This is a genomic window from Streptomyces avicenniae (genome assembly GCF_000719135.1).
Classification (GTDB): Bacteria; Actinomycetota; Actinomycetes; order Streptomycetales; family Streptomycetaceae; genus Streptomyces; species Streptomyces avicenniae.
Genome location: NZ_JOEK01000007.1, coordinates 56750 through 169311, shown reverse-complemented (window position 1 = coordinate 169311; position 112562 = coordinate 56750). Strand labels below are relative to the sequence as shown.

108 protein-coding genes, 2 tRNA genes and 1 pseudogene (2 of these 111 running past the window's edge) are annotated in these 112562 nt (G+C 73.4%); 60 read left to right on the top strand and 51 right to left on the bottom strand.

Annotated elements, in window-relative coordinates:
• On the bottom strand, positions 1-336 hold the start of the coding sequence (locus IF27_RS13330) for a DUF5753 domain-containing protein (RefSeq protein WP_052849737.1). 555 nt of this gene lie to the left of the window's left edge; the window shows 336 of its 891 coding nt (coding positions 1-336); the start codon lies at positions 334-336; the stop codon falls past the left edge of the window.
• Positions 337-529: 193 nt separating this feature from the next.
• Between IF27_RS13330 and IF27_RS13325 the strand changes: the two genes are divergently transcribed.
• Complete coding sequence (locus tag IF27_RS13325) at positions 530-955, top strand: ATP-binding protein (protein ID WP_052849736.1); 426 nt, start codon at positions 530-532, stop codon at positions 953-955.
• Between the two features lie 146 nt (positions 956-1101).
• The gene (locus IF27_RS13320; RefSeq protein ID WP_052849735.1) at positions 1102-1308 is read left to right on the top strand and encodes a hypothetical protein; all 207 of its coding nucleotides are present in this window, start codon (positions 1102-1104) and stop codon (positions 1306-1308) included.
• On the opposite strand, the pseudogene IF27_RS13315 reads toward IF27_RS13320, so the two are convergent.
• A pseudogene (locus tag IF27_RS13315) lies at positions 1274-1945 on the bottom strand (NADPH-dependent F420 reductase); the annotation flags it as partial. The gene IF27_RS13320 and the pseudogene IF27_RS13315 overlap by 35 nt on opposite strands.
• A gap of 111 nt (positions 1946-2056) precedes the next feature.
• Here IF27_RS13315 and IF27_RS13310 point away from each other — a divergent pair.
• The 5 genes from IF27_RS13310 to IF27_RS13290 all read left to right on the top strand — a co-directional run bounded on the left by IF27_RS13310 (position 2057) and on the right by IF27_RS13290 (position 9640).
• Positions 2057-2470, top strand: a complete 414-nt coding sequence (locus IF27_RS13310; RefSeq protein ID WP_052849733.1) for an effector-associated constant component EACC1 — start codon at positions 2057-2059, stop codon at positions 2468-2470.
• 6 nt (positions 2471-2476) lie between these two features.
• Positions 2477-5014: a caspase, EACC1-associated type gene (locus IF27_RS30245; protein WP_052849732.1), complete on the top strand. Its 2538-nt coding sequence runs from the start codon at positions 2477-2479 to the stop codon at positions 5012-5014.
• 47 nt (positions 5015-5061) lie between these two features.
• On the top strand, positions 5062-6036 hold the full coding sequence (locus tag IF27_RS13300; RefSeq protein ID WP_190232934.1) for a hypothetical protein: 975 nt from the start codon (positions 5062-5064) through the stop codon (positions 6034-6036).
• Positions 6037-6039: 3 nt separating this feature from the next.
• A complete protein-coding gene (locus IF27_RS13295; protein ID WP_052849730.1) occupies positions 6040-9222 on the top strand; it encodes a CHAT domain-containing protein in 3183 nt (1060 codons plus the stop codon).
• Positions 9223-9292: 70 nt separating this feature from the next.
• Positions 9293-9640, top strand: a complete 348-nt coding sequence (locus tag IF27_RS13290) for a hypothetical protein (RefSeq protein ID WP_052849728.1) — start codon at positions 9293-9295, stop codon at positions 9638-9640.
• A gap of 25 nt (positions 9641-9665) precedes the next feature.
• Here the strand turns inward: IF27_RS13290 and IF27_RS13285 are convergent, their stop codons facing one another.
• Positions 9666-10781 carry a substrate-binding domain-containing protein gene (locus IF27_RS13285; RefSeq protein ID WP_223291047.1) on the bottom strand — a complete coding sequence of 372 codons (1116 nt, stop codon included), beginning with the start codon at positions 10779-10781 and terminating at the stop codon, positions 9666-9668.
• A gap of 143 nt (positions 10782-10924) precedes the next feature.
• Here IF27_RS13285 and IF27_RS13280 point away from each other — a divergent pair, with 143 nt between their 5' ends.
• The 7 genes from IF27_RS13280 to IF27_RS13250 all read left to right on the top strand — a co-directional run bounded on the left by IF27_RS13280 (position 10925) and on the right by IF27_RS13250 (position 17105).
• Complete coding sequence (locus IF27_RS13280) at positions 10925-12208, top strand: ABC transporter substrate-binding protein (RefSeq protein ID WP_052849726.1); 1284 nt, start codon at positions 10925-10927, stop codon at positions 12206-12208.
• Positions 12209-12266: 58 nt separating this feature from the next.
• On the top strand, positions 12267-13214 hold the full coding sequence (locus IF27_RS13275; protein WP_052849724.1) for a carbohydrate ABC transporter permease: 948 nt from the start codon (positions 12267-12269) through the stop codon (positions 13212-13214).
• Positions 13211-14122 carry a carbohydrate ABC transporter permease gene (locus IF27_RS13270; protein ID WP_110945842.1) on the top strand — a complete coding sequence of 304 codons (912 nt, stop codon included), beginning with the start codon at positions 13211-13213 and terminating at the stop codon, positions 14120-14122. Before IF27_RS13275 ends, IF27_RS13270 begins: the two co-directional genes overlap by 4 nt.
• The gene (locus tag IF27_RS13265; protein WP_052849722.1) at positions 14119-15921 is read left to right on the top strand and encodes a DUF2264 domain-containing protein; all 1803 of its coding nucleotides are present in this window, start codon (positions 14119-14121) and stop codon (positions 15919-15921) included. The genes IF27_RS13270 and IF27_RS13265 overlap by 4 nt, the downstream gene beginning before the upstream one ends.
• A 176-nt stretch (positions 15922-16097) precedes the next feature.
• On the top strand, positions 16098-16424 hold the full coding sequence (locus IF27_RS13260; RefSeq protein ID WP_052849720.1) for a PadR family transcriptional regulator: 327 nt from the start codon (positions 16098-16100) through the stop codon (positions 16422-16424).
• Complete coding sequence (locus tag IF27_RS13255) at positions 16421-16777, top strand: DUF1048 domain-containing protein (RefSeq protein ID WP_052849718.1); 357 nt, start codon at positions 16421-16423, stop codon at positions 16775-16777. The genes IF27_RS13260 and IF27_RS13255 overlap by 4 nt, the downstream gene beginning before the upstream one ends.
• Position 16778: 1 nt before the next feature.
• Entirely contained in the window at positions 16779-17105 is a 327-nt protein-coding gene (locus IF27_RS13250; protein ID WP_052849716.1) for a DUF1048 domain-containing protein, read from the top strand.
• Positions 17106-17160: 55 nt separating this feature from the next.
• Here the strand turns inward: IF27_RS13250 and IF27_RS13245 are convergent, their stop codons facing one another.
• Together IF27_RS13245 and IF27_RS13240 are read right to left on the bottom strand one after the other, a co-directional pair.
• Positions 17161-18123, bottom strand: coding sequence for a phosphotransferase (locus tag IF27_RS13245; RefSeq protein ID WP_223291046.1), 963 nt, complete (start codon positions 18121-18123; stop codon positions 17161-17163).
• 47 nt (positions 18124-18170) lie between these two features.
• Complete coding sequence (locus IF27_RS13240) at positions 18171-21200, bottom strand: AfsR/SARP family transcriptional regulator (RefSeq protein WP_110945841.1); 3030 nt, start codon at positions 21198-21200, stop codon at positions 18171-18173.
• A gap of 285 nt (positions 21201-21485) precedes the next feature.
• Between IF27_RS13240 and IF27_RS13235 the strand changes: the two genes are divergently transcribed.
• The 6 genes from IF27_RS13235 to IF27_RS13210 all read left to right on the top strand — a co-directional run bounded on the left by IF27_RS13235 (position 21486) and on the right by IF27_RS13210 (position 26313).
• Positions 21486-22505, top strand: coding sequence for a ScbA/BarX family gamma-butyrolactone biosynthesis protein (locus IF27_RS13235; protein WP_052849713.1), 1020 nt, complete (start codon positions 21486-21488; stop codon positions 22503-22505).
• Positions 22496-22930, top strand: a complete 435-nt coding sequence (locus IF27_RS13230; protein ID WP_052849710.1) for a hypothetical protein — start codon at positions 22496-22498, stop codon at positions 22928-22930. The genes IF27_RS13235 and IF27_RS13230 overlap by 10 nt, the downstream gene beginning before the upstream one ends.
• A 157-nt stretch (positions 22931-23087) precedes the next feature.
• Positions 23088-24230 carry an alpha/beta hydrolase gene (locus tag IF27_RS13225; protein WP_052849708.1) on the top strand — a complete coding sequence of 381 codons (1143 nt, stop codon included), beginning with the start codon at positions 23088-23090 and terminating at the stop codon, positions 24228-24230.
• A 63-nt stretch (positions 24231-24293) separates the two neighbouring features.
• On the top strand, positions 24294-25085 hold the full coding sequence (locus IF27_RS13220; RefSeq protein ID WP_052849705.1) for a phosphotransferase: 792 nt from the start codon (positions 24294-24296) through the stop codon (positions 25083-25085).
• Positions 25086-25207: 122 nt separating this feature from the next.
• Positions 25208-25495, top strand: coding sequence for an Rdx family protein (locus IF27_RS13215; RefSeq protein WP_052849703.1), 288 nt, complete (start codon positions 25208-25210; stop codon positions 25493-25495).
• Positions 25492-26313, top strand: coding sequence for a nucleotidyltransferase domain-containing protein (locus IF27_RS13210; RefSeq protein ID WP_110945839.1), 822 nt, complete (start codon positions 25492-25494; stop codon positions 26311-26313). The genes IF27_RS13215 and IF27_RS13210 overlap by 4 nt, the downstream gene beginning before the upstream one ends.
• Here the strand turns inward: IF27_RS13210 and IF27_RS13205 are convergent.
• The 6 genes from IF27_RS13205 to IF27_RS13180 all read right to left on the bottom strand — a co-directional run bounded on the left by IF27_RS13205 (position 26292) and on the right by IF27_RS13180 (position 31731).
• The gene (locus IF27_RS13205; RefSeq protein ID WP_223291045.1) at positions 26292-27197 is read right to left on the bottom strand and encodes a putative RNA methyltransferase; all 906 of its coding nucleotides are present in this window, start codon (positions 27195-27197) and stop codon (positions 26292-26294) included. The genes IF27_RS13210 and IF27_RS13205 overlap by 22 nt on opposite strands.
• 202 nt (positions 27198-27399) lie before the next feature.
• The gene (locus IF27_RS13200) at positions 27400-28101 is read right to left on the bottom strand and encodes a VanZ family protein (protein ID WP_110945838.1); all 702 of its coding nucleotides are present in this window, start codon (positions 28099-28101) and stop codon (positions 27400-27402) included.
• 116 nt (positions 28102-28217) lie between these two features.
• Positions 28218-28916, bottom strand: a complete 699-nt coding sequence (locus tag IF27_RS13195) for a pyridoxine/pyridoxamine 5'-phosphate oxidase (protein WP_110945837.1) — start codon at positions 28914-28916, stop codon at positions 28218-28220.
• A gap of 591 nt (positions 28917-29507) precedes the next feature.
• Positions 29508-30479 (bottom strand): endonuclease/exonuclease/phosphatase family protein, encoded by a 972-nt coding sequence (locus tag IF27_RS13190; protein ID WP_223291044.1) that lies wholly within the window; start codon positions 30477-30479, stop codon positions 29508-29510.
• Positions 30480-30623: 144 nt separating this feature from the next.
• Positions 30624-31256: a hypothetical protein gene (locus IF27_RS31040; RefSeq protein WP_052849701.1), complete on the bottom strand. Its 633-nt coding sequence runs from the start codon at positions 31254-31256 to the stop codon at positions 30624-30626.
• 64 nt (positions 31257-31320) lie between these two features.
• The gene (locus tag IF27_RS13180; protein WP_052849698.1) at positions 31321-31731 is read right to left on the bottom strand and encodes a RidA family protein; all 411 of its coding nucleotides are present in this window, start codon (positions 31729-31731) and stop codon (positions 31321-31323) included.
• A 144-nt stretch (positions 31732-31875) separates the two neighbouring features.
• On the opposite strand from IF27_RS13180, the gene IF27_RS13175 reads away from it, so the two are divergent.
• Positions 31876-32466, top strand: a complete 591-nt coding sequence (locus IF27_RS13175; RefSeq protein WP_052849696.1) for an ArsR/SmtB family transcription factor — start codon at positions 31876-31878, stop codon at positions 32464-32466.
• Positions 32463-33758, top strand: a complete 1296-nt coding sequence (locus tag IF27_RS13170; protein ID WP_052849694.1) for an MFS transporter — start codon at positions 32463-32465, stop codon at positions 33756-33758. Before IF27_RS13175 ends, IF27_RS13170 begins: the two co-directional genes overlap by 4 nt.
• Here IF27_RS13170 and IF27_RS30230 read toward each other — a convergent pair.
• Positions 33679-33975: a GIY-YIG nuclease family protein gene (locus IF27_RS30230; RefSeq protein WP_110945864.1), complete on the bottom strand. Its 297-nt coding sequence runs from the start codon at positions 33973-33975 to the stop codon at positions 33679-33681. The two genes, IF27_RS13170 and IF27_RS30230, sit on opposite strands and share 80 nt — an antisense overlap.
• 68 nt (positions 33976-34043) lie before the next feature.
• Positions 34044-34571 (bottom strand): MarR family winged helix-turn-helix transcriptional regulator, encoded by a 528-nt coding sequence (locus tag IF27_RS13160; protein ID WP_052849691.1) that lies wholly within the window; start codon positions 34569-34571, stop codon positions 34044-34046.
• A gap of 112 nt (positions 34572-34683) precedes the next feature.
• Between IF27_RS13160 and IF27_RS13155 the strand changes: the two genes are divergently transcribed.
• Both IF27_RS13155 and IF27_RS30220 read left to right on the top strand, forming a co-directional pair.
• Positions 34684-36279: an MFS transporter gene (locus tag IF27_RS13155; RefSeq protein WP_223291043.1), complete on the top strand. Its 1596-nt coding sequence runs from the start codon at positions 34684-34686 to the stop codon at positions 36277-36279.
• A 1712-nt stretch (positions 36280-37991) separates the two neighbouring features.
• The gene (locus tag IF27_RS30220) at positions 37992-39170 is read left to right on the top strand and encodes an AAA family ATPase (RefSeq protein WP_190232933.1); all 1179 of its coding nucleotides are present in this window, start codon (positions 37992-37994) and stop codon (positions 39168-39170) included.
• Between the two features lie 922 nt (positions 39171-40092).
• On the opposite strand, the gene IF27_RS13145 is transcribed toward IF27_RS30220, so the two are convergent.
• The 9 genes from IF27_RS13145 to galU all read right to left on the bottom strand — a co-directional run bounded on the left by IF27_RS13145 (position 40093) and on the right by galU (position 46029).
• Positions 40093-40404, bottom strand: coding sequence for a hypothetical protein (locus tag IF27_RS13145; protein WP_190232932.1), 312 nt, complete (start codon positions 40402-40404; stop codon positions 40093-40095).
• Positions 40401-40706, bottom strand: a complete 306-nt coding sequence (locus IF27_RS31035; RefSeq protein WP_052849687.1) for a hypothetical protein — start codon at positions 40704-40706, stop codon at positions 40401-40403. The genes IF27_RS13145 and IF27_RS31035 overlap by 4 nt, the downstream gene beginning before the upstream one ends.
• Positions 40707-41056: 350 nt before the next feature.
• A tRNA-Ala gene (locus IF27_RS13135) sits at positions 41057-41130 on the bottom strand.
• A 49-nt stretch (positions 41131-41179) separates the two neighbouring features.
• Positions 41180-42103, bottom strand: coding sequence for a divisome protein SepX/GlpR (sepX, locus tag IF27_RS13130; protein ID WP_052849834.1), 924 nt, complete (start codon positions 42101-42103; stop codon positions 41180-41182).
• A 139-nt stretch (positions 42104-42242) separates the two neighbouring features.
• Positions 42243-42866, bottom strand: a complete 624-nt coding sequence (locus IF27_RS13125; RefSeq protein WP_052849686.1) for a GNAT family N-acetyltransferase — start codon at positions 42864-42866, stop codon at positions 42243-42245.
• Positions 42863-43351: a MogA/MoaB family molybdenum cofactor biosynthesis protein gene (locus IF27_RS13120; RefSeq protein WP_052849685.1), complete on the bottom strand. Its 489-nt coding sequence runs from the start codon at positions 43349-43351 to the stop codon at positions 42863-42865. The genes IF27_RS13125 and IF27_RS13120 overlap by 4 nt, the downstream gene beginning before the upstream one ends.
• A complete protein-coding gene (gene moaC / locus IF27_RS13115) occupies positions 43348-43827 on the bottom strand; it encodes a cyclic pyranopterin monophosphate synthase MoaC (protein ID WP_052849833.1) in 480 nt (159 codons plus the stop codon). The genes IF27_RS13120 and moaC overlap by 4 nt, the downstream gene beginning before the upstream one ends.
• A gap of 23 nt (positions 43828-43850) precedes the next feature.
• Positions 43851-45125, bottom strand: a complete 1275-nt coding sequence (glp, locus tag IF27_RS13110) for a molybdotransferase-like divisome protein Glp (RefSeq protein WP_052849684.1) — start codon at positions 45123-45125, stop codon at positions 43851-43853.
• Positions 45118-46029: a UTP--glucose-1-phosphate uridylyltransferase GalU gene (galU, locus tag IF27_RS13105; protein ID WP_052849683.1), complete on the bottom strand. Its 912-nt coding sequence runs from the start codon at positions 46027-46029 to the stop codon at positions 45118-45120. The genes glp and galU overlap by 8 nt, the downstream gene beginning before the upstream one ends.
• A gap of 131 nt (positions 46030-46160) precedes the next feature.
• On the opposite strand from galU, the gene IF27_RS13100 reads away from it, so the two are divergent.
• Positions 46161-46790, top strand: a complete 630-nt coding sequence (locus IF27_RS13100; protein WP_052849682.1) for a 5-formyltetrahydrofolate cyclo-ligase — start codon at positions 46161-46163, stop codon at positions 46788-46790.
• Positions 46791-46888: 98 nt separating this feature from the next.
• On the opposite strand, the gene IF27_RS13095 is transcribed toward IF27_RS13100, so the two are convergent.
• The gene (locus tag IF27_RS13095; protein ID WP_052849681.1) at positions 46889-49597 is read right to left on the bottom strand and encodes a penicillin acylase family protein; all 2709 of its coding nucleotides are present in this window, start codon (positions 49595-49597) and stop codon (positions 46889-46891) included.
• A gap of 140 nt (positions 49598-49737) precedes the next feature.
• Between IF27_RS13095 and IF27_RS13090 the strand changes: the two genes are divergently transcribed.
• From IF27_RS13090 to mscL, 5 genes are all read left to right on the top strand, one after another.
• Complete coding sequence (locus IF27_RS13090) at positions 49738-51300, top strand: potassium/proton antiporter (RefSeq protein WP_110945832.1); 1563 nt, start codon at positions 49738-49740, stop codon at positions 51298-51300.
• Between the two features lie 113 nt (positions 51301-51413).
• Positions 51414-51791 (top strand): FmdB family zinc ribbon protein, encoded by a 378-nt coding sequence (locus IF27_RS30215; protein ID WP_110945831.1) that lies wholly within the window; start codon positions 51414-51416, stop codon positions 51789-51791.
• Entirely contained in the window at positions 51788-52627 is an 840-nt protein-coding gene (locus IF27_RS13080) for an S-methyl-5'-thioadenosine phosphorylase (protein ID WP_052849680.1), read from the top strand. The genes IF27_RS30215 and IF27_RS13080 overlap by 4 nt, the downstream gene beginning before the upstream one ends.
• A gap of 387 nt (positions 52628-53014) precedes the next feature.
• Complete coding sequence (locus IF27_RS13075) at positions 53015-53485, top strand: RcpC/CpaB family pilus assembly protein (protein WP_223291042.1); 471 nt, start codon at positions 53015-53017, stop codon at positions 53483-53485.
• 135 nt (positions 53486-53620) lie between these two features.
• Positions 53621-54106, top strand: coding sequence for a large conductance mechanosensitive channel protein MscL (gene mscL, locus IF27_RS13070; RefSeq protein WP_110945862.1), 486 nt, complete (start codon positions 53621-53623; stop codon positions 54104-54106).
• Between the two features lie 76 nt (positions 54107-54182).
• On the opposite strand, the gene IF27_RS13065 is transcribed toward mscL, so the two are convergent.
• The 4 genes from IF27_RS13065 to IF27_RS13050 all read right to left on the bottom strand — a co-directional run bounded on the left by IF27_RS13065 (position 54183) and on the right by IF27_RS13050 (position 58645).
• A complete protein-coding gene (locus tag IF27_RS13065) occupies positions 54183-54863 on the bottom strand; it encodes an AMP-binding protein (protein WP_223291041.1) in 681 nt (226 codons plus the stop codon).
• 180 nt (positions 54864-55043) lie between these two features.
• On the bottom strand, positions 55044-56573 hold the full coding sequence (locus IF27_RS13060) for an MFS transporter (RefSeq protein WP_052849679.1): 1530 nt from the start codon (positions 56571-56573) through the stop codon (positions 55044-55046).
• Positions 56574-56739: 166 nt separating this feature from the next.
• Positions 56740-57396: a TetR/AcrR family transcriptional regulator gene (locus IF27_RS13055; RefSeq protein ID WP_052849678.1), complete on the bottom strand. Its 657-nt coding sequence runs from the start codon at positions 57394-57396 to the stop codon at positions 56740-56742.
• A 238-nt stretch (positions 57397-57634) separates the two neighbouring features.
• A complete protein-coding gene (locus IF27_RS13050; protein ID WP_052849677.1) occupies positions 57635-58645 on the bottom strand; it encodes a sigma-70 family RNA polymerase sigma factor in 1011 nt (336 codons plus the stop codon).
• Between the two features lie 436 nt (positions 58646-59081).
• Between IF27_RS13050 and IF27_RS13045 the strand changes: the two genes are divergently transcribed.
• The 7 genes from IF27_RS13045 (at position 59082) to IF27_RS13015 (ending at position 67292) form a co-directional block, all read left to right on the top strand.
• Positions 59082-60530 carry an FtsW/RodA/SpoVE family cell cycle protein gene (locus IF27_RS13045; protein WP_052849676.1) on the top strand — a complete coding sequence of 483 codons (1449 nt, stop codon included), beginning with the start codon at positions 59082-59084 and terminating at the stop codon, positions 60528-60530.
• A 64-nt stretch (positions 60531-60594) separates the two neighbouring features.
• Positions 60595-61791: a M20 metallopeptidase family protein gene (locus tag IF27_RS13040; RefSeq protein ID WP_052849675.1), complete on the top strand. Its 1197-nt coding sequence runs from the start codon at positions 60595-60597 to the stop codon at positions 61789-61791.
• Between the two features lie 153 nt (positions 61792-61944).
• Positions 61945-63294 (top strand): ergothioneine biosynthesis glutamate--cysteine ligase EgtA, encoded by a 1350-nt coding sequence (egtA, locus tag IF27_RS13035; protein WP_110945829.1) that lies wholly within the window; start codon positions 61945-61947, stop codon positions 63292-63294.
• Between the two features lie 57 nt (positions 63295-63351).
• Positions 63352-64797, top strand: coding sequence for an ergothioneine biosynthesis protein EgtB (gene egtB / locus IF27_RS13030; protein WP_110945828.1), 1446 nt, complete (start codon positions 63352-63354; stop codon positions 64795-64797).
• Positions 64797-65540 carry an ergothioneine biosynthesis protein EgtC gene (egtC, locus tag IF27_RS13025; protein WP_052849674.1) on the top strand — a complete coding sequence of 248 codons (744 nt, stop codon included), beginning with the start codon at positions 64797-64799 and terminating at the stop codon, positions 65538-65540. Before egtB ends, egtC begins: the two co-directional genes overlap by 1 nt.
• A 10-nt stretch (positions 65541-65550) precedes the next feature.
• Positions 65551-66534 carry an L-histidine N(alpha)-methyltransferase gene (egtD, locus tag IF27_RS13020; protein ID WP_052849673.1) on the top strand — a complete coding sequence of 328 codons (984 nt, stop codon included), beginning with the start codon at positions 65551-65553 and terminating at the stop codon, positions 66532-66534.
• 68 nt (positions 66535-66602) lie between these two features.
• Positions 66603-67292, top strand: a complete 690-nt coding sequence (locus tag IF27_RS13015) for a dienelactone hydrolase family protein (protein WP_052849672.1) — start codon at positions 66603-66605, stop codon at positions 67290-67292.
• Positions 67293-67312: 20 nt separating this feature from the next.
• Here IF27_RS13015 and IF27_RS13010 read toward each other — a convergent pair whose 3' ends face one another.
• The 6 genes from IF27_RS13010 to IF27_RS12985 all read right to left on the bottom strand — a co-directional run bounded on the left by IF27_RS13010 (position 67313) and on the right by IF27_RS12985 (position 74979).
• Entirely contained in the window at positions 67313-68167 is an 855-nt protein-coding gene (locus IF27_RS13010) for an ABC transporter ATP-binding protein (protein ID WP_223291039.1), read from the bottom strand.
• 2 nt (positions 68168-68169) lie between these two features.
• Positions 68170-69249, bottom strand: coding sequence for a FecCD family ABC transporter permease (locus IF27_RS13005; RefSeq protein WP_052849671.1), 1080 nt, complete (start codon positions 69247-69249; stop codon positions 68170-68172).
• A gap of 1 nt (position 69250) precedes the next feature.
• The gene (locus IF27_RS13000; RefSeq protein WP_052849670.1) at positions 69251-70279 is read right to left on the bottom strand and encodes a FecCD family ABC transporter permease; all 1029 of its coding nucleotides are present in this window, start codon (positions 70277-70279) and stop codon (positions 69251-69253) included.
• A gap of 106 nt (positions 70280-70385) precedes the next feature.
• Positions 70386-71471 carry an iron-siderophore ABC transporter substrate-binding protein gene (locus IF27_RS12995; RefSeq protein WP_052849669.1) on the bottom strand — a complete coding sequence of 362 codons (1086 nt, stop codon included), beginning with the start codon at positions 71469-71471 and terminating at the stop codon, positions 70386-70388.
• Positions 71472-71536: 65 nt separating this feature from the next.
• Positions 71537-73279: an ABC transporter ATP-binding protein gene (locus tag IF27_RS12990; RefSeq protein ID WP_052849668.1), complete on the bottom strand. Its 1743-nt coding sequence runs from the start codon at positions 73277-73279 to the stop codon at positions 71537-71539.
• Positions 73276-74979 (bottom strand): ABC transporter ATP-binding protein, encoded by a 1704-nt coding sequence (locus IF27_RS12985; protein WP_052849667.1) that lies wholly within the window; start codon positions 74977-74979, stop codon positions 73276-73278. Before IF27_RS12985 ends, IF27_RS12990 begins: the two co-directional genes overlap by 4 nt.
• 619 nt (positions 74980-75598) lie before the next feature.
• Here IF27_RS12985 and IF27_RS12980 point away from each other — a divergent pair.
• Positions 75599-75674: transfer RNA gene (locus IF27_RS12980), tRNA-Arg, on the top strand.
• A gap of 68 nt (positions 75675-75742) precedes the next feature.
• Here the strand turns inward: IF27_RS12980 and IF27_RS31025 are convergent.
• Entirely contained in the window at positions 75743-76012 is a 270-nt protein-coding gene (locus IF27_RS31025) for a hypothetical protein (protein ID WP_052849666.1), read from the bottom strand.
• A 235-nt stretch (positions 76013-76247) separates the two neighbouring features.
• Between IF27_RS31025 and IF27_RS12970 the strand changes: the two genes are divergently transcribed.
• The gene (locus IF27_RS12970) at positions 76248-78593 is read left to right on the top strand and encodes a TPR end-of-group domain-containing protein (RefSeq protein WP_190232931.1); all 2346 of its coding nucleotides are present in this window, start codon (positions 76248-76250) and stop codon (positions 78591-78593) included.
• Between the two features lie 463 nt (positions 78594-79056).
• A complete protein-coding gene (locus IF27_RS12965) occupies positions 79057-81141 on the top strand; it encodes a restriction endonuclease (RefSeq protein ID WP_190232930.1) in 2085 nt (694 codons plus the stop codon).
• 35 nt (positions 81142-81176) lie between these two features.
• On the opposite strand, the gene IF27_RS31020 is transcribed toward IF27_RS12965, so the two are convergent.
• Complete coding sequence (locus IF27_RS31020; protein ID WP_190232929.1) at positions 81177-81344, bottom strand: hypothetical protein; 168 nt, start codon at positions 81342-81344, stop codon at positions 81177-81179.
• A gap of 64 nt (positions 81345-81408) precedes the next feature.
• The gene (locus tag IF27_RS12960; protein WP_052849663.1) at positions 81409-82428 is read right to left on the bottom strand and encodes an LLM class flavin-dependent oxidoreductase; all 1020 of its coding nucleotides are present in this window, start codon (positions 82426-82428) and stop codon (positions 81409-81411) included.
• 214 nt (positions 82429-82642) lie between these two features.
• On the opposite strand from IF27_RS12960, the gene IF27_RS31810 reads away from it, so the two are divergent.
• Complete coding sequence (locus IF27_RS31810; protein ID WP_263053838.1) at positions 82643-82771, top strand: LPFR motif small protein; 129 nt, start codon at positions 82643-82645, stop codon at positions 82769-82771.
• A 71-nt stretch (positions 82772-82842) separates the two neighbouring features.
• On the opposite strand, the gene IF27_RS12955 is transcribed toward IF27_RS31810, so the two are convergent.
• Positions 82843-83412, bottom strand: coding sequence for a GNAT family N-acetyltransferase (locus IF27_RS12955; protein ID WP_052849662.1), 570 nt, complete (start codon positions 83410-83412; stop codon positions 82843-82845).
• A gap of 94 nt (positions 83413-83506) precedes the next feature.
• Here IF27_RS12955 and IF27_RS12950 point away from each other — a divergent pair, with 94 nt between their 5' ends.
• Positions 83507-83932 carry a hypothetical protein gene (locus tag IF27_RS12950; protein WP_052849661.1) on the top strand — a complete coding sequence of 142 codons (426 nt, stop codon included), beginning with the start codon at positions 83507-83509 and terminating at the stop codon, positions 83930-83932.
• On the opposite strand, the gene IF27_RS12945 is transcribed toward IF27_RS12950, so the two are convergent.
• On the bottom strand, positions 83921-84514 hold the full coding sequence (locus tag IF27_RS12945) for a DNA polymerase ligase N-terminal domain-containing protein (RefSeq protein ID WP_052849660.1): 594 nt from the start codon (positions 84512-84514) through the stop codon (positions 83921-83923). The genes IF27_RS12950 and IF27_RS12945 overlap by 12 nt on opposite strands.
• A 76-nt stretch (positions 84515-84590) precedes the next feature.
• On the opposite strand from IF27_RS12945, the gene IF27_RS12940 reads away from it, so the two are divergent.
• Together IF27_RS12940 and IF27_RS12935 are read left to right on the top strand one after the other, a co-directional pair.
• The gene (locus IF27_RS12940; RefSeq protein ID WP_052849659.1) at positions 84591-86087 is read left to right on the top strand and encodes an MFS transporter; all 1497 of its coding nucleotides are present in this window, start codon (positions 84591-84593) and stop codon (positions 86085-86087) included.
• Positions 86088-86161: 74 nt separating this feature from the next.
• Complete coding sequence (locus IF27_RS12935) at positions 86162-87442, top strand: MFS transporter (RefSeq protein WP_110945826.1); 1281 nt, start codon at positions 86162-86164, stop codon at positions 87440-87442.
• A gap of 9 nt (positions 87443-87451) precedes the next feature.
• Here IF27_RS12935 and IF27_RS12930 read toward each other — a convergent pair whose 3' ends face one another.
• Positions 87452-87886 carry a hypothetical protein gene (locus tag IF27_RS12930; protein ID WP_052849658.1) on the bottom strand — a complete coding sequence of 145 codons (435 nt, stop codon included), beginning with the start codon at positions 87884-87886 and terminating at the stop codon, positions 87452-87454.
• Between the two features lie 106 nt (positions 87887-87992).
• Between IF27_RS12930 and IF27_RS12925 the strand changes: the two genes are divergently transcribed.
• The gene (locus tag IF27_RS12925) at positions 87993-88403 is read left to right on the top strand and encodes an organic hydroperoxide resistance protein (protein ID WP_052849657.1); all 411 of its coding nucleotides are present in this window, start codon (positions 87993-87995) and stop codon (positions 88401-88403) included.
• Between the two features lie 630 nt (positions 88404-89033).
• On the top strand, positions 89034-89822 hold the full coding sequence (locus IF27_RS12920) for an alpha/beta fold hydrolase (RefSeq protein WP_052849826.1): 789 nt from the start codon (positions 89034-89036) through the stop codon (positions 89820-89822).
• 42 nt (positions 89823-89864) lie between these two features.
• Here the strand turns inward: IF27_RS12920 and IF27_RS12915 are convergent, their stop codons facing one another.
• Positions 89865-90122: a hypothetical protein gene (locus tag IF27_RS12915; RefSeq protein WP_052849656.1), complete on the bottom strand. Its 258-nt coding sequence runs from the start codon at positions 90120-90122 to the stop codon at positions 89865-89867.
• Positions 90123-90227: 105 nt separating this feature from the next.
• Here IF27_RS12915 and IF27_RS12910 point away from each other — a divergent pair, with 105 nt between their 5' ends.
• Both IF27_RS12910 and IF27_RS12905 read left to right on the top strand, forming a co-directional pair.
• Positions 90228-90938 carry an HNH endonuclease family protein gene (locus IF27_RS12910; RefSeq protein ID WP_223291038.1) on the top strand — a complete coding sequence of 237 codons (711 nt, stop codon included), beginning with the start codon at positions 90228-90230 and terminating at the stop codon, positions 90936-90938.
• Between the two features lie 159 nt (positions 90939-91097).
• Positions 91098-92072 (top strand): LysR family transcriptional regulator, encoded by a 975-nt coding sequence (locus IF27_RS12905; RefSeq protein ID WP_052849655.1) that lies wholly within the window; start codon positions 91098-91100, stop codon positions 92070-92072.
• A 25-nt stretch (positions 92073-92097) separates the two neighbouring features.
• Here IF27_RS12905 and IF27_RS12900 read toward each other — a convergent pair whose 3' ends face one another.
• Positions 92098-92277 carry a hypothetical protein gene (locus IF27_RS12900; protein ID WP_052849654.1) on the bottom strand — a complete coding sequence of 60 codons (180 nt, stop codon included), beginning with the start codon at positions 92275-92277 and terminating at the stop codon, positions 92098-92100.
• Between the two features lie 177 nt (positions 92278-92454).
• Positions 92455-94716, bottom strand: coding sequence for a D-alanyl-D-alanine carboxypeptidase family protein (locus IF27_RS12895; RefSeq protein WP_052849653.1), 2262 nt, complete (start codon positions 94714-94716; stop codon positions 92455-92457).
• Between the two features lie 346 nt (positions 94717-95062).
• Between IF27_RS12895 and IF27_RS30205 the strand changes: the two genes are divergently transcribed.
• From IF27_RS30205 to IF27_RS12880, 3 genes are all read left to right on the top strand, one after another.
• Positions 95063-95854 carry a GOLPH3/VPS74 family protein gene (locus tag IF27_RS30205; RefSeq protein ID WP_223291037.1) on the top strand — a complete coding sequence of 264 codons (792 nt, stop codon included), beginning with the start codon at positions 95063-95065 and terminating at the stop codon, positions 95852-95854.
• A 267-nt stretch (positions 95855-96121) separates the two neighbouring features.
• Entirely contained in the window at positions 96122-96985 is an 864-nt protein-coding gene (locus IF27_RS12885) for a helix-turn-helix domain-containing protein (protein ID WP_052849823.1), read from the top strand.
• Between the two features lie 168 nt (positions 96986-97153).
• Entirely contained in the window at positions 97154-97369 is a 216-nt protein-coding gene (locus IF27_RS12880) for a DUF397 domain-containing protein (protein ID WP_052849652.1), read from the top strand.
• Between the two features lie 170 nt (positions 97370-97539).
• On the opposite strand, the gene IF27_RS12875 is transcribed toward IF27_RS12880, so the two are convergent.
• Entirely contained in the window at positions 97540-98310 is a 771-nt protein-coding gene (locus IF27_RS12875) for an aspartate/glutamate racemase family protein (RefSeq protein ID WP_052849651.1), read from the bottom strand.
• Positions 98311-98428: 118 nt separating this feature from the next.
• Between IF27_RS12875 and IF27_RS12870 the strand changes: the two genes are divergently transcribed.
• Positions 98429-98974 (top strand): helix-turn-helix domain-containing protein, encoded by a 546-nt coding sequence (locus tag IF27_RS12870; RefSeq protein ID WP_223291036.1) that lies wholly within the window; start codon positions 98429-98431, stop codon positions 98972-98974.
• A gap of 46 nt (positions 98975-99020) precedes the next feature.
• Positions 99021-99740, top strand: coding sequence for a class I SAM-dependent methyltransferase (locus IF27_RS12865; protein WP_052849649.1), 720 nt, complete (start codon positions 99021-99023; stop codon positions 99738-99740).
• On the opposite strand, the gene IF27_RS12860 is transcribed toward IF27_RS12865, so the two are convergent.
• The gene (locus tag IF27_RS12860; RefSeq protein WP_052849822.1) at positions 99700-100455 is read right to left on the bottom strand and encodes a Mut7-C RNAse domain-containing protein; all 756 of its coding nucleotides are present in this window, start codon (positions 100453-100455) and stop codon (positions 99700-99702) included. The two genes, IF27_RS12865 and IF27_RS12860, sit on opposite strands and share 41 nt — an antisense overlap.
• An 82-nt stretch (positions 100456-100537) precedes the next feature.
• Between IF27_RS12860 and IF27_RS12855 the strand changes: the two genes are divergently transcribed.
• Both IF27_RS12855 and IF27_RS12850 read left to right on the top strand, forming a co-directional pair.
• Positions 100538-100759, top strand: a complete 222-nt coding sequence (locus tag IF27_RS12855) for a hypothetical protein (protein WP_052849648.1) — start codon at positions 100538-100540, stop codon at positions 100757-100759.
• A 152-nt stretch (positions 100760-100911) separates the two neighbouring features.
• A complete protein-coding gene (locus tag IF27_RS12850; RefSeq protein WP_052849821.1) occupies positions 100912-102003 on the top strand; it encodes an LLM class flavin-dependent oxidoreductase in 1092 nt (363 codons plus the stop codon).
• Here IF27_RS12850 and IF27_RS12845 read toward each other — a convergent pair.
• The gene (locus IF27_RS12845) at positions 101991-102509 is read right to left on the bottom strand and encodes a PH domain-containing protein (protein ID WP_052849647.1); all 519 of its coding nucleotides are present in this window, start codon (positions 102507-102509) and stop codon (positions 101991-101993) included. The genes IF27_RS12850 and IF27_RS12845 overlap by 13 nt on opposite strands.
• 217 nt (positions 102510-102726) lie before the next feature.
• On the opposite strand from IF27_RS12845, the gene IF27_RS12840 reads away from it, so the two are divergent.
• Positions 102727-103374: a hypothetical protein gene (locus IF27_RS12840; protein WP_052849646.1), complete on the top strand. Its 648-nt coding sequence runs from the start codon at positions 102727-102729 to the stop codon at positions 103372-103374.
• Positions 103375-103381: 7 nt separating this feature from the next.
• Here IF27_RS12840 and IF27_RS12835 read toward each other — a convergent pair whose 3' ends face one another.
• The 5 genes from IF27_RS12835 to galT form a co-directional block, all read right to left on the bottom strand.
• Positions 103382-103795 (bottom strand): GNAT family N-acetyltransferase, encoded by a 414-nt coding sequence (locus IF27_RS12835; RefSeq protein ID WP_052849645.1) that lies wholly within the window; start codon positions 103793-103795, stop codon positions 103382-103384.
• A 43-nt stretch (positions 103796-103838) separates the two neighbouring features.
• Complete coding sequence (locus IF27_RS12830; protein WP_052849644.1) at positions 103839-104489, bottom strand: LuxR C-terminal-related transcriptional regulator; 651 nt, start codon at positions 104487-104489, stop codon at positions 103839-103841.
• 259 nt (positions 104490-104748) lie between these two features.
• Entirely contained in the window at positions 104749-105885 is a 1137-nt protein-coding gene (gene galK, locus IF27_RS12825) for a galactokinase (RefSeq protein ID WP_052849643.1), read from the bottom strand.
• Positions 105882-106862, bottom strand: coding sequence for a UDP-glucose 4-epimerase GalE (gene galE / locus IF27_RS12820; RefSeq protein ID WP_052849642.1), 981 nt, complete (start codon positions 106860-106862; stop codon positions 105882-105884). Before galE ends, galK begins: the two co-directional genes overlap by 4 nt.
• On the bottom strand, positions 106859-107905 hold the full coding sequence (gene galT, locus IF27_RS12815) for a galactose-1-phosphate uridylyltransferase (protein WP_052849641.1): 1047 nt from the start codon (positions 107903-107905) through the stop codon (positions 106859-106861). The genes galE and galT overlap by 4 nt, the downstream gene beginning before the upstream one ends.
• Positions 107906-108046: 141 nt before the next feature.
• Between galT and IF27_RS12810 the strand changes: the two genes are divergently transcribed.
• The 4 genes from IF27_RS12810 (at position 108047) to IF27_RS12795 (ending at position 111864) form a co-directional block, all read left to right on the top strand.
• The gene (locus IF27_RS12810; RefSeq protein WP_052849640.1) at positions 108047-108565 is read left to right on the top strand and encodes a MarR family winged helix-turn-helix transcriptional regulator; all 519 of its coding nucleotides are present in this window, start codon (positions 108047-108049) and stop codon (positions 108563-108565) included.
• Positions 108562-109995 carry an MFS transporter gene (locus IF27_RS12805; RefSeq protein WP_052849639.1) on the top strand — a complete coding sequence of 478 codons (1434 nt, stop codon included), beginning with the start codon at positions 108562-108564 and terminating at the stop codon, positions 109993-109995. The genes IF27_RS12810 and IF27_RS12805 overlap by 4 nt, the downstream gene beginning before the upstream one ends.
• On the top strand, positions 109992-110597 hold the full coding sequence (locus tag IF27_RS12800) for a cysteine hydrolase family protein (RefSeq protein ID WP_052849638.1): 606 nt from the start codon (positions 109992-109994) through the stop codon (positions 110595-110597). Before IF27_RS12805 ends, IF27_RS12800 begins: the two co-directional genes overlap by 4 nt.
• A 265-nt stretch (positions 110598-110862) precedes the next feature.
• Complete coding sequence (locus IF27_RS12795) at positions 110863-111864, top strand: phosphatase PAP2 family protein (protein WP_223291035.1); 1002 nt, start codon at positions 110863-110865, stop codon at positions 111862-111864.
• Positions 111865-111943: 79 nt separating this feature from the next.
• Here IF27_RS12795 and IF27_RS12790 read toward each other — a convergent pair whose 3' ends face one another.
• Positions 111944-112562 carry the 3' portion of a response regulator transcription factor gene (locus IF27_RS12790; protein ID WP_052849820.1) on the bottom strand. The gene runs 53 nt beyond the window's last position, so the window shows 619 of its 672 coding nt (coding positions 54-672); its start codon lies beyond the right edge, outside the window; its stop codon occupies positions 111944-111946.

The window sequence follows — 112562 nt, the reverse complement described above, 5'->3', positions numbered from 1 at the left end:
CTCACGCAGCGCGGCGGACGAGGCGGTCTCCGTCCGAGACCAGCGCCCTTGCACCTTGCGGCGCTCGCGGTCCAGCCGAGCCAGCTCGCAGAGGCGGCCCACGGCCTCCGGATCGCTGACGCCATAGGCGCGACAGAGTGCCTGGATGTCCGGATCCCGCATGGGGACCAGGCCGTTCTCCATCTTGGCGACCTTCGCCACAGAAGCCGACAGCGCCTCGGCGGCGTGACTCTGCCGGAGGCCGAGCCGTTCGCGCAGGAGCAGCAACTCACCGCCGAGCCTGCGTCCGAGGACTGTCGAGACCGTGGCCCCGCGCTTCGCCCGATCTGCTGTCATGAGGCCATTACTACGTGACGCGCGGTCATCCCGGCAAAGCGGGTTCCCCGCCGCAAGCACGTGCGAGGAAAATTTTCCTCGGGAAAAGTTGATGCGATTCGTGAGCCCGAGTACGTTCGGTAGCGCGTCAGGCACCTTCGGCTATGCCCGGCTCGATGCCTGACGGGACCTTCGTTCTCACGAGGAGATCATCATGGCCGTACCTCCCGCGTCGCCCGAGCCCCGCGCCGTCCTCCAGGAAGACCGCCTCACCTACACGCCGTTGCCCCGCAGTGTCCGGCTCGCGCGGATGCGGACGGCGCGGTTGGTGGGGGAGGTGTGGGGGCTGCCGGAGATCGCGGGGGACGCCGCCGTCATCGTGAGCGAGCTGTCGAGCAACGCGATCTTCCACGGCCGCGTGTCCGGACGCCTGTTCAGGGTGCAGCTGACGCGCACCGCCGGGACGTTGCGGATCGAGGTCACCGATCCGCGCACCGAACGCCTCCCCGAGCCGCGGCTGCCCGCCGACGACCAGGAGTACGGACGCGGCCTGCTGCTCGTCGGCGGCCTCTCCTCGCGGTGGGGCACCGAGCCGCTGGTCGTCGGCAAGACCGTCTGGGCCGAGATCGACCTCAAGTAGCCCTGGCGCAGGGCGGGGTACAGCCAGCTGTACCCCGGACAGGGCAGGTGGCCGGATGGTTCCCGGGGCGTGCGTCGGCGAGGGTGGGTCCTGCTACGCGGCCCGCTCCCGGCGGTCCCGCGGACCGAGAGAGCGAGGGCCGTCCGATGGCGTTGCCGTTCCGTCTGTTCCTGTGGGTCGTGCTCGTGGTCGGCGTCGCGGCGAACGCCACGCTGTCCCTGACCGGCGGCGACACCGCCGCCGAGATCGCCTGCGGCGCGGCGGCCGTGACCGCCGCCGCCGTCCTGGCCGCCCTGCGCCTCAACCGCCGCCGGGCGGTCAGCCGTTCGTCGGCGGGACCACGCGCACGTTGAACCCGTAGGACCCCAGGGCGCCCGCGATCCCGAGGAACAGCAGGGCGAAGTGCTCCTGCCCGCGCGCCGTGCCGATGCCGCCGAGGTCGAGGACGGAGTCCGCCGTCCACCCCAGGTCACGCAGCAGCCCGCCGACCGTGCGCTTGGCGCCCTCGTCGTCCCCTGACAGGAACACGGTGCTCGGCCCGTCGAGCGAGCCGGGCGCGACCATCACCCCGGCGTCCACCGTGCACAGCGTCTTCACGACACGGGTCGCCGGAAACGTGCGCTGCAACTCCTCGCCCAGGCTCTCGACCAGGTGGTAGAGCGTCCCGTCCGCGCCGAAGCCGACCGCCACGTCGAGCAGCACCTTCCCGGCCAGGGCCGCCGGTCCGACCGAACCGAGCAGCGGCACGGACACGGTGCCAGGCGTCGCGTTGACGACGACCTCCGCGTCGGCGACGGCCGCATCCAGGTCGCTCACCCGCACGTTCTCCCCGAGCACGGGCACCAGCGCGGCCCGTACCTCCGGAGCGCCCGGCCGCCGCGACCCGAGGACGACCTCGTGCCCCGCACCGCCCCACCCCGCCGCGAGCGCGCGTCCGACGTTGCCTGTCCCCAATATGCCGATCCTCATACCTGCGACGCTAGGCGCCGCCCGACGCCGCCGCCTCGGCCCGAGGTCGTCACTCCCCCTACGGCATCGGTCCTACGCCACGCGCGTCGGCGCCGGTTAAGGTGGCCGCCAGGGGCGGACGAAGGGGGACGCGTGGCGACGGCGCAGCACATCCGGGTCGAGCTGGTCGGCGAGGCGGAGGCCGGGAACCCGGGAGACCCCGGGGACGCCGAGTACGCCGAGTACGCCGAGGAGAGCCTGCTCAGCCTCATCGGCGAGCTGGACCACCTCGACCTCACCCACATCGAGCGGGCCCCCGCCCCGCTCCCCCCGCCCCCCGGGACGCGCAGCGCGGGCGCCGTCGAGATCGGCGCGCTGGTCCTCGGCCTCGGCGGCGGGGGCGCGCTGCTGCCCGTGCTCGCCGGTCTTCTCCAGGACTGGCTGAACCGTCGGCGGTCCGGCAGCATCCGGATCAGGATCGGCGACGACGAGATCGAACTCTCCGCGTCGTCCGAGGAGACGCGCAGACGCGCCCTGGAGGAGTTCCTGCGCCGCCACGGTGAGTGAACCGCCGTGGCGAAGCGTGCCCTGATCATCGCCAACAGCCGGTACGACGACCCGCACTTCACGCCGCTCCCGGCCGCCACCGCCGACGCGGCCGCGCTCGCGGGCGTGCTCGGCGACCCGGACATCGGCGGCTTCGCGGTCGAGACGCTCATCGACGGCGACCAGCGTTCCGCGCAGCGTGCCCTCGAATCCCTCTTCACCCGGGCGGGTCCGGACGACCTGCTCCTCCTCCACCTGTCCCTGCACGGCTGGAAGGACCTGCGGGGCCGGCTGCACTTCGTCATGCGCGACACCGAGCGCGACCTCCCCGGCTCCACGGCCGTCCCCGCCGACATGGTCGGCGACTGGATCGGGCAGAGCCGCTGCCGCCGCATCGTCGTCCTCCTCGACTGCTGCTACAGCGGGGCGTTCACGGTGAACGCCCGGCGGCGCGGCGGCGACCCACCCGCCGTCGATGTCGCCGAGCCCTTCGCGGGCAACGGCCGGGTGGTGCTCACGGCGTCCACCGCGCTCCAGTACGCGCACGAGGCCGAGCGGGACGTCCGCTCCAGCCGTGCGCCCGCCGAGCCGTCCGTCTTCACCTCGGCGGTGGTGGACGGCCTGCGGGACGGGTCGGCGGATCTCGACGGCGACGGCCTCGTGTCGGTCCACGAGCTGTACACCTACGTGCACGACCGGGTGCGGCGGCGCGTCGCCGCCCAGACGCCGACGCTCAGCGTGGACAACGCGCAGGGCACGATCCACATCGCGCGCAACCCGCGCCACGGCGACGCCGAGCGGCTGGCCGAGCTGCGGAACGCCGTCCTCGGCCCGGAGGCGTGGCGGCGCGCCGGTGCCCTGCACCTGGTCGAGCGGCTGCTCGGCAGCGTGCGCGGGCCGAACCGTGACGCCGCGCGCGACGCGCTGCTCACGCTCACCGCCGACGCCGACCGCGACGTGGCCGCGCGGGCGCGGGCGTTGTGGCACGGGCGCGGGCTCGGCGAGATCCCCGCGGCGCCGCCGCCACGCCGACCGCGTGACAAGGACCGCGGGCGCGGGCGGGACACCGGCCCCCGCCCGATCGTCGGCATCGACTTCGGCACGACGAACTCGGCGATCGGCGTGGTCGAGGGCGGGGACGTCCGGCTGATCCCCAACGCCGAGGGCGCGTTCACCACGCCGAGCGTGGTCGCCGTCACCGCCGAGGGCGATGTCCTGGTCGGCACGGCCGCGCAGCGGCAGGCCGTCACCAACCCCGAGTACACCGTGCGGGCGGCGAAGCTGCGGCTCGGCACGGACTGGAGCGTCACGCGCGGCGGCGTACGTCTGACGGCGCAGGAGGTCGCCCGGCTGATGCTCGCCCGCCTGCGGGCCGACGCCGAGGCCGCGTTGGGCGGGCCGCTCGGCGGGGCCGTGCTGACGGTGCCGGTGGGCTTCGGCCTCGACCGGCGGGCGGCGCTGGTGCGGGCCGGTGAGCTGGCGGGGCTGCGCGTGGCCCGCGTCGTCAGCGAGCCCACGGCCGCGTCGATGGCCTACGGCCTGAACCGGGAGGACTGCACCGTCCTGATCTTCGACCTCGGCGGAGGCACGCTCGACGTCTCGCTCGTGGAGATCGGCGACGGCGTCGCGGAGGTCAAGGCGGCGGCGGGGGACGACCACCTGGGCGGCGACGACTGGGACCTGCGGATCGTCCGCGACCTGACCGACCGCGTGCGGCGGTCGCACGGCGTGGACCTGAGCGGCGACGTCGCGGCGGTCCAGCGGCTGCGGGAGGCGGCGACGACGGCGAAGTTCGAGCTGTCGGCGGCGCACGCGGCGTCCGTCCGGCTGCCCTACCTGGCCACCGGCCCGCGCGGCCCGGTGCACCTGGACGAGGTCGTCACCCGCGCCCAGTTCGAGGACCTGACGCGCGATCTGCTGCTGCGCTGCCGCAGACCTGTCGAACAGGCCCTGCGCGACGCCGGGCTCGCGTTCGCCGACATCGACCGGGTGATCCTGACGGGCGGCGCCACCCGGATGCCCGCGATCGGCGAGCTGGTCCGTGAGCTGACGGGCGGGCGCGAGCCCTATCGCGGGCTGATCCCCGAGGGCGTCGCCACGGGCGCCGCGCTCCAGGCCGGTGTCCTGACCGGCGCGGTGAAGGAGGTGCTGCTCCTCGACGCCTGCTCCGCGTCGCTCGGGGTGGGGACCAGGGGAGGGATCACCGTGAAGCTGATGCAGCGCAACACGGTGATCCCCGAGAAGCGCCGGGAGACGTTCACCACCGGCGCGGACGGCCAGCCCGTGATGCTCCTGCGCGTCGTGGAGGGCGAGAGGGCCGCCGCCGCCGACAACAGGACCCTCGCCGTCCTCGAACTGGCGCTGCCGCCCGCCCCCAGGGGCGTGCCGCGCGTCGAGGTGGCGATGGACGTGGACGCGAACGGGGTGCTGCACGTCGCGGCCCGGGACCTCGGCACCGGCGCCAGGGTGGCCGCCACCGTCGATCACGCCACCGTGGAGGCCGCCGCCGCCCGTACGGCGTCGCCCGGCTGGAGCGACAGGTACGCCCCCGTGCTCCTCCCGTGACGCGCGCGGCCATATCCCTTGTATACGACGGGACTTAGGCTGTCCCGGTGAGCCTGTTCCGACGACGCCCCGGCCGACGGTCCGCCGTGCCCGCGTGGTGCGCGTGGTTCAGCCCCGAGGAGTGGGACGCCTTCAAGGCACTGGTCGAGGAGAGCGTCACGGACGAACGCGGCGACGGCGTCCGCGTCGTGGGCGACGAGCCCCTCGCGCGCGGCCACGCGCGCGACGGACGCCCGTACATGACCGAACTCGGCGACCTCGCCGCCGAGTTGCGGGGCCTGCCGCGCGACGCGTGGCCCGACGCGCTCGCCGCCCACTTCGAGCGGCGCAACGCGACCGTGGACCTCGGACTCGGCCTCCTCGACGGCCCCTTCGACGCCGCGCGCCACCACCTCCTGCCCCGCGTCTTCCCCGACGACGGCCAGCCGGGCGGCTACGGCCGCACCCACGCCCGTGGCCTCGGCGGCGGCCTGTACGCCACCCCCTGCCTCGCCACCGACGGGGGCAGCTTCACGGTCGAGACGGCCCACCTCGCCCGCTGGGACGTCTCGCCCGACGAACTGTGGGCCGTCGCGCTGCACAACCTGTACCGCGAACCGTGCGACTCCGGCACGGTCGGGCAGCCCGGCGCGGAGTTCCACGCCCTCGCGGGCGGCGGCTGGTGGACCGCGTCCCACCTCCTGCGGATGCGCGAGCTGGCCGGACCGGCGCCGTACGGCGTCCTGGTCGTCGCGCCGCGCACGGACGCGCTGCTGTACTGGCCCGTCACCGGCCTCGACCTGTTCGTCGCCGGGCCCGCCCTCCACGCCGCCGGGCGGGACCTCTTCGGCCGACCCGGCGAGGACGGGCGCCAGCTGACGCCGGACCTGCTGTGGTGGTCCGACGGCCTCCTCGACCCCGTCACCCTCCCCGTCATGGGCGACAACGGCACCACCGACGGCTCGCGGGAGAACCCGCACGTCCTCAAGGCCACGCCCCGGTTCCTCGACATGCTCAAAGCCCTCGGCGCACTGGGAAGTTGACCGATGTTCCGCCGCTCCGCGCCCCCGCCGCACCTCGCCGCCGTCCAGGCCCGCATCGACGCCTGGCAGGGCGCGCGCGACGCCGACGCCGTGCTCGATCCCGAGGCGAGCCACGAGGCCACCGCGCTGATGACGGAGCTTCCCGATCGCGGCGGGCGCGCCGTCTGGGAAGCGGGCGTCCTCGCCGCAGGACTGCTGCGCTGGTGCCAGTACGAGGCCCTGACCGCGCGCGGCGAGCACGGACGGGCCGACGCCCCCTACCAGGCGGCCCTCGCCCAGCTCTACCTCATCGACACCTCACGCCGTGGAGGCGCGCGCCGCGCACTGCCCCCGCCCGTCGTCGCCCTCTTCGCCCGCACCCCCGCCGTCCGCCGCGACGCGCAGGGCGCCATGGCGGACGCCGCCCGCGCCATGGGCGACCTGGCGGCACGCGGTATCCCCGAGGCGGAACGCGGCGGCCTGCCCCCGCCCACCCTGCCCGACGACGTCGGCGAACACGCCGTCCTGGACCACGCGGTGGCGACGTTCGACCACGCCATGGCCGCCGTCGGCGCCTACACGCGCGACCACGACACGGCGTCCCTGCTGCTGTGCATGGCGCTGATCCAGCGGTACGAGCGCGGCGGCCCGCCGCCCGACCTGGAGCGCGCCGTCGCCGTCCTGCGCTGGATGACGACGCCCGGCGGCATGACCGGCGATCCGACGCAGGCCGAACGGCTCCTCGGCCACGCCCTCTACCTGCACGGCAGCGCCACCGACGACGCGGCGGAGCTGGACGAGGCGATCGTCCTCCTCCGGGCCGCGCTCGACGGCCTCCCGCCCGACCACCCCAGCGTCCCCGAACGCTGGAGCCTCCTGGCGCGCGCCCACTACGCGCGGCACCTCGCCGCGCCGGACGACGCGGCGCTGAACGCGGCGATCACCGCCGTACGCGCCGCCGTCCGCGTGTCCGGCACGCTCGGGCAGGCGGACCGCGCGCTGCGGCTCGCCGAGCTGAGCGACATGCTCGTGGAGCGCCACCACCGTTCCTCCGACCGCGCCTCGGCCGACGAGGCGCTGGCCGCAGCCCGGGAGGCGAGGGCCGTCGCGGGGGACCCGTCGGCGGCCCGCCGCGCCGGTGCCGCCCTGGGCCGGGCCCTGCTGGCGCGCTTCGCGTACGCGCCCGACCCGGCGTACCTGACCGAGGCCGTGACGCTGCTGCGCGACGCCGACGACCCGGCGGGGCCGCAGGACGTGACGAAGCGGCTGGACGACCTGGCCGTCGCCCTGCTCCTCACCCACCGCCACCGCGCCGCCGTCGAGCCCGGCAGCACGGACACGGCCGCGCTCGACGAGGCGATCGCCCTGCTGCGCGAGGCGGCCGAGGCGGCGCCCACGCCCGCCGCGCGCGCCAACGTGCTGATCAACACCGGCGCCGCCCTCGTCGGACTGCACCGGATCACCGGAGATCCCGGGCTGCTCCCCGAGATCGCCGCCGCCTACCGCGCCGCAGCCGACGGCGCCTCCCAGCCGGGCACCCGCGCCACGGCGCTGCACAACCTGGCCCAGATCCTGGGGGAGCGTGCGACGGACCACGGCGAGGTCGCGCTGCTGCCCGAGGCCGGCGCCGTCATGCGTGAGCTGACGGACATGGCGGAGGCCGCGCCGTGGCTGCGGCTGGACGCGGCCCGGGCCTGGGGCGGTTGGGCGGCGCGCGGCGGCGACTGGGCGGGCGCCACGGAGGCGTACGCGCGGGCCGTCGCCGTCCTGCCCGAGCTGGCGCCAGGGCATCTGCGGTCCGCCGACCGCGTCGGCCTGCTGGCCGGGAACTTCCAGGTGACGCGCGACGCCGCTGCCGCCGCCCTGCACGCGGGCCGCCAGGAGACCGCCCTCGAACTTCTCGAACAGGGCCGCGCCATCCTCCTGACGTCCGCCCTCGCCCTCGACCACGGGGCCGCCGACCTGCGCGCGGCCTCGCCCGCCCTCGCCGACGCGCTCGAACAGGTCCGCGACGCGCTGGCCTCGCGCGTCACCGATCCCGACCGGCGTCACGAACTCGGCGGCCAGTGGCGGGCGCTCGTCGCGCGGGTCCGTGAACTGCCGGGCCTCGGCGACTTCCTGCGCCCGCCGGACGCCGCCGCGCTCGCCGCCTGCGTCACGCGGGGCCCGGTCGTCACCGTGAACGTGAGCGCGCACCGCTGCGACGCGCTCGTCCTGGACCGCGACCGGCTGCGCGTCGTCCCCCTCGACGCCCTGGACCCCGGCGAACTGGACGACCGCGCCCGCCGGTTCGCCCGTGACGTGGCCGTCGCGCAGGACCCGGCCGCCCGGCGCCCGGAGCGCGTCGCGGCCCAGCGGTCCCTGCGCGACACGCTCGCCTGGCTCTGGGACACGGTCACGGGTCCTGTCCTCGACGCGCTCGGGCACACCGCGCCGCCGCCGGACGGCGCGCCCTGGCCGCGCGTGTGGTGGTCGCCGACCGGCGCGCTCACCGCGCTGCCGCTGCACGCCGCCGGGCACCAGGGCACGGACCTGACCGTCCTCGACCGTGTCGTGTCCTCGTACACGCCGACGGTGCGCGCCGTCCGCGCCGTGCCGCGCGCGTCGGGCGACACCTGGCTCCCGGCGCTGGTCGTCGCCGTGGCGGACTCACCGGCGGCCCCGCCGCTGCCCGGCGCGCCGTCGGAGGCGGCGTTCGTCCACGGCGAGATCGGCGGACGGCTGCTCACCGGCCGGGACGCGACGCGCGAACGGGTGCTCGCGGAGCTGGGCCCCGGCGGGCTGGCGCACTTCGCCTGCCACGCCCACCTCGACACGCTCGCCCCGGCGATGGGCCATCTCGCCCTGGACGACCAGCCGTTGCTGATCTCCGACATCCACCGGCTGCGGATCGCGGACGCGGAGCTGGCCTTCCTGTCGGCCTGCGCGACCGGCCTCGGCCCTGACGAGGTGGCCGACGAGTCCGTGCACCTGGGCTCCGCCTTCCGCCTCGCGGGGTTCCGCCACGTCGTCGCGACGCTGTGGCAGGTCCAGGACAGCGCGGCGGAACGGCTCGCACGGGACTTCTGGACGGCCCGCGGCGCGCACGGCGACACGGCGCTCGCGCTGCACGAGGCCGTCCGCGCCGCGAGGGAGGCGGCGCCGCCGCTGGTCACGGTCTGGGCCGCCCACGTCCACACGGGTGTCCAGGCGCCCCCCGCGGCATGACCGGGGAACCGCGCGCCCGGCGCCGTACGTCCCCGCCGACGGCGTCCTGACGGGTGGCGGAGGAGACGGCATGGCGCGGGAACCGGGGGCGGAGTCGGCGAACGCGGGGTGCCTGCTCGCCGTCGCCGGTGGTGTGGCGGCCCTGCTGACGGGCGCGCCGCGCGCGTCGTTCAGCCTGAACGGCGGATTCGAGGGGCACGCGCGTGACCTGACCGTCCCGTTCGTGCAACTGCCGCTGATCGTCCTCGGCGCCGCTCTGCTGCCCCTCGCCGTCGGGGCGCTGACGCGGCGCCACACGACCCGCGCCTGGCTGCCGGTCGCCGTGTCCCTGACCGCGCTCGCGCTCGGGCTGGCGGGCGTGACGGCCTGGTGGACGCCGCGCCAGGAGCCCGATCCCGGCTACGGACCGGGCATCTGACGTATCCGACCTGGCTGGCGGGCCGTCAGCCGCTCTCCTCCTTGGCGCCGCAGGAGCGGCGGATGATCAGCCGGGGCTGCATCGTCACGCGGCGCGGCGCCGAGGGGTGGGCGTCCAGCTGGTCGAGCAGCATCTCCGCGGCCAGCTCGCCCAGTTGCCGCTTGGGCGGGGAGACGGCGGTGAGCGGTACCTCGGCGAGCGCGGCGATCTCGTCGTCGTAGGCGATCAGCGCCAGGTCCTCGGGCGAGCGCATCCCGCGGGCGCGCAGCCGCTGGAGGAGTTCGATGGCGTCGTGGTCGGAGTGCACGAGCGCGGCCCGCACGCCTCCGGCCAGGCAGCCGTCGATGAACGCGTCGTACTGCCGCGCCGCATGGGACGAGCCGAGCGCGGTGCGTTCGGCGTCGATGACGGGCGCCGCCGGGTCGAGACCGAGCGCGCGGACCGCGTCCGTCCAGCCCTCGCGCACGACCGACGCGGTGGGCGTGTCCGTGAGGTAGAGCGCGACGCGGTCGTGCCCCAGCGACCGCAGGTGCTTCACGGCGAGGAACGCGCCCTGGCGGTGGTCGGTGATCACGTACTGGCAGGGCTCGTACGGGTCGAGGGGCTGGCGTTCCATCAGGACGTACGGACGGCCGCAGTCGCGCAGCGCGGCGAGGGTCTCCTCGGGGAGGTGGTGCGGGCCCGTGGTGGCGGCGAGGATCCCGGCCACGCCCGAGTCGCACAGCTCCTCGATCTGCCGCACGTCGCGCGGCCGGTCCACGTTGGTCAGCCCGATGACGACCCGCGCGCCGCGCCGCGCCGCGACCTCGCGGACCCCGGCGAGGACCCGCGGGTAGTAGTACGTCGCGGAGGGGACGAGCAGGCCGAGCGTACGGTCGCCCGCCGGGGGCGCGGCCTCGGGCGCGGGGGGCGCCGCCGGTTCGTCGGCGGTGTCGGGCCGTGACGACGCGCGGTCCAGGAGGATGGCGCCGCCGCGGACCTTGGTGAGGCGGCCGAGGTCGGCCAGCTCCTGGAGGTCGCGCCGGATCGTACCCGTGGACACGCCGAAGCGCTGGGCGAGCTCGGCCACGCGTACCGCACCGGTGGCGTGCAGCTCGCGCAGCAGCAGCTCCTGGCGTTGTTCCACGAGCATGTCGGCCATGTCCGTGAGTCCTCTCTCGATGCTGCATGCAGCTTAATGGACGATCGTAGAGCTTGATGAACGAAGTTGATTGTTTCTATTGACTGATTGTCGATGCTGGGCCAGTGTGCTGGGGCACAACGCCAACGAAGGAGAGGTGCCTCGTGCTCCGACGCATTGTCGCGGCGGCGGCTTCGGTCCTGATGCTCGCCTCCTGCGGGCTGGCCGACGGTGGCGCCGACGGCCCGACCGAGATCACCTACTGGTCATGGGTGGCCGGTTCGCAGGAGATCGTTGACCGGTTCAACGCCACACATGACGACATCCAGGTCAATTTCGAGCAGATCCCGGCGGGGACGTCCGGCGGCTACTCGAAGATGTTCAACGCCGTACGGGCGGGCCGCGCCCCCGACGTCGCCACCGTCGAGTACCCGCAGATGCCCGGCTTCGTGACGCAGAACGTCATCCAGCCCATCACCCGCTACGGCGTCGAGGACCTCGCGGGCGAGTACCCGGAGTGGGCCTGGCGGCAGGCCGCCCTCGGCGACGAGGTCTACGGCCTCCCCAAGGACGTCGCCCCCACCGTGCTCTTCTACCGCTCCGACCTCTTCGAGGAGTACGGCCTCCAGCCGCCCACCACCTGGGACGAGTACCGCGCCACCGCCGAGCAGTTGCAGGAACGGAACCCCGAGGCGGCCATCACCACCTTCAGCACCGCCGACGCCGGACTCGTCTCCAGCCTCGCCTGGCAGGCGGGCGCCGACTGGTTCGACACCTCCACCGGCACCTGGGCGCTGGAGACCGACGACCCCGCGACCACGCGCATGACGGAGTACTGGGACGGCCTCATCGCGGACGGCCTCGTCAACGCCGAGCCGACGTACGCCGAGAAGCACATCAACGACCTCAACGCGGGCACCTCCCTCACCCTGCTGGCCGCCCCCTGGAGCGCCGCGAACCTCTCCCGGTTCGTGCCCGAACTCGCCGGGAAGTGGGGCGTCGCCCCCCTGCCGACCTGGGACGGGCAGCCGCGCGCCGGGAACTACGGCGGCTCCGTCATGACCCTGCCCGTCGGCTCCCCGCACCCGGACGAGGCCATGGAGTTCGCCCGCTGGGTCTCCACCTCCCCCGACGCCGTCGAGGCCGCGTCCACCATGTCCACGGCCTTCCCCGCGAACGTCAACCTGGCCGACGCCTGGGGCGCGGCCACCGAGGCGGCCATGCCGTACGTCCAGGGCATGAACCTCACCGCCGTCGCCAGGGAGGCGGCGCTCAGCATCGACCCCGCCTGGGAGTGGGGCCCTGACATGACCAACGGCTTCCAGCGCCTCAACGACCGTACCGGCGCCGCCGTCGGCTCACCCGGCGGCCTGACCGCCGCCCTGCGCCGCTGGCACGACGACATGCTCGACGAGATGCGCCAGCGCGGCTACGAGGTGACGGGCTGACGGGCCGCCGATCCGGCAGGACATCGTCACCCGACGGAGAGGAACGACAGGGACAGTCATGGCATCCATCACCGGCACCCCGGGCCGCACCGGCACCAAGGGGAAGGGCACCGCCGCCACACGCGGCGGCAGGCGAGGCGGCGTACTGCTGCTGCTCGGCCCCTTCTTCGCACTCTTCACCTTCACCTACATAGGGCCGATGCTCTACGCCCTGTGGCTCAGCTTCTTCCGCGACCGCTACGACGGCATCGGCTGGGACGGCCCCCAGCGCGTCTTCGCGGGCTTCCACAACTACGCGCGGGCGCTCACCGACGAGCAGTTCCTCCAGGGCACGGGCCGCGTCCTGCTCTACGGCGTCATCTACGTGCCGCTGCTCATCGCGCTGTCCGCGCTCTTCGCGCTGCTGCTCGACACGGCGATCACCGCCGGGCGCCGCTTCTTCCAGACGGTGCTGTTCCTCCCGCACATCGTGCCGGGACTGATCGCCGCCATCGTCTGGGTGTACCTCTACACCCCCGGCCTCAGCCCGATCATCGACGCGCTCGACGCGATCGGCGTCCAGGCCGACTTCCTAAACGGCGGCGGCGTCCTCGGCTCGCTCGTCAACATCGCCGTCTGGCAGTCGCTCGGCTTCAACGTCGTCCTCATCTACGTGGCGCTCCAGGCCATACCCAAGGCCACCATCGAGGCCGCGCGCATCGACGGCGCGGGCGAGATCCGTACCGCCTTCTCCGTGAAGCTGCCGCAGGTCTTCCCCGCGGTGATGGTCGCCACGCTCTTCACCATCATCGGCTCGCTCCAGCTCTTCACCGAGCCGCAGATCATGTCGGCCTCGGGCAACAGCTCGGTGACCAGCACCTGGACGCCGAACATGCTCGCCTACTCCGCCGCCTTCAACAGCAACGACTACCACTACGCCGCCACCGTCTCCGTGCTGATCGCCGTCCTCGCCGGAGTCCTCTCCTTCGCCGTCACCACGTTCGCCAACCGGAGGAGCGCACGATGACCGACGTCCTCACCCCGGAGCGCCCGGCACCGCCCACGCCCCGCGAGTCCCGCCCGGAACAGCACGGCAGCGCCTGGTGGCTGCGCCGCTCCACCGCGACGATCCTGTGCGCGATCGCCGCGATCTACACGCTGATGCCGCTGGTCTGGCTCGTCTTCGGCGTCACCAAGACGCTGCCCGAGCTGTACAGCGCCAACGGCTTCTCGCCCTCGGCCGGTTTCCACGTCTTCGACAACATCGCGGACCTCTTCCGCCAGGACGACGGCATCTTCGCCCGCTGGATCCTCAACACGGCGGGCTACGCCCTCGGCGGCGCCGCCATCGCGACGCTGCTGTCCGTCGCCGCCGGGTACGCCTTCGACAAGTTCCAGTTCCCCGGCCGCGAGAAGTGGTACGCCGTCGTCATCGCGGGCGTGCTCATCCCGCACACCGCGATCGTCGTCCCGCTGTACCTCATGATGTCCGAGGCCCAGATGACGGACACCTACTGGTCCGTCCTCATCCCGGTCATGGTCAACCCCTTCGGCGTCTACCTCGCCCGCGCCTACTCCTCCGGCGCCATCCCCGACGAACTCCTGGAGGCCGCGCGCCTCGACGGCGCCAGCGAACTGCGCACCTTCTTCTCCGTCGGGCTGCGCCTCATGGGCCCGGGCGCGCTCACCATCTTCCTCTTCCAGTTCATCGCCATCTGGAACAACTTCTTCCTCCCCCTGGTGATGATCACGGACAACGACCTGTTCACCATCGGGCAGGGCCTGTTCACCTGGAGCTCGGCGGACGGGCAGAACCCGGACTACACCCGCATGGTCGTCGTCGGCTCCGCCGTGGCGACGATCCCGCTCATCCTGCTGTTCATACCGCTCCAGCGCCGCTGGCGCGCGGGCCTGACGGAAGGCGGCATACGTTGAGCACCTCCCCCCGCAGCGCACCCACCCCCACGGCGGCCCGTCCACCGGACGACCACCGCCTCTCCCCGCACACCGGCTTCACCCGCGCCCACTGGGAGTGGGCGGCGGACAGCATGCTCGCCGCCGTCCGCCCCCACGCCAACGCCAGCGGCTCCCTCATCGACCTGCCCGGGCCCGCCAGCGTCTCAGGGCGCTGGAGCGACGGATTCGAGGGCTACGCGCGGACGTTCCTCCTCGCCGCGTTCCGCGCCGTCCACGCCGCCGACCCCGAGCCGATCCTCGCGCCCTACGCCACCGGCATCGCGGCGGGCACCGACCCCGCCTCGCCCGAACGCTGGCCGACACCCGAGGAGATCGGCCAGGCGCGCGTCGAGGCCGCGTCCGTCGCGCTCGCCCTCCACGAGACGCGGGCCCTGCTGTGGGACCGGCTGGACGACGGCGTGCGGCAACGCGCCGTCGCCTGGCTCTCCCAGATGTCCGGCATCGACGTCCCGCAGAACAACTGGGTGTGGTTCCGCGCCGTCGTCGCCGCGTTCCTCCGCTCCGTCGGCGCCCCCCACTCCACCGCCGACATCGCCCACGCCGTCGCCGCCACCGACGGCTGGTACCTCGGCGACGGCTGGTACACGGACGGCGGCGAACGGAACTTCGACCACTACAACGCCTGGGCCATGCACCTGTACCCGCTGTGGTACTGCCGCATCACCGGCGACACCCCGGAGACGGCCGCACTGTCCGCGCGCTACCGCGAACGGCTCCACGCCTTCCTGCGCGACGCCGCCCCCTACCTCGTCGGCGGCGACGGCGCCCCGCTGTTCCAGGGCCGGTCGCTGACCTACCGGTTCGGCGCCGCCGCCCCCTTCTTCAACGGCGCGCTGTTCGACGCCACCCCGCTGTCGCCCGGCCTCACCCGCCGCGCCGCCAGCGGCATGCTGCGCTACTTCCTCGACCGGGGCGCGACCGAGGAGGACGGGCTGCTGTCCCTCGGCTGGCACCGCCGCTTCGAGCCCGTCAGGCAGCCGTACTCGGGGCCCGCCTCCCCTTACTGGGCCAGCAAGGGCTTCACCGGCCTGCTCCTCCCGCCCGACCACCCGGTGTGGACCGCCGAGGAACAGGACCTCCCCGTCGAGGCGGGCGACTTCACGCTCACGCTGCCCGTGCCCGGCTGGCTCGTCTCCGGCACGTCAGCCGACGGCGTCGTCCGCATCGCCAACCACGGCACCGACCACACCCCGCCGTACCACCACGTCTACAGCCTCCGCGCCTACACGACGCACACCGCCCCCGACCACGACGGGCCCGACCCGGACCGCGAAACCCCCGTCGAGCGCCTGTCCGTCACCGGCCGCACCGCCCTGTCCCGCTCCGGCAGCACCACCACCGCCGCGGCGGTCAAAGGCCCCTGGGAAGTACGCGTCGTCCACGTCACCGGCTCGGACCCCGTACGCATCCCCGGCCACACGCTCGCAGGGCCCGTCCCGCCCTCGGGCGACCACGGCCTGACGCGCCGCACGGACGGTCTGACCAGCGCGCTGCTCGTGCTGTACCCGGCGTTCAACGCCACGGTCACCCTGCGCCGCGGACAGGACGTCAATCCCTACGGCACGCACAGTGCCACGCCCGTGTACGAGGCCGCCGCCTCCGCCGGCGCCCCCCACGTCGTCGCGCTGTACCTCGGCTCCACACCCCCCGGAACCCTCCCCACCGCACCCCGCGTCGCGCTCCACCCGACAGCTCCCACCGCCACCGTCACGTGGCCCGACGGCGAGAGCGACACCTTCCCCACCGGCGCCGCATAGGCGCCCGTCCTCCCACAGGCCGAGCCGAAGGGCCGCGTCCACCATCACCGCAGTGGTGGGCGCGGCCCTCGCGCGTGCCCGCGCCCCGGCAGGTCGCTGGCCACCTCCGGTACTCGGTGATACGTTGTACTGGTACTCGGTGATACCGGGTACCGGGGTGGTCGAGAGGACGCGCGATGGACGACCTGACGGAGATGCTGAAGGGCACGCTCGAAGGCTGTGTGCTCGACATCATCGGCGCCGAGGAGACGTACGGGTACGCCATCACCCGTCGGCTGAACGAGCTGGGCTTCACCGACGTCGTCGAGGGGACGGTGTACACCATCCTGCTGCGGCTGGAGAGGAACGGCCTCGTCCAGGTGGCGAAGCGCCCCTCAGGGGTCGGCCCGCCGCGCAAGTTCTACACGCTCAACGACGCCGGACGCGAGGAACGCGCGAGGTTCTGGGCGAAGTGGGAGTACGTCTCGTCGCGCATCGACAAGCTCAGGGAGGGCGGGAGATGACCTACTGGGAAACCGTCACGGGTAGTGACCTCACCAAGGAGTGGAAGGCGTTCGCGGCACGGGCCGCGGCCCTGCCGGAGGGCCACCGGGCGGCCTGGGAGCAGATCACGGTCGCTCTCCTGCCGCACGGGGACTTCACCGGCCGCAATCTGCTGCCGCTCCTCGACGCGGCCCTCGGACTGCTCGAAGAGACGGCCGCGGACGGGCAGGGTGTCCACGAGGTGCTCGGCGACGACATCCCCGGTTTCGCCACGGCGCTGGCCGGTGGAGCGGGCGCCAGGACCTGTCGCGACCGATGGCGCGAGCAGCTCAACAGGGACGTCGCGAGGAAACTGAGCCGGCTGGGAGGCTGACATGGGCATCCAGGACATCGTCGAGGGCAAGAAGCAGTGGCGGGCCCATGTGGCCCGGGTCAAGGCGCTCCCGCCCGACTACCGCATCGTCTACAAGGAGATGCAGAAGTACCTGTTCAAGGTCGGACCGATCGACCTGCCCGACGGGCCCCTGCTCCCCGGCATCGTTGACTTCTTCGAGGAGGGCGTCGCCGCGCGCAAGGGCGTCCTGGAGCTGATCGGCGAGGACGTCGCCGCGTTCTGCGACGGCCTGGTCATGGACTCACGCACCTCCGCGGACGCCTACCAGGAATCCCTCGGCGGGAGGCCCGGCACGGCCGGGACGTGACACCCGTCGCCGCTGCCCGGCCCGTTTGCGCAGGCGCGCCCTCCCCGACGACCGTTCAGGACAGGGCGCGCCTGTGGCGTGCCACCCACGCGTGCGCCGCCCGCACCTCGTCCGGCACACCCCGCTCCCGCAGCCGCACCATCGCCGCGTCACCGCCGTCCGCCCCCGCCTCGATGCCCCGCGCGCAACGCTCCTGCCACCACAGCACGTTCCCCACCACGTCCGCCGCCGTCAGCGCGCGCCCCCCGACCTCCCCGTACGCCTCGCACACCGCACGCACGGCCCGCGCAGCCCCCGGCACGTCCCGCACTCCCGGCCCCAAGCCCAGGAACTGCCAGCACAGATGCGCCACGTCGTGCACCCGCTCGCCAGGACCCGCCAGATCCCAGTCGATCAACGCCACAGGGCGCGACGTGCCCGGCGCGTAGACGGTGTTCCGCGGCGACAGGTCGTTGTGGCACACCACGTCGCCCCCCTCGCTCAGCGGCGTGCCCGCCGTCAGGTCGTGGAACGCGCGCACCAGCCGCACGACCGCCGCCAGCGCCTCCGGCGCCCGTACCTCCCGCTGCCGCGCGTCCGTCAGGGCCGCCTCACCCGGGACGAAGCCCAGCACCTCCCGCCCGTCGTCGTCCATGCCCAGGTAGCGCGGCGCACCGCTCCACCCCCGCCGCGCGAACCACCGCAGCAGGTCGTGGACGTACGCCGCTCGTTCCCCCGGCCACCGGCGCACCGTCGAGCCGGACCTCACCACCTCGTTCACCAGCCCGCCGGGCAGGGGCCGCAAGCCGTCCGCGACCAGGGCGTCCTCCGGCAAGGCGCTGACCCGCACCGGATCACGCGTCGCGTCGAGGACGACCACGGGGAACGTGTCACCCGGCCGCGGCAGTGGCGCCCCATTGCGCCACGCGGGCAGTTTCGCGTTGTCCACCAGCCCCGCCGTGCCGTCCTCCAGCACGACCAGGACCCCCCAGGGGACAACGGACGTCACCCGTGCCGCCGACCGCTGATGGTCGAACACCCGTCACCTCCACTGCACCCGGCCGCCATGGCACGGGCCCCGGAGGCTCAGGCTATGCGCGCGAACGGCGCGGCCACATCCCGCGCCCTCGGCTGGGACTGCGGCTGCGGCTGCGACAGACGCCGGGCCACACCCGCGTAGCCGTGTCTTCGCGCCATGCTGCCCGCCTGCCGCTCCAGCAGCGTCCGCTCCGCCGTCTCCTGCATGCTCGCGACGAGCCCCACCATGGCGTGCAACTCGCCCCGCCGGTAGCTCAGCCCGCGCGACACGGTCAGCGCCGCCTGATGGTGGCCGACCGCCTCCAGCCGGTCGCCGATGAGCGTCATCGCCCGGCCCGCCGCGTTGTGACACTCGGCCAGGGCCCACCGGTCGCTGTGCGACTCGGCGATCAGCAGCCCCTCCCGTACGGCGGACCTCGCCTGCCCCTGGAGCCCGCGCCCCGCCTGCAACACGCCGAGATACGCCTGCGACAGCGCCGCCGTCCTCGGCAGCTCGCCGCTGAGCGACAGCGCCGCCTCCTGCGAGGAGAGCGCCAGGTCCTCCTGCCGGAGCTCCTCCTGCGCCACGCCCAGCTCCGTCAGCGCCATGGCCTCCAGCTGCCGCATGCCGAGGGCACGGGCCAGCCGCAGCGCCGTCCGGTAGTGCCGCAGCGCGATGTGCGGACGCCCGAGATCCACCTCGACCCGGGCCAGTCCGCACAGCGCCAGCGCGATCTGCCCCGGCCGCTCCACGGCCGTGAACAGCCGCAGCGCGTGCGTCAGCAGATCCCGCGCCTCCGTCAGATCGCCGCTCAGCCAGCGCAGCCTGCCCAGGAACTCGTAGGCCGCCGCCTGCAATCCGGGCAGCTCCTGCTCCCGCCCGATGGACAGCGCCTGCTGCGCGTACTTCTCCGCCTGATCGACCTTCCCGCCGATCAGCATCGCGTCGATCAGCGAGACGCTCAGCTCGCCCTCCGCCTGACGGTCACCGGCGCGCCGCGCCGCCCGCAGACCGGCGAGCGCCCCGGCCAGCCACTCCGGCATCAGGCTCTTGTGCTTGCACATCCCCCACAGCCGCTGCGCCAGCATCCAGGCGGCGGGATAGGGCCCGTGCTCCGCCGCGCAGCCCGCGAGCGCGGGCAGGTTCAGCAGCTCGGCGCCCGCGTCCCGCCGCACCGCGCGCGCCGCCGCGCTGTCCGGCGCGGGCTCCGTCGTGATCGTCCCGCCCGGCGACGCCACGTGCAGCCGCGCCGAGCCCCCGGCCAGCACGGACGCGGCCCGCAGGGACCAGGCCGTGAGCCGGTGGACGGCCGCCTCGCGTTCGTCCGGCCGCTCGTCGGTGAGCACCCGGCGGCGTGCGTACTCGCGCAGCAGGTCGTGCGGGAAGCGGTAACGGCGGGTGCCGAAGGGCTCGATCAGGTTCGCCGCCACCAGCGAGTCGAGGACGCGTTCCGTCTCCTCCTCGCCGAGGCCCGCCAGCGCGGCGGCGGCCCGCCGCGTCAGCTTCGGCCCCGGCACCAGCGCCAGGCGCCGCAGCACGAGGCGGGACGTCTCGTCCAGCGAGTGGTACGACAGGTCGAGCGACGCCGACACGGACAGCTGCTCGTCGCCCGGCACCGCGGCGTGGGCGAGCGGGTCCTCCGAGGTGAGGCGCCGCGCGATGCCGTCCAGGTCCTCCGACGTCACCGACGCGCCCGCCGCCACCAGCCGCAGCGCCAACGGCAGGTAGCCGCACAGCCGCGCGATCTCGGCCGCCGACTGCCCGGCGGCCGGGCCGAGCATGGTGTGCAGCAGCTGCTCCGCGTCGTCCGCGGGCAGCACCGGCAGATCGACGTGCCGGGCGCCCTCGCCCGCGACGAGCCCGGTGAGCCGCCGCTGACTGGTGATCAGCACCGCGCACCCCGAACTCCCCGGCAACAGCGGCCGTATCTGCTCGGTGTGCGCCGCGTTGTCCAGCACCACGAGGACGCGGCGCTTGGCGAGCAGCGAGCGGAAGAGGCTCGACCTCTCGCGCGTGTCCGGCGGGACGTGCTGGCCCGCCACGCCGAGCGAGCGCAGGAACCCGCCCAGGATCTCCGTCGGATGGGCGGGCCCCAGCGGGTCGAATCCGCGCAGGTCGGCGAAGAGCTGCCCGTCGGGGAAGTCGTCGATGACCTGGTGCGCGCAGTGCACGACCAGCGCCGTCTTCCCGACGCCCGCCGTGCCCTCGACGTACACGATCGGCATGCCGCCCGACCGCAACAGGCCGGTGATGCGCTCGACCTGCTCCGTGCGGCCGGTGAAGCCGTACGCGTCGTGCGGCAGTTGGGCCGGTACGGCTGCCGGTGCCTCCGCCGGGCGCGGTCGGCGCGGCGCCTGGGCGCCTCCCGACAGCACCAGTTGGTGCGCGGCCCGCAGCTCAGGGCCCGGGTCGGTGCCGTACTCCTCGGCGAGGCGCTGCCTGATCCGCGCGTAGACGTCGAGCGCCTCGATCTGCCGTCCCGAGCGGGCGAGGGCCCGCATCAGCAGGCCGTGCAGGTGCTCGCGCTGCGGATGCTCGGCGGCCAGCCGTACCAACTCGGGCACGTGCTCCGGCCCGTGGCCCAGGTCGAGGCCGAGCGCGTGGCTCTCCTCCAGCGCGATGAGCTGCTGTTCGGCGAGCCGGTCCCGTTCCAGTTCTATGCCGGGACCCATCGTGTCCTCGGCGAGCGGGCCGCGCCACAGCGCCGTGGCCCTGGTCAGTGCCTCCGCGGCGCGGGCGGGTTCTGCCTCGTTCTTGAACGAGCGCGCCGCGGCGAGGAGTTCCTCGAACTCCCACAGGTCGAGGCCGCCGCGTGGGTCGATCGCGTAGCCCGCCGTGGTGAGAGTGATCGGTGCGGTGGCGGGCAGGCAACGGCGCAGGCCCGACACGTACTTCTGGATGAGGTTGACCGACGGGGTGGGCCCGTCGGCCCCCCAGACGGTCGCGATGATGCGCTCGGCGGAAACAGGCCGTGGCGCGCGCAATAAGAGTGCGGCGAGAACGGCGCGTTGCCTGGGCGGACCGAGGGGGATCTCCACCCCGGCCCGCAGTGCTCTCAGTGGACCGAGAACCTCGAATCGAACCCCGTATTCAGTCATGACGAAACCCCGTATTCGATCACAACGTACCCGAAATGGTCACTTTCGGTGGTGCCCCCAGCTGATATGTGGAGCATAGGCGATGGCGCGTGTGGGTGGGCGGACGGTTACGTGGTGTTCATCAACACCCCTCCCTTAGATACCAAATGGTCGTTCATGCGCATTCTGGGCAACACATCGCGCAGCCTCTTCAGCGTTTCTTCCAGCCTCCGGTCAGCGCGGACCGTCATCGTCGCCGACAGGGCACCGGGGGGTGCCCGCACGGACCCGGAAGGAGAGCACGGCATGACCCTGCCCATGGAACTCCCCTCGTCCACCACGCGTGACCGGCTCACGTACGACGCGACCGTCCCGCGCGCGATGGTGCACCGGGCCTCGATCGCCGAGGTCTTCGTCACCGACTCGGTCGCCGCGGCGACCAACGGCATCGGCCGCTCGGAGGCGTCGTTCGAGGTGGCCGCGCAACTGCCGCGCGGCCACGTCATCGGAGAGAACTCGGCCGGCTACGACTTCCTGCTCATCGTCGAGGTGATGCGGCAGGCGGGCGTGTACGTGGCCCACCAGCACCTCGGCGTGCCGCTGGACACGGCCTTCATCTTCAAGTCGATGAACTACTGGGTGCGTTCGCTCGAAGCCCTGCGCATCGGCCCGCGCCCGGCCCATGTCGTCGTCGTCCTGACGGTGCGTCCGGAGCGCAACCGGGCCGGACGCGTCCTCGGCTTCGACTTCGACGGCACGCTCCTGGTGGACGGCGTACGGACGCTGGAGGCGTCGGGCGGGCTCGCGTTCGTCGGCCGCCGCGCGTTCGGCATGCTGCGGGCCAAGGGCCGCGACCGGGCGGCGAACGCCGAACCGGCCGCCGTCCTCAGCTCCCGGCTCGCACCCGCGGCTGCGGCCACCGTCGGCCGCCGCGACCGCCGCAACGTCGTCGTCACCGAGCCGACGATCGGCCCGCGCGGCACCGCGCAGTCGCGGCTCTACGTGGACACCGAGCACCCGCACCTCTTCGACCACCAGCTCGACCACATCCCGGGCAACCTCCAGCTGGAGGCCGCCCGCCAGCTCGCCGTCGCCGCCGTGGCACGGCTCCACGGTCTCTTCCCCGGCGAACTCGCCGTCACCCGTCTGCGGGCCGACTTCACCGACTTCGCCGAGCTGGACCTGAACACCACCGCCGAGGCGAGCGTGGACGGGGTGCGCCACGCGAAGGAGCTGGGCCTGCTCGCCGTGCCGGTCGCCGTCCGGCTCCGCCAGGGCGACACCACGGTCAGCGACATCGTCGTCGAGGTGGCGCAGTGGCACTGACGCCCGGTGACCCAGGCCACCGGGCCGTCCGCCTCATCCCGCTCGCGGACGACTACGGCCAGACCCTGTCCGACCCGCTCGCAGGCGCGCGGGACGGCCGGGACGGCCGCGGCCGAGGGGAGACGGCGGGCCGCTCCGGCATGCCGTCGGCGACCGTCGCCGCCGCCGTCGAGGCGGCCACGGAACGGCACGGCGCCGCGCTGATGGCCGAACTGGGCAGCCGCCTGCCGCCGTGCGCACCGGACGCCACGGAACACGGCGGCGACAGCGACACCGACGCCGCGGACGCCGAGTCCGACGCGTCGGATCCCCGCACACGGGGGCAGCCCGCCCCCACCCGGCGGCTCCCCCTTCCCCTCGCCGCCCCACTCCCGCACATCTCCCCGTTCCGCATCACCACCCCGTCCGCCGTCCGGGCCGCCTGACCACGCGGCCCACGTCCCCTGAGTGTTTCGCACCTCCCGCATGTCCCGCCCCGGCGGCCACGCGCCGCCGGGCTCTTCCGCATGGCGTCCGACGCCATGCTCCCCACCGCGCCCCACGCCCCGTACGACACGACGCGACGTGAAAGGTCCCATCACGATGGCGCGCGCCCGAACACCGCTCCTGGCAGCCGCGGCTGCCCTGCTCTCGCTCACCCCGCTGCTCCAGACGGAGCCGCGCCAGGCGTGGGCGTCCTCCGGCAGGCCCTCGGGCCCGCCCGTGACCCCGGCGGCGACGACGGCGCCCGGCGCCCCGCCGGAGGCCGAACTGCCGCCCGACGTGGTCGAGCTGCCCGTCAGCTTCACCGTCAGGAACGTCAACCGCTCCCGGGCCGCCTGCGCGGTGGACGGCGGCACGTACACCGTCCGCGGCCACCTCACGGCCCCGCGCGCCGCCCTGGAGCGCGGCGACGGCCTGTCCGTGACGCTCTTCCAGCACGACATCGCCAGCGGCGAGTGGTTCTGGCGCCTCGACGCGCAGGGCTTCCACGTCGCCCGCGAACTCGCCGCCCGCGGCCACGCCTCGGTCACCGTCGATCGCCTCGGCTACGGCGCCAGCGACATCCCGCCGGGCACCGGCCTGTGCCTGGGCGGCGGCGCCGACATCGCCCACCAGATCATCGGACAGCTGCGCGCGGGCGACTACGGCACGGAAGGACGGGACGCGGAAGGCGAAGGCACGGACACGGCGCCGACGTTCGACCGCGTCTTCCTCGCGGGCCAGGGCAACGGCGCCCAGCTCACCCAGATCGCCGGGTACTCCTTCGACGGCATCGACGGCCTCGTCCTCATGGACTGGACCGACCTCGGGCTCGACCCGCAGATCAACGCCCCCTTCTTCGCCGCCCTGCCCACCTGCCTCGCGGGCGCCGACAACGGCTACACCTACTACGACGCCACCCCGGCCGACTTCGCCGAGGAGAACTTCGCCGACACCCCGCCCGGCCTCCTCGACCTCGCCGTCCCGCTGCGCAGCCCGCACCCGTGCGGCGAGATGGTGTCCCAGCCCGCCGCCGTGCTGGCCGACGTCCAGTACCTCCGGGACATCGACACGCCCGTGCTCTTCCTCTTCGGCGAGGACGACGCACGGGTCGGCGACCCCGAGGCCCAGCGCGCCCTGTTCACCGGCGCGGACACCGAGCTCGTCACCGTCCCCGGCGCCGGGCACTACGTCACCTTCGGCCGCCGGGCGTCCGTCCTGCACGACGCGCTGGCCGACTGGCTCACCCGCCAGGGCCGCTGAGCCAGGGGCGGGCGCGCCGTAAAGCCGCGGCGCGCCCGGCCCCCGGCTGGAACAATCCGCCGGATGAACGAGCCAGAGGTACCGCTCACCGGCGGCAACGTCAGCGCGGGCGTCGTACGCGTCGGGGAGACCGTACGGCGCCCCGCCGGGCCCTGGACCCCGGCGGTGCACGCGCTGCTGCGCCACCTCCACGCGTCCGGCTTCCGGGCCGCGCCCCTGCCCCTCGGCATCGACGAGCGGGGCCGCGAGATCCTCACCCACGCGCCCGGGACCACGCTGTGGCCCGACCGGATGGACGTCCTCGCCCCGCCCGACCGCCTCGCCCGCGTCGCCCGCCTGATCCGCGCCTTCCACGACGCCGCCGAGACGTTCACGCCCCCACCCGACGCCGCCTGGCAGCGCCTCCTGCCGGTGCTGGACGACGGCCCCACCCTCGTCGGCCACCACGACATCGCGCCCTGGAACCTCGTGGCGGACGGCCCCTCAGGCGCCTGGACCCTCATCGACTGGGACGGCGCGGGCCCCACCACCCGCCTGTGGGACCTCGCCTACGCCTGCGCGGGCTTCGTCCGCCTCACCGGCGCCGCCCCCTTCGCCCGCCCCGACGAGGAGACGGCCGCGCGGCTGCGGACCTTCGCCGACGCGTACGGGCTCGACGGGCCCCGGCGCCGCGCCCTCGTCCCGCTGCTCGGCCGCCGGGTGCGGGGCATGTACGACTTCCTGCTGGAGCGCGCGGCCCTGGGGGAGCGGCCCTGGGCCGACCACTGGCGGGACGGCCACGGCGACGCGTGGCGCGGGGACGCCGAGTACATCGAGGCGCGCGAGGACCTGTGGACGCGTGCCCTGCTCGCCTGACCTCGGCCCGCCTCCGTCCGCCCGCCTCCGTCCGCTCCGTGGGCGGCGCTGGACTTCACGCGGCGCCCGGCCGAGGATGACCGCACGACGTGACAGGACGTGACGGAAGGCGGCGGTTCTGCGTGGGGCACGAGGTTCGGATCGAGTACTGCACGCAGTGCCGCTGGCTGCCGCGTGCCGCCTGGCTCGCACAGGAACTCCTCACCACGTTCGAATCCGAGCTGTCCTCGCTCGCCCTCCAGCCCGGCACCGGCGGCGTGTTCCGCGTGAGCGTGGACGGCGAGCAGGTCTGGGACCGCAAGACGCAGGGGTTCCCCGAGCCCACCGCCGTCAAGCGCCTGGTGCGCGACCGCGTCGCCCCCGGGCGTTCCCTGGGCCACTCCGACTCCACCGCCGCCCCGCCCGCGTGACCCCCGCCGCGCGCCGCGACGCGGTCCGGGCGCTGCTCCTGGACCGCGCCCGCCGGGACGCGCGGATCACCGGCGCCGCGCTCACCGGCTCGGCCGCGCGCGGCACCGAGGACCGCTGGTCCGACATCGACCTCTTCCTCGGCCTCGCCCCGGACGTACCGGTCGCGTCGCTCCTGGCGGACTGGACCGCGTACCTCTACGGCGAGCTGGGCGCCCTCCACCACTTCGACCTGCGCGCGGGCGAGGCGACGTACCGCGCCTTCCTGCTGCCGGAGCCCGAACCGCTGGAGGTCGATCTCGGCCTCGCCCCCGGCAGCGCCTTCGGGCCGGTCGGCGACGGCGGCTTCCGTACCGTCTTCGGCACCCCGGTGGCCGCCAGGCCGGGCCCCGTGCCCGACACCGGGCACCTGACCGGGCTGGCCTGGCACCACGTGCTGCACGCCCGGATCGCCGTCGAGCGCGGCGCGCTCTGGAACGCGGAACACTGGATCAGCGCGGTCCGCGACCACGTCCTGACGCTCGCCTGCGCCCGGCTCGGCCTGCCCACCGCGTACGCCAAGGGCGCCGACCGCCTGCCGCCCGGCGTCACCGCCCCGCTGGAGGCGACGCTGGTGCGTGCCCTCGACCGCGCCGAGCTGACCCGGGCGCTCGGCGCGACGGTGGACGCGCTGCTCGGCGAGCTGGAGCACTCCGCGCCCGAGGCGGCCGGGCGGCTGCGCACCTGCCTGCTGGCCCTGGCGAACGGGGGCGGGGGCGGCGGCGGGGACGGGGGCCGGGGCCGTGACGACCGGGACGGTCAGGCGGGGCGCGGCCGGTAGACGGACACGCGGAACGAGGCGGTGACCTCGACAGGCGTGCCCAGCCCCGCCGCCCGGTCGCGCAGCTCCTCCTCCGTCACATGACGGGCCGTCGGGCCCATGCCCACCAGCCTGACGACCTCGTCCGTGTCCAGGGCGAGCGCGTGGTCGCGCTCCTCGTGCTCCTGCCGCGTGAAGTGGGCCCCGAGGGTGTTCCTGAGCCGTTCGTCCTTGGCGCCGTCCACCGACAGCAGCCCCAACCGCCGCTGCAAATCGGCGAGATGGCGGTCCGTGGGCGTCACGACGAGGAGGGCGCCCGTGGGGGAGAGCACGCGGTGGAACTCCGGGCCGTTGCGGGGCGCGAAGACGTTCAGCAGCACGTCCACCGAGCCCGTCCGTACCGGCAGCGGCTGCCAGACGTCCCAGCTCGCCGCCACGGCCCTCGGGTGCGCGCGGGCGGCGCGGCGCAGCGCGGGCACGGACGTGTCGAGGCCGAGCCCTGCCGTGTCGTCCGGCAACGCGTCGAGGACGGCGGCGAGGTAGTGGCCCGTGCCCGCGCCTGCGTCCAGGAGGACGCCGCCCGGCGGGCAGAGCGCGGCCGTTCTGGCGGCCAACGTGTCGGTGAGCGGTGCGAAGTGGCCCGAGCGGAGGAACGCGTCGCGCGCCGCGACCATCCCGGCCGTGTCGGCGGTCGCGGCCGGTCTGCCGCCCGCCAGCAGCGGGGCGTACCCCTGGCGGGCGAGGTCGAACGTGTGCCGCCGCTCGCAGCGCAGGGTGCGGCCGGTCAGGGTGAGCGCGCCGCCGCACGGTGGGCAGCGCAGCACGCCCAGCAGCCGGGGCCAGGGCGCCGGTGTGTCCGTGTCGGTGTCGTCGTGCGGGGCGGCGCTGCGGGTGAGGTCGGGCATGCGAGGTCCTCGGCAGCCGTTCCGGCCGCGGGTCGGGGTGGGGTGGTCCGCTCGGGCGCGCACAGGGGGAACAGCGGCGGCCTCTTCGAGGTCACGCCGCTGTTCCGTCCTCCTCGTCATCGCCGGAGGAACGCGTACGGTCCGGGGTGGCATGCCATGCCGCCAGGCTACCCGCGGCCCGCCGCCGCACCGCCGTCGCGCGTCACCGCCCGTCCACGACCGGCTGTTCCACGGGCCCGCGCCGTGTCCAGCGGTGCCACCAGTGCGGGCGCCGGGGATACAGGGCGCGGCTCAGGCGGCGGCCGACGATCAGGCAACCGATCAGCGCGCCCGTCGTGTTGAGGATGACGTCGTCGATGTCGAACGCCCTGCCCTCCACGATCAGCCCCTGCGCCGTCTCCACCATCACCATGACGAGCGCCGTGAACAGCGCCACCCGCAGCAGCCCTCTGATGCGGGGGAAAAGGACCGGCAGCAGCACGCCGAACGGCACGCCGAGCAGCACGTTGCCGCCGATCTGCTGCACGGTGTCCGACCAGTCCGGCTGGTCGAGGTAGGTGCCGATCGACGCGCCGGGGCGCAGATTCGTGTGGATCAGGGCCGCCGAGTCGGGGGACGGCACCAGCGTCACGCGTGCCAGCGCGACGGCGAACGCGACCATCAGCACCAGGGCCGACGCCAGGATCAGCACGCGTGCCAGCGCCGCGCGCCAGGTGTGCCGCGCGAACAGCGGCGGACGCGGCGCGACCGGCGCCTCGTCCGGCGCGGGCCCGCCGAGGTCGGCGCCGTCGTGGACGTACGGCCGCGTGTCGGCGGGTGTGTCGGTCAGTGTGTCGGAGGGCGCGCCGACAGGCTCGGGCGCCTTGGTGCGACGGTGTGGACGAAATCGCTCGACGATGGCCATCGTGACCCTCCCGGTGGGTGCTTCCGCAGGGTCCGGCTACCCCCGCCCGGACGCCGCACGCCGGGCCGAACTTCATCTGACGGAACGGCTTTCGGCCCGCCGCGCCCGCTCCCGTCTCACGGCCACAACAGGCCCCGTGACCAGTGGTCCGCCTCACCCCTCTCGTAGCGCAGCCGCACGTGCCCGCGCCCCTTCTCCCCCTGCCAGAACTCCACGGCCGTCGCGCGCAGCCGCCAGACGGTGTGGCCCGGGGCGATCTCGCCCGGGTGCTCCGCGAGCCGCTGCCGCGCGTCCGCCAGCGCGCGGGCGAAGTCACCGGGAGAGGCCAGCGGTTCGCTCTGCCGCGCCACGAGCCCGGCGGCGCGGGAGAGCGGCGAACGGCTCATAAACTCCTGCTCCGCCACCTCGCCCGCCGCCCGCTCCACCGGCCCACGGACTCGCACCTGCCTGCCCTGCGCGGGCCAGTAGAACGTCATGGCGGCGGCGGGGACAGCCGCCAGCTGACGGCCTTTAGGGCTGCCCTCGTCGCTCGCGAACACCCAGCGGCCCCGCGTATCGACGTCCCGCAGCGCGACGACGCGCGCGTCCGGCAGGCCGTCCCCGTCCGTGGTGGACAGTGTCACGGCCCCCGCGTCCAGGACGTCCGCGTCGGCCGCCTCGGCGAGCCAGGCGACGAACAGGGCGCGTGGATCGCCCGGCGCGCCCGCCGGGTCGAAGGGCGGCAGGTCCCGCGCCATCACCGGCCGGGCGGCCAACAGCCGCCGCACCGCCTCCTCCTCACCCGCGCCACCCGCGCCGTCCCGCTCATTCCGCATGGGTCACCCTCACTCCTGTCCCGAACACGACGCCACGACAGCACCCGCCCGACCACGCACCGCCCTGGACCGTCAGACGCACGACGCGAGGCGACGACACGCCCCCCCACGACCGGGCAGACCACCGGAACACCGCCTGCACCAGCACCCGTCCGCCGCCGGTCGGCCTGCCCCCGACCGCCTGCCGCCGGGGTCGTCCGTGCGGCCGCCACGGCCATTCAACACGGACCCTCCGGCCGACGGCGGCAACGCCACCCCCGGCGACCACCCCACCCACCGACGCCGACGGGGGAGTGGTGCGGGCGTGCCCATCGGGCAACGCCACCGTCCGGTGACCGCCCCGCCCGGCGCCAGCCCGGCCAGCCCACCAGCCCCGCGCCCGCCCCACCCAAACGGACACCCCCCACTCCCCGAGAAGCCGCCGAGTCCTGCCAGGCTGCTCCTCCCCTTGGGGCTGCACCGGCACCCCGGCTCCCCGAGGAACCGCCGACACCCCAACCCCTGCGGCACCCCTCGCACCTCACCAGCCGGTGGACACCGCTGCCGCGACGGCACGCACCGTACGTACCTCCCGCTCCCTCCCGTCCCCTCTCAGTCCGTCAACGCCAACTCCGCCACGACCGCCCGGTGGTCGCTGCCCGCCACCGCCTCCTCGTGCACCGACACGGCCGCCAGCCCAGGGCCGTGCAGGACGTGGTCCAGCTGGATGAGCGGCGGGTACCACTCGCCCTCCGGCCAGGTCGGCGCCCAGCCCTCGCCCAGCTCGTCATGGACATCCGTCAGCCCGGCCGCCAGCAGACCCCGCATCCTGGCGTGGTCCAGCGTGGCGTTGAAGTCACCGAGGAAGATCGTGTCCTCGTCCCTCCGCCGCGCCTCGTCCCGCAGCGCCGTCATGTCGGCGTCCCACCTGCCCGGATCACCCAGTGGGTAGTAGGTGTGCACCGCCACCAGGCGTACGGTCCGCCCGCCCACCCGGACCGCCGCCCCCGTCTGCGGCCAGAACGTGCCCAACCGCAGCAGCCCACCGTCCGTCAGAGGCAGCCGCGAGTAGAGCGACGAGTCGGCCTCGGGGTGCAGCTCCCGGTAGGGCATCAGCGAGGCCATCCCCGCACGGTCCAGAGCGCGGGCCGTCTCCGCCGACAGCTCGGCCACGGCGAGCACGTCCACCCGCTCCGTCCTGACCAGATCGACCAGCGCCGCCGGATCGACCGCCCCCGCGTGCGCGCTGCTCGTCGCCACCCGTAGCCGGGGCGCGTCCGCCGGTATCTCGCCGCCGCCTCCCAGGAAGCGGGGCAGCAGCAGACACACCTCCGCCACCACCATGGCCGCCGCCGCGGCCGAGAGCACCCAGGACCGCAGCAACAGCGCGGCCAGGAGCGTCAGCAGGCCGAGGGCCACCGCCCAGGGGAACACGGCCATGACGAGCACGAGGTACGAGTCCACGTCCAGGCCCGTCGCACGGATCAGCACCACGGCCCACGACACGGCGACCGCGACCGCGCACACCAGCCGGGGCAGCATGCGCACCCGCGCCCGCCTCGCCGTCCCGAACTCCTCGCTCACCTGTCCCCTCCCCTCCACCCGACACCCCCGCCCCGTTCGATCCGATCACACCCCCTGTCTCTCCGCCCGCCCGCCCCGCCGTCCCCCGCCGGAAGCCGGCGGGGACGGCGTCGCCCTTCCACCGTCACGGGGCGCTGCCCCGCATCACCCGACCATGACCGGCTCACCGCGCTGCCGCAGCGCTTCGTCCGGCACGGCCCCGGCCGTCCCGCCTCCCGGCGACGCCCATGTCCAGTCGGCGAGTTCGCGGACCGCGGCGCGCGCGTACCTGCCGTCAGCCCGCGGCACCAGGCCCGCCCGCTCGGCGCGCACCTCGAACAGCCCAGCCGACCAGCCGAGCAGCCGAGCCGCCTCCTCCACGGTCGCGCTGGAACCGATCCACGCCAGGCGCTCACCCACCACCGCGCTCACCTGCTCGGGCGGCAGCGCCTCCAGGTCCCGCACCGCGTACACGGGGCTGCCCCGATACCTGCCGACCGGGCGCAGCGCCCCCAGCGCGACCAGTTCGAGAATGTCCGTGCGTTCCACGGCCAGCCCGGAGTGCGCGGCCAGATGCGCCGCCGCGTTCACCGAGCCGAGCCCCGGACGGTCCCCGACCGCCTCCCGGATCTCGTCGGCCCGCTCCGGCAGCGTCTTCGCCAGCGCCTCCGACCAGCGGCCCCCCGTCACATCCGGGGGCGGGACGAGCCCCCGCTCCCTGGCGTACGCGACCTGCCACGCCGCCAGCCCCAGCCACTTCGCCAGCTGGACCGGCCCGAAATCCCTCGTCCTCGCCATGATCCCCACCTTTCCGAGTCAGTGCCGTCACTCTAAGTGACGGCACTGACAATCCGGTCCGGCGTCAGGCGTCGAGCACGGCTGCCACCGCCTCGATCTCCACCAACTGGTCGTCGTAGCCCAGGACCGTCACGCCCATCAGGGTGCTCGGCACGTCATGCGGGCCGAACGCGTCGCGGACCACCTCCCAGGCGGCGACCAGGTCGTCCTGACGCGTCGTCGCGACCAGCACACGCGTGCTGATGACGTCCTCCAGGTCCGCCCCGGCGTCGCCGAGCGCGACCTTGAGGTTCTCCACGGCCTTCGCCGCCTGCCCCGCGTAGTCGCCGACCGCGGCCGTCGAGCCGTCGTCGTTCAGCGGGCATGCGCCCGCCAGGAAGATCAGCCGCGCCCCGGCGGGCGCCGTCGCCGCATAGGCGTACTCCGCCACGTCCGACAGCGTCGCCGACCGGATCAGGGAAACCGCACGCTCCACAACCGCTCCTCGCCTCATCGCGACCAAAACGCCCGTCATCCTGCCACTTCCCCTCCGCCCCCCGCCGCGCCATTTCCCCGGCCGCGCCCTCAATTACCAAAGGAATCGTTGACAGTTGAGAAATCCCAAAGCAAGCTTTGGTTCATGCGGATACGTGACCCGAAGGCCATGCGCGCCCTGGCCCACCCCCTGCGCTTCGACCTCATCGAACTCCTCGGCATCCGCGGTCGGGCGACCGCCGCCGAGTGCGCCCGCCACCTCGGCACGAGCCAGGCGTCCTGCTCGTTCCACCTCCGCCAGCTCGCCAAATACGGTTTCGTCGAGGAGGCCGAGCCCTCGGACGGTGACCAGCGCAAACGTCCCTGGCGGCTCACCGACACCCACCAGTCCTGGTCGGTGGAGGACCACCCCGTCGCCGCGCGCGAGTTGGAGCGCGTCTTCGTCGAACGCGAGGCGGTCCGCCTCCTCGACTTCGTCGCCGCCCGCGGACACCTCACGGCCGACTGGCGCGACGCGTCCTTCCTCTCCGGCCTGAACGCACCCCTCACCCCAGCCGAACTGACCGAGCTGCACCGCGCCTTCGCCGAACTGCTCAAGCCCTACGAGGCGCGGGCCCAGGGCAGCGCCCGCGCCCCGACCGATGCCCGCTGGACACGCCTCTTCCTCAGCGGCGCACCCCTGACGACCCCCGAGGAACGCCGCCGCGCGGACGGCGACCCGGACGAGCCCCGGTGAACGGCCCCCTCGGCAACCCGTGCTTCGTCCGCTTACTCGTCGGGCAGACCGTCTCAGCCTTCGGCGACAGCGCCCTCTACCTCTCGCTCGCCATCTGGGCCAAGGACCTCACCGGCTCCGACGCGGCGGCGGGCCTCGTCCTCCTCTCCCTCGCCGCGCCAGGACTCGCCGCTCCGTTCTTCGGGCACCTCGTGGACCGGGTGCGCCGTAAGCGCCTTCTCCTGATCACCCACGCCGCGATGGGGCTGCTCGTCCTCAGCCTCCTGGCGGTCCGCTCCGCCGAGCAGCTGTGGATCATCCATCTCGTCGCGGCGGGGCACGGCGTGATCGGCGTCATCCCCGCGCACCACGCGCTGCTCAAGGACGTGCTGCCCTCGGCCGAGGCCGCCGCCGCCCGATCCTGGCTGATCACCTCGCGGCAGGGCGTGCGCATCGTCTCCCCGGCCGTGGGCGCCGCGGTCTGCACGGCGGCGGGCGGCGGCGCGCTCGCGCTGGTGAACGCCGCGACCTTCGCCGTCGCCCTCGCCACGCTCGCCGGGCTCCGCGTGGCCGAGTCGCCGCCGGAACGCCGCGGCGGCGAGCCCGTCCGCCGCGCCATGCTCGCGGGTTTCCGCCACGTGCGTGACCTGCCGCTCCTCCGCCGTCTCACCCTGACGCAGGCCGCGTTCATGGCCGTGGCCGGCCTGGTGGAGACGGCGGCTTTCGCCGCGATCGAGGCGCTGGGCCGTCCACCGGCCTTCTTCGGGGTGGTCGTCGCCGTGCAGGGCGCCGGTTCGGTCGTGGCCGGGCTGCTGGCCGTCGTACTGGTCGGCCGCGCGGGCGAGGCACTGACGGCCGGACTCGCGTACGCATGCCTCGCGACAGGCATGCTGCTCTGCGCCATGCCGTCGCTCCCTCTCTTCCTGGCGGGAGCCGTCCTCATCGGCATGGGCCTGCCGCTGATGAGCGTCTCCCTGGGAATCGCCCAGCACCTCTACACGCCGCCACGCCTCCAAGGCCGCGTCGGCGCCGCGGTCGTCATGCTGTGCGACGGAGCGCAGACCCTCTCCATCGCGGCCGGTGCCGCGCTCATCGGCCTTGTGGACCACCGCCTGCTGTACGTGACCGTCGCCGCGGTCGCCGTGCTCTGCGCCGCCGCCGTCGTCACGGACCGCCCACCATCCCCCGCAATCGCCCCCTCCCCGGCCGACCGCACACCCGCGCCCCCGGCCGTCAGCCTTCCACCGGCGCCCGATACTTGGGCCGCTTGTTGTAGCCGATCCGCGGATCATTCGCCCGATGCTCCACGATGAGCTGTGTCTCCACCCTTCGGACCTCGCTGTCCTCGGCGGTCTCGCTCTCCCAGAGGATCTCCTTGCGGATGGTGAAGTCCCGCAGCATCTCCCGGTCGGTGTCCGCCTCCAGTAACTCCACCGAGGGGCTGCCGAAGTACCTGAGCCGCGTGTCCGTCAGGTCCATCCCGACGTAGATCTTCCCGTTGGGATACGTGATCTTGTAGACGACCTTCATGGACGCGACTGTAACGCTGCGCACTGACAGCGCGACAGGTCGCACATCCGCACGCCCGTCGCCTCCGGTCAGGAGCCACCCGACGACGGGCGGCTGCCGGGCGCCAGACCGCTGTACTCGTCGGCGAGCAACGCGTCCATCGTCGTCCGCAGATGGTCGAGGAACTCCTCGAACTCCGCGAGCCGTTCCTCGCTGTAGCGCGCCATCTCCGCCGCCATGCGCTCGGCGTACGGACCGAAGAACCGTTCGGCGAGCGGCTTGACCTCCGGGCTGCTGCGCAACGTCACGACCCGCCGGTCGGTGTGCTCACGGCTGCGCGTGATGTGCCCCGCCGCCTCAAGGCGGTTCAGCAGCGCCGTCGTCGCCCCTGACGACAGGGAGATCCGCTCGCTCAGCCGGGCGGGGGACAGCGGCTTGCCCTGGTCCTCGGCGTACAGGACCTCCGCCAGAGCGGCGGCGTCGGTCGAGTGCAGCCCGAGCCAGCTCGCGAAGCGCCGCGTGAACTCGGTGTAGTCCGCGCCGAACGCCCGCAGTCCCTCCATCAGCCGGTCGCGCCGTGCCTCGACCCCTCCGGACTCGCCGTCCTCCGCCGCCATCGCCCTCGCCTCACTGTCCGGTCCGCGCGACGCCGCGCTCCCTCTCCGTGGTTTGACAACCTATCCCGGCCCATTTAACTTCACCATGAAGATACACCACCATGGAGGAATCTTGAGCGGGACCGCACCACCCCCGACCCGGCAGCAGTGGCTGGGACTCGTCGCCATATCCCTGGGCGTCGCCCTGATCGTCGTGGACATCACCATCGTCAACGTGATCCTCGCCCCGATCATCGACGACCTGGAGGTCGGCTCGGCCGAGGCCCAGTGGGTCCAGGAGTCGTACGCCATCGTCTTCGCCGCGCTCCTCCTCGTCACCGGGCGCCTGTCCGACCTGCACGGCGCGCGGCGCGTCTTCCTCGTCGGCCTCGTCGTGTTCGGCGTCACGAGCCTGCTGGCCGCAGCCGCCCCCGGCGGCGGCACGTTGATCCTGGCCAGGGCCCTTCAGGGCATCGGCGGCGCGATGATCCTGCCGACGTCGCTCGCCCTCCTCAACATGACGTTCACCGGCGCGGCCCGGGGCAAGGCGTTCGCCATCTGGGGCTCGACCATCGGCGCCGCCGCCGCGGTCGGACCGCTGCTCGGCGGCTGGCTCGCGGACTTCTCCTGGCGCTGGGCCTTCGGCGTGAACATCCCCCTGGTCGCCCTGATCATGACCGGCGTCCTGCTCTACCTGCCCGCGTCGCCCAGGACCCGGGGCCGGGTGGACTTCGTCGGCGCACTCCTGTCCGCGCTCGGCCTCGGCCTGTTCGCCTTCGCCCTGATCGAAGGCCGCACCCACGGCTGGCTGCTCACCACCGCGCCGCTCGACATCGGCGGGCTCTCCTGGTCGGGTGGCCCCTCCCCGGTGCTCGTCTCCTTCGCCGCGGCGGCGCTCGCCCTCCTCGCGTTCTGGCGTCGGCAGGCGTCGCTCAGCCGTGGCGGCGAGGAACCGCTCATGGACGTCGGGCTGTTCGCCATCCCCTCCTTCAGGAACGGCAACGTCGTCACGCTCACGGTCGGCCTCGGCGAGTTCGGGATCATCGCCGTCCTCCCGCTCTGGCTCCAGTTCACCCTCGGGTACAGCGCGTTCGAGGCGGGCCTCGCCCTCGTCGCCCTGGCCGCGGGCAGCTTCGTGGCCAGCGGCGCGAGCTTCTCGATGACGGCGACCGTGCCGCCCCTGGCGCAGGTACGGATCGGCCTGGTCCTGGAGGCCGTCGGCCTGCTGGTCCTGGCGCTGACCGCCACGACCGACAGCGCCTGGTGGATCATCGCGCTCGCCCTGTTCGTCTACGGCGTCGGCGTCGGCTTCGCGACCGCGCAGGTCACCAACATCGTCCTGGCCGACGTGCCCGCCGAGCGCGCCGGACAAGGCGCGGGCATCCAGAGCGCGGCCCGCGAACTGGGCTCCGCACTCGGCATCGCCCTGCTCACCACGCTGTTCTTCAGCACCCTCACCTCCGGCCTCCGCGACCGCCTCACCGACTCCGGGATGCCCGCCGACGCCGCCGACCAGCTCAGCTCCACCGTGACGGAGAGCGCCGGATCGGTGATCCCCTCCCTCCCCGACGCCACGGCGGACGCCGCACGCGAGGCGATGACCGGCGGCCTCGCCCTCTCCGGCTACGTCTGCGCCGCGCTCCTCGCGCTCGCACTCCTGGCCACGCTGTTCGTCACCCCGCGCACTCCCGCACCCGACAAGGCCGAGGCGAACCGGACCACCGCCTGAGACCACCCCGGACTCCCACGGCATCGGCGGACGTCATTCCGACGCATCGATCCCCGCCCAGAAACGCCGCCGACGCGAACACTGACAACCCCACACGCCACCAGAATGGCAAGCGCGCTCCGCCGAAAGCGTACTTTCACGGCCAGGCGTGACGCTTCCCAGGTCACCGAGTGGCAGTATCAGCAATTCCGCGTCGAACGCCGCCGCAGGAACGGGGCGGATCCCATCCCGGTGATCGGGCGTGGCACAGACGCCTTCGTACGGGATGCCCGACTCATCGCCATGGACCGGACCGAGGAACGGCCATCGGATCACGGCCTCGTGCTCGCCGCCGATCCCCGTCCGCTCCCCAGGGCACCGGCATCCTCGGACGACACCTCGAACAGACTCCGGAAACGCCGAGGTCCCGTCCGATCGGATCGATCGGACGGGACCTGATCGGCCGCTCTATCTGGGGTAGCGAACGGGCTTCAGCTGTGGATCCCGAGAGAATTCGGACCCGGTCCTGCCTCGTTGTGAACTACGGGCGTGCTGGTTGGTGGGGATTCTGCCGAGCTGGCCGGTCGGCCACCCGAGATGGCTGACGGGGGAGGGGGCAGCAGTCGCGCTGGTTGCTGTACACCTCTGGTGTGCCGTAACCGAGGCGCGCCGTACCACCCGTCAACGGCATCTCATGTCCGAGACGGCTGGCTATCGGTTTCCACCAACACGCTTTCCAAGTCTGTTGGCGGGCTGCTGAGCCCTGCCTCGGGCCGTTAACCTCTGAACGGCACTGAATGAGACGGAAACTGAGACGGACAGCGGATGGGGCTCCCTGGCATCCTTGGCATCAAGGAGGAGCAATGCCACTGCCACACAAGGGCACGCGACGCATCATCGTCAACGGCATGATGTTCCGATGGCGGCTGCGCCGATGCCGATCCACGCCCTGGCCCTGTGCTGGACTCCGCGCACCTTTGCGGTCGAGCACGCAGCCACCCCTGGGATGACGCTCGTCGTTACCACCAACCAACCAGCCGCACGCCAGCAACTGGGCTGGCCGTCCGGCCAACCCCGTGGTGCCACACGACGTCGCCCGAGCCATCGAACATGCCGTCCAACAAGGTTGGACCTCAACGCCTCCCTGATCCCCCGTTCCAGCTCGACTAGTCCGCCGGTGTCGTTGCCTCACGGTGAGCTGAGGTAGAGAGAACGTCGTGGCAAGGCAACATTCTGTCGTCTGAAATGGAACCGTCCCGAACCGAACACATCTCGGGCAAGTCTACTTATCGAGCCGCTGAGAGGTGTCTCCGTGTGCCTATGGTTGCGGTGGTTGCCGTACTTCGCTGTTGTACAGCCACAACTGATCACAGGCGGCCATCACCTGCTGCCACGGAAACGATCAATGCCCTGAGGCGCTGCCGACTTGTCGGCACCTGTCGATGTTGGTCACCGTTGAGCCCTCTTCCACAGCCCGGGGACACCCGTGAGGCAGTTTCTTCCATAGGGGGGTGACATGCGGGCGTTTATGTGGAGCTTCACCTACCAATACAGGCGTTCGAGCCAGTGGAGCGGTAGTTCTTTGCCTAGGCTCACGCTGGCTGTGCGGGTGAACGGGAAGGTAGTCACTAGGCGCATTCTCCCAGTGGAGATCAATCCGCACTCCCGTCTGGCGTATCTCGCCTCCACAGTTCCGTCTGGTTTTTAACACGCGGGGCGAGTATGGTATGGCTATGACCTCCCCATCCGACCCGTTCCGCATTCAACAAGGGCTCAAGTATCTTCGGCTGCACATCACCAACTTCCTCTCGTATCAGTCTGCCGTACTAGATTTAGCAGATTTGGTTGCGCTTGTTGGGCCGAATGCCACAGGGAAGTCGAATGCAGTAGCCGCGATCAAGCTATTGCGTGAAATCCCGATTCATGGCCTGCCGATCGCGATCGCTCGCAGAGGTGGTTTCGATCAGCTGAGGCATCGTAGTTCTGGGCGGCCATACAACCCTGCGCTGCGCCTGGATTTTCAATTTGATAATGAACCCATCTCCTACTATGAGCTGAAGTTGCGCGGCCTGGAGGGGAAGAGGTACGAGGTAAAGCAGGAGCGCGGTTCGATCTTCCTTCGTGGCGATAGGTATACATTCATCAATAAGGGAGGGGAGCTCACTTATAACGAAAAGGAAGAGGGGGGTGCGGTTCACACGAACGGCGACCGCAAGATCCCTGTTCCGGTCGGCCAGAGTGCTGTAAGCTTCCCGGCCACATTTGGTATCTATATCGTGACTCGCATACTGCAGCTCATGCAGACGGTGGAGATTAACCCTGCCCTTGTGGGGGAGTTGCAGGAGCCTTCTTCAACGCGCGAATTCGAACCAGATGGCTCAAATGCTGCCAGCATGTTTGAGGAATTGAATTCTGAAACAAGATCCGAACTGGTCGATGAGCTCGCGGCGATCGTGCCCGGGATTCGGCGCATCGAGCTACGACGACTAGCAGATAAGGTCACCCTGGCCTTTGTGCAGGAGGTTAGCCAAGGGAAGAGGCGAGAGTTTCTGGCGAAGCAAATGTCCGATGGAACGTTGCGTGCTTTCAGTATATTGCTCTCAATGCTGCAAGAGAATCGTCCGGCCTTGCTGGTTATCGAAGAGCCTGAGATCGCAATTCATCTTGGAGCATTGCGTACGCTCGTGGATATCTTCCGGCAGCAGTCGGAATCCACTCAAGTGCTGATCACAACGCATAGTGCCGATATCGTCGACACGATCGATATCGATGCCCTGCGGGTTGTATGGACCGAAGATGGAGCATCCCGCATCGCCCCAGTTGCTGAACATACGCGTGAACCTGTACGCCAAGGACTCATTACCCCTGGGCAGCTTCTTCGTAGTGACTCGCTCGACCCGGAGTTGTCATGACTGCAACCCCTGGAAAGCCTCACGTTGGTTTGGTTGTAGAGGGGCCTGGCGATGCTAATTCGGCGCCACTTCTCCTCAGGAATTGGCTGCAACTAAGGAATGATTATAGCGATCCTTTGGGAAAGCCTATTCCGTGCAACGGAAGAGAAAATGCTACGAGCCTGGGTGGTCTCGAAGGGTACGTTGCAACTGCAGTTGCCCGACCTGGCTGCAAGTCAGTTCTCGTCATTCTCGATGGCGAGGGCGACAATGTCTATGAGCTGGGATCCAGGCTGATGAAGAGATTGAGATCCATCACGCATGTTCCTGCGGCGGTATGCCTGGCAGACCAGAATTGGGAAGACTGGCTTTACGCGTCAGCGGAAACGATGGAGATACCTAGCTTTACCTATGAAGCTGGGAAGCGTAAATCTATCGCTGCCGCGTTGAAGCCGACCAAGTATGTGAAGCCGACATGGCAGCCTAGGCTAACCGCCCGCATGAATATCGAGTTAGCCGCGAGTCGGAGTCCGAGCCTTGAGCATCTGTTGCGGAAGTTTGATGCGCTCGCGAGTCACTGCACAACGAGTGATATTCACGGTGCATAGGTCGGTGTAGCCGGCTTTGGACGGGAGCTGGCTTGGGGCGAGGGATCGAGGCCCGTACGCTGGCGGCGGATCGGGCAGGTTTGTGGATCTGCCCGCAAGTGGCAGATGTGGGCCCTGATCTTCGAGGCTCGCCCCAAGCTGGCTGCCTAAAGCCGCGGAACCGGCCGCCTTCGCCACGTCGGACCGCTTCAACCGCAACCAGGTTGCAGCCTGTTGGTCGCGCGGTCGGCGGGCTCGGTTCGTGGCGGGGCGGAGACTGAAGCGGCGGCCCGGGGGCCGCCGCTGCCGTGCGCGCCGCGCCGGGGCGCGGCGTCTTGATGTCGTAGGGAAAGTTGTTACTCGCGGGCCTGGCGGTGGTGTTGGGCGCGGGTTTCGTGGCGTTGGTGGTCGGTTTCGATCTCTCGGGCGATGGTTTCGGCGCAGTCGATGACCATGCGGAGCTTGGCGAGGATGGCGCGGGCCTGCGTGATGAGTTCGCGGTGGTCGGGGTGATCGCCCTTGGGGGTCCACAGGCGTCGGTGGCTGTGGCGGTCAACGACGTCATGGCAGTACAGAACCACCGAGTCCATGGCGCCGGAGATCTCGTAGCGGTAGCACTCCGCCACCTCCGCCAGAAGACAGAACGGTACGGGTTCCTGGTCGGTCATCGTGCCTGCCTCGAAGATCGGGAGCCGGGGGCGGGGGAGGCGGTCAAGACGTAGGTGAGGGCGCCGTCGTGGATCGTGTGGGCGTAGGTCTCGCCGAGGAACAGCGCGGTCAGCACGCGCTCTTGCGCCAGGTGATCGGCGATCCACCCGTACACCGGGCATGCGACAGGTGCGTCGAGCTGGTGGGCGATGTGCTCCGCCCGCACGTGAAGCCACCGCAGCGCCAAGCGGGCCGTGGTCGCCGAATGCGGGCCGGTCAAAGCGTGGCCTGTGTTGGTGACGGTCTCATCCCCCAGCGTCACGGCCAAGAGGAACCCGCCGTTGCCGCTCGCGGTGTGCGTGATCGCGTTCCGCCCAACTCGCTGACGATCAGGGCGGCGTCATCCGCACACGGGAGGGTACCGAGAATGTCCCGGGTCCAGCGACGCGCGTGACTGACGTTCCGGCACAGCAAGATCGCGGTCACCATGTAGGTCTTCGCGCACGGCGCTGCGGAAGCTCGGCAGGGGACCTTGGGGGCGCTTCGTAGGGTCCAGCAGGGACCCGTCGCCGTACTTCGCTGCTTGCAGGCAATGCGAGAGGCCCCGCCGACCGGAGTCGGTGGGGCCTCTTGTGTGCCGTTCTACCTGGTGTAGCGAACGGGCTTCAGCTGTGGACCTGAGGGGATTTGAACCCCTGACCCCCTCGTTGCGAACGAGATGCGCTACCAGGCTGCGCTACAGGCCCTTGCTGCGTGGAAAACTCTAGCACCACCTGCGCGTCGGGCCGAAATCAGCTACTCCCCGGCCGCCCTGCGGCGGTCGTCGTCCGCGTACTGGTCGAAGAGCGGGGTCCGCTGCGGGCCGGGCGGCTGTGCCGGAGGCGCCGTCGGGCCACCCGCCGTGGTGGAGCGGGCGGCGCTCCACGTGTCCGGCGCGTCCATGTCCACGCCGCGCGCCGTACGCGGGGCCACCGGGGCGTTCACGTACGTCGGCAGCGGGACGGGCGCCGGGTCCCAGCTCTGCTGCTCGTCGGCCGCCACGGGCGCCGCCGCGCGGCGCTGCTGGTCCACCCACTCCGCGTGGTCCGTCTGCTCCACGATCGCCTTGGACGGCTTCTCCGGCCGCGCCTGCGAACTGGCCTGCGTACGCTGCCGCAGCCGCCGCGCTGCCTCCTCGGCCCGCCGCCGGTCCACGGCCACCGCGTAACGCCGCCGCTCCTGCCGCCGCACATGCACGATGTACGCGGCGAGCAGTACGGCCGGGATGCACGGCAGCCACAGGTGCCCGCCGCCCGACAGGGCGTAGATCCCCCCGAGCGTGAAGCCCGCGAAGAGGACCATCGTCGTGCGCCGCCGCCGCGCCAGGACGGTCGCGCGGGCCTGCACGGCGCCCGGCGCCGGTGCGGGCTCGGGCGGCTCCGACACGGGTTCGGCGAAGGCGCGGACGTCCGCGGAAGGGATGGCCGGGAGGGAGGCGTCGGACGCGGGTACGGCGACGTCCCGGGGGGCGCCCGGTGCGTCGCCCTCGCCGCCGCCGACCGTGGCGGTCGCGCCCGTCGCGGGCGCGCGTCTGCCACGTGTCAGCAGCCGGATGGCGGTGCTGAAGCGTTCCGTCGGCCGGGCCTCGTTCAGCTCGTCCTGCCTGCGGAGCCACATCGGCACGAGGTACGCGGCCCAGGCGCCGACGATCACTGCGAAGATGAGGCCACTGCTGCTCACGGTGACACCGTAGAGGGGATCCCCTGAGTCCATCGGCCAAATAGGACGGTGTGTCGCACGATCAGCCCGTCATCTCGGGTGTTTCTTCGGATTGTTATCAACCATGACTCGAATGGGGTCCTCCATTCGAACGCACGTTTTATTTCTGTGGCGCGTTGCGGTTTTCCCGCCACCGGTTCAGCAGCCCGTCCTGCATGTCCTCGGCCGTCAGCGCGAAGACCAGGTGGTCACGCCACGCCCCGTCGATGTGGAGATACCGCGGACGGACGCCCTCGGGCCTGAATCCCAGTTTCTCCACGACGCGGCGGCTCGGCCCGTTCTCCGGCCGGATGCAGATCTCCACGCGGTGCAGCCCGAGTCGGCGGAAACAGTGGTCGGTCGCCAGCGCGACCGCCGTCGGCATGACGCCACGCCCGGCGACCGCGCGGTCGATCCAGTACCCGATGTGGCCGGAACACATCGATCCCCAGGTGATCCCCGCGACCGTCAGCTGCCCGACGAGCCTGCCGTCGTACGTCACGACGAACGGCAGCATCCGCCCCGCCTGCGCCTCGGCACGCAGATGCCGCACCATCTGTCGGAACGTCGGCCTGCGCGGCGGCAGATGGCCGGGCGGGGCGGGTGGGATGGTCGCCTCCCAGGGGCGCAGCCAGTCGCGGTTGCGCTGGTTCACCTCGCGCCACGCGCCCTGGTCGCGCAGCCGGATGGGCCGCAGGCCGACCGGTCCCTCCGTCAGCTGCGTGGGCCAGAAGTGCGCGCTCACGGCTGCGGCCGGTGGTCGCCGCCGCGCAGCTGGTCCACGGCGTGCCGCAGCAGCGGGCGCAGCACAGTCAGCCCGTCGCGTACTCCTCCGGTGGAGCCCGGGAGGTTGACGATCAGGGTGCGCCCGGCGACGCCCGCCAGACCCCGGGAGAGCGCGGCGGTCGGGACCTTGGCCGCCCCGGCGGCGCGGATGGCCTCGGGGATGCCGGGGATCTCGCGGTCCAGGACCGCGCGGGTCATCTCCGGCGTGCGGTCGGTGGGGGAGATGCCGGTGCCGCCCGTGGTGAGCACCACGTCGTAGCCCTCGGCGACGGCCGCGCGCAGCGCCTCGGCGACGGGCTCCCCGTCCGGCACGACGCGCGGGCCGTCCGTCGCGAACCCCAGCTCCGTCAGGGCCTCGGCGAGCAGTGGTCCGCCTGTGTCGGCGTACACACCGGCGGCGGCGCGGTTGGACGCGGTGAGCGCGAGGGCGCGGTAGACGGTCACCGGGCGCGGCTCCAGTCGCCGGACGCGCCGCCGGACTTCTCCTCGACCCGCACGTCCGTGATGACGGCGGCCTTGTCCACGGCCTTCACCATGTCCACGAGGGTCAGCGCGGCGACGCTCACGGCGGTCAGCGCCTCCATCTCGACGCCGGTGCGTCCCGTGGTGCGGACCGTGGCGGAGATCTCGACGGCGGTGTCCGTGACCCGCAGGTCCACGGTCACGCCTGAGACGGGCAGCGGGTGGCACAGGGGGATCAGGTCCGGGGTGCGCTTGGCCCCCATGATCCCGGCGATGCGCGCGGTGGCCAGTGCGTCGCCCTTGGGGACGCCCTCCCCGCGCAGCAGCTCCACCACCTCGGGCGCCACGAGGACGCGGCCGGTGGCGCGCGCCGTGCGGTTGGTGACGTTCTTGTCTGTCACATCCACCATCCGTGCGGCGCCCGTGCCGTCGAGATGGGTGAGATGAGGGGTACTCATGAGCATTAACGGTACCCCCCTGCTCAGTTCAGAAGCAGCACCGTCAGCTCCGCCCCGGCGGCCACGTGCGTCACGTCCTCGGGGATCTCGATCAGGGCGTCGGCGCGGGCGAGCGCGGCCACGAGGTGCGACTCACTGCCGCCGACCGGGCGTACCGTGCCCAGTCGCTCGCCCGTAGCGGGCGCGGTGTAGGCGGCGCGCAGGAACTGGCGCCTTCCGGGCGGCGACCCCAGCGTTCCGTCCGTAACGAGACGTGCCGTGGTGCGTGGCCGCCGCAGGGTGTCGGGCGCGTGCCCCGCCATGGCACGCAGCGCGGGTCGCACGAACAGCTCGAACGACACGTAGGCGCTGACGGGGTTTCCCGGCAGGGCGAACAGGGGTGTGCGGCCGGGCCCCAGGAGGCCGAAGCCTTGCGGCTTGCCAGGCTGCATGGCGAGGCGGCGGAAGTCGATGGTGCCGGTGAGCGCTTCCTTCACCACGTCGTAGGCCCCCACGCTGACGCCCCCACTGGTGACGACTGCGTCGGCGCGCGCGAGCTGGTCGTCGAGGGCCGTACGCAGGGAGACGGGATCGTCGGCGACGGCGGTGGTGCGGAAGGCGACGGCGCCCGCGTCCTGGGCGGCGGCCGTGAGGAGGTAGCTGTTCGAGTCGTGGATACGCCCGGGTGTCAGCGGTCTGCCGGGCGGCACCAGTTCGCTGCCGGTGGACAGGACGACGACGCGCGGGCGCGGCCGTACGGTGACCGTGGCGTGGCCGGTGGCGGCGAGCAGGCCGAGCTGCGGGGGGCCGAGCACCGTACCGGCGGTGAGGGCGACGGTCCCGGGGCGCGCGTCGCTTCCCCGGGTGCGGATGTGCTGCCCGGCGTGGGCCGGGCGCAGCACGCGGACCTCGCCGCCGGTGACGGACGGCATCATGTCGGCCGGGCCGCCGCCGAGCCCGCCGTCGGTCCACTCGACGGGTACGACCGCCTGCGCGCCGGGCGGCAGCGGCGCGCCGGTCATGATGCGCGCCGCCTGCCCCGGTCCTACGGCGGGCAGTTCGCCGTGCCCGGCGGCGATGTCGCCGACGACGGTGAGGACGGCGGGGAACTCCGCGCTCGCGCCCTCCACGTCGGCCGTCCGTACGGCGTACCCGTCCATCGAGCTGTTGTCGAAGGGGGGCAGCGGCGCGGGGACCGTGATGTCGTCGGTGAGGACGCAGCCGGTGGCGTCGAGGAGCGGCAGGGCGAGGGGTTCCAGCGGCGTGACGGCCGCGAGGATGTCGCTCAGGTGCTCATCGACGGACCAGGTGTCAGTCAAGGCCGGGCATCTCCTCGGTGACGTACGTGCGCAGCCAGGACCGGAAGCCGGGGCCGAGGTCGGGGCGTTCGCAGGCGAGACGGACGATGGCCCGAAGATAGTCGCCCCGGTCGCCCGTGTCGTAACGGCGTCCCTTGAAGACGACGCCGTGCACCGGGCCGCCGAGCGCCGAGTCGCCGGTCATGGCCTGGAGGGCGTCGGTGAGCTGGAGTTCGCCGCCCCGTCCCGGCGGGGTCTTGGCCAGGACCTCGAAGACACCCGGGTGGAGGACGTAGCGGCCGATGACCGCGAGGTTGCTGGGCGCGTCGGCGGTGTCGGGCTTCTCGACCAGGCCGGTGACGCGCATGACGCGGTCGGTGACGGGCTCGACGGCGGCGCAGCCGTAGAGGTGGATCTGCTCGGGGTCCACCTCCATGAGCGCGATGACGCTGCCGCCGTGCTCGGCCTGGCAGTCGATCATCATGGTGAGGAGGGGGTCGCGGGGGTCGATCAGGTCGTCGCCGAGGAGGACGGCGAACGGCTGGTCCCCGACGTGCGGCGCGGCGCACTGGATGGCGTGGCCGAGGCCCTTCGGGTCGCCCTGGCGGACGTAGTGCATGGTGGCCAGCGTCGTGGACGCCTGGACGCGGGAGAGGCGCTCGTCGTCGCCCTTGCGGCGGAGGGCGTCCTCCAGCTCGTAATTGCGATCGAAGTGGTCTTCGAGAGGCCGCTTGTTGCGCCCGGTGATCATGAGCACGTCGGTCAGCCCGGCCGCCGTCGCCTCCTCCACCACGTACTGGATGGCCGGCTGATCGACGACCGGCAGCATTTCCTTGGGCGTGGCCTTGGTGGCGGGGAGGAACCGTGTGCCGAGCCCGGCGGCGGGAATGACAGCCTTGCTGATCCGGGGGCGTGGTGACGTCATGCCGGTCACTTTATCCATTTAGTGTGCGTGGACCGAGTACTTTGCGGATGAACGTCATGTTATGCGCGGGTTTGGTCTTCGGCTGAATGTGTGGAAGACGGGAGCATATGTGAAGGGAGTGGGTGGGGAGCATGGAGGAAGCCGCGCTGCTGAAACGGGTGGTGAGGCGGGATCTGCTGGCGGTCAGGGCGGCGATGGCGGACGACGAGATCGCCCAGGCGGCCCGCGCCCTCGCCGGGCGCGCCCTTGAACTGCCGGAGGTGTCCGGCGCGTCCACGGTCGCCGCGTACGTCTCGGTCGGCAGCGAGCCAGGGACGGCCGAGCTGCTGACGGCGCTCACCGGACGCGGCGTCCGCGTCCTGCTGCCGGTGCTGCTCCCCGACGACGACCTGGACTGGGCCGTGTACGAGGGCCGCGAGCGGCTGGTCGAGGCCGAGCACGCCGGACGCATCCGGCTGCTCCAGCCGGGCGGCCCGCGCCTCGGCCCAGACGCCGTGACACAGGTGGACACGATCCTGCTGCCCGGCCTCGCCGTGGACCGGCGTGGCGTCCGCATGGGACGCGGCGGCGGCAGCTTCGACCGGGCGCTCGCCCGGCTGGCGGCGTCCGGCAGGCGTCCTGCGCTGGTGGCCCTGGTGTACGGCCACGAGGTCGTCGCGAAACTGCCGCGCGAACCCCATGACCAGCTCGTCCACGCGGCCGTCACCCCCGAGGAGGTCCTCCGCTTCCCCGGCGGGCGGTCCGGGGGCGCGGCGGGCTGAACGGTCGGCGGCCGGGCGTCCGGCCGCCTCCCCGCGGGAGGGGGACGTACCGGACACACCGGGGGAACGGGCGGGCCCGTCCCCCGGTTCCCGGCGTGTCACCCCCCGCTCGGGCGTAGCTCCAGCGTGTGCGCGGACGCCTCGCCGACCGCGTCCCGGCCGTAGGCCCACGGCAGGTACTCGCCCCGCGCCCACAGGTCCGTCTGGTCCGTGTAGTTGGCGTGGTAGGCGTGCCCCGACGCGCCGGTGAGGTTGATCCACAGCGACTCGTCGAAGTCGTCCAGGCTGACGATCATCCGCATGGACGGCACCCAGGTGATCTCGTAGCCGCCCGCCGCGTTCCAGCCGCTGGCGTCCACCGCGTCCGTACCGCCCGAGAGGTTCCACGGCCCGCGGTTGAGGAGCCACTGCACCGGCCCCGGGCCCTCCGTGCCGAGCGTCTGGTTGTTCAGCATCAGGCGGTGCAGACGGCCCCAGCTCCAGGTGCTGACGTCCTTGCCCAGCTCGGCCGTCAGCTCCCAGCGGGCGTCGCGCAGGGCGCGGGCGAGCAGCTCGTCACGGTTCGCGGCGGCGGGCTGGTCGGCGGTCTCCGGGGACTGCCACCACGCGTTCTCCGGGTCTTCGAGCAGCCCGCGCACGACCTCGAACCAGCGGTCGCCGCCGTCAGGCTGCGCCGTCTCGGGGGACCGCTCGCCGCATTCGAGGACGGTCCTGGGACGGCCCGTCAGGTCGTCGGGCGGCGCCGCGTCGTCGGTCGGGGAGACGCGCAGGCACTGGTCCTCGACACGCAGCTCCTTGGGCAGCTTCTGGCCGAAGGCGAGGTTCAGCAGGTTGCGCCACACGGCGTTGAAGTACGCGGCGCCGGGTGAGTCCGCGTCCTGGCTGAAGTCCCAGCCCTCCAGCAACTCCTGCGCCTCGCGGACGTAGGGGTCGGACACGTCGATGTCCAGCAGGTAGGGGACCAGCTCCTCCGCCATCGCGTTCTGGTTGTCGAGCTGGATCTCCTGCATGTCGCCGAGGGAGATCTTGCCGCCGTCGGCGATCTTCTCCGCCAGCAGCTCCCCGATGCGGTTGCTGCGCGTGCCGTAGCTCCAGTCCTCGGTCAGGAAGACGTCGTTCGCGTCGTCCTCCGGAGCGATGACGGCCTGGTTGGCGGTGACGATGTAGCCGCGCTCGGGGTTCTCCTCCCAGGGGAGGTCGTCCTGCGGGACGTACGCGTCCTCCCAGTCGTAGGACGAGTCCCAGCCGGGCGCGGGGTAGCGGCCGTCGCCCTCGCCGCGTACCGGGATGTCGCCCGGCGCCTGGTAGCCGATGTTGTTCTCGGTGTCGGCGTAGATCATGTTCTGCGACGGCGCGGCGAAGTCACGGGCGGCGGCGCGGAACTCGTCGAAGTCGGTCGCCCGGTCGAGCGCGAACACGGCGTCCATCGTGTTCGAGGGCCGCAGCGCCGTCCAGGTGAGGGAGACCGCGTAGCCGTCGCCGCGGTCGGGGGCCGACTGGTCCACCGGCGCGCTGTCGCCCACGAGGGACAGCTCGTCGAGGCGGTCGGAGATGATCGGCCCGTTCTCCGTGGATCTGATGGTGATCTCGCGCGACTCGCCGCCCGCGACCTTCAGCGTCTCGGAGCGCGTGTCGTACGGGATCTCCTCGCCGTCGCGCAGGTAGTTCCCGTCGCTGAGGTTCTCCAGCCGCAGGTCGGTGACGTCCGCGCCCAGGTTGGTCATGCCCCAGGCGATCGACTGGTTGTGGCCGATGATCACCCCCGGCATGCCGGAGAAGGTGAAGCCCGACACGTCGTACGGGCACTCCGCGCTCAGCTCCGTGCAGTGCAGCCCCATCTGGTACCAGATGCCGGGCAGCGACGGCGAGAGGTGCGGGTCGTTCGCGAGGAGCGGCGCGCCGCTCGTCGTGTACTCCCCGGAGACCACCCACGAGTTCGAGCCGATGCCGCTGCCCTCAGGGCCCAGCAGGCCCGGCAGCTCGCTCAGCGTCTGCGACAGCGCGCCCAGCTGCGTCGAGGCGCCCTCCAGCGCCTCCGTCGCGCCCATGGTCCCCAGGTCCTCGCCGACGGGCGGGAACTCCTCCGTGTTGTCTCCCGGTTCCTCGACGATCGGGGTGCTCGTCCCGTACGGGTAGTCCGGGTACAGGTCCTCGATCTGCTCGGGGGAGAGCCGCTGGCCCATCAACGCCCGGTCGATCTCGTCCTGCATGTTGCCGCGCAGGTCCCACGCCATGGCCTTCAGCCAGGCGAGCGAGTCCACGGGGGTCCACTCCTCCGGCTGGTAGTCGTTGACGAAGCCGAGCGCCGCGTACTCCAGGGACAGCTCGGCCCCGCTGTGCGTCGCCAGATAGCCGTTCACGCCCTCGGAGTACGCCTGGAGGTAGGCCCGCGTCTCCTCCGAGATCTCCTGGTCCCACTCCTGCTGGGCGATAGCGTGCCAGCCGAGGGTGCGCAGGAACGCGTCGGTCTCCAGCTGGTCCTCGCCGAACATCTCCGACAGCCGCCCTGCCGTCATGTGGCGGCGTACGTCCATCTCGTAGAACCGGTCCTGCGCCTGCACGTATCCCTGCGCGCGGAACAGGTCCTCGGGCGTGCTTGCGTACACCTGCGGGATGCCGTTCGCGTCACGCTCCACGGTGACCGGTCCCGAGAGTCCGTCGAGTGCGAGTTCCCCCGACACCTGCGGGTAGGAGGCTCGCACGGTACTGACACCCCAGTACGCGCCGTAGCCGAGACCGGCCAGGAGCATGACGACGAGCGCGATCACAAGCAGACGACCGCGTCGCCTGGGCTTCTTGGCGGGCATTTCTGTCCTTCGCAGGGCAGCTGAGCGTTGGGAAGCAACCATAGACATACGGCCACTGAGGTGAGCCTACGGGGAGTCAGCAGCCCCAACCGACGCGTTCATATGATGGTAAATTCGCGGCAAACGGCGCGAATTACCCCATCCGCGCCCCCAGAACACCCCGAGAAGAGGACCCGCCCCTGACCGTTGACCGCCTCAACGAACTGCTGCTCGCCGCCACGCTCGTGCTGCTCGTCGCCGTCGCGGCCGTCCGCCTGACGTCCCGCAGCGGCCTGCCGTCCCTGCTGCTCTACCTGGCCATCGGCGTCGCCCTCGGCTCGGACGGGCTCGGGATCGAGTTCAGCGACGCCGAGCTGACCCAGGTCCTCGGCTACGCGGCCCTCGTCGTGATCCTCGCCGAGGGCGGCCTCGGCACGCGCTGGCAGGACCTGCGGCCCGCCATCCCGGTGGCCGCCGTCCTGTCCACCGTCGGGGTGGGCGTCAGCGTCGGCGTGACGGCCGCCGCGGCCCACTACCTCGTCGGCCTCGGCTGGCAGTCGGCGCTCGTGATGGGCGCCGTGGTGTCCTCGACCGACGCGGCGGCGATCTTCTCGGTGCTGCGGCGCGTGCCGCTGCCCCGGAGGCTGTCCGGCGTGCTGGAGGCGGAATCCGGCTTCAACGACGCCCCGGTCGTCATCCTGGTGGTCGGATTCTCCGAGCTGGGCTCCCACGACGCCGCCGAGCAGTGGTACATCCTCCCGGCCGAAATGCTGCTGGAGCTGGCCATCGGCCTCGCCGTGGGCCTCCTCGTCGGACGCGTCGGCGCACTGGGCCTCCGGGGCGTCGCGCTCCCTGCTGCGGGGCTGTACCCGATCGCCGTACTCGCGCTCACCGTCCTCGCGTACGCGGCAACAGCCCTCATCCACGGCAGCGGATTCCTTGCGGTCTACGTGTGTGCCGTGGTGCTGGGGAACGCAGGGCTGCCCCACAGACCCGCGACGCGGGGGTTCGCCGACGCGGTGGCGTGGCTGGCGCAGATCGGGCTCTTCGTGCTGCTGGGACTCCTGGTGAACCCCGGGACGCTGGGCGACGACCTGGTGCCCGCGCTGATCGTGGGAGGCGTCCTCACACTGCTGGCACGCCCACTGTCCGTCCTGCTGTGCCTGCTGCCGTTCCGCCGCCCCTGGCGGGAGAACGTCCTGCTGTCGTGGGCAGGGTTGCGTGGGGCCGTGCCCATCGTGCTGGCCATCATCCCCGTGGTGGCCGACGTGCAGGACAGCGACCGGATCTTCAGCATCGTCTTCGTGCTGGTCGTGGTGTTCACGCTGCTCCAGGGCCCGACACTGCCCTGGGTCGCCCGGCGGCTGCGGCTCGGCGACGGGGAGAAGACCGTGGACGTGGACATCGAGTCGGCGCCGCTGGAGAGGCTGCGCGGCCACCTGCTCTCGGTCACGATCCCGCAGCGATCGCGCATGCACGGCGTGGAGGTCGCGGAGCTGCGGCTGCCGCCCGAGGCGGCGGTCACCCTGGTGGTGCGCGACGGCCGCAGCTTCGTCCCCGGGCAGGACACCGTGCTGCGTGAGGGGGACGAACTGCTGGTCGTGGCGACGGACGCGGTACGTGACGCGGTCGAACGGCGTCTCGTCGCGGTGGGCCGGGGCGGCAAACTGGCGGGGTGGCTGACCGAGCCGGACGCCGTCGCGCTGCCGCCGCGCATCGAGTGAGGACCGTGCGGGCGGGGTGGCGCGGAGGGGCGGCAGTGGACTTGGAGGGCCGGAATGTTGCACGATGGAGAGTGGTTAGCACTCCAGAGGGATGAGTGCCAGGAGGATTGAACGTGCCGACGTATCAGTATCAGTGCACCGCCTGCAACGAGGGTCTCGAAGTGGTGCAGAAGTTCACCGACGACGCCCTCACGGTGTGCCCCGCATGCCAGGGGCGGCTGAAGAAGGTCTTCTCCGCCGTCGGCATCGTCTTCAAGGGCTCCGGTTTCTACCGTAACGACAGCCGCAACGCGACGTCGTCCAGCAGCCCCGCCTCCTCGTCGGCCAAGGCCGACAAGAAGGCCGACCCGGCGGGCGGCTCGTCCTCCTCCGGTTCGTCCGGGGACTCCGGCTCGTCGTCGGGGTCCGCGGGATCCTCGGGGTCCGGCGGTTCCTCCGGTTCGTCCACCACCTCCACCACGAGCGCGGGCAGCGCGGCCTCCGCCGCATGAGCCTGCCCGCAGCCGACGTCGGGGTCATCGGCGGGTCCGGGTTCTACTCGTTCCTGGACGACGTGACCGAGATCACCGTCGAGACGCCCTACGGCCCGCCGAGCGACTCCCTGTTCGTCGGCGAGCTGGCCGGGCGCCGCGTCGCGTTCCTGCCACGGCACGGCCGTGGACACCACCTGCCGCCCGCCAGGATCAACTACCGGGCGAACCTGTGGGCCCTGCGTTCCCTCGGCGTCCGGCAGGTGCTCGGGCCCTGCGCGGTCGGCGGGCTGCGGGCCGAGTTCGGCCCGGGCACGCTGCTGGTCCTCGACCAGTTGGTGGACCGCACCAAGAGCCGCGTCCAGACCTTCTACGACGGCGAGCCGCTGCCCGACGGGCGCCGCTCGAACGTCGTGCACATGACCTTCGCCGACCCGTACTGCCCGGTCGGCCGGTCCGCCGCCCTCGCCGCCGCCCGTGAGCGCGACTGGGACGCGGTGGACGGCGGGACGATGTGCGTGATCGAGGGGCCCCGGTTCTCCACCCGGGCCGAGTCGGTCTGGCACGCGGCCCAGGGCTGGTCCGTCGTCGGCATGACAGGACACCCGGAGGCGATCCTCGCCCGGGAGCTGGAGCTGTGCTACACGTCCCTCGCGCTGGTCACCGACCTCGACGCGGGCGCCGAGGTGGGCGAGGGCGTCTCGCACGCCGAGGTCCTTGAGGTGTTCGCCCAGAACATCGGGCGGCTGCGGGACGTCCTGTTCGACGTGGTGGGCGCGCTCCCGGACAGCGGTGACCGCGACTGCCTGTGCGCCGGGGCCCTGACGGGCCAGGACACCGGGATCACCCTGCCGTGACGGTGCGCCCTGTCGTCGGACGGGGCGCGCGAACCTGATGTCGTGGAGGGGCCCGTGGTGCGACCACGGGCCCCTTTCGCTGTGCCGCCGGGGCAGGCCGGACACCTTGCCGGGCCGTGGAGGAGTCACTCGTACGGGTGAGGAAGTTGTCCACAGGCGCCGAGCTGTCCACAGGGCTCAGCAGGATTCCGGCGGGCCGGGCACGGTGTGCGCATGCGTACTTCACGGCAACCCGGCGTGATCCCCGGCCTCCCTCTCGGACGCCGCCTGTCCGTCGCCCCCGGCGGCGCCCCTCGTGACGAGACGGTCGTGCCAGGTGAGGCGGGTTCTCCGTCTCTCCCACGGCCCGCTCCGCCCTCCGCGTCCACCGTCCCGGGGTTCGCCCCGGTGAGACCGCGCGGCGGGCGGCATCGGCTGCGGCGTCTGCTGCACGGTCGGCGGCGCCTGTCCGCCCTCGCCCTCGCCGCGACGGCGGCCGGACTCACCCTCCTCGCACCGGGCACTGATGTGCGAGCCGCGCCTCCGCCGCCGGAGCCCGCACCGGCGAGCGCGCGGGAAGGTCCTGACACCCGCCGGGTCTCCGTGCCGGTCAGGATCGGCGACCCGGCCGTGGCCCGGCTCGTCGGGCCAGGCGACCGGGTGGACGTCCTCGCCGCGTCCGGCGCCGCTGGTCAGACGCCCGGCCCGGCCAGGGTGGTGGCCCGCCGGGCGAGGGTGGCCGAGGTCGTGGACGTCGCCGTGGACGGGGTGCCGACGGGCGTCTCGGGGGCGCTTCTCGTGCTCTCCGTGTCGCCGGACACGGCCGCCGAACTGGCGGGCGCCGCGGCCGTGGCCGAGCTGGCGGTGGCCCGGTGGTGAACGTGTCGCTGACGCTCGACTGGACAGGTGTCCGCGTCCTGATGCAGCGTGTCCGGCGCAGTGGACACGGATCGGCAGGAAGGCGCAGCGGTGAGCGACGAGAAGAGGGGTCTGGTGACGGGGGCACGCGAGGTGATGGGCGGATTCCGCGACTTCCTCCTGCGGGGGAACGTCGTCGAACTCGCCGTGGCCGTGGTGATCGGCGCGGCGTTCACGGGGATCGTGAACGCCGTGGTGGACGGCCTCATCAACCCGGTGATCGGCGCGTTCGGCACGCAGGATCTCGACGACTACTCCCTGTGCCTGCGCGGGTCGTGCGCGACGGGCGACGGCATCGGGCTCAGGTGGGGATCGGTCGTCAGCGCGTCCCTGACCTTCCTGATCACGGCCGCGGTCGTCTACTTCCTGATGATCCTGCCCATGAACCGGTTCCTCGCGAGGCGGCGTGCCGACGCCCCGGTCGAGCCGCCGGTCGAGACCGAGCTGGAGCTGCTCGCGCAGATCCGCGACGAGCTGATCGCGCAGCGGGCCGGCGGTGTCACGGTGGGGGCGCAGCGGACGGCGGCGGAGGAGAGCACATCGCTGGACAAGCCCTCCGACGGGCGGGACGGGCGGGCCTGACCGCTCTGCGCGCGCGGGCGGCGACGGTGGCGCGGCTCGCGCTGTCCGGCCGCCCGTGGCCGCGGATCCCGTGGTCTCAGATGTGGTGCGGGGGCTTCTCCCGCAGGAAGCGGACGGTGTCCCCGGCGCCGCCGTCCTCGGACAGGCGGTCGCCCCACCCCTCGTCGGTGTCGTCGTGCGACGTGCGGGCCAGGGGATCGTCGAAGACGATGGCCGCGGGCGGCGTCGCGGCGTCGGGCCGGTCGGCGGGGGAGGCGCTGCTCATACCCCCAGAGTACGGCGGGGTGGTCGCCAGCCCTTCGGCCAGTGCCTCGTGCCACCACCGGTCCCGGCCCGGTGTCCAGGGCACCGGGCGGGCGTGCTGCGGGACCACGAGGACGGTGTGTATCTCCGGGCAGTCGCGGAGATACCGGTCGAGGGCGGCCTTGACCGGGTATACCTGCCCCTCCACCCGGCACGCGTCGGCCGCTATGGCGACCCGGGCACCCGACTCCCGTACGCGGTCGCGGACGAGCGTGGGGTGCGGGGCGACCGGCAGGGAGACCCGCCGGGCGCCGAGCTGGATGATGCCCACGGTCACGGCGACGGATTCGAGCCCCATGGGCAGTTGTACGGCGACCGCGTCGCCCGCGCCGATGCCCATGCGGGCCAGTGTGCTCGCCACGCGACCGCCCTGCCAGAGCAGCTGGGCGTGGCTGACCACATCGGCGGGGCCAGATCCGTCCCACGGGCCGTCGTGTCGTTCTCCTCCGGACATGCGCACAGCCTGCCCGCGCGGTGTTGACGTCCTATAAACGTTCGCTGGACGGCGCCTCGGGCCAGGACAGGCCTGGACAGGCCGGGCCGGGCCTGGACAGCCCGCGGCCCCCGTGACGGGATGTGTCACGGGGGCCGCGGGAGGGACGGGGCGCGTGTGCGCCCCGGCCCGGGGTGGGGATCAGTGCACGAGCACCGGGACGGGCTGGTTGTCCTCGGCGCCGTCCTCCGTGGCCGCGCCCCGGTTCCCGCCGTGGCCCTTGCTGTTGATCAGCAGGGCGGCGGACGCCGCGGCGGCCACCAGGATGCCGAAGGCCCACCAGATCGCCGACGTGTAGCCGTGGACCATGGAGGCGAACTCCAGTGACTGCGGGTCCGTGGCCGTGGCGCGGTGCGCCACGGCGTAGGAGGCGGTCGCGCTGGCGGCGACGGTGTTCAGGGCGGCGGTGCCGATGGCGCCACCGACCTGCTGGGACACGTTGACCATGGCGGACGCGATGCCCGCGTCCGTCGGCCGGATGCGCTCGGTGGCCAGGCTCATGGCGGGCATGAACGACGTACCCATACCGAGGCCGAGCAGGATCTCGGCGGGCAGGACGATGGTGACGTACGAGCTGTCCGGCTCCAGCTGGGTCAGGATCAGCATGCCCAGCGAGGCGACCAGCAGGCCGGGCACCATCAGGGCCCGCGGCGGGACGCGCATCACGAGGCGTGCGCCGATCTGCGTCGATCCGATGATCATGCCCGCGACCATGGGCAGGAAGGCCACGCCGGTACGCACCGGCGAGTAGTCGCGCACGACCTGGAGGTAGTACGTCAGGAACAGGAACAGGCCGAACATGCCGACGATCGCGAGACCGAGGGAGAGGTAGGCCCCGCCCCTGTTCCGGTCGGAGACGACGCGCAGCGGCAGCAGCGGCGAGCGCACGCGCGACTCGACGAGCACGAACAGCGCCAGCAGCACGCCCGAGGCGATGAACGTGGCGACGGTCAGCGACTCGCCCCAGCTCTCCTGCTCGGCGCGGGTGAAGGCGTAGACCAGCGCGACCAGGCCGGACGAGGCGAGGATGACGCCGGGCACGTCCAGCCGCGCGTGGTTACGCGCGCTCTCGGGCTCGGTGACGGTGAGGATCGCGCCGACGGCGGCGACGACGGCGAACGGGATGTTGACGAAGAACGTCCAGCGCCAGTCCAGGTAGTCGGTCAGGGCGCCGCCGAGCAGCAGGCCCACGGCCGCGCCCGCACCGGCGATGGCACCGAAGACGCCGAACGCCTTGGCGCGCTCCTTGGCGTCGGTGAACAGCACCGTCAGCAGGGACAGGGAGGCGGGCGCCAGCAGGGCGCCGAAGACACCCTGGAGCGCACGGGAGCCGAACATCATGGCCTCGTTCTGCGCGGCGCCGCCCAGGGCCGACGCCAGGGCGAAGCCGATGAGGCCGATGACGAAGGCGCGACGGCGCCCCCACATGTCGGAGATCCGGCCGCCGAAGAGCAGCAGACCACCGAAGGCCAGCGCGTAGGCCGTGATGACCCACTGCCGGTTGGCGTCGGATATGCCGAGGTCGGCCTGGGCCGACGGCAGCGCGATGTTCACGATCGTGCCGTCGAGCACGACCATGAGCTGCGCGAGCGCGATGAAGATCAGCGCGGTCCAGCGCTTGGGGTCGAGGGTGCTGGGAGCGAGGCTCACAGCTTTGTCCAGGGATGGCATAGGGGCGAAAACCTTACGGTGCGTAACGGCTTATGACGGGACGAAGCGGTGGAAAAGGGAGAGTCGAAGGCATAGGCCGCCCGCGCGGCGTGGTCACGTCGCGGGGGAGGAGGGAACTCGGCGGTGAGTCAGCGGCCGGTGGTGGGGACGGCTGCGTCCCCGCCGGTCAGCGGCGGCGTGTGGTCCGGCAGATCTCGTCCTTGAGGTCGGCCAGCGACCGGGCTTCTCCCGGCAGGACGCCGGGCGCCGGTGCGCGCAGCCCGTCCAGGAAGATCTGGAGGTGGCGCCGGATCAGGACGGCGTCGTCCTCGCAGGTCCCCGGTACGGGGGAGGTGAGCCGACCGACCGCGACGAGGATGTCTCCCGAATCGACATCCGGTCGCAGCTGCCCCGAGGCGTGAGCCCGGTCCACCAGCCGCTGTACGGTCTCGTGCATGCGGGCGCTGCTCTCGGCCAGGTCCGGGGCGTAGAGGGCCGCGCCGCCCCCGAGCATCGGGCACAGCCCCCCCACCCGTTCCCCGGCGGCGCTGAGCACGAGCCCGTGCAGGGCCTCGAAAGGATCGGAGTCGTCCTCCAGGGCCCGTCGGGCGTCGTCGATGATGCGGTGGTTCACGTCCAGGACCACCGCGATCAGCAGGGCGTCCCGGTCGGGAAAGTGCCGGTACAGGGTGGCATTGCCCACCCCGGCGCGTCGAGCGATTTCGTCGAGGCGCGCGTCTGCGCCGTACAGGACGAACGCCTCCCGCGCGGCGGTGAGGATGCGCTCACGGTTGCGTACGGCGTCGGCACGCAGCCGCGTCCCCGTGGCCGTCGTGCTGCCCATGGGACGCTCCTCTCCGCTCGGGGGGCGCCTCACGGCGCCGGAACCACAATCGGGGACCAGCTCCCCGCTTGCGTCGGACACAGTCCCAAACGGACAGGGCATCCCCGGTTATTTCCCGGCGCCTCTGTGTGCTGCGTCACAGGCCCGCGCGGCGGGGGCACGCGGCGGGCCGCCCCCGGCCGAGGGCGGCGAAAAGCCCCGGCGCACACGGGGTGTGCCGGGGCTCTCGGTGGGCGGGTCAGGCCGCCGCGTCGAAACCGGAGTCGCTCGCCATCCGCTTCAGTTCGAGCAGCGCGTGCTTCTCGATCTGCCGGATGCGCTCACGGGTGAGGCCGTGCTGCTTGCCCACCTCGGTGAGCGTGCGCTCCCGGCCGTCCTCGATGCCGTACCGCGCCCTGATGATCGCGGCCGTGCGCTGGTCGAGGCGGCCGATGAGGTCCTCCAGACCCTCCCGGCGCATCATGACGAGCACGGACTGCTCAGGGGACGCCGCGGAGGTGTCCTCCAGCAGGTCGCCGAACTGGGTCTCGCCCTCGTCGTCCACCGACATGTTGAGGCTCACCGGGTCACGCGCCCAGTCCAGGACGTCCTGCACGCGCTCGGGGCTGGAGTCCAGCTCCTTGGCGATCTCCGCGGGCTCCGGCTCACGGCCGTGCTCGCGGTTGAACTCCCGCTGCACGCGCCGGATACGGCCCAGCTCCTCGACCAGGTGGACGGGAAGCCGGATCGTCCGCGACTGGTCGGCTATCGACCGGGTGATCGCCTGACGGATCCACCAGGTCGCGTACGTCGAGAACTTGAAGCCCTTGGTGTAGTCGAACTTCTCCACGGCGCGGACGAGGCCCGCGTTGCCCTCCTGGATCAGGTCGAGCAACGGCAGTCCGCTGCGCGGGTAGCGCCGGGCGACGGCGACGACCAGACGCAGGTTGGACCGGATGAACGTGTCCTTCGCGCGCTCGCCCGCCACGACGAGGCGCCGCAGCTCCTCGGGCGTGGCCGAGGCGACCGGACTGTCCGCGGGCGGCTCCTCGTCGCCGTCGAGGATGCGCTCGGCATACAACCCGGCTTCGATCGCGAGGGAGAGTTCCACCTCTTTCGCGGCGTCGAGCAGCGGTGTACGGGCGATCTCGTCGAGATACATCCCGACGAGGTCCCGCTCCGTGGCATCGCTGCCTGCGCTGGACCGGACACTGCCCGTCGTCTCGACACTGTCGGTGTCCGAGCGCCGGGCGACGGCACGGGTTGCCATACGTGCACTCCCTTACGAAGTGGTCGAAACCTCTGGCTGGTCTCTCGTGGATCAGGACCGGGACGCCCCCTTGCCTCCCGTATCCATAACGAATCAACGACGGGAATACGGACAGAATTCCCAACCGGCGCAACTTTCTTCGAGCGATGGAGTACCCTGCGCCCCTTCGCGCCGCGCGGTCATCCTCTCCCCTTCCCTGAAGACGAACGGGATCCTGACTTAGTTGCCTCCGGGTACCCGCCACCCGAACGTGGCATTCGGCGGCCTCCCCCTTGTGTCAGGGCACGCCGGGCGGCCGTCCGCCACGCGCCCGGCGCCCGGTCCCCGGCCTACGCCCGCGGCGCGGGACCCTGATGACGCCCGCCTGCGCCGCGGGTAAGTTGCCGCCCAGGGACCGGCCCGCCGTACCGCGTGGCCGGATGGGGCGGGGAGAACGATGCGTGGGTACCGATGGTCCGACGATCCTGCTGTCAGACGCTGGGTCGCGCGCCGCAGGAACGCCGAGTCGGTGCTCCTCCTGCTCGCCGTCGCCCTCGCCACCGGCGGTCACGCCGTCGTCGGCCTGACGCTGGAGGAGGCCGTGCCCACGGGCCTGCCCGCGTACTGCGGCGCCCTCGGCGGCGCCGCGCTCGCCGCCCACCTGGCGGTCCGCCGCTTCGCCCGGTACGCCGACCCGCTCCTCCTGCCGGTCACCGTGCTGCTCATCGGCCTCGGCCTGGTCCTCATCGACCGGCTCGACCACGATTACGCCCTGCACTACGCGCCGACGAACTACCAGTCCCTGCCGCTCGCGCCCGACCAGGCGATCTGGGCCCTCCTCGGCGTCGGCGCGCTGCTCGTGACCCTCGTCGTGATCCACCACCACCGGATACTCCAGCGCTACACGTACAGCGGCATGGCCGTCGCGATGGCGCTGCTGATGGCCCCCGCGCTCTTCGGCGCGGACGTGTACGGGGCGAAGCGCTGGATCACGTTCGGCTCGCTGTCCGTGCAACCCGGCGAGTTCGTCAAGGTCATGATCGTCGTGTTCTTCGCCGGGTACCTGACGGCCAACGGGGACGCCCTCGCGCTCGTCGGCCGCAGGTTCCTCGGCTTCCCGCTGCCGCGGGGGCGCAACGCCGGGCCGGTCCTGCTGGTCTGGGCGGTCAGCCTCGTCGTGCTCTTCTACGAACGCGACCTCGGCACCTCGCTGATCTTCTTCGGCGTCTTCGTCGTGATGCTCTACATCGCGACGCGGCGCACCGGCTGGGTCGTCCTCGGCGGCCTGATGGCGGCGGTCGGCACGGTCGTCGTCGCCACGACGCAGCCGCACGTGAAGGCGCGGGTCCAGGCGTGGCTCGACCCGATGGCGGTCTTCCTGCCGGAGGACCAGCGGCCCCCCGGCCTGATCTCCGACCAACTGGCCGAGTCGCTGTTCAGCTTCGGCGCGGGCGGGCTCACCGGCAGCGGCCTCGGCCAGGGCCACTCGCACATGATCGGCTTCGCGGGCCGCAGCGACTACATCCTCGCCACGGTGGGGGAGGAACTGGGACTGGTCGGCACGACGCTCGTGCTCCTGCTCTACGTCCTGCTCGCCCAGCGCGGTTTCGCCACGGCCCTGGCCGTCACCGACCCGTTCGGGAAACTGCTCGCCGCGGGGCTGTCCACGGTGGTGGCGCTGCAGGTGTTCATCGTCGCCGGAGGCGTCACGGGGCTGATACCCCTCACCGGCAAGGCACTTCCGTTCCTCGCCCAGGGCGGCTCGTCGGTGGTGGCGAACTGCCTGCTGGTGGCGCTGCTGATCAGGATCAGCGACGCCGCGGGGAGGGCCGCGACGCAGCCGGAGGGCAACGCTACGATCCTGACGGCGGCCGTACGCGACCCCGTTCGGCCCGAAATCCTCTGAGACGTCCCACCCGACCACTCCGCCACTCCTGCCGTTCATCCGCACACGGAAGACGAGGCCCCCGGTGAACCTCCGCGACGACGCCCTGTCCCTGTCCGACGACCTCATACGCCTGCGCCGCGACCTCCACGCCGTCCCGGAGATCGGGCTCGACCTGCCGCGCACGCAGGAGACCGTGCTCGGCGCGCTCGACGGCCTGCCGCTCGAACTGTCCACCGGCCAGGGCCTCAGCTCCGTCACCGGTGTCCTGCGGGGCGCGCTCCCGGGGCCGACCGTGCTGCTGCGCGGCGACATGGACGCGCTGCCCGTCCACGAGCGCACCGGCCTGCCGTTCGCCGTCCAGGACGAGCGGATGCACGCCTGCGGCCACGACCTGCACACGGCGATGCTGGCCGGAGCCGCCACGCTGCTCTCGGCGCACCGCGACCGCATCGCGGGGAACGTCGTCTTCATGTTCCAGCCGGGCGAGGAGGGGTGGGACGGCGCCGGGCAGATGCTCGGCGAGGGCGTGCTCGACGCCGCAGGTGAACGCCCGGTCGCCGCCTACGCGTTGCACGTCCTGTCGAACGGCACCGCCCGCCAGGTCTTCACGGCGCGCGGCGGCCCCGCCATGGCCTCCTCCAACGTCCTTGAGGTCACGGTGCGCGGCGCGGGCGGTCACGGCTCGGCGCCGCACCGCGCGAAGGACCCGATCCCGGCGGCGTGCGAGATGGTGACGGCGCTCCAGACGTTCGTCACCCGGTCCTTCGACGTGTTCGACCCGGTCGTCCTGACCGTGGGGCGCTTCCACGCGGGCACGGCGACCAACATCATCCCGGACACGGCGTCCTTCGCCGCCACCGTCCGCTGCTTCTCCGACGAGGCGCGCAGCACGCTCCGCGAGGGGACGCTCGCCGTCGTCCGCGGCATCGCCGCGGCGCACGGCCTGGAGGTGGAGGCCGAGTTCTCCGAGCAGTACCCGGTGACGGTGAACGACGTGGCCGAGGCCGCCTTCGCCGCCGACACCGTCCGCGAGATCCACGGCGAGGAGCACTACGAGCCGATGGAGAACCCGATCCTCGGCTCCGAGGACTTCTCCCGGGTCATCGACGAGGTGCCCGGCGCGATGATCTTCCTCGGCGCCACGCTCGACGGCCGTGACCCGGAGACCGCGCCGGGCAACCACTCGCCGCTCGCCGCGTTCGACGAGGCGGTGCTCCCGGACGGCGCCGCGCTCTACGCCGAGCTGGCCGTCCGGCGCCTGGCCGCGTCCGCCGCCTGACCCCGGGACCGCCCGGCCGCCCGCGCCCGCGCGGGCGTGCCGGGCGGACGACACCCGCCCGGCCGCCCGCCGCACGACGGGCGGCCCCCGCCGCCGTAGCGTGAGGTCATCAACCCCTGCAAAAGGGGCGGAACGGACGCGCGGAGGTGGCGGATGCTGGACGAACGCGATCCCGGCGCGACGGCGCCCCCGCGACGCCTCCGCCCCGCCGCGCCCGCACTCGGTCGCGGGCCCGGGACCGGCGACGACCGGCTGTGCGAACGCGACGCCGAGGCGCACATCGCCCGCGTCTGCTTCACGGCCGGTACCCCTGAGCGCGTCGGCGTCGAGCTGGAATGGCTGATCCGCGACGCCCGTGACCCTACGAGGCCCGTCCCGCCCGCCACCCTCGACGCCGCGCTCGCCCCGCTCACCGCTCCCGGCGCGCTGCCAGGTGGCAGCACGCTGACGCGCGAACCCGGCGGCCAGGTCGAGCTGAGCAGCCGCCCGGCACCCGACCTCGCCACCTGCGTACGGGACGCCGCCGCGGACTGCGAGCGGCTGCGCGCCGCGCTGGCGGACGCCGGTCTCGGCCCGGTCGGCAGCGGTCTCGAACCCGAGCGCCTCCAGCCCCGGGTGCTCGACAGCCCGCGCTACCGCGCCATGGAGGACTACTTCGACCGCCAGGGCGTCGCGGGACGGGTCATGATGCGCGCCACCGCCTCCGTGCAGGTCTGCGTGGACGCCGGGGACGACACGGACGGACCGTCCGGATACCGCCACCGCTGGCAGCTCGCCCACCGCCTCGGCCCGGTGCTCGTCGCCGCCTTCGCCAACTCCGCCCTCTGGCGTGGCCGACCCACCGGCTGGCGGTCCACCCGGCAGGCCGTCTGGACCCGGATCGACCCCAGCCGCACCCGTCCCGCCCTCCGGGAGCGGCCGGGCCACGAGCAGGCGGACGGCGATCCGCGCGCCGCGTGGACGCGCTACGCGCTCGACGCCCCGCTCCTGTGCGTACGGCGCACACCACCCGCCGCCTGGTCCGCACCGCCCGGACGCTCGTTCCGCTCCTGGCTGCGCGGGCCCTACGGCGAGCGCCCACGCCTCGCCGACCTGGACTACCACCTGAGCACGCTCTTCCCGCCGGTCAGGCCGCGCGGCTGGCTCGAACTGCGCATGATCGACACCCAGCCGGGAGACGGCTGGGCCGTGCCCCTGGCCGTCGTCCGTACCCTGCTGGACGACCCGGCCGCCGCCGAGGCCGCCCATCTGGCCACCGAGCCCCTCACCGGCGGCGGGCCGCTGCCCCGTGCCGACCTGTGGCTGCGCGCCGCACGCCACGGACCGGCCGATCCCCTGCTCGGGCCCGCCGTCCTGGCCTGCCTCGCCGCCGCCGAGTCGGCGCTCGCCCGCCGTCCCGCCGACGCCCCGCTGCGCCGGGCCGTCGGCGCGTTCGCCGCGCGGTACGCGGAACGCGGCCGGTGCCCGGCGGACGACCAGCTCGACGCCGCCGCCCGGTCCTGACCTCCCGCCACACCTGCCCTTCCGCCACCCCCGGCCGCACGACCAGGAGAGCCGCCGATGAGCGAGGACATCCTCACCCCGGAGCCCCCCACCAGCCCCACCAGCCCCGTCACCACCACCCGCGTGACCGAACCTGCTGTCCACGGGACCGTCACCCCGGTCGGCGCGGGCGTGCTCACACCCCCCGGCTGCGCCGTACCCGACGCCGCGGGTGCCCCCGCGCCGCACGCGCGCTCCGCCCTGGAGGCGGCCAGGCGGCGCACCCTCGCCCTCACCGACTGCCTGCCGGACAGCGAACTGCTCGCCCAGCACTCCCCGCTCATGTCCCCTCTCGTCTGGGACCTGGCCCACATCGGCAACCAGGAGGACATCTGGCTCGTCCGCGAAGCGGGCGGCCTGCACGCGCTGCGCGCCGATCTCGACCCGCACTACGACGCCTTCCGCACCCCGCGCGCCGACCGGCCCTCCCTGCCACTGCTCCCGCCGGGGCCCGCGAGGCACTACCTCGCCGAGGTGCGGGAACGTGCCCTCGACGCCCTCGCGTCGGCCTCCACCGACGACCACTTCCTCTTCCGCATGGTCGCCCAGCACGAGCAGCAGCACGACGAGACCATGCTGGCCACGCACCAACTGCGTCGCGGCCCCGCCGTGCTCGACGCCCCGGCGCCCCGCCCGGCCCCGGCGGGCGCCGACCGGCTGCCCCGCGAAGTGCTCGTGCCCGGCGGGCCGTTCACGATGGGCACCGACGCGGCCGACGACCCCTGGTCGCTCGACAACGAACGCCCGGCCCGCACCGTCCACCTCGCCCCCTTCTGGCTGGACACCGTCCCGGTCACCAACGCCGCCTACCGGACGTTCATCGAGGACGGCGGCTACGAAGAACCCCGCTGGTGGCACCCCGAAGGCTGGTTCCACCGGCAGCGCGCCCGTCTGACGGCCCCCGGGTTCTGGCGGCGTGACGGCGACGTCTGGCTGCGCCGCCGCTTCGGCCACACCGAACCGGTGCCGCCGGACGAGCCGGTCTGCCACGTCTCGTGGTACGAGGCGGACGCCTACGCCCGATGGGCCGGGCGGCGCCTGCCCACCGAGCCCGAGTGGGAGAAGGCGGCCCGCCACGACCCGGCCACCGGCCGGTCCCGCCGCCATCCCTGGGGCGACACCGCGCCCGGCCCCGAGCACGCCAACCTCGGCCAGCGCCATCTCCAGCCCGCGCCCGCCGGGTCCTATCCCCAGGGCGCCGCCGCCTGCGGGGCCCGTCAGCTCCTCGGCGACGTCTGGGAGTGGACCGCCGACGACTTCAGGACCCATCCGGGCTTCACGGCCCATCCCTACCGGGAGTACAGCGAGGTCTTCTTCGGCACGTCCTACAAGGTGCTGCGCGGCGGCTCGTTCGGCACCGACCCCGTCGCCTGCCGGGGCACCTTCCGCAACTGGGACCTCCCCGTCAGACGGCAGATCTTCGCCGGCTTCCGCACCTGCCGCGACGTGGGGGCAAGCCGCTGATGTGCCGCCACCTCGCCTACCTCGGCCCGGAACGCCCGCTGGCCGAGCTGATCACGGCCCCGCCGCACAGCCTCTACGAACAGTCCTGGTCACCCCGCCTCCAAAGCCACGGCACGGTCAACGCCGACGGGTTCGGCATCGGCTGGTACCCGCCCGGGTCCCGTCACGCCCCGCCCGTCCGCTATCGCCGCGCCATCCCCATCTGGGCCGACGCCAATCTGCCCGGTCTCCTGGACACCCTGCGCAGCGGTGTCGTCGTCGCCGCCGTCCGGGACGCCACGGCGGGCAACAGCCGTGACGAGGCGGCCAGCGCCCCGTTCGCCTCCGGCCGGTGGCTGTTCAGCCACAACGGCGCGGTGGACGACTGGGAGTCACTGCCCGCCGACACCGGCGAGCCCCTGACCTCCGCCGAACTCCTGGGCCTCGAAGCACGCAGCGATTCCGCCCTCCTGTGGGTCATGGTCGCGCGCCGCCTCACCTCGGGACACACACCGGCCGACGCCCTCGCCGACGTGGTCCGCCGCACCCGGGACGTCCGCCCCGACGCCCGTCTCAACCTCCTCCTCACCGACGGCGGCGGCCTCACCGCCGTCCGTCTCGGCTCGTCGCTGTGGTACCGGGCCGCCCGGGGCCAGGTCACCGTCGCGTCGGAACCCGTCCCCGAGGAGCCGGGCTGGAACGAGATCCCCGATCACTCCCTGCTCACCACCCATGACAGCACGGTCCGCATAAAAGCCCTGTGAGAGGACGACCATGACACCTCCCTACACCCTCGACGACCGCCTCCCCGCCGACCACTACAGCCGCGCGCTCCGCGAGGACGTCGAGACAGGTCTCACCGCGACCCCCAAGTCCCTCTCGCCCAAATGGTTCTACGACGCCAGGGGCAGCGTCCTCTTCGACCGCATCACCCGCCTCCCCGAGTACTACCTGACCCGCGCCGAGCGCATGGCCCTGCGCGCCCACGCCGCCGACATCGCCGAACAGACCGGCGCCCGCACCGTCGTCGAACTCGGCTCGGGCTCCTCGGACAAGACCCGCGTCCTCCTCGACGCCCTCGCCGCCGCCGGGACGCTGGAGCGCTACGTGCCCATCGACGTCAGCAGCACCGCCCTGGGCGAGGCGGGACAGGCACTCGCCCGCGACTACCCCACCCTCGCGGTCACCGCCGTCCTCGCCGACTTCGAACACGACCTCGCCTTCCCGCCCGCCACCGAGACGGGCCCGCGCCTCGTCGCGTTCCTCGGCTCCACCCTCGGCAACTTCGACACCGAGCAGCGCGCCGCGTTCCTCGGCCGCCTCCGCTCCGCGCTGACCGGCGGCGACGCCCTCCTGCTCGGCATCGACCTGGTCAAGGACCCGGCGATGATGATCCGGGCCTACGACGACCAGCAGGGCGTCACCGCCGACTTCGACAAGAACCTCCTCGCCGTCCTGAACCGCGAGCTGAACGCCGACTTCGAGCCGGGCGCCTTCGACCACCGCGCCGTCTGGAACGCCGAACAGGAACGCATGGAGATGCGGCTGCGCGCCCGCGTCGCGACGTCCGCGAAGATCCCTCCCCTCGACCTCGCCGTCGATTTCGCGCGCGGCGAGGACCTGCGCACCGAGATCTCCGTCAAGTTCCGCCAGGAGCCGATGACGGCGGAACTCGCGGCGTCCGGATTCACCGTCGAGCACTGGTGGACGGACCCGCAGGCGCGGTTCGCCGTCGTCCTCGCCCTGCCGACGGCCTGACGGCGGGGGAGCGCCCCGGGGCGCCGCGCCGCCCGGCGTGGCGCCCTCCGGCGCACTACGCTCGCGCCATGCCCGCCCGACAGAACGTGACCTTCCCCAGCGCAGGCGCCACCGCCCACGGACACCTCGCCCTGCCTCCCTCGGGCAGCGGCCCCGGCCTGCTCGTCATCCAGGAGTGGTGGGGCCTGACGGACCACGTCGCCGACGTCACGGACCGGTTCGCGCACGAGGGGTTCGTCGCCCTGGCGCCCGACCTGTACGGCGGGCGGGTGGCGCACGACGCGGACGAGGCAGGCCGCATGATCGCCGAGGTGCCGCCCGAGCGCGCCGTCCGGATGCTCTCGGGGGCGGTGGACCACCTCGTCGCCCGCCCCGAGACCACCGGCGACCGCGTGGGCGCGGTCGGCTTCTGCATGGGCGGCACGTTCGTCATGCACCTGGCCGCGGCCGACGACCGCGTGGCCGCGGCGGTGCCGTTCTACGGCTTCCCCGAGCCGACGCCCGACTTCACCGGCATGAGCGCCGCCGTCATGGGCCACTACGGCGAGCACGACGCGAACATCCCGACCGAAGCCGTCACCGAACTGCACACCAGGCTCAAGCGCCTGACGGGCAACACCCCGACCCTGTACACCTATCCGGCCGGTCACGCGTTCTTCAACGACGCGCGCCCGGAGACCTACGACGCCCCTTCCGCCTCACTGGCTTGGACCCGCACTCTGGCCTTCCTGCGCGACCACCTTGGCACGGGCCACTGACAACCGCCCCCCACGGGCCGTCAGCGCGGGCGGCCACCGTGATGGCGGCTGACCGGGATCACCATGGGCGTCCCGCTCACCGGGTCCGGCTCGATACGGCAGCGCAGCCCGAAGACCTCCTCGACGGTCTCCTCGGTGATGACGGCGGCCGGATCGCCCTCGCCGACGACACGTCCGTCCTTCATCGCGACCAGGTGGTCGGCGTAGCGGCACGCCTGGTTGAGGTCGTGCAGGACCATCACGACGGTGCGGCCCTGCTCGCGGTTGAGGTCCGTGACGAGGTCGAGGACGTCGATCTGGTGCGCCAGGTCGAGGTACGTCGTCGGCTCGTCGAGCAGCAGCACCTCGGTGCCCTGGGCCACGGCCATGGCGATCCAGGCGCGCTGCCGCTGCCCGCCCGACAGCTCGTCCACGGTGCGGTCCGCCAGCGCCGTCATGCCGGTGGCGGCCAGCGCGTCGTGCACGGCGCGCTCGTCGCCGCCCGACCACTGCCGCCACCACGTCTGGTGCGGTGAACGCCCGCGGGTCACCAGGTCGATGACGGTCAGCCCCTCGGGCGCCACGGGCCCCTGCGGCAGGATGCCGAGCCGCTGGGCCAGCTCCCGTGTGGGGATGGACGACAGCGCGCGGCCGTCCAGGTGCACGGCGCCCGCACGGGGCGGGAGCAGCCGCGCCAGGGCGCGTAGCAGCGTGGACTTGCCGCAGGCGTTCGCGCCCACGATGGCCGTGACACGGCCTGGCGGTACGGCGAGGTCTATCCGCTCGGCCACCAGCCGGTCCCCGTACGCGAGCCGTAGCTCCTGGGCCCGCAGGTCGGGGCCGGGGGATAGCTGGGCACCGGGTGTGCCGGGCACCTCGGGATGCAGGGTCTTCACGGTCAGCCTCCTGAGCCCGCGCGATTGACACGGATGAGCAGCCAGAGCAGGAACGGCGCCCCCAGCACACCGGTGACCACGCCCACCGGCAGCTCGGTGTCGGGCAGCACCTCGCGCGCGGCGAGGTCGGACAGCACGACGATCAGGGCGCCGGTGAGCGCGGAGGCCACCAGCGGGGGCCACGCGGAACGGGTCAGACGCTGGGCTATCTGCGGCGCGGCCAGCGCGACGAACGCGATGGGCCCCCCGGCCGCCGTACCGAACGCGACCAGTCCGACCGCCGTAAGCAGCAGCGCCACGCGCGCGGGCTGCACCGGAGTGCCCAGCGCGGTGGCGACCTCGTCGCCGAGCTGGAGGGTGCGGCTCCAGCGGCTGAGCAGCAGCGCGACGGGCACAAGGACCACCATGGCCCACGCCAGCGTCTGCACCTGGTCCCACGTGCGCCCGTTGAGGTTGCCGAAGAGCCAGCCGAGTGCGGCCTGCGCCTCCAGTTCACGCCCCCGGGCGAGGAGGAAGTCGGTCGCACTGGTGCAGATCCACGAGACGCCCACACCGATGAGGATGATCCGATAGCCGGTGCTGCCACGCCGCCAGGACAGCGCCTGGATCAGCAGCGCGGTGGCGAGCGCACCGAGGATGCCCAGCGTCTGTGTGCCCAGGCCGCTGCCCCAGCCCAGCACGGTGCCCGCGACGACGGCGGTGCCCGCGCCCTGCGTGATGCCGATCATGTCCGGGCTGGCCAGCGGGTTGCGCGTCATGGTCTGGAGGATCGCGCCCGAGAGGCCGAACGCGGCGCCGACCAGCACGCCGACGAGCGCGCGCGGCATGCGGAACTCCTGCACCACCAGGAGGGTCCCGCTGTCACCCGACCCCGCGACCGCGCGCAGGACGTCGGCGAAGGGGATGGTGATCTCACCGACGGACATCGTCCAGCAGAACGCGAGGAACGCCGCCACGGCGAGCGTCCCGCAGACGACGAGCTGGCGGACCCGCACGACGCCCGAGACGGCGGGCCTGGTCAGGCGGAAGGTGTGCCGTGCCGAGACCTTCTCGTGCCGCGGCGCGGTCTCCGTACCGGTCATGTCACACCTCCGCGAAGCGATGGCGGCGGACCAGCGCGATGAAGAACGGCCCTCCGATGAACGCGACCAGCACTCCGGCCTGCACCTCGATCGGCCGGGCGACGAGCCGTCCGGCGATGTCGGCGATCAGCAGCAGGCAGGGTGCCAGGACGGCGGACAGGGGCAGCAGCCACCGGTGGTCGGGGCCGATACCGGCGCGCTGGGCGCAGACCCGCGCGATGTGCGGCACGGCCAGGCCGAGGAAGACCACCGGGCCTATGAGGGACACCGCTGTGCCGGTCAGCAGGGTGATCGCGGCGACGCCCGCCAGCCGGACGAGACCGACGCGACGGCCGAGCGCCGCCGCCATGTCGTCGCCCAGCGCCAGGCTGTTCAGCGACGGTGTGCACAGCAGCGCGAAGACGGTCCCGAACACGAGGAACGGCAGCACCTGGCCGAGCGTGTCGCCCGAGTCGCCGGCCAGCGAACCGGCCGACCAGAAGCGGAAACGATTCAGCGCCTCCGGGTGCGTCAGCACCATCGCGCTCGTCAGGGACGACAGCAGACCGGTCATCGCGACCCCCGCCAGGGCCAGCTTCACCGGCGTCATCCCCGCCCGCCCCGAGCCGCCCAGCAGGTACACGGCCACGGTGGCCAGCAGCGCGCCCGCGAACGCGAACCAGATGGAGGTGCTCGGCGAGGTGATCCCCAGCACCGAGGCCGCCAGCACGATCGCGAAGGACGCGCCCGCGCTCACCCCGAGGATGCCCGGATCGGCCAGCGGGTTCCGCGTCAGCGCCTGCATCAGGGCGCCCGACAGCCCGAGCGCCGCGCCCGTCGCGAGGGCCAGCAGCGTACGGGGCACGCGCGCCGCCCACACGATGTCGTCCACCCGCGCGTCCGGCGCGTCACCGAGCAGCGTGCTGAACACCTGACCGGGCGGTATGTCCCGGGAACCGAACATCAGGGAGAGCAGGCACAGCAGGAGCAGCGTGCCGCCCAGCGCGAGCACCAGCGCGAGAGGGCGCAGCCCCCTGCGGTGACCGCTCACCGTTCTCTCCCCCCTGGATTTCTTAGGCAAGGCGAACCTTAACTCACGTTCAGGACCGGTTCGTCCGCCCGCTCCCCGGCCTGGGGAACGGGCGGACCGGCGCTCGTCAGGAGGCGGGAACGACCGGCGTCGCCGGGTCGCCGTCCACGGCGGCCGACAGCAGCGGCACGATGGTCTCGACGGTGTACGGCAGGCTCAGGACCGTGCCGAACGACAGCGAGGCGCCCAGGTCCGACGACTCGTCCACGTACACCTCACGGCCCTGCGTGACGACGTCCAGGCCGCCGTAGAGCTCGTCGTCGTGCAGCTCGCGCGGGGCCCCCTCGGTGTCGCCGACGAGCCAGACGAGGGCCGACTGGTCGAGGAGGTCCGTGTTCTCGCGGCTGATGGAGGCGCCGAACTCCTGGCCGGTCACCTCGGCCAGCTCGCCCGGGATCGTGAAGCCGAGGTTCGCCAGCAGGTCGGAACGCGGGTCCTCGTCGCCGAACACGTAGTAGCCGTCGTAGGGCGTCGCCACGAGGCCTGTCTGGTCAGCGAACTCCGGGTGTGCCTCGCGGGTGTCGGCCAGCATCGTCTCGACGCCGGTGACCAGCTCGTCCGCGGCCTCCGGCTGTCCGAGCGCCGCGCCGATGATCCGCGTCTGGTCGTCCCAGGCGACGCCCCAGTCCTGGGTGCCCTCGGGCGCCGTCACGACCGGCGCTATCTGGCTCAGGCTGTCGTACTGGTCCTCGGTGAGCCCGGCGTAGACGGCCAGGATGAGGTCGGGGTTCAGCGCCGCGATGGCCTCGACCTGCGGCCCGGTGCCCGGGTCCGTCAGCAGCTCGGGACGGTCGGCGTCACCCAGCGCCTCCTCCGCCCACGGGCCGATGGCAGCGTCGTGCAGCGTCAGCCAGTCCGTCGTGCCCACGGGGACCTTGCCCAGCGCCAGCACGGCGTCCTGGTCGGTCAGCCCGACGGTCACGATCCGCTCCGGCTCCTCCTCGACGGTCGTCGGCCCGAAACGCCCGTCGATGGTCACCGGGAACGCGCCCGGCTCGGACGACGAGCCCGCGTCCTCGGCGGCGTCCGAGCCGCCGGAGGCGCCCGAGTCGTCGGAGTCGTCCGAGCCGCCGCACGCGGTGACGGCCGTGAGCAGCAGGGCGGCGAATGCGGCGACGGCCGCGGGCCGCCGTCGTCCTGGAAGGTGACGCATGGTGGTTCCTCTGGTCTCTTTCACTGTGGATCCGAAGGGGTGGGGTGGGTGGGGTGGGCCGCCGGTCAAGGGGCGACCGCGCGGGCGCTCGACCAGGTCTCCCAGAGCCCCGCGTAGACGCCGCCGGTGGCGCACAGCTCGTCGTGCGTGCCGCACTCCACGAGCCGGCCCCCGTCCAGCACGGCGATGCGGTCAGCGGCGCGCGCCTGGGTCAGCCGGTGCGCGACGATCAGGGCCGTCCGGCCCTCCAGGGCGCGGTCGGCGGCGCGTTCCAGGGCCCTGGCCCCGGCGCTGCCCGCCTCGGCGGTGGCCTCGTCGAGGACGGCGACGGGGGGATCGGCCAGCACGAGGCGCGCCAGCGCGAGCTGCTGCGCCTGGGTCGCGGTCAGACGGTGCCCGCCCTCGCCGACGACCGTACGCAGCCCGTCCGGGAGCGTCAGGGCCCACTCCAGCGCGCCCACGCGGTCCAGCGCCGCGTGCAGCGCCGCCTCGTCCGCGTCGGGCCGCGCGAGGCGCAGGTCGTCCTCCAGCGGCCCGGCGAAGACGTGGACCTCCTGGCTGACGAGCCCCACCGCGCCGCCGACGCGCACCGAGCCGCCACCCGCGTCGTGGATACCCGCCACGATCCTGGCCAGCGTCGTCTTCCCCGCGCCGCTCGCACCGACGAGCGCGACGCGTTCGCCGGGCTCGACCGTGAGGTCCACGCCGTGCAGGACCGGGCTGCCGGGCCGGTAGGCGTACGTGAGCCCGGTGATCGTGACCTCGCCGGGGCGCGCGTCCGGCGCCGGGGCCGCAGGCTCGGGCACCGGCAGGTCGGCGACACCCACCAGGCGCGCCAGGCCCGCCTGCGCGGACTGGGCGTCGTCCATCAGGACCAGGGCGGCGTTGATGGGGTTGAACAGGCTGTGGAAGTAGAGGGCCGCGGCGGTCGCCGTGCCGATGGACACGGAGCCGTCCCGCACCAGCCAGAAGCCCGTCAGCAGTACGGCCCCCAGGCCCAGGTACTCACCGATGTGCAGCCGTGCGTAGAAGCGCAGCACCAGCCGCACACCGCGCAGAGTCACGGCGACGGCGGCGGACGAGCGTGACGTCACCGCCTCTATGTGGCCGCGCTCCATACGGAACGCGCGCACTGTCGCCGCTCCACCGATCGTGTCCAACAGTTGCTGCTGTTGGGTGCCGGTCACGATGCGCTGCTCGGCGTACAGGGGCACGGCGCGGCGTACGTACCACTGCGCGGTGTGCGCCTGTACGGGCACGGCGATCAGCGCGGCGAGCAGGAAGCGCCAGTCCAGCACGGCGAGCGCACCGAACGTCAGCACGATGGTCAGGACGGAGCGTGCCAGCTCGGGCAGCGCGTGCCGTACGGCCTGTGCGACGACCGCTATGTCGCCCGTCACGCGCGCGGTCAGGTCGCCCGTACCGGCGCGCTCGACCTGCGTGAGCGGCAGGTGCAGGGCGTGCCTGACGAACCGTTCGCGCAGGCCCGCGAGGAGCGTCTCGCCGAGGCGGGCGATCAGGGACAGGCCGAACGCCGTGCCGATGCCCTGTGCCACGGCGACGCCGGCCAGCAGCAGCACGGGCACGGTCAGTGCGTCCACGCCGCGCCGCTCGGCGACCTCGTCCACGATGTGGCCCAGCAGGGGCTGGGTCAGCAGTCCGACGGCGGTGGCGGCGGCCATGGTGGCGAACGCCGCGACGGCTGCCCCCGTACGGCCGCGCAGTAGTTCGCGTACAGCGGCGCGGGTGCGGGGAGCGGTGGCCACGGGCAGCAGCTCACGGCCCGGGGTGTCCTGCGTAGCGCTCATGCCAGCACAGCCGATCGGTAGGAGGAGTGGCGCTGCACCAGTTCGTCATGCGGGGCGGTGTCCACCGTTCGGCCGCCGTCCACCCACACCACGCGGTCCGTGACGGCGAGCAGCGCGGGGCTCGTGGTGATCAGCACGGTGACCCGGCCGGGCTGTTCTGCGCGCAGTGCGCGCAGCCCGGTGGCGATACGGGCCTCAGTCACGGTGTCCACGGCGGTGGTCGGGTCGTGCAGTACCAGCACCGGGGGATCGGCGGCCAGTGCGCGCGCCAGGGCGACGCGCTGCCGTTGGCCGCCCGACAGGAACCGGCCGCGTTCCCCCACTTGTTGACCTGCGCCCTCGGGCAGCGAATGCACCAGCTCGTCGGCGCCCGCCGCGGCCATCGCGGCGGTGATGTCGGTCTCGGCCGGGGCGCCCGCCATGATGTTCTCGGCCACGGTCCCGTCGAACAGGTCCGCGTCGTGCGCTGCGACGAGTACCACACGCCGTACCCCTGCGGGGTCGAGCGCGGTCACCGACACCCCGTCCAGCTCGATGCCACCCGCCTCCGGCTCGGTCTCACGGCCCAGGCAGCGCACCAGCGCCACCGCATGGGCCGGATCGGTCACCGCGACGCCCAGCACCTCGCCCGGCAGCGGCTCCAGGTCGAACCCGCGCAGCCCGCCGACGTGCACGTCACGCAGCCGCAGGACGCCCCCCGACGCGCGGCCCGGCACCGGCCCGCCCACCGGGACGGCGTGCGGCGACGACAGCACCTCCGCGATCCGCGCGGCGGACGCGCGGCCCTGCGCCAGCTCGGCGTTCACCCAGGCGAGCGTCTGGAGCGGCGAGATGAGGAAGAGGGCGAGACCGACCGCGGCCACCAACTCGCCGAGGCCGACGTCACCCTCGGCGGCGAGCCGTCCGCCGACGAGCGCCACGACGGCGATGAACACGCCGATCAGCCCGGTCGTCAGCCCGTTCTGCCACGCCTCGGCGCGGGCCGCGCGCAGGGTCGCGGCGAGCGACGCCTGGCTCGTGTCCCGGTAGCGGCCGACGGCGGCGGGCACCGCGCCGATGCCCTTCAGCACACGCAGGCCCGCCACCAGGTCGGCGGCGACCCCCGAGGCGTGCGCGGCGCGCTCCTGCTCGGCGGCGCTGCGGCGCTCCAGCGGCTTGCTGAGGTAGTGGCCCAGCACGAGGATCACGGGCACGCCGAGCAGGACCAGCAGCCCGAGCGCCGGGGAGATCCGCAGCAGCACGACGGCGCCCACCAGCAGGCCCATCGCGGCGCCGATGCCGAGGGTCATGGCCATGCTGACGGCGCCGACCCGGCGGGTGTCCTCGGTCGCGACGCTGGCGAGCACCCCGGGGAGCCGCCCCTCGTCCGCGCCGCCGCCCGGGGCCAGGACGCGGTCCACCAGCCTGATCCGCAGCCCGTGCGCCGACCGTTCCGCGGCCCGTTCCCCGGCGCGGGCGCCGAGGCGGAAGCTGAGCGACAGCCCCACGTACACCAGGGCGAGGACGAGCAGCCAGCGCACCATCCCGTCGCCGTCGCCGGTCGCGACGGCACGATCGACGACGACGCCGATCAGCACGGGCACGAACACCTCGGCGGCCTGGTGCACCGCACCGAGCACCGCCGCCACGGCGACGTTCCGCCGCTGCCCGGCGACGGCCCGCCACAGCACCTGGCGTCCTGACACCTCCGTGGTGCGCATCCGCTCCCCGACTCCTCGCCTGGCCAAAAATTTAGGCAAGGCTAGCCTAAGTGATCGGTGGAGTCGCGGGCGCCCCCGCACGGAGGCCACGGGCGCGGCCGACCGCCGTACGTCTCAGCGCTGTTGGGCGTCCGCCACGTCGAGCGCGGCGCGACGGGCGGCCGACAGGCCGACACGGTGCCGGGGCTCACGCCCGCGACGTCGCGGGTCACCGGGCCGCGGGGTGCCTCGGCGCCGACTCACGGGGCCGGTCGGCGGGGACGGCGGCGGCGGTCAGCTCGGTGCGGTGGGTGTCCCGGACGAGGGACTGGCCCTCCCCGCCGCGTCTCTGTGACAAAAGGGGGCCGGGCCATACCCAGCCGCTGTGCTGCCGCCCGCCCGATCCCCTTGTCCGCACCGGTCAACCGGACGGCCTTGCCGCTTCACCGCTCCTTCTCTGCCTCGCGGACGTACGCACTCCCACCGGCCAACAGCCGGTGCGGGGAAAGGGGAAGGACCCGATGGCCCGGCGGGCGCCCGTCGCGGCAGGTCACTCACACGGCCCCGGGGGCTCACGGCGGGCACCCGCCGGGCCATCGGCTAAGCTGTCCCCGGCTCACGGGTCTGCCAACGGGCCCCGGCCCTCGTAGCTCAGGGGATAGAGCACCGCTCTCCTAAAGCGGGTGTCGCAGGTTCGAATCCTGCCGGGGGCACCAGCGCAGACGCCTCGGAGTGATCATGCTCCGGGGCGTTCGACGTCCGGGATCGACATCAACGGCGACGGTCAACGGCCATCGTCGCCGATGCTTGAGCGGCCGATCCATTGGCCGATCGCCTTCCGCCGGATGTCCCCCACGATGTGGGTGCAGACGTCATCACGGCCCGAGGCGCCACCCCGGCGGCGGTCAGCGGCGTCGCGCAGCCGGACCATCCGCACCCCGGCGCTGCGCGCGACCCGCGGGAACGACCGGTGTCGCGCGGTCCTGGTGGCGCATACTCGGGTGGCTCCCACCCATTGCTTCACCGCGCCGTTGTCCACGCCCGTCAGCAGCACACGACGGCCCACGCCTCTCCGGGCGTGCCGAGGGTGGTGGAGCAGCAGTGGGATCTGGTGGAGAGGTGGTCGCGGAAGCCGGGCATGTGTACCCGGATGCGAAGCCTGAGGCGTTCCGGGTCCTTCCGGGCGCCGCGTTGCAGGCGGCCCGGACGAGGCGTCGTGATCCCACTGACCCGTGAGCCTGGCCGAACATCTTTGCTGCTGCACTGAGTTGGCGGTAGCTTGTGGGGCCTTGACCAGGCAGCAGGACGGGGAAGTCACGTTGAGTCAGGCCGTGCGGGTGCGCGTGTTCGAGGAACTGCGGGGGCCGGAGGACGGGGCGTGGCACGTGGTGGAGTCGCCGCGTGGTGAGCATCTCGCGGTGCGGCTGGAGTTCGAGGGGATGGGACTGGAGTTCGCCGTCCCCGTGGCCGACGGGATGAGCGCCGAGGAGTTCCGGTCGCTGGTGGAACTGCTCCTCGACGTGCCCGAGGAGTTGTGCCGGGAGAAGGCGGCGGAGTGGCTCGACCGCGTCGCGGAGCGGGCCCCGGTGCGCTGGGTGGTCGAGGAGGAGGCCGAGGAGGACGGTGTCGCCGAGCGGTGGGCGGCCGTGGACGCGGACGAGCTGCGGGCGTTGCTGTCGGACGACCCGTTCGGTCACCCGGTCTCGATCCCGTTCCTCACCGAAGACGGTTATCAGCTCGCCGAGGACCCCGTCTCGGCCCGCTTCACACGGGTGCTGAGGCGGGCCGGTTGGTGCACGACGGGACCCGCTGCGTTCGTGATGGGCACGGGCCTCGGCCTCCGGTACGACGGCCGTGGCGGCGCCGTGTTCGACGTGGGCCAGGTGAACGACGAGATGCGGCTGCGCGTCGGACTGCCCAGGAACAAGGTCGAGTTCCGGCTGGCCCTGGACGACATCCCGGTGACGGACCGGCTGCTGCGCCTGCTGCTGGACTGGACGGACCGGCTCGGTACCGATCGGCTGCTGTGGTTCGCGGCGGAGGTGGCCGCCGCCGCGCCCGGCAGCCTGATGGGACCGGTACACGCCGCGTCCGAGCCGTTGCCCGCCGCCCCGTCGCCCCCACAGACCGCGACGGCCCCGCAGGCGGAGCGGGCCGCGACCATGGCCGAACGGCTGGCCGTGGCTGGCTGGCGGCCGGTGCGCCCGAGGCCCAGCGCCCTGTTCGCCACGCTGGCCGCCGTGGAACGGGAGATACCCGGGTCCGGCGAGCACTGGTACGCGGCCTACGTGACGACCGGCTACCCCGGACTGCCGGAGGCGCTGCTGGTGCAGGCGACGGGGCCGGAGCTGACGGCTCCTGTGCTGGACGGGCTGGTGGACGTGCTCGGGCACGACGACCCGGCGCTGTTCGGCATGCCGACGGGTGCGGAGCGGCTGGCCGCACTGCTCGAACGGCTCGCGGACCCCGGGCCGCGCGTCCGCACGCTGGCCTCGCTGGGGCTGCTGGGCGCCTTCCGGGCGCCGGTGCCCGGGGGGCTGCGCACCGCCCTGGTCACCGGGATTCCCCTCCGCAAGCTGGAACGGCACGCGGTACGCCCGCTGGCCGAACTCGAAGGGGCACCGGGCGGCGTCCCCTGGCTGGAGGCGGCGTTCGCCGCCATCGACGCGGAGCGCTGGGATCTAGCCGCCCGGGCGTTCGAGCGCGCGGCCGACGAGGAGAACGACGGGCTGGCGGACCTGTGGCTGGGCGCGCTGCACTACGGGGCGGACCCGGTCGGCGCGGCCGCCGCGCTGGACCGCGCCGCGCGGGCCGGGCGGATGCCGTCGCTGGCCCGCACCTATGAGGTGTGGCTGTACGAGCAGGCGGGCGACGCCGAGGCGGCGCTGACGGCGCTGGCCCGGGCCACCGAGGAGGCCGACGACGAGCCGGGTGTCTGGGCCCACTACGGTCTCGCGCTCACCAAGCGGGGGCGCGCCGACGAGGGGGTCGCCGCGCTGACCGAGGCGCTGGCGCGGCAGGAGGACCCCACGGTCCTCTGGTACCGGGGCTACGCGTACCTGGTGGCCGGTGACAGGGCGGCGGCGCTGGCCGACCTCACGCGGGCGGCGTGCATCGACGTGGAGATGGCCGAAAAGATCCACGCCGACCCCGACCTGGCCGCACTGCGCGGGGAGCCGGAGTTCGAGGCGCTGCTGAACGGCCCGGCCGCGTGGCAGGAGCACACGATGCACGGCGTGCGCAAGCTCCTGGACCGGTCCGGCTGGCGGGAGAACGAAGACGGCCACCTGGTCCGGTTGTTCGAGGACGAGGACGAGGACGGGGACGAGGACGACGGTTTCGAGGTCTTCGCCGTCCGGGTCAACGGCGACGAGCCGCCCGGCACGGTGACGCTGGACATCGACGACGGGGTGAACGGGTTCCTGCTCTTCCGCGTCGCGCTGGGCGACAGGACCGAGCCGTTCGTGGACGTGATGACCAGGTGGCCGCGGGAGTTCACCGACGACGGCCTGGAGGGCTGCGTCGATGTCGGCAGCCTGGTGCACGCGCTCTGCACCGCCTACCCCGGAGGCGTGTCGTTCCTGAGGTTCGGAGACGGCTGGGTCACAGCGGGAACCGGCGACGAGGGCGACTGACACCCTCTCCCTGGGCCCGTGGTCGTGCCCCGGCATCCGCCGGGAAACGGCGCCCCTGAACCGGCCACGGCATCGTACGGACCGGCAGTTCGGCCGATACCCGCGCCCCGGCCCCGAGGTTCTTCGCCCGCCGAGCCGAACGTCGCGGCGCGCCTCGCCGTGTCCCCGTGGTTCCGGGCCCCCGCTCAGTCCGGTTCAGCGAGGCACGCAGGGGTCAGGCCCGCCTGCCTTGGCCGGACCCGCACGGGGTAGGTACCCGTACGAGCCGCGCGTCCCCGGGCATCGGCGGACAGCGACGACGACGGACGAACAGCGGGCCCCGTGCCCTGGGGCGTACCGCGCCCTCGGCGACCGGATGGGCGGGGCCGCGGGGAGCGGCTAGAGTCGGGTCATCACTGCTGGTTACGGGGCCGGGGCCTGGGGTGTGACACCGGGGCGTCGGCCGGGGGAGGGCCTGTAGGGCATGAGTCGTCGCTCCAATGGGTTGGTCGGGATCTGGGCCGAGGCGCAGCGCCAGCAGCAACGGCAGCGTGAGGCGCAGGCCAGGGCCCAGCGGGAGCAGGAGAGGCAGCAGCGCGCGTATCAGCGGGACGTGGCGCGCAGCCATCGCGAGCAGAAGGCGGCGTACCGGCAGCAGCGTGAGGCGGACGCCAGGCGGCGTACGGACGAACTCGACGCGCGCGTCGAGTCGTTGCGGGGTCTGCTGGTGGCGGGATGCCGGGCTCCCGCCTTCTCCACAGGACCGCTGACACGGCCGGAGCGGATCGAGCCGTTCGCGCCTGGCCAGCTGGCGATCCCCCTCCGCATGCCGGACCCCAACCACTACCAGGCGCAAGGTGGTTGGACCGCCGCGCAGCGGGCCAACGCGCAGGCCGAGGCACGCGCCCGGTTCGAGCGCGACTGGCATGCCGCGCAGGCGGCGGAGACGCAGCGACAGCAGCAACTGGCCGCGTATCAGCGGCAGTACCAGCAGTGGGCCGACGCGCAGCTCGGGGAGGTCCGCCGCCACAACGCGGGTATCGCCGAGATGGTCAGGGGGCTGCGCAACGGCGACGCCGAGGCCGCGGTGGAGTACTTCTCCGCCGCCCTCTACGCCTCGACGGCGTGGCCGGAGGATCTGCCGCGCCAGGTCTCCGCCGCGTACGACTCCTCCGCGCGCCAGCTGGTGCTGAACTGGGAGCTGCCCGGGTACGGCGTCATCCCGGAGACGAAGTCGGTGCGCTACATGCCCACCGCCGACCGCGAGAAGGAGACGGCCCGGCCGGTCACCGAACGCCGTGCCCTCTACCGGGACGTGCTCGCCCAGTGCGTGCTGCTGGTCCTCCACGACCTCTTCGCCGCCGACGAGTTCGGCGCGCTGGAGTCGGTCGCCCTCAACGGGTTCGTGGACGACCACGATCCGGCGACCGGCAGGCGGGCGCACCTGTTCCTGGCCACCGTCATGGCGTCACGGTCCACCTTCGCCGGGCTGCACCTGGAGCAGGTGAACGCCGTTGACTGCCTGGAGGACGCCCTCCGTGGCCAGCTGTCGGCGCGCCCCGACCAGAGCGCGACGGTGCGGCCCGGCCGGGTGCCTGAGGAGATCGGCGACGGCGTCGTGCAGCACGGCGGCGACGACGACCCGGATCTGTACACGATGGACCCGCTGGCCTTCGAGTCCCTGATCAGGCAGCTGTTCGAGGCCATGGGCATGCACGCCGTGACCACCGAGCGCTCAGGCGACGGCGGCGTCGATGTCCACGCCGTGGACCCGACGCCGATCCGCGGCGGCGAGATCGTCGTCCAGGTCAAGCGCTACCGCAACACCGTGCCCCCGACGGCCGTCCGCGACCTCTACGGCACCATGCTGGCCGTGGGCGCCAACAAGGGCGTACTGGTCACGACGTCCGGCTTCGGCCCCGGCTCGCACACCTTCGCCAACGGCAAACCGCTGGAGCTGATCGCGGGCCCAGAACTGGTCGATCTGCTGCACCGCCACGGGCTGCGCGGGCGGCTCGGCGACGACCGTACGGTACCGGCCCAGCGGTCGGCGCCGGACGACGCGGACAACGAGGGCGATGAGGACGACCACAACGTGCTGGGCATGTACTGGTCGGGCGGCGTCGCCCTGGACGTGTGCGCGCTGGTCTGCCACGGCAACCGCGTCCTGGACGACGACCACTTCGTCTTCTTCAACAACCCCGCGACCCCCGACGGCACGGTCCGCGCGCTCCCGCCCGTCCCGCCGGACAGGGCCGCGATCCAGGTCTCCTTCGACGCACTCCCCGAGCGCGCCGACCGTCTCGTCGTCATCGCGGCGGTCGATCCCCTCGCCGACCCCGAGGCCGACCTCGCCGGGTTCACGCGCGCCGGTATCCGGCTGCTGGACGCCGGGGGAGCGGCGCTCGACCGGCTGGAGGTCTCCGAGGGCCGCGCCGGGGAGACGGCCCTCGTCCTCGGGTCCTTCCGGCGCCGCGCGAACGGCGACTGGGAGTTCGTGACGGGCGGCAGGGGATACCGCGGCGGCCTTGAGGAGTTGGTCAGGGAGTACGGCGTGGACGTGTCCTAGCCACCCCGCCGCCGTGCGACGGCGGGGCACCGGGGTCAGGCGCGGCTCTCGCCGATCAGCCGGACGGTGACGGCCGCCAGGACGGACCACCAGGCCCAGAAGGCGATCGTCCAGGCCGTGCCGGGGCCGGTGGTGGTGACCGAGACGGTCGCGACGAGGCTGCACAGTATGGAGACGGTGAGCGCGCGCAGAGCGGTCGGCATGTGCTCTCCCCCTTTTCCCCGGTGCATGTCCTGCCGGTCGCCGCGCGAAACCCGGCCGGGGCGCTCAGGTGGCCGGGTGCCAGCCGAGGGCCGGGCCGAGGTGGGTCGCGATGTCGGTCAGGATCTGCACGTAGTCGGCGTGCTCGAAGGTGAAGGGCAGCGGGAACACCGCCTCCCGCACCTGCTGGAACGCCGGGTCCGCGTACAGCTGTTCGGCGATCTGCGCCGAGGGGCCGACGAGGTCGGGCGCGTACATGATCCGGCGCGGCCCGTGCGTCGTGCCGGTGCGCGCGCGGCGGCGCTCGGCGTACGCCTCGTACTTCGCGCGCTGCTCAGGCGTGGCGCTGTCGGTCGGGATCACGACGAGGCCCTGGGAGACGCGCGCCCGCTCGCCGTCCGGGTGGTGCTCGCGGAACCGGCGGATGTGGGAGAGCTGGATCTGCGCGAAGTCCTCGGCCTCCTCGGCCTTCACGACGTTGCTCGTCAGCAGGTTCATGCCCTGCTCGCCCGCCCACTGCGCCGAGCCGAGGCTGGCGCCGCCGTACCAGACGCGGTCGGCGAGGCCGGGGGAGTGGGGCTGTACGTGGTCGGCGTACTCCTCGATGCCCTCGGTGCCGCTGAAGTCGCTGGCCGGGGCGCCGCGCAGGAGGTCGAGGAGCCGCCGGACGCGGTGGTGGCTGAAATCCTCGGCCTCCGCCGTGTCCGGGTAGAGGGCCCGCTTCACGCGGTCGAAGTGCATCGGCGGCCCGACGCTCACGCCGGGGTTCAGACGGCCACCCGACAGGACGTCCACGGTGGCCAGGTCCTCGGCGAGCCGGAGCGGGTTCTCCCAGCCCAGCGGGATGACGGCCGTCCCCAGCGCGATGCGGCTGGTGCGCTGGGTCGCCGCCGCGAGGACGGCGACGGGCGAGGAGATGCCGTACTGGAGGTGCCGGTGCCGCACCCACGCGCTGTCGAAGCCGAGCCGCTCGCCCAACTCGATGATGCCGAGGACCGATTCGTGCCCCCCGCGCGGGGCGGCGCCGTCGAACAGGCCGATGGTCAGGAATCCCATCCGGCGCAGCGGCTCCGGGGTCAGCGGCACGGGGCGCTCCTTCGTCGTCCGGCGGCGTGTCCTGCCGGACACGGAGGCGGTTTCCGATTGTGGCAGCCGAATGTTGCGCGGACCGGAACAGGCGCGCGTGGAAAAAGGACGTTTGCGCCCAGGAGTTCGCGGAACCTGTACGGGGGACGGAGAGAAAGGCAAGACACCATCCGGCCGAAAGCGAACGCCGGGTGACCACCTAGGGAGGTCAACCATGCTGAGGGCCATCGCTGATGTGTTCCGCCAGATCGGTGGCGCCATCGCCACTGTCGTCACGCTGCCCTTCCGGGCCGTGGCCCGGCTGTTCGGCGGCGCGTCGAGTTCGGCGCACGGGCGTCACTGAGTCTCCGCACACCACTGTGAACCCGCCCCGGTGACGATCGACCCGTCACCGGGGCGGTGACATGTCTCGTGTCAGGGCCCCACGGGTTCACGCCAGGCGGGCCGCACGACCGGGCCGTCGGGCAGCGGGATCATCGGCAGCGGCGCGAAGCCGTGCCGGACGCCTAGGTCGAGGAGGCGGGACGTGCTGCACTCGGCGTACGTGCCGACGCCGTCCAGGTCCGCCCGCTCCAGCAGCCCCCGCAGCAGGGCCCCGCCTATGCCACGCCCCTGGCGGCCGGGCCGTACGGCGCAGTACGCCACGTGGTAGTGCGCCGGGGCGCCCGGGTGGCGTCCGGTGAGGGTGTCGAGCAGGGTGACCGCGCGGTCGGCGTGCGGTCCGACGGCGGCTTCGAGACGCGCGGCGAGGCGCGCCGCGTGGTCGGCGGCCTGGCGGGGCGGGCCAGGGGGGACGTAGAGCAGGACGCCGTCGGGGAAACCGTCGTCGTCCGCGACGAGCGTCTCGCCGTGGGCCGCGAGATGTTCGGCGAACAGCACGTCGAACAGGGCGGGCAGCAGGGTCCTGCGGTGCCGTTCGTCGGGGAAGATCCAGCGCATGACCGGCTCCGCCTGGAACGCCTGGGACAGCAGCTCGATCACCACGGCGCAAGCCTCCCCACGCGCGGCCGGAACAGGCGCCGCCGTCCGCCGGTTCACCGCATCGGGTGAAGGGCGGGCCGCCACGGATGATGGGGGCATGCAGCGGGACAGCGCCCTGACGGGCCATTGGACGAGCGGGCCCTTCGACTACGGCGCGATGGAGAGCAGTGACCTGGTGTTCCTGCCGGGAGGCGACGGCTGGACGGAGTACGCGTCCGTGTCGGGCCTGCTGAGCGTCACCCGTTTCCGCTGGGGCTGCCCGCGACCCGGCGTGTTGGAACTGCGCATGACGCGGATAGTCGAGGGCACCTGGGGCGCCGTGCCGGGCTTCGCGACGGTGGAGAGCGACGAGCCGTACGAGGAGACGCTGCGCACCGCCTACGCGTTCGACGCCGCGCGGGGGAGCGGCGGCGAGGTTGTCGCGGCGGTGCGGTTCGAGGTCATGGTCGAGTACTGCCAGGTGTACGCGCGCGGGGGACGGCACGTCCTGCCGGAGGCGGACCCGTCGCGGTCACTCCTCTGAGGCGACCTGGCGCAGGGTGCGGCCGGTGCGCGCGGAGCGGGCACGGACCGGGTCGGGGGTGCCGTGGCCGGACGCGTGGCTGTCGTCGCGCTTCACCAGCAGCCACGCCTCGCCCTTGCCCTGCCGGAACCGCGTCAGCGCGTAGCCACCGTGCAGCTTGTGCCCGTCCAGCTCGAACGACAGGTGGCCCTTGCGCAGCGCCTCGGCGACGGACGAGCCGCGCTCCTGGTGCCACGTGCCCTCGTCCCAGATGATCACGGTGCCCGCGCCGTACTGGCCCTCCGCGATGGTGCCCTCGAAGTTCCGGTAGTCCAGCGGGTGGTCCTCCGTCGGCATGGCGAGGCGCTTGTCGTGCGGGTCGGTGGACGGGCCCTTGGGGACGGCCCACGACTTCAGCACGCCGTCCGCCTCCAGGCGGAAGTCGAAGTGCATGCGGCTGGCGTCGTGGATCTGCACGACGAAGACGGGCCCGCCGCCGTCCGCCGCGCCGCCGCGCGGCTCACCCGTCCGCCCGAAGTCCCGCCTGCCGCGGTACGCGGACAGCGCCTCGCCGTCGTCCTCGCCCTTCCGCTTCGCACTCACCCCTCCATGCTGACACCGGCCACGCCCACCCGCACGTCCACGCGACGCGCGGCCGACGGCGACGCATGATGGCCGCATGGCACGGCGGGAGCGGCAGCGCGAGCAGGGGCAGGGCGTGGGCGTCCGGGACCCGGCCGGTCGGCGGGTGCTGGGGGCCGCGGTCTTCGGCTCGGGGATGGCCATGCTGGACGGCACGATCGTCACCGTCGCGCTGCCCAGGATCGGCGCCGACCTGGACGTGCCGCTGTCCGACCTCCAGTGGACGCTCAACGCGTACATGCTCACCCTTGCGGGCCTGATCCTGCTGGGCGGCGGCCTGGGGGACCGCTACGGGCGGCGCCGGGTGTTCGTCATCGGCGTGGTCTGGTTCACCCTGGCGTCGGTGCTGTGCGGGATCGCCCCGAGCGGCGACGCGCTGATCGCCGCGCGTGCCCTCCAGGGTGTGGGCGGCGCGCTGCTAACCCCGGGGTCGCTGGCACTGATCCAGGCGACGTTCCGCCCCGGCGAGCGCGCCAAGGCCGTCGGACTGTGGTCGGGCCTCGGGGGTGTCGCGACGGCCTGCGGTCCGTTCCTCGGCGGCTGGCTGGTGGACGGGCCCGGCTGGCGCTGGATCTTCTTCATCAACGTGCCCTTCGCCGTCGTCGTGCTCGTGCTGACGCGCGGGGTCCCCGAGAGCCGGGACTGGGAGGCGTCAGGACGCTTCGACGTGACGGGCGCCGCGCTGGCGGCGCTGTCCCTGGGGGGCGTCACCTACGCGCTGATCCAGCGGACGCTGTGGGTGGCCGTGGTGGGCGTCGTCCTCGGCGCCCTGTTCGTCTGGCGTGAACGGCGCGCCCCGCGGCCCATGCTGCCCCTCGACGTCTTCCGCTCCCGCCTCTTCACCGCGGCCAACCTGGTCACCCTCTGCCTCTACGCGGCGATCGGTGGGGTCTTCTTCCTGCTCCCCACCCAGCTCCAGAACGGCCTGGGCTACTCCGCGCTGTCCGCAGGCGTCGCCACCCTGCCGACGACACTGCTGCTGACCGCGCTCTCCGGCCCCGCCGGTGCCCTGGCGCAACGCATCGGCCCCAGGCTGCCCATGACGGTCGGTCCCCTGATCGCCGCCGCTGGACTGCTCCTGCTGCACCGCGTCCACCCAGGCGGCTCGTACTGGACCGCGATCCTCCCGGGCGTCGTGGTGCAGGGCCTGGGCATGAGCCTCTTCGTCGCACCGCTGACCGCCACGGTGCTCGCCTCCCTGGAGGACCGGCGCGCCGGTGTGGCCAGCGGGGTCAACAACGCCGCCGCACGCGTGGCCCAGCTCTTCGCCGTCGCGGCCCTCCCGCTGGTCATCGGCCTGTCCACGGACCAGTACCGCGACGCGGGCGCGGTGGACGCCGCGTTCGGGCGCGCCGTGCTGATCTGCGCGGGCCTGATGGTGCTGGGCGCGCTGGTGTCGTGGTTCACCGTGCCGGGGGAACTGACGCAGGCGGGGGGAGGGGGCGGACGTCCGCCCGCGCCGCAGTGCCGTTCGCACTGCGCCGTGTCCGCGCCTCCGCTGGAGCCGCACCCCCATCCGCGTCCGCACCCCTGACGCGCCCCCGTGCGCGCCCGCCGGACACCCGTACCCGCATCGCACTCCTGCACGAGCCGGGCGATAGTGGGGCCATGACGTCCTCGCCAGGGCTGTGGTCGCGCAACTTCGCCCTCTTCTTCACGGCGCGCACGGTCGCCAAGCTCGGCGACATGATGCTGCCCGTCGCGCTGGCGGCGGGGCTGATCGCGCAGGGCGGCGGGGCCGGGGCCGTGGGCGGGGCGCTGGCGTCGTTCACCGGCTGCTTCGCGGCGTTCGTCATCTTCGGCGGGGTGATCGCGGACCGGTTCGACACGCGGCGGCTGATGATCGGCGCCGACCTCGTGCGCGTCGTCACCCAGGCCGTGACGGCGTGGCTGTTCTACGCGGGGCAGGCGGAGCTGTGGCAGCTGTGCGCCTTCGGCGCCGTGAACGGCGTCAGCGCCGCCATGTTCCAGCCGGGGGTGGCCAGCACCGTGCCCCGCATCGCCGACGACGTGCAGGGCGCGAACGGCGCGGTGCGCACCGCCGAGTCGGCCATGGCCATCTTCGGCCCTGCCGTGGCGGGCACCCTCGTCGGCATCACCTCGCCCGGCGGGGTCTTCGCCGTGCACGCCGGTACGTACCTGGTCAGCGCCGTCTGTCTCCTGCTGCTGCGGCTCCCGGCCCAGCGGCACGGCGGCGAACGCGGCGGCGGCACGTTCCGCGCCGACCTGGCCGAGGGCTGGCAGGAGTTCCGCGCACGGACGTGGATGTGGGGCGTCATCCTCATCTGGATGCTGCTGATGCTGATGGCCTGGGGCCCGGCCGTCCCGCTGGTGGCGACGCTCATGATCGGCGAGCACGGCGAGAGCGCGTACGGCCTGGTGAACTCCGCGCTCGGCGCGGGCATGGCCCTCGGCGGGCTGCTGGCCATGCGCTTCCGCCCGCGCTACCCGCTGCGCGTGGGGGCCGTGGTGCTGTTCGGGTACTGCCTGCAACCGCTGACGGTCGGTGCGGGCATGCCGGTGCCGGTCGTCATGGTGGGCTTCGTCATAGCCGGGGCCGGCATGGCGTTCTGGGGCGTCATGTGGGCAACGTCCGTGCAGACTCAGGTGCCGGGGGCCGTGCTGAACCGCATCCATGCGTACGAGGTCGCGGGATCCATCGTGATGATGCCGGTGGGCCAAGCCTTGGCCGGACCCGCCGCAGGGGTGTTCGGTACGAACGAGGTACTGCTGGCCGGAGCCGTCGCGTCGGTGGTGGGGCCCGCGACGCTGCTGGCGGTGCCCGCCATCCGGCGGCTGCCGCGCGTCGGCGGCACACGGCGCAACCCCGTCCCCGTCCCGGTGCAGCGCGGCGTGGTCAGCAGCGCGGAGGGCGAACAGCGGGGGTGACGGACGGTGTCAGTGGTGCAGGGGGCACGGCAGGCGCGGGTCGGTGCGGTTGGGCGAGCAGCCGATGACGTCGAGCGTCAGGAACCCGGTGCCACGCAGGTACCAGCCCGCGTGCACGTCGCCGCCCCAGGCGAGCGTCCGTGCGGCGGACCGCGCGCGGGCCGGTACGCGGTCCCGCTCGTGCGCCGTGGCGAACGCGGGCGCGGCGCGTGCCGCCTCCCGCCCGAACCAGTCGGCCGCCGCCTCGGGCCCGTCGCACGTACGCGTGACGGCGCTGCCGGGGCGCAGCAGCCAGTCGCAGACGCGCAGGGGCGTGCACCGGTTGGCGAGGAAGCCGGGGGAGGGCGGCAGACCGGCGGCGGTGGCGGGGCGCCGGTCGGCCTCCTGGTCGAGGACGCGGCGCTCGCCCTGCCAGTGGTACGCGTGGAAGTGTGCGGGCGGCATGCCCTGGTCGATCGGCCGTCAGGGGCGTCCGCTGGAGAGCCGGAATGGTGACGGGTCCGCGCACGTTGCGAGAACGGGGGGACGGAACCGACGAAGGGTGAGAATCATGGACGCGCTCTACACCGCTGTCGCCACCGCGAACGGACGGGAGGGCAGGGCCGTCTCGTCGGACGGGCAGCTGGACCTCGGCCTCGCGCTGCCGCCCGCGCTCGGCGGCGACGGCAAGGGCACCAACCCGGAACAGCTCTTCGCGGCGGGCTACGCGGCCTGTTTCGCCAGCGCGCTCGCGAACGTCGGGCGGCGCGAGAAGATCGACACGGGTGACGTGTCCATCACCGCCGAGGTGCAGATCGGCAAGGACGACGTGGGCTTCGCCCTGGCCGTCACGCTGCGTGCGGAGCTGCCGGACCACCTGTCGGGCGAGCAGGGCGAGCGGCTGCTGCGCGAGGCGCACCAGGTCTGCCCGTACTCGCGGGCGACGCGGGGGAACGTGCCGGTGACGCTGGTCGTCGAGTAGCCGCGGCGCACGTCCCCGTCCCCGGGCGGGGCGGTGCGGCGGGTGACGGCCCCGCGGTGGCGCCGGACCGGAACGGGCGACGGGGTCAAGCGCCCGGCCGCTCCCACCCCCCGCCCACCAGGTGTTCGAGACGCGCCGCGCCTTCACCGTCCCCACGCGCCGCCCCCACCCGGGGCGCCGACGGGCCCGCCCCGCGTCCGGCCGTCTCCCGCGGGCGCGTGCCGGTCCGCCGACAGACCTGCCCAGCCCGGGTGGCGCCCACACACCCGGCCGCGCGGCGGGCACGCCGCCAGGACGGGCGGGCCGCGCCACCGCGCGCACCGGCCGCCACCGCAGGTCAACGGCGTCAGGCCCGCCCCCCGGGCCCCAGCCGCCCGCCGCGCGGCCAGGCGTGCGCCGCGCGCGGCCCGCCCGCCCGCCGGCCCCACGCCGCCGCACCCGGCCGCGCGGCCCGCCGTACGCCCGGCGGCGCCCGCCGTACGTCCCGCCGCGTCCGCACCCGCGCCACCGTCCTGTCGCCAACCCCCGCCGCGCCGCCGGTGGCAGCGGCGCACCGCCCGGCGCCCTCATCCTGACGTCACGGAGACCGCGCAGCGACGGACTGTGCCGACAGCGGAAGGAGACATGTTCATGCCGATCGTCACCGCGGGGAACGCCCGGGTCCACTACACCGTCACCGGCGCGGGCCCGGCTCTCGTCCTCGTCCACGGCACGGGCCCGCTCGGCGCGGCGGGCACCTGGGGCGGGGTCGCCCCCGCGCTCGCCGACCGCAGGACCGTCCTCGCGCCCGACCTCTCCGGCACCGGCCGGACCGAGGACGACGGGGCGCCGCTCACCGTCGAGGGGCTGGCCGCGCAGGTGGCGGCGGTCATCGAGCACGCGGCGGCCGGACCGGCCGCCGTGCTCGGCTACTCGCTCGGCGCGCCCGTCGCCACCGCGCTGGCCGCGCTGCGCCCCGACCTGGTGGCCAGCCTGATCACGGTCGCCGGATGGGCCCACACGGACGGGGACGCGTACCTGAGCAACGAGTTCGCGCTCTGGCGATGTCTCGGCGGTCTCGACGCGGAGGCGTTCGGACGGTGTGTCACCATGACGGGCTTCAGCCGGGGTTTCCTCGGCGCGCTCGGGCACGAGGAGGTCGAACGGCTCGTGCACGCCATGCCGCCCACGCCCGGGACGCTGCGGCACGTCGATCTCGACCGGCGCATGGACATCCGCGCACTGCTGCCCCGCGTCCGCGCGCGCACCCTCGTCATCGGCTGCGCGCAGGACGCGACCGTCCCCGTGGAGCACAGCCGCGCGCTGCACGCCGCCATCGCGGGGGCCCAGTACGCCGAGATCGACGCGGGGCACGCCGCGTTCTTCGAGCAGCCGGACGAGTTCGTCAAGCTGGTGCGGGACTTCGTCTCCGCGTCCTGACCGGGCTTCCTGACCGGGCGTCCGGCCCGGTGGCCCGCCGCGTCAGGGCGCCGGTTCCGCGGCCTCCGACTCGGTCATGACCGTCTCCCCGAAGAGGGTGGCGTGTTCGAGGACGTCCTCCAGCGGGTCGTCGATCTGGCCGGTGCCGATGAGGGCGAAGCGCGGGCCGATGCGGGTGTCGCCCGCGTAGTGCTCGTCGGCCGCCGCGGTGCCCGTGCCGAGGGCGGCGCCCGCCGTGGCGAGGGCCAGGAGGGGCAGCCGTACCCACAGGTTCCGCCTGCCGCCGGTGGTGGTGTGCATGTCCGCGCCCTTTCGACTGCCCCGCACCGTGCGGGAATTCGGTCTGCTAATCAGGCGGGCGTCCAGAAGGTTACGGTTTCACCAGGTCGTATTACCGTGCGTCAGGTGACGATTGATCCCGCCCGCGTCCGCCGGGCCCTCGCGACCGCCGTACCCGCTCTGCTCGCCGCGTCCCTGCTGGCCGCCTGCGAGCAGGCGCCCGACCTCCCCGGCACGGACCCGGCGCCCCCGTCCGCGTCCGCCTCGGCGTCCGGCGGCGGGGACACGGCGCTCCCCGGTCTCCCCGACCCCGCGGCGGCCCGCGACCTCCTCGCCGGACTCACCGTCGCCGACGCGGGCTCGATGAGCGGCTACTCCCGCGACCGCTTCCCCCACTGGGCCACGCGGGACGGCTGCACGGTCCGCCAGCTCGTCCTCGCGCGGGACGGGGACGACGTCACGGCCGACGACGACTGCCGCCCCACGGCGGGCACCTGGACCAGCGCCTACGACGGCGAGACGTTCACGGAGGCGGGCGACCTCGACATCGACCACGTCGTGCCGCTCGCGAACGCCTGGCGCTCCGGCGCCGACGCGTGGACCGACGACGAGCGCGAGGCGTTCGCCAACGACCTCGACGGCCCGCAGCTCCTGGCCGTCAGCGCGTCGAGCAACCGCTCCAAGGGCGACCAGGGCCCCGAGGAGTGGCTGCCGCCCGCCGAGGCGTTCCACTGCGTGTACGCCTCGGCGTGGACGGCGGTGAAGGACACGTACGCCCTGACCGTCACGGCCGCCGAGCGGGACACGCTGGCCGAACTCCTCGACGGCTGCGGCTGATCACGGGCGCCGGGCCGCCGGGCCGCCGGGCCGTCGGGCCGTCCGAGGGCGGCCCGGGCGGAAATCCGTTTCGCCTTGCGGAATGCGACGATATGATCGCGCAGTTCACCTTTTCGGGTGTGCGGTACACGGACCGCTCCGCAAGCCGAGGAGTCCGCGGTGGATCTCTCCAGCGCCCACAGTTACCGGCTCGACTGGATCACCAGCTTCGTCGCGGTCGCACGCCACGGCGGCTTCTCCGCCGCCGCCAAGGCCCTGCACCGCTCGCAGCCCCGCATCAGCAGCCATGTCGGCGAGCTCGAACACGTCCTCGGCACGCGCCTCTTCGACCGCTCGGCGCAGCCGGTCGCCCTCACCCCCGAGGGCCGGGCACTGTTGCCGCACGCCGAGGAGATCCTCGCGCGCCTCGACGTGTTCGCCGAGGTCGCCGGGGGCGCGGACGGGGCGCTGCACGGTGAGGTGCGGATCGGGATGTACCCGAGCGCCGCCGCGTTCGCCTACCCCGCGCTCGTCCGCGCGCTGCGCCGCCGGGCGCCGACCGTACGCGTCACGCTCACGGAAGGACCGGCGCTGTCGCTGGAGGGCGCGCTGTCCGCCGGGGAGATCGACCTGGCCCTGCGGCCGGTGCTGCCGCTGGTGCGCGACGACCGGCTGGCGCACCGGCGGTTGTGGAGCGAACCGCTCGTCGCCGTCGTACCGCGCGGGCATCCGCTGGCCGGTCGCGGGCCGGTACCCCTCGCCAGGCTCGCCGAGTTCCCCCTCGTCACGATCGGCGAGGCGGGGGTCGAGGGCGCGCCCCGGCAGTTCGAGACGAGCCTCGCGTTCGCCGACGCAGGGGTGCGGCCCGCGATCGCCTTCGAGACGACGCAGCCGCAGACGCTGGCCGCGCTGGTGCGGGGCGGCCTCGGCGTCGGGCTCACCAACGCGCTCGCCGTGACCACGGCCGACCGCGAGGGCGTCGAGCTGCTGCCGGTCGCGGAGCGCCACATCAGGCGGCACGTCGCCGTCTGGTGGCGGGCCGACCGCCCGGAATCGCCGGTGCTCCCCCTGGTGCGCGAGGTGATCGCCGCACTTCCCGCGCCGAGCTTCGCGGCGGTGGGCGAGGAGCGGGACGCGGCCGACGCCGTGGCCTGAGCCGCCCGGCGCGAACGCGGGGCCGTCAGTGCGGCGGGCGGTAGTTCTCCGCCCTGTCGAGCGTCGCCGTGAAGCGCGCCCACTGCTCCGCGCCCTCCGCCGTGGGCCCCACGGTGAAGTCCGCGGGGTCGAGGAAGTCGAGCCGTTCGCGTGTGGCGGGATCGAGGTCCTGCCACGCCGCTTCGTCCTGCGGTGACCGAGCCACAGTTGTCGCACACCCAGCTGCCGTTGTGTCCACGTCGCCCACCGCCGCGACCTGCTGCGTCACAGATCCCGGCCGGGGAGGAACCGACTGTAGCGTGCCGTGCGGGGGTGCGGCAGTCCCTGGCGCCGCGGGGTGACGAGGCCGTCCCCCCGCGGCGCCGGAGGCGCGCGTGGCCGGTCAGGACACGCGGGTCAGCCGCTCACCGAACGCGGGCTCGGCCAGGCCCTCCGTCAGGGCGACCGGCACCTCCGTGCCCGCCACCGTCAGCGTCCCGACCCGGGTGCCCGCCTCCGCGCTGCCCGGCACGCCGTCCTCCAAGCCGGTGAGCGAGAGGTCCACGGTCGTCCCGTCCCAGCCGACGGCGGTGACGTCCTCGGTGACGGCGACCGGTGTCCTGCCCCCGAGACCGTCGTCCACATGGCCGACGACATCGCCCGCCGACAGGATCGTTTCGGTTCGCAACTGTTCCTGCGCGAAACGGATCAGGGTGTCGCTGGCGTTGAGCGCTCCGGTGAGTATCGAGTTGTCGGACTCGGCCGGTGGCTGGGCCAGGACGGCGCCCACGATGAGCCGGTAGTCGTCCTCACCCATCGGCTGCTCCACGGCGAAGAGCAGGTTGCCGCCCGCCGCGGTCGTCGTGCCCGTCTTGATGCCGACGACGTTGTTGAGCGGCACGAGGCCGTTCCAGTTGTAGTGCAGGTCGCCGTACATGTCGGTGTAGGACGGCTGGCGGGCGATCTCGCGGAAGACGCTGTCCTCCATCGCCGCCTGCCCGAGGAGCACCTGGTCGGCCGCCGTGCTGACCGTGGTGTCCTCCAGGCCGCTCGGGTCGGTGTACGTGGTGTTCTCCATGCCCAGCTCGCGGGCGGTCTCGTTCATCTTCTCGACGAACGCCTCCTGCGAACCGGCGTCCCAGCGGGCCACCAGGCGCGCCACGTTGTTCGCCGACGCGATCAGCAGCGACTGGACCGCCTCGTACTGGCTGATCTCGTCGCCCGCCCTGACATCGACGGTGGACTCGTTCTGCGCGCTGAGCCCGCTGTCCTCCTCGGCCTGCTCGTCGATCGGGATGGACGCGCCCTGCCTGGCCTCGTCCGTGACGGGGTGGTCGCGCAGGATGATGTAGGCCGTCATCACCTTGGCCACCGAGGCTATGGGCACCGGCTCCTCCTCGCCCGAGGAGCCGAACGAGCCGATCCCGGCGACGTCCAGCCTGGCCTGCCCCGACGCGGGCCACGGCACGGTCGGCGCGCCGCCGTCGAACGTGTACGTGTCCGCCGCCGTCAGTCGCAGCGTGGGCTCGGGCAGCGGGCGCAGGGCCTGGGCCACCACGAACACGACGACCAGCAGCAGGACGAACGGCGTCCAGATCTTCAGACGCCGCGCGACCGTGCGCAGCGGGGTGGGCGGGGGCGCGGGCCGGTTGGTCAGCGCGGCGAGCAGCTCCAGCGGGTCCTTGGGGTCCTTCGGGTCCTTGCCCGGCTCGGCCGGGGCGGCGTCGGGGGACTTCAGCGGCACGAACGCGCCGGGGGGCGCGGGCGTGGTCCGGCTGTCGGGTGCCGTCTCGGGTGCTGCGGGTGCCTCGGTGGGCGGCGCGGCCGGTTCCGCGGTCGCCGAGGGCGGCAGCCGCAGCGACGTGGTCCTCCGGTCGGCCGCGGGCGGCGCCGGTTCCGTGTCGGGGACCCGGAGGGACGTCGTCACGCGGTCCGACCGCTCCGGGGGCAGGGCGAGCATCGCCGTCGGCTGATCGACGGGACGTGCGTCGCCCTCGGTGTCGTCGCCCGCGCCGTCCCCCGGGCGCTCCTCGGCGCTGTCCTCGGCCGTGCCCTCCGCGCGCTTCGCGGGGGGCTCAGGCTCCTCGCGTGCCTCGGGCTCCTCGGCCGCACGCCCGCCGGTCGCGGCGTCGCGTTCCCCCTCGTCGTCGTCCCCGGGCGCTGAGGCCGTCTCCGCGTCCTGCGGCGCCTCGTCGGCCACCGGGACGCGTGGGTCGCGCGGGGGAGCCGTGCGGGCGGGCGGGATCGTCAGCGTCACGGTCACCCCGGCGCCGCTTCCCGCCGCCGCGCCGGTCCTGGGCGTCGCCCCGTCGTCGTCGGCCTCGTCGGCGGGCAGCGCGATCACCGCCGTGGGCTGATCGACCGCCTTCGCCGTGTCCTCGTCGGCGCCCTCGTCCTCGTCGCCGTCCCGGTCCAGCACCGCCGCCGCCACGGGCTCAGCGGCGGCCTCCGGGGTCGCCTCGGCCTCCTCGGCCTCCTCGGCCTCCTCGGCCTCCTCGGCCTCCTCGGCCTCCTCGGCCTCGGTCTCCGGCTCCCCGGGCTCGTCCTGGTCCGGCGCGTCTGCCGCGTCGGCCCGCACCGCCGGTTCCCGGCTCTCCCCGCTCGTACGGTTCTCCGCCGTGTCCTCCCCCGCGCGCACCGCGCGCCCCTCGTCGTCCTGCGTCACGTCGTCGTCCCCGGGAACCTTCGCGTCCTGGGGAACCTCAAGGGCCTCCCCGGACGTCTTCTCCGATGACTCCCGCTGCCGCTCCGAAATGTCCGGGGACCTGCCCGACACCCGTGCCTCCCTGCAAGTCGTTCTCGCCGCGCTGTTCGAAGTGCCCGTCGGCCCCTACCAGTCTGCCGGGTCCTGTGCACCTGGGTACGCCACGTCCGTGCCGACGGGTTTCTCCCGCCTGCCCTGGAGGACGACAACGACATATCTACGGGTTCCCGTCCATAGCGGCCACGCGCTCTCGACAGAACAATGTGAGAGGCGTCACCCTGTCTTTCATCCACGCGGGGAGGCATGGATGGGCAGGAGTCGTAGAACCATTCCGGAAGAGCTGCTGTTGCTCGCTCTGGACCCGACAACGGGCACCACAGCGCAGCCTCAGTCGCTCGACCTCGGCCTTGCCGGGGCACAGCTCGTCGAGCTGGCCCTGGCGGGTCGGATAGCCCCTGATGGGGACCGAATAGCCGTGATACTGGCACGGCCGACCGGAGATCCCACCCTGGACTCCGCTCTGGAACTGCTGCGCAGGCGCGGCAGCCCGGTGCGGGCCGTCCACTGGATCGGCGGGCCCAGACTGGGACTTCGCCAAACTTACCTCACTCATCTGGAACGCTGCGGCATGGTGCACGCGGTGGAGAACCAGATGTGCGGGGTGCTGCCGACGACCCGGTACCAGGCGACGGACAACGCCGTCAGCCGACAGATCCGGGCCCGTCTCGACACCGCGATCCGCACCGGCACACCGCCGGACGCGCGGACCGCGGCGCTCGCGGCACTGGCACACGCGGTCGGCCTCGGCAAGCACCTGTATCCCGGGAACGAGGGGCGGTCGTCCCGCTCCCGGCTCCGGGATCTGATCCGGCACGATCCGATGGGCGGACTGGTGGCGCACGCCGTCATGGACGTCCAGAACGGTGTGGCGGGCCAGGCCGCCGCCGCCCGGCGCCCGCAGCCCAGCGGCGCGCCACGGAAGGCAGGGCGCACTCCGGCGCCCGCGGCCATGGCTGTGGTCGGACAGCCGCCGTCGCCCGAGCAGATGAGGCGGAGAGGGGTGACACGCGCCACGGCACGTCCTTCGATGTCGCACTAGACGGCGCACCGGCGCATGCGCCGGAGCGCCCACGCGCCACCACACAAACACGTGCGAATCCGGACCACCGGGAGCCGCACCGTGAGCGTGGGGTGTGGCGACGGCCCCGGACGACGGCCGTAGCCACACCCCACGCTTGCCGTGGGGCGCGTCCGCACCGGTCCGATCATCGTCCTGTCGCCAATCGCCTGCGGCTGCGCCGCGTCGGATGGCACCCTGCTGGGGAGCGACAGGTACGTGATCGCTGACCGACGGAGGTGCAAGTCCGTGGCGGGCAATGTCAATCCCACAGTCAGGCGGCGCAGGCTCGGCCAGGAGTTACGGCGTCTCCGTGAGGAACGGGCGATGACCGCGGAGCAGGTCGCGGACCGGCTCCTGGTCTCCCAGTCCAAGATCAGCAGACTGGAGAACGGGCGCCGCAGCATCAGCCCGCGTGACGTCCGGGACCTCTGCGGCGTCTACGAGGTGGACGACCCGCGGCTGATCGACTCCCTCATGCAGATGGCCAGGGAGTCCCGGCAGCAGGGCTGGTGGCACGCCTTCGCGGAACTCTCCACCACCTACAGCGTCTACATCGGTCTGGAGACCGATGCCTCGTCGCTGCGCGTCTACGAACCGCAGGTCGTCCCCGGGCTGTTGCAGACCAAGGAGTACGCGGAGGCCGTGATCTCCGGCGCGCTGCCCGAGGTCGGGCCCGACGAGGTGACCAGCAGGGTCCAGGTCAGGATGCGGCGTCAGCAGCGGCTCTGGGACGACCGGAACCCGCTGCGGCTGTGGGCCGTGGTGGACGAGGCCGTGCTGCGCCGTGCCGTGGGCGGGCCGGAGACCATGGTCGAGCAGCTCCACCGGCTGGTGGAATGCGCCCAGCTGCCGAATGTGACGCTCCAGGTCATGCCCTTCTCCGCGGGAGCGCACCCCGGCGTGAACGGGCAGTACTCGGTAATGGAGTTTCCGGAGGCGAGCGATTCGACCGTCATTTATCTGGAGGGCGGCACGAGCGACCTCTATTTGGAGAAGCCGCACGACGTGCAGCACTACAGCGTGATGTACGAGCATCTGCGCGCCCAGGCACTGAGCCCGGACCACTCGCGGACGTTCATCGCCAAGTTGGCCGCAGATTACGGGAGTTGACGAGCCGGGTGCGGCGGGGAGCGGGGAGGGAATATACACGCTCGTGCCTGCGCCGGGTGGCGGAGTTCCGGGAGGAACCATCCGGTCGGGTGATGAAGTCGGTCGATTGCCGAGAGCGCCGGATACGGTCACGGGCGTTACTACCGACCGGCACCTTCCGGAGCAGACATGGCAATCGAGCACGGCATCACACGCACGTGGACACGGTCCTCGTATTCGGCGGGCAATGGCGCCTGTGTGGAGATGATGTCCCCGGCGGGCGATCTCCTGGCCGTCCGTGACTCCAAGGTTCCCGGCGGTCCCCGGCTCGGGTTCGCGCCCGGCTCCTGGTCGGCGTTCCTCGGCGTGGTGGGCCGGGCGGCGTTCGGCGGGAACAGCGGCTGACCACGGCCGGTGTCGTCCGAGGCCGGCCCGCCGCGCCCCTGGCGCGTCCTCGTGCGACACCGGCCCTCCCTTGCTCCCCGTTCGCCGTCGTTCCCTGATCCCCGCCCCGCCCTTCCCGCCCTCCCTCCGCCTCCCGTCCCGCCTGCCCGCGCCGGCCGGTCCTCCCCGCGTCAGCCGTCGCCGGGCAGCGGCCCCCCGCGCCAGCGCGGCAGCGGCCTGCGGCCGGTCGCGACCTCGAACGCCGCCTGCGCGGCGAGCCGCGTCGAGTCCAGGACCGGCAGGCAGACGTCCCCCGGCCCGACGAGGAGGGGTATCTCCGTGCAGACGAGGGCGACGGCGTCGCAGCCGCGCGCCGCCAGCCGGTCCACGACCCGTGCGTACGCCTGACGCGCCGCGGGGGTGAACCGCCCGTTCAGCAGCTCGGTGAAGATGATCCGGTCGATCGTCTCCCGGTCGTCCGCGTCCGGTGTCTCGGCCGCCATGCCCCACCGCGCGAACGCCTCGGGGTAGAGGGGGCCGTCCATCGTGAAGCGGGTGCCGAGCACGCCGATCCGCCGCCGCCCCTCGGCCGCCGCCCGCTCGGCCACCACGTCGGGCAGGTGGAGCCCCGGCAGCGGCAGGTCGGGGCCCGCCGCGCCGAGGGCGAGATGCGCCGTGTTGTCCGGGCAGACGAAGAAGTCGGCGCCCGCGCGGGCGAGGCGGGCCGCGCTCTCCGCGAGCGTGGCGCGGATCGCGAGGTGGTCCCCCGCGTCCCAGGCGGGCATCGAGCGGGCCAGGGGCACGAGGTCCAGCGTGACGTCCGGGTGGTCGTGCGGTCCGACGGTGGCGAACCCCTCCCGGCAGAAGGTGAGGAAGCAGTGGGCCGCCCCTTCCGCGCTGTGTCCGAGGATCCCGGCGTGCAGCGCGTCCGCCTCCGCCCCCGCCGTCGTCTGCTCCGACATGACCGCCCCCTTGTTCGCTGTGTCGAACTACCGTCCGTTACAGTGAACATCCTCGTCATCGTGTTCGTCAAGGCGAACGAATGGACTTCTCCAGCGAACACCCGAAGGAGTGACGTCCGTGGATCTCAACGCGACGATCGCCGCCTCGATCCGCCGGGAGCGTGCACGCGCCGGTCTCACCCTCACCGAGCTGGCCCGCCGCGCCCACCTCGCGAAATCGACGCTCTCGCAGCTCGAATCGGGCGGCGGCAACCCGAGCGTGGAGACGCTCTGGGCCCTGGCGGTGGCCCTCGACGTCCCGTTCAGCCACCTCGTGGACCCGCCGCGGGCGGCCGTCCGCCTCGTCCGCGCGGGGGAGGGCGCCCCGCACCACGCCGAGGACGCGGAGTACGCCGCGACGCTCCTCGCCGCGGGGCCTGCGCACGTCCGCCGCGACCTCTACCGGATCACGGCGGAGCCCGGCGACACCCATCTCTCCGCCCCGCACCGGCCGGGAACGGCCGAGCACCTCGTCCTCGCCACCGGCCGCGCCGAGGCTGGTCCGGCGGACGACCCGGTCGAGCTGGCCCCCGGCGACTACCTCGCCTACCCGGGCGACAGCCCGCACCTCTTCCGTGCCCTCGCCCCCGGCACGACCGCCGTGATCGTCATGGAACACCCCTGACCGTCACCCGACGTCCACTGTCAGTGGCGGATGGCACCATGCGGGCATGGACAGGCGAACGAGTGTCGTGGCAGCCCACTGGGACCGCACGGCGGCCACTTTCGACGAGGAGCCGGACCATGGCCTGCTCGACCCGGAGGTGCGGCGGGCGTGGTCGCGGCGGCTGACCGGCTGGCTGCCAGCGGCGGCGTGCGACGTGCTGGACGCCGGATGCGGCACGGGCACCCTCTCGGTGCTGCTGGCTGGAGCCGGACACCGCGTGACCGGCGTCGATCTCGCTCCGGCCATGGTCGCGGCGGCCGAGGCGAAGGCCGCTCGGACGGGCGCGCGGTCGGCCGTCTTCCTGACCGGCGACGCGGCCGATCCGCCCACCGGGCAGCGCCGCTTCGACGCCGTGCTTGCCCGGCACCTGCTGTGGACCCTCCCCGACCCGCACGCCGCGCTGCGGTCCTGGGTCGCGCGCCTGCGGCCAGGCGGGCGTCTGATCCTGGTCGAGGGCCGCTGGGAGCAGCCGTCGGGCGCGGGCCGTCCCTACGGGGGCGAGGCGGGTCCGCTGCCCTGGCAGGGTGGCGTCGGGGCGGCCGAGCTGGCGGAAGCCGTCAGGGCCGCCGTCCTCGACCGCGCGGGTGCGGCCGGGGAGGTGGACGTCACGGTCGAGCGGCTGGACGACGATCCGGAGCTGTGGGGGAGACGGGTCTCCGACGAGCGGTACGCCCTCGTCGCCCTCATACCCCCGGGTCCGCAGGACGAGGGGAGCCACCGCTGACGTACCGCAGCGCCTCGTCCACGACGCGCTCCAGGCGCGCGTGGTGCGCGCCGCGCCAGTAGACGCGCCCGCAGTCGGGGCACTCGGCGAAGACGTCGTAGGAGCGGCTGGTGCCGCCTTCGAGCCGGTCGCTCACCGCGTCCTTGTCCGCCTCGCGCAGCTCGCCGTTGCACGCGGTGCACCGCGTCCAGGGGGCGAGCGGCGGGGCGAAACGGTCGAGCACCTCGCGGACCTGCTCGTCGGGGTGCGTGGAGCCCACGTGGGCGCCCGCCCACAGCTCGCGCCGCCGTAGCAGGCCCAGGTCCCGGGACAGGAGGACGCGGCGCTCGGCCGCCGACCAGGCGGCCAGGGCGGCGTCACCCGGGTCGGGCGTCGTCCAGGCGGTGTCCACGCCCAGCAGGCGGAGTCTGCGGGCGAGCGTGCCGAGGTGCACGTCGAGGAGGAAGCGCAGCGGTGCGCCCGGGACGCGCTGGGGGAACGCCACCGGCAGCACGTCCACGGCGTCCCCGGCCCGCGCCACGTACGAGACCGGCACCTCGCGGCCGTTCACGAGCAGGCGGCCGACCTCCGTCAGCGGCACGCCGAAGGACTCCACGACGTGCCCGAGCGTGGCCGCGCCGTCCGTCACGACGGGTACGCGTCCCCCACGGCGGGCCGGGGCCGCGAACTGCCGCAGCTCCGGGGCGAGGGCGATGGTGATCCCGGGTCCCTCCACGCGGCCAAGCATGCCACCGGCGGGCCGGACCGTGTGCGGGGCGGCCCGGCCGGGCATACGCTGGCACCAGGGAGGTGGCGATATGTCCGAGACGCCCGGCACGCCCGAGACGCCCGACTGGAACGAGGCTCCGCAGGAGCCGCCGACCCCGGACGCCCTGCTGCACAGCGGTGGCGACCAGCCCGTCGATCCCGAGGACCTGGTGCGGCTCAGCGGTCGCGAGCCCACGCCGGAACTGATCGAGGAGGCCAGGCGCACGCTGGAACGCGAGGGCCCGGCGGCCGTCGAGCGCTACCTGCCCTGACGGCGGGGCGCGCCGCACGGAATGTTCGCGCGCCCGCCCTGGTTGTGCGAGGGAGACCCGCACCGACCAGGAGGCGTACCAGCGTGCCCGCAGGAGCCGACGACACCGACGCGACCGACGAGTACGGCGAGACCGGAGCAGCCGCCTGGGCCATCCCCGGCGCGGCCACGGCACCGGCGGACGAGATCAGGGGGGCGCCCTTCGGCACGGCGCCGGTGCCCCTGTCCGTCCTCGACCTCGCGACCGTCGGCAGCGGCATGACCGCGACCGACGCGCTGCGCGCCACCACCGCGCTCGCCCGCCTCGCCGAGCGGCGCGGCTACCACCGCTTCTGGGTCGCCGAGCACCACTCGATGCCCGGCGTCGCCAGCTCCTCGCCGACCGTCATCCTCGGCCACCTCACCGCCCACACCGAACGCATCCGCCTCGGCTCGGGCGGCGTGATGCTGCCCAACCACTCGCCGCTCGTCGTCGCCGAACAGTTCGGCACGCTGGAGGCCCTGGCGCCAGGACGCGTCGATGTCGGCCTCGGCCGCGCGCCCGGCACCGACGGCGCCACGGCCGCCGCGCTGCGCCGGGGGCGGACGGACGGCCCCGACGAGTTCCCGCGCCAGGTCGCCGAACTCTCGCGCTTCCTGGACGACGACTACCCGGACGGCCATCCGTACGCGCGCGTCCACGCCGTGCCGGGCCCCGTGCAGGGCACGGTCCCCGGCGGCGTGCAGTCGCCGCACCGCCCGCCCGTCTGGCTGCTCGGCTCCTCGGGATTCAGCGCGGAACTGGCCGCCCAGCTGGGCCTGCCCTTCGCCTTCGCCAACCACTTCTCGGCGGCCAACACGCTGCCCGCGCTCGACCTCTACCGGCAGACGTTCCGCCCCTCCGCCCTCCTCGACGAGCCGTACGCCCTCATCGGCGTCTCGGCCCTGGCCGCCGACACGGAGGCGGAGGCCCTGCGGCAGGTGCGGACCGGCGCGCTGTCCATGGTCAGGCTGCGCACCGGGCGCGCCGGTCTCGTGCCCACCCCCGAGGAGGCCGAGAGCCATCCGTACACGCCCATGGAGGAGGAGATGGCCGAGGGCTGGCTGGCCAACGTCGTGCACGGCACGCCCGACGCCGTCCGCGAGGGCCTGAACGCCCTCGCCAAGCGCACCGGCGCCGACGAACTGATGCTCACCACCCAGGCCCACGGCCCGCAGGCGCGCCTGCGCAGCTACGAACTCATCGCGGACGCCTACCAGGTCTGACGGCCCGTCGCCCCACGCTCCAGCCGCCGCGCCAACTCGGCGGCGTCCCGCGTGAACCCGGTCACCAGCAGGCCGCCGCCGTCCCGGAAGCGCACCCGGCAGTGCACGTCGGCCCCGACGGCACGCGCGGCGGCCTGCTGCCGTCCCGACTGCTCGACCGACGTGATCTCCGCCCACGGCACGGCCCGCTCGCCCCCTGGCCGCCGCCATACGACGCCGCGCTCGTGCAGCACGAACACCTCGCCGCGCGTCCGCCGTGCCCGCACGGCACGCGGCACCCCGTAACAGAGCGCCAGCAGCCCGATCCCCAGCGGCGCTCCCGCGACCGTGTTGGGCCCCGAGACGTCGTCGGCGCCGAACCACCAGACCAGCAGGGGCACTCCGGCCGCCACACCGAGCACCCCGACCGCCAGCGCCACGGCCGCGACCCGCGCGCACCGGCCGCTGTCCGTCGGATGCTCGCTCACCACACCGCCGAGCGACGCCGCTCCCGCCTCGGCCGTCATCGAACCGCCACCCCTCGCTCCCGCCCGGCCACCTGGCGTCAGTCTGTCGGCCGGGCGGGTACGTGGGCAACGCCGCGACGGGTATCCGCCGACACTTCCGCCCGAAGGGGTGGTAATCGGCGCCCCAGGAGCCGCTTTCAGGACCGATGTTGGTGACCTGGGAACGAAGTACTAGGGTTCGGCCGTTGTATCTCGCGCTACCGAACGGGGAAGCACCATGGCACAGCGGGTGCACCGGCCGGGCCTGCCCGGCGACCTGAGCGGGCCACGCCGCCTCTGGGCGCGGGCCGCCACCCTGGGCCTCCTTGCCACGGCGGGCATCGGCGGCGACACGTACGAGGCCACAGGCGACCGCCTGCGCTGCGTCAATCCCGACGGCAGCTACTGGTGGACCCTCACGCTGCACGGCGGCGGCCGGGCCGTGTTCAGCGGCCAGGACGCGGACGGCAGCCAGGGCCACCTGCGCGCCGAGCCCGTCGAACTCCTCGCCACGGCCCCCTCCTGGCTCCCGCAGGACGAGCTGCGCGCCCGGCAGACCGCCCGTGAACTCGGCTACGTCTACTGGTCGGACGGCGCAGGGTGGGCCCGCGCCCCCTACCCCGACGACCTCGCGGACGACGGGCTGGAGCTCTCGGCCGGCTGGGTCGGCGACGACGAGGAGGTCGCCGAGGAGCTGTGGGACGCGGCAGGAGGCGGCGACGACATGGCCGACGCCGTGCTCGCGTTCCTCGACCGCGCGGAGACCCGCACGGTGGACGCCGACGCCGTGAAGGCGCTGCTGGACGCCTGCTCGCCGAAGGAGCCGCCGTCCGTCGAGGCCGCCCTCGGCTTCGCCGTCAAGGCCCGCCTCACGCCCGGGGCCTGAACGCCCGTCACAGCCGCACGAGGCCCGCCCCCGTCGGCCGGAAGCCGCACGCGTCGAGGTAGAACTCCCGGTACTTCTCCTCGAAATCGACGTGCAGCCACTCGCACCCGGCCGCCCGCGCGTTCTCCACGGCGCACGCCACGAGGTCACGCCCCACGCCGCGGCGCTGCTCGGCCGTCGCCACGACGGTGTCCAGCACGAACGCGTGCCCCGACCCGTCCCAGGCGACGTTCACGAAGCCGACCAGCGCGCCGTCCGCCGCGCGCCGCGCGCAGACCCATCCGAGGCTGAACCGCTCCAGCTGCGCCCGCCAGTCGAAGTCGGCCGCCGGAGGATGCCCGAACCCGTCGGCGTGCAGTTCCTCGACCTCGGCGTTCCCGAACTCCCCACGCCACGCGTACGACACCGTCGTCATCGTCATGCCGACACGGTACGTGGATCGCCGCGTTCCCGCCCCTGCCGTGTCAGTCGGCCGGAGGGATCCCTGCGCGGCGGGCCAGGGCGACGGCGGCGAGCGTCGAGTGGACGCCCAGCTTGCTCAGCACGTTCTGCATGTGGGTGCGGACCGTGTGGGGCGACAGGTAGAGCCGCTCCGCCACGGCCTTGCGTCCCATTCCGGCCAGCATGCAACGCAGCACTTCGAGTTCACGGGGCGTCAGGGCGTCCACCAGCCGCTCGTGCTCGGTGCGGTGGCGCCGGTCGCGGTCGAGTTCGCGCAGGACGCCGGTCAGCAGCGCCGGGGGGACGTGCGTCTCGTCGCGCAGCGCGCCCCGGACGACCAGCAGCAACCGGGCGAGGGAACTGTCCTTCGCCACCCAGCCGCGCGCCCCCGCCGACAGCGCCTGCGCCGCGAGCCGCGCGTCGTCGGCCGTGGCGAGCATGACGGTGCGCAGGTCGGGGAAGCGGTCCCCTGCGGCGGTGAGCAGCGCGCCGTCGCCGTCGAGTTCGACGTCGAGCAGCAGGATGTCGTACGCCGTCCGTTCGAGATGCTGGAGGGCGGCCTGCGGGGTGCCCACGGCGGCTGCCTCGACGTCCTGTTCTGCGCCGAGGGCGGTGGCCAGGGACTCGGCGAAGATCCGGTGTCCGTCCACCACCAGCACCCGGATACGGTCCACTGCGCTGCCCTTCGAGAGCCCGGGGGAGCGGGGAGACGGTGGGTGGCGGCGGGCATCGGCGGGTACGGACGCCACGCCCGGCGGTCGTTCCGGCCGTACGGCCGCCGCCGTACCGCACCGATGCCGGTCGCGGGCACGCACCCGCCGCTCTCGCCCCCTGAAACAGCACCGGCCCCCACCGGTGCTGCCCCTCAGACTACGTGCGGCACGCCCGGCCGGGCAGTGGTTTAACAGAAGTAACCCGGGAAGAACCGCGCGGTCAGAGGGGGAGCCGGCGCGCGCCCGCGGACGGGACGGCGGCGAAGACGCGCGGCGCGCGCAGCCCGGCGTCGGCGAACGCCGCCAGGACCGCCGCGCCGACCGCCTGCGCCGCCTCTGCGTCCACGAGGACGACCGCCGAGCCGCCGAATCCGCCGCCCGTCATCCGCGCGCCCAGGGCGCCCGCCGCGCCCGCCGCCGAGACGACGAGGTCGAGTTCCGGGCAGGAGACCTCGAAGTCGTCGCGCAGGGAGGCGTGTCCCTCCGTCAGGACGGGGCCGATGGCGCGGGGGCGGCCCGCGTCGAGGAGGGCGACGACCCGCTCGACGCGCCGGTCCTCCGTCACCACGTGCCGCACGCGGCGGCGTACCACCGGGTCCGTCAGCCGGGCGAGGGCGTCGTCGAGGCGGTCGGGCGGCACGTCGCGCAGGAACGGCACGCCGAGGGCCGCCGCGCCCGCCTCGCACTCCGCGCGCCGCCGCGCGTACGCCCCGTCGGCGTGCGCGTGCGTGACGCCGGTGTCCACGACGAGCAGCCGCAGGCCTGCCTCCTCCATGGCGAACGGCACCTGGCGCCTGGTCAGGTCGCGGGTGTCGAGGAAGAGGACGTGCCCGGCCGCGCAGGCGGCCGACGCCATCTGGTCGAGGATGCCGCAGGGCATGCCGACGAAGTCGTTCTCGGCACGCCGGGCGACGCGCGCGAGGGCGTCGGGGGTGAGCCCGAGCCCGTACAGGTCGCCGAACGCGAGGGCCGTCACCACCTCAAGGGCGGCCGACGACGACAGGCCCGCGCCCACGGGGACGTCCGACGTGAAGTGGACGTCGGCGCCGCCCAGGGCGTGGCCTTCGCCGAGCAGCGCCCACACGACCCCGGCCGGGTAGGCGGCCCAGCCGCCGGGGCGGCCGGGCTCCAGGGCGTCGAGGTCGAGCGTGGTCACGCCGCCCGCGCCGTCCGCCGAGTGCAGGCGCAGCAGCCGGTCGGGGCGGCGCGAGACGGTCGCGACCGTGGAGTGGGGGAGGGCGGCGGGGAGGACGAAGCCCTCGTTGTAGTCGGTGTGCTCCCCGATGAGGTTGACACGTCCTGGCGCGGCCCAGCGGCCTTCCGGCGGGACGCCGAACACGTCCTCGTGGGAGGTCATCCCGCGCTCTCCTCCCGCCGGGCGAACGCCCACGCGTCCGCGATGATGCCGTCCAGGTCGGTGCGGCTCGGGCGCCATCCGAGGCGGTCGCGGGCGCGGTCGGCGGAGGCGACGAGGACGGCCGGGTCGCCGGGGCGGCGGGGGGACGCCGTCTCGGGGACGGGGTGCCCGGTGACGCGGCGGGCGGCCTCGACGACCTCGCGGACCGAGAAGCCGTTGCCGTTGCCGAGGTTGCAGATCAGGTGCTCGCCCGGGGTGGCGGCGCCGAGGGCGAGCAGGTGGGCCTCGGCGAGGTCGGCGACGTGGATGTAGTCGCGGACGCAGGTGCCGTCGGGCGTCGGGTAGTCGGTGCCGTAGACGGAGATCGACGGGCGGCGGCCCTGGGCGACCTGGAGGACGATCGGGATGAGGTGGCTCTCCGGGTCGTGCCGTTCGCCGAAGGTGCCCTCGCCGGTGTGGTGGGCGCCCGCGACGTTGAAGTAGCGCAGGGAGACGGCGGCGAGGCCGTGGGCGTGCGCCTCGCTGGTGATCATGTGGTCCACGGCGAGCTTGCTGGCGCCGTACGGGTTGGTGGGCGCGGTGGGGAAGTCCTCGGTGATGGGGCTGCCCGCCGGTTCGCCGTAGACGGCGGCGGTGGAGGAGAAGACGAGGCGGCGCACGCCTGCGTCCCGCATGGCGGTGAGCAGTTCGAGCGAGCCCGCGACGTTGTTGCGCCAGTACTTCCCCGGGTCGGTGACGGACTCGCCGACCTGGGACGAGGCCGCGAAGTGCAGCACGGCGTCGAAGCCGCCCACGCCGAGCAGGCCCGCGGCGTCCTGCACGCGGCCCTCGACCAGCTCGGCGCCCGGCGGCACGCCCTCCTTGAAGCCGGTGGACAGGTCGTCGAGGACCGTCACGCGGTGTCCGGCCGCCAGCAGATGGGCCGCGACCACGCTGCCCACGTAGCCCGCGCCGCCCGTCACCAGATACGTGCTCACTTGTCCGTCGCCACCTCTCGCAGCCGGTCGGCCGCGGCCTCCGGCAGCACGTCGTTCACGAAGGCGCCCATGCCCGACTCCGATCCGGCGAGGTGCTTCAGCTTGCCCGGGCTGCGGCGGATCGTGAACAGCTCAAGGTGCAGGGCGAAGTCCTCGCGGTCATCGATGCCGAACGGCGCCTGATGCCAGCCGGAAATATACGGTGTCGCGTCGGTGGTCCCGCCGAAGATCCGGTCGAAGCGGCGCAGCAGTTCGAGGTAGACGGCGGGGAACGCGGCGCGCGCCCCGTCGTCCAGGGCGGGCAGGTCGGGGACGCGGCGGCGCGGGTAGAGGTGCACCTCGTAGGGCCAGCGCGCGGCGTGGGGGACGAACGCGGTCCAGTGGGCGGTGTCGAGGACGACGCGGCGGGCGGCGGAGCGTTCGCCGTCGAGGAGGTGGTCGTACAGGTTGGCGCCGGTGGCGGCCCGGTGGGCGCGGACGGACCGCAGGGCGCGCGCGGTGGCCGGGGTGACGTACGGGTAGCCGTAGATCTGGCCGTGCGGGTGGCCGAGGGTGACGCCGATCTCGGCGCCGCGGTTCTCGAAGCAGTACACCTGGCGTACGCCGGGGTGCTGGGCCAGTTCCGCGGTGCGGTCGGTCCAGGCGTACAGCACCAGCGCCGTCTGTTCCTCGGTCAGGTCGGCGAACGACGCGTGGTGGTCGGGGGTGAAGCAGACGACCTCGCAGCGTCCTGTGCCGTCGCCGAAGGACGGGAAGCGGTTCTCGAAGACGGCGACCTCGTAGCTCGTGGCCGGGATCTCGGTGAGCCGGTCGCCCCGGGTGGGGCAGAGCGGGCACTGGTCGGCGGGCGGGCGGTAGGTGCGGTCCTGGCGGTGGGCGGCGTAGGTGACGTGGTCGTCGAGGAGCGGGTCGTGGCGGATCTCGGAGCGGGAGGGGGCGGGGGAGAGGGGGCGGCGGTCGAAGGCGTCGCGGACGGCGTCGTCGTGCGCGTCGTAGTAGATCAGCTCACGGCCGTCGGCCAGCCGGGTCGCGGTCCTCTTCATCAGCAGTCCAGATCCAGCGAAGTCCAACAGAATCAAACATTAGGCAGCATACAGTGCGGTACGCGCGGTGAGGAGGGGGCGCCGGCCGCCTGATGGCCAAGCAACTTGCGCAAGTAACTTGGCCAAACGTACGGTGGTCCCATGACCGGTCCCCAGGACACGGCGGACGTACCCCCGCCGCCCGACACCGTCGAGACCGCGCACCGGCTGGGCGTCGCCATCACCCGGCTGCGCTCCCGCCTGCGCGAGGAGTCGGGCACGCACGACACCGGGCTGTCCATCTCGCAGCTGTCCGTCCTGCGCCGCGTCATCGACGAGGGGCCGGTCACCGCCGCGTACCTCGCCGGGGCGGAACACGTCAGCCCGCAGTCGATCGCGCAGAACCTCGCCGCCCTCAAGGAGGCGGGCCTCGTCACGGCACGCCGCGACCCGGCCGACGGACGCCGCACGCTGATCAGCGCCCACGCCAGCGGCGACGAGCTGGTGCGCACCCTTCGCGCGTCCCGCGTGGCCTGGCTGACGCAGGCGCTCGACACCCTCGTCGGCCCGGAAGAACGCCCCGCCCTCGACGCGGCCCTCGACCTGCTGGAGCGGCTCGCCGCCTCCGACGTGCACAACCCCGGGCGGAAGGGGAGCGGCCGGAAGGGGGCCGCCCCGTGAGCGGAGCGCCGTTCTCCTGGCGGTTCACGACGCCGCTCCTCCTGGGCGCCTCGCTGAACCCCGTCAACAGCTCCCTGCTCGCCACCGCCCTCACCCCGATCGCGGGCTCCCTCGGCGTGCCGGTCGGCCGCGTCGCCGTGCTCGTGGCCGCCCTCTACCTCGCCAGCGCCGTCGCGCAGCCCACGGCGGGCAGGCTCGCCGAGGAGTTCGGCCCGCGCCGCGTCTTCATGACGGGCGCCGCCCTCGTCGTCGCCGGGGCCGTGCTCGGCGCCCTTGGGCGGAACCTGACGACGCTCGTCGTCGCCCGGGTCCTCCTCGGCATCGGCACCTCGGCCGCCTACCCCACCGCCATGCTGCTCGTACGGCGCCGCGCCACCGCCGCCGGGCTGGCCGAACCGCCCGGCCGGGTCCTCGGCGCGCTGTCCGTCGCGGGGCAGGCGACCCTGGCGCTCGGCCTGCCCGTCGGCGGCCTCCTCGTCGGCGCGGCCGGATGGCGCTGGACGTTCCTGGTCAGCGTCCCCTTCGCCCTCGCCGCACTGGCCATGACCTGGGCCTGGATACCCCGGGACCCGCCCGTGGCGCGGCGCCGGACGGCGCGCGAGGTCGCCGCCAGGACCGACGTCGCCGGGATCGCGGGCTTCGGCGGCGCCATGACCGCGCTGCTCGTCTTCCTCATGGCGCTGCCCGAGCCCGCCTGGGCCGCGCTCGCCCTGGCCGTCGCGCTGGCCGCGGCGCTCACCGCGTGGGAACTGCGGGCCGCCACGCCGTTCCTCGACGTACGGCTGCTCGCGTCGAACCTGGCGCTCGTGCGCACCTACCTGCGCGTCGCCCTCACCACCCTCGGCATCTACACCGTCATGTACGGCGTCACGCAGTGGCTGGAGGCCGGGCGCGGGCTGTCGGCGGAGCAGGCGGGGCTGCTGGTCCTGCCGATGAGCGGCCTCGCCGTCCTGATCACCCGGCCCGTCGCCCGCCGGAACCTGGTGCGCGGGGCCCTGGTGGCCGCCGCGACCGCCTCCCTGGCGGGGTCGGTCGGCATGCTGTTCCTCGGCACGTCGGCCCCCGTCCTGGCCATCGTCGGCGTCACGCTGGTCTTCGGCGTCACGGTCGGCACCCAGTCGGTCGGGAACCAGACCGCCCTCTACCTCCAGGCCCCCGCCGGGCAGATCGGCACGGCGGCCGGGCTGCTGCGGACCTTCGCCTACATCGGCTCGATCGCCTCCTCGACGCTCACCGGCGTCGTCTTCCAGGACGAGGTCACCGACGACGGCCTGCACACCATCGCCGTCGTCCTCATCGCCGTCAGCGCCCTCCTGCTGCTGATGGTCCTCACGGACCGCGCGCTGCGCCGACCGGCCACCACCCCTTCCGAGCACCCTTCCGAGCACCCTTCCGAGCACCCCTCCGAGCGTAAGGAGCACGCCGCATGACCACCCCCAGCACCCCCACCGCCGACGCCCGCACCACCGCCCTGCTCGTCATGGACTTCGAGCCCGCCGTCCTCGGCTCGCTGCCGCGCGACGAGGCCGACGCCCTCGTGGAGCGCGTGGCGGGCGCCGTCGCCGACGTCCGCGCGAAGGGCGGCACCATCGGCTACGTCCGCGTCGCCCTCACCGACGCCGACTACGACGCCGTGCCCGCCACCAACAAGGCGTTCGCCCCCCTCGCCGCGCACCGGGGCCGCCTGGACGCGGACGCGCCCGGCACCGCCGTGGACGCGCGGATCGCGCCGCGCCCCGGCGACATCGAGGTCCGCAAGGTGCGCTTCGGCGCGTTCTCCACGACCGACCTCGCCGAGCGGCTGCGCGAGCGCGGCATCACGACGCTCGTCCTCGCCGGGATCTCCACCAGCGGCGTCGTGCTCTCCACGGTCATCGACGCCGCCGACCGCGACTACCGGCTGTACGTGCTGTCCGACGGCGTCGCCGACACGCGGGCGGCCGTCCACGACGTCCTGGTCGGCGAGGTCTTCCCTAGCCGCGCCCATGTCATCGACACCGCCGCGCTGCGCGGTCTGCTGACGGCCGCGTAGGGCCCGTCTTCACAGGGGTCGCCCTGCTCACGGCGCCTGGCACGCACGCTCGCTGCGTTGCCGCATCGCCCTGCTACGACCTGTACGAGGACGATCCGGCGCCTTGCGCTCGCACGCACCGGACGCCACGAGCGGCCGGACGCCCCCTGTGAAGACGCGCCCCAGCCGGGACGCGCCCCCGGGACGTCCGCCGTTCAACGGCAGGAATTCATCCTGCCGTTAGGCCGACGCAACGTCAGTCGTCCAGGGCTTACGGTGAGTCGGTATGAGAACGGAAACATCCGACCCGTCACCACCGGAGCCCCCCGGCCCACCGCCGCAGGGCCGCGCCGCCCGCCGGGCCGCGCAGCGCGAGGCGGCGGCCAGCAGGACCGGACCGGCCGCGCTGATCACCGCCCTCGTGGTCCTCCTGGGCGGGGCGGGGCTGCTGATGCTGCTCGCCCCCGGCGGCCCCGGGGCCTTCACGGGGGGCGACGCCGGGCCCGTCCTGGTGACCGGCGGCGCGTCCGCGTCCCTGTACCGCTCGCTCACCGACGCACTGGCCGACGCGCCGCATCTCGTGCACCTCGCCCTGGAGATAGCGAGCGAGGGCAGCGTGATCGCCCTCGGCCTCCTCCTGCTGTGGACCTGCTGGTCCGCCCTGCGCCGGAGCGACGCGCGCACCGCCGCCGCGACCGTTCTCGCCGGTACGGGCACCCTCCTCGCCTACGCCGCCAGCGAGACGTTCAAGCTCATGGTGGACGAGGAGCGGCCCTGCCGCGCCGTGAGCGGCGCCGACCCCGTCGCCGCGTGCCCGCCGCCCGGCGACTGGTCCTTCCCGAGCAACCACTCGACGCTCGCCTTCGGCCTCGCCGTGGGCCTGAGCGTGCTCCGGCCCAGGCTGGCACCGATCGCCCTGCCCCTCGGCGCGCTGGCCGGGCTCCTGCGGGTGGCCGTGGGCGTCCACTACCCGCACGACGTGCTGGCCGGGTTCACCCTCGGGGGCGCCGTCACGGCCGCCCTGGTCCTCGCCCTCACCGCCGCGGCGGCGCGCGTCCTCGCGCCGCTGCTGGAGCGCTGGGGGCCCCGCCTGCGCCTCGTGCGGCAGACGGACGCGGCCGTGCCGCCCGTCACGCAGGGGCGGCGCCGCGCGTCGCGGCCCGTCGCCCCCCGCGCCGAGAACCTGCACGCCGACCCGCACGGCGACCACTACGCCGCGTCCGCCTCCGGGCGGTCCGTGGACGGCGGACGGGACGGCGGCCCTCCCCAGGGCACCCCGCCCCACTGACCCCCCGCCCCACTGCCCCCGCCTCACTGCCCTGCCCGGCCCCGCCGACCGCCCCGCGTGGGGCGGTCCGTGGGGCGGCTCAGCGGGGCGGCGGGCGGTGGTCGAGGAGCCCGGTCCGCACCGCCAGGGCGGCGGCCTCCAGGCGGGACGTCGTGCCCAGCTTCGTCAGCAGCCGCTGCACATGCGTCCGCGCCGTGCTCGGCGCCACCCCGAGCCCCTCGGCGATCCGGCGCGTGTCGTCCCCCTCCACGATCCGCGCCAGCACGGCCGCCTCACGGTCCGTCAGCATGCGGGCGAGCCTGGCGCCTTCCGCGTCAGGGCCGAGCCGGGGATGCAGCAGCTCGGCGAACGCGTCGCGCAGCAGCTGCGGCGCCACCGCCGCCTCTCCCGCCTTCGCCTTGATCATGGCCCGTTCCACCCCCTCTATGCGCTCGTCGTGGCGCACATAGCCGCGCGCCCCGGCGGCGAACGCCGCCGCCACGCCGCGCGGTCGCGGCACGGGCCCGAGGACCACGACGGCCACCCGCGGGTTCTCCTGCCGCATCCGCAGCAGCGGGTCGAGCGCGCCGGGCGCCTCCGGCGCGGCCGACCCCAGCAGGGCGACGTCCGGCTGCTTGCCCGCCGCCAGTTCGCACAGCCGTGTCACGGGTGCGCCCGCGCCCAGGACCCGGTGACCGCGCACCCGCAGCGCCGAGGCC

Excerpts from the sequence above, each read along its gene's own strand:
- IF27_RS13325 (WP_052849736.1), top strand. The coding sequence starts at position 530 with ATGGCCGTACCTCCCGCGTCGCCCGAGCCCCGCGCCGTCCTCCAGGAA.
- IF27_RS13320 (WP_052849735.1), top strand. The coding sequence starts at position 1,102 with ATGGCGTTGCCGTTCCGTCTGTTCCTGTGGGTCGTGCTCGTGGTCGGC.
- IF27_RS13295 (WP_052849730.1), top strand. The coding sequence starts at position 6,040 with ATGTTCCGCCGCTCCGCGCCCCCGCCGCACCTCGCCGCCGTCCAGGCC.
- IF27_RS13290 (WP_052849728.1), top strand. The coding sequence starts at position 9,293 with ATGGCGCGGGAACCGGGGGCGGAGTCGGCGAACGCGGGGTGCCTGCTC.
- IF27_RS13285 (WP_223291047.1), bottom strand. The coding sequence starts at position 10,781 with ATGGCCGACATGCTCGTGGAACAACGCCAGGAGCTGCTGCTGCGCGAG.
- IF27_RS13275 (WP_052849724.1), top strand. The coding sequence starts at position 12,267 with ATGGCATCCATCACCGGCACCCCGGGCCGCACCGGCACCAAGGGGAAG.
- IF27_RS13270 (WP_110945842.1), top strand. The coding sequence starts at position 13,211 with ATGACCGACGTCCTCACCCCGGAGCGCCCGGCACCGCCCACGCCCCGC.
- IF27_RS13260 (WP_052849720.1), top strand. The coding sequence starts at position 16,098 with ATGGACGACCTGACGGAGATGCTGAAGGGCACGCTCGAAGGCTGTGTG.
- IF27_RS13255 (WP_052849718.1), top strand. The coding sequence starts at position 16,421 with ATGACCTACTGGGAAACCGTCACGGGTAGTGACCTCACCAAGGAGTGG.
- IF27_RS13250 (WP_052849716.1), top strand. The coding sequence starts at position 16,779 with ATGGGCATCCAGGACATCGTCGAGGGCAAGAAGCAGTGGCGGGCCCAT.
- IF27_RS13240 (WP_110945841.1), bottom strand. The coding sequence starts at position 21,200 with ATGACTGAATACGGGGTTCGATTCGAGGTTCTCGGTCCACTGAGAGCA.
- IF27_RS13235 (WP_052849713.1), top strand. The coding sequence starts at position 21,486 with ATGACCCTGCCCATGGAACTCCCCTCGTCCACCACGCGTGACCGGCTC.
- IF27_RS13225 (WP_052849708.1), top strand. The coding sequence starts at position 23,088 with ATGGCGCGCGCCCGAACACCGCTCCTGGCAGCCGCGGCTGCCCTGCTC.
- IF27_RS13220 (WP_052849705.1), top strand. The coding sequence starts at position 24,294 with ATGAACGAGCCAGAGGTACCGCTCACCGGCGGCAACGTCAGCGCGGGC.
- IF27_RS13205 (WP_223291045.1), bottom strand. The coding sequence starts at position 27,197 with ATGCCCGACCTCACCCGCAGCGCCGCCCCGCACGACGACACCGACACG.
- IF27_RS13200 (WP_110945838.1), bottom strand. The coding sequence starts at position 28,101 with ATGGCCATCGTCGAGCGATTTCGTCCACACCGTCGCACCAAGGCGCCC.
- IF27_RS13195 (WP_110945837.1), bottom strand. The coding sequence starts at position 28,916 with ATGCGGAATGAGCGGGACGGCGCGGGTGGCGCGGGTGAGGAGGAGGCG.
- IF27_RS31040 (WP_052849701.1), bottom strand. The coding sequence starts at position 31,256 with ATGGCGAGGACGAGGGATTTCGGGCCGGTCCAGCTGGCGAAGTGGCTG.
- IF27_RS13175 (WP_052849696.1), top strand. The coding sequence starts at position 31,876 with ATGCGGATACGTGACCCGAAGGCCATGCGCGCCCTGGCCCACCCCCTG.
- IF27_RS30230 (WP_110945864.1), bottom strand. The coding sequence starts at position 33,975 with ATGAAGGTCGTCTACAAGATCACGTATCCCAACGGGAAGATCTACGTC.
- IF27_RS13160 (WP_052849691.1), bottom strand. The coding sequence starts at position 34,571 with ATGGCGGCGGAGGACGGCGAGTCCGGAGGGGTCGAGGCACGGCGCGAC.
- IF27_RS30220 (WP_190232933.1), top strand. The coding sequence starts at position 37,992 with ATGACCTCCCCATCCGACCCGTTCCGCATTCAACAAGGGCTCAAGTAT.
- IF27_RS13145 (WP_190232932.1), bottom strand. The coding sequence starts at position 40,404 with ATGACCGACCAGGAACCCGTACCGTTCTGTCTTCTGGCGGAGGTGGCG.
- moaC (WP_052849833.1), bottom strand. The coding sequence starts at position 43,827 with ATGAGTACCCCTCATCTCACCCATCTCGACGGCACGGGCGCCGCACGG.
- galU (WP_052849683.1), bottom strand. The coding sequence starts at position 46,029 with ATGACGTCACCACGCCCCCGGATCAGCAAGGCTGTCATTCCCGCCGCC.
- IF27_RS13100 (WP_052849682.1), top strand. The coding sequence starts at position 46,161 with ATGGAGGAAGCCGCGCTGCTGAAACGGGTGGTGAGGCGGGATCTGCTG.
- IF27_RS13095 (WP_052849681.1), bottom strand. The coding sequence starts at position 49,597 with ATGCCCGCCAAGAAGCCCAGGCGACGCGGTCGTCTGCTTGTGATCGCG.
- IF27_RS13080 (WP_052849680.1), top strand. The coding sequence starts at position 51,788 with ATGAGCCTGCCCGCAGCCGACGTCGGGGTCATCGGCGGGTCCGGGTTC.
- mscL (WP_110945862.1), top strand. The coding sequence starts at position 53,621 with ATGGGCGGATTCCGCGACTTCCTCCTGCGGGGGAACGTCGTCGAACTC.
- IF27_RS13065 (WP_223291041.1), bottom strand. The coding sequence starts at position 54,863 with ATGTCCGGAGGAGAACGACACGACGGCCCGTGGGACGGATCTGGCCCC.
- IF27_RS13060 (WP_052849679.1), bottom strand. The coding sequence starts at position 56,573 with ATGCCATCCCTGGACAAAGCTGTGAGCCTCGCTCCCAGCACCCTCGAC.
- IF27_RS13055 (WP_052849678.1), bottom strand. The coding sequence starts at position 57,396 with ATGGGCAGCACGACGGCCACGGGGACGCGGCTGCGTGCCGACGCCGTA.
- IF27_RS13050 (WP_052849677.1), bottom strand. The coding sequence starts at position 58,645 with ATGGCAACCCGTGCCGTCGCCCGGCGCTCGGACACCGACAGTGTCGAG.
- IF27_RS13045 (WP_052849676.1), top strand. The coding sequence starts at position 59,082 with ATGCGTGGGTACCGATGGTCCGACGATCCTGCTGTCAGACGCTGGGTC.
- egtA (WP_110945829.1), top strand. The coding sequence starts at position 61,945 with ATGCTGGACGAACGCGATCCCGGCGCGACGGCGCCCCCGCGACGCCTC.
- egtB (WP_110945828.1), top strand. The coding sequence starts at position 63,352 with ATGAGCGAGGACATCCTCACCCCGGAGCCCCCCACCAGCCCCACCAGC.
- egtC (WP_052849674.1), top strand. The coding sequence starts at position 64,797 with ATGTGCCGCCACCTCGCCTACCTCGGCCCGGAACGCCCGCTGGCCGAG.
- egtD (WP_052849673.1), top strand. The coding sequence starts at position 65,551 with ATGACACCTCCCTACACCCTCGACGACCGCCTCCCCGCCGACCACTAC.
- IF27_RS13015 (WP_052849672.1), top strand. The coding sequence starts at position 66,603 with ATGCCCGCCCGACAGAACGTGACCTTCCCCAGCGCAGGCGCCACCGCC.
- IF27_RS13005 (WP_052849671.1), bottom strand. The coding sequence starts at position 69,249 with ATGACCGGTACGGAGACCGCGCCGCGGCACGAGAAGGTCTCGGCACGG.
- IF27_RS12995 (WP_052849669.1), bottom strand. The coding sequence starts at position 71,471 with ATGCGTCACCTTCCAGGACGACGGCGGCCCGCGGCCGTCGCCGCATTC.
- IF27_RS12990 (WP_052849668.1), bottom strand. The coding sequence starts at position 73,279 with ATGAGCGCTACGCAGGACACCCCGGGCCGTGAGCTGCTGCCCGTGGCC.
- IF27_RS12985 (WP_052849667.1), bottom strand. The coding sequence starts at position 74,979 with ATGCGCACCACGGAGGTGTCAGGACGCCAGGTGCTGTGGCGGGCCGTC.
- IF27_RS12965 (WP_190232930.1), top strand. The coding sequence starts at position 79,057 with ATGAGTCGTCGCTCCAATGGGTTGGTCGGGATCTGGGCCGAGGCGCAG.
- IF27_RS31020 (WP_190232929.1), bottom strand. The coding sequence starts at position 81,344 with ATGCCGACCGCTCTGCGCGCGCTCACCGTCTCCATACTGTGCAGCCTC.
- IF27_RS31810 (WP_263053838.1), top strand. The coding sequence starts at position 82,643 with ATGCTGAGGGCCATCGCTGATGTGTTCCGCCAGATCGGTGGCGCCATC.
- IF27_RS12950 (WP_052849661.1), top strand. The coding sequence starts at position 83,507 with ATGCAGCGGGACAGCGCCCTGACGGGCCATTGGACGAGCGGGCCCTTC.
- IF27_RS12940 (WP_052849659.1), top strand. The coding sequence starts at position 84,591 with ATGGCACGGCGGGAGCGGCAGCGCGAGCAGGGGCAGGGCGTGGGCGTC.
- IF27_RS12935 (WP_110945826.1), top strand. The coding sequence starts at position 86,162 with ATGACGTCCTCGCCAGGGCTGTGGTCGCGCAACTTCGCCCTCTTCTTC.
- IF27_RS12930 (WP_052849658.1), bottom strand. The coding sequence starts at position 87,886 with ATGCCGCCCGCACACTTCCACGCGTACCACTGGCAGGGCGAGCGCCGC.
- IF27_RS12925 (WP_052849657.1), top strand. The coding sequence starts at position 87,993 with ATGGACGCGCTCTACACCGCTGTCGCCACCGCGAACGGACGGGAGGGC.
- IF27_RS12920 (WP_052849826.1), top strand. The coding sequence starts at position 89,034 with ATGCCGATCGTCACCGCGGGGAACGCCCGGGTCCACTACACCGTCACC.
- IF27_RS12915 (WP_052849656.1), bottom strand. The coding sequence starts at position 90,122 with ATGCACACCACCACCGGCGGCAGGCGGAACCTGTGGGTACGGCTGCCC.
- IF27_RS30205 (WP_223291037.1), top strand. The coding sequence starts at position 95,063 with ATGGGCAGGAGTCGTAGAACCATTCCGGAAGAGCTGCTGTTGCTCGCT.
- IF27_RS12880 (WP_052849652.1), top strand. The coding sequence starts at position 97,154 with ATGGCAATCGAGCACGGCATCACACGCACGTGGACACGGTCCTCGTAT.
- IF27_RS12875 (WP_052849651.1), bottom strand. The coding sequence starts at position 98,310 with ATGTCGGAGCAGACGACGGCGGGGGCGGAGGCGGACGCGCTGCACGCC.
- IF27_RS12865 (WP_052849649.1), top strand. The coding sequence starts at position 99,021 with ATGGACAGGCGAACGAGTGTCGTGGCAGCCCACTGGGACCGCACGGCG.
- IF27_RS12855 (WP_052849648.1), top strand. The coding sequence starts at position 100,538 with ATGTCCGAGACGCCCGGCACGCCCGAGACGCCCGACTGGAACGAGGCT.
- IF27_RS12845 (WP_052849647.1), bottom strand. The coding sequence starts at position 102,509 with ATGACGGCCGAGGCGGGAGCGGCGTCGCTCGGCGGTGTGGTGAGCGAG.
- IF27_RS12840 (WP_052849646.1), top strand. The coding sequence starts at position 102,727 with ATGGCACAGCGGGTGCACCGGCCGGGCCTGCCCGGCGACCTGAGCGGG.
- IF27_RS12835 (WP_052849645.1), bottom strand. The coding sequence starts at position 103,795 with ATGACGATGACGACGGTGTCGTACGCGTGGCGTGGGGAGTTCGGGAAC.
- galK (WP_052849643.1), bottom strand. The coding sequence starts at position 105,885 with ATGACCTCCCACGAGGACGTGTTCGGCGTCCCGCCGGAAGGCCGCTGG.
- galT (WP_052849641.1), bottom strand. The coding sequence starts at position 107,905 with ATGAAGAGGACCGCGACCCGGCTGGCCGACGGCCGTGAGCTGATCTAC.
- IF27_RS12810 (WP_052849640.1), top strand. The coding sequence starts at position 108,047 with ATGACCGGTCCCCAGGACACGGCGGACGTACCCCCGCCGCCCGACACC.
- IF27_RS12800 (WP_052849638.1), top strand. The coding sequence starts at position 109,992 with ATGACCACCCCCAGCACCCCCACCGCCGACGCCCGCACCACCGCCCTG.
- IF27_RS12795 (WP_223291035.1), top strand. The coding sequence starts at position 110,863 with ATGAGAACGGAAACATCCGACCCGTCACCACCGGAGCCCCCCGGCCCA.